The sequence below is a fragment of the Cupriavidus sp. HY129 genome, from assembly GCF_059492215.1.
This window is the reverse complement of the sequence record NZ_CP083254.1, coordinates 742464-854768: the sequence shown is the minus strand read 5'-3', so window position 1 is coordinate 854768 and position 112305 is coordinate 742464. Positions and strand designations below refer to the sequence as shown.

The 112305-nt window shown below is 64.0% G+C and carries 111 protein-coding genes, 1 tRNA gene, 1 other RNA gene and 1 pseudogene (2 of these 114 running past the window's edge); 53 read left to right on the top strand and 61 right to left on the bottom strand.

The window, feature by feature from the left end; translation table 11 throughout:
• The 4 genes from K6G35_RS03940 to K6G35_RS03925 form a co-directional block, all read left to right on the top strand.
• Window positions 1-371: the end of an ABC transporter permease gene (locus K6G35_RS03940; protein WP_008645196.1), read on the top strand. 724 nt of this gene lie to the left of the window's left edge; the window shows 371 of its 1095 coding nt (coding positions 725-1095); its start codon lies beyond the left edge, outside the window; its stop codon occupies window positions 369-371.
• A gap of 18 nt (window positions 372-389) precedes the next feature.
• Entirely contained in the window at window positions 390-1310 is a 921-nt protein-coding gene (locus tag K6G35_RS03935) for an ABC transporter permease (RefSeq protein ID WP_035881575.1), read from the top strand.
• A gap of 80 nt (window positions 1311-1390) precedes the next feature.
• Window positions 1391-2533, top strand: a complete 1143-nt coding sequence (locus tag K6G35_RS03930) for a BMP family ABC transporter substrate-binding protein (RefSeq protein WP_017511216.1) — start codon at window positions 1391-1393, stop codon at window positions 2531-2533.
• A 132-nt stretch (window positions 2534-2665) separates the two neighbouring features.
• Window positions 2666-2959 carry a YkvA family protein gene (locus tag K6G35_RS03925; RefSeq protein ID WP_008645191.1) on the top strand — a complete coding sequence of 98 codons (294 nt, stop codon included), beginning with the start codon at window positions 2666-2668 and terminating at the stop codon, window positions 2957-2959.
• A gap of 24 nt (window positions 2960-2983) precedes the next feature.
• Here the strand turns inward: K6G35_RS03925 and K6G35_RS03920 are convergent, their stop codons facing one another.
• The 3 genes from K6G35_RS03920 to K6G35_RS03910 are packed head-to-tail and all read right to left on the bottom strand — an operon-like array spanning window position 2984 to window position 5128.
• On the bottom strand, window positions 2984-3406 hold the full coding sequence (locus tag K6G35_RS03920) for a methylglyoxal synthase (protein ID WP_008645189.1): 423 nt from the start codon (window positions 3404-3406) through the stop codon (window positions 2984-2986).
• Between the two features lies 1 nt (window position 3407).
• A complete protein-coding gene (locus K6G35_RS03915; RefSeq protein WP_495676116.1) occupies window positions 3408-4196 on the bottom strand; it encodes an SDR family oxidoreductase in 789 nt (262 codons plus the stop codon).
• 44 nt (window positions 4197-4240) lie between these two features.
• A complete protein-coding gene (locus tag K6G35_RS03910) occupies window positions 4241-5128 on the bottom strand; it encodes a DMT family transporter (RefSeq protein ID WP_008645186.1) in 888 nt (295 codons plus the stop codon).
• 243 nt (window positions 5129-5371) lie between these two features.
• Between K6G35_RS03910 and K6G35_RS03905 the strand changes: the two genes are divergently transcribed.
• The 4 genes from K6G35_RS03905 (at window position 5372) to K6G35_RS03890 (ending at window position 8877) form a co-directional block, all read left to right on the top strand.
• Window positions 5372-6361 carry a Bug family tripartite tricarboxylate transporter substrate binding protein gene (locus K6G35_RS03905; RefSeq protein ID WP_186426381.1) on the top strand — a complete coding sequence of 330 codons (990 nt, stop codon included), beginning with the start codon at window positions 5372-5374 and terminating at the stop codon, window positions 6359-6361.
• 91 nt (window positions 6362-6452) lie between these two features.
• A complete protein-coding gene (gene upp, locus K6G35_RS03900; protein WP_495676115.1) occupies window positions 6453-7103 on the top strand; it encodes a uracil phosphoribosyltransferase in 651 nt (216 codons plus the stop codon).
• A 147-nt stretch (window positions 7104-7250) separates the two neighbouring features.
• Window positions 7251-7403 (top strand): DUF3149 domain-containing protein, encoded by a 153-nt coding sequence (locus K6G35_RS03895; RefSeq protein WP_008645176.1) that lies wholly within the window; start codon window positions 7251-7253, stop codon window positions 7401-7403.
• A gap of 107 nt (window positions 7404-7510) precedes the next feature.
• Window positions 7511-8877, top strand: a protein-coding gene (locus K6G35_RS03890; protein ID WP_495676048.1) for an IS3 family transposase whose coding sequence is annotated in 2 segments (ribosomal slippage) — window positions 7511-7988 and window positions 7988-8877 — 1368 coding nt in all. Because the reading frame shifts where the segments join, the coding sequence is not laid out codon by codon here.
• An 86-nt stretch (window positions 8878-8963) separates the two neighbouring features.
• On the opposite strand, the gene K6G35_RS03885 is transcribed toward K6G35_RS03890, so the two are convergent.
• Entirely contained in the window at window positions 8964-10499 is a 1536-nt protein-coding gene (locus K6G35_RS03885; protein ID WP_186426380.1) for a helicase HerA-like C-terminal domain-containing protein, read from the bottom strand.
• Between the two features lie 255 nt (window positions 10500-10754).
• Between K6G35_RS03885 and K6G35_RS03880 the strand changes: the two genes are divergently transcribed.
• The 8 genes from K6G35_RS03880 to rng all read left to right on the top strand — a co-directional run bounded on the left by K6G35_RS03880 (window position 10755) and on the right by rng (window position 18229).
• Window positions 10755-11480 (top strand): YebC/PmpR family DNA-binding transcriptional regulator, encoded by a 726-nt coding sequence (locus tag K6G35_RS03880; RefSeq protein WP_008645174.1) that lies wholly within the window; start codon window positions 10755-10757, stop codon window positions 11478-11480.
• An 84-nt stretch (window positions 11481-11564) separates the two neighbouring features.
• Window positions 11565-12833 (top strand): phosphoribosylamine--glycine ligase, encoded by a 1269-nt coding sequence (purD, locus tag K6G35_RS03875; RefSeq protein ID WP_008645173.1) that lies wholly within the window; start codon window positions 11565-11567, stop codon window positions 12831-12833.
• A gap of 134 nt (window positions 12834-12967) precedes the next feature.
• Window positions 12968-13879, top strand: a complete 912-nt coding sequence (gene hemF / locus K6G35_RS03870) for an oxygen-dependent coproporphyrinogen oxidase (protein ID WP_008645172.1) — start codon at window positions 12968-12970, stop codon at window positions 13877-13879.
• Between the two features lie 4 nt (window positions 13880-13883).
• Complete coding sequence (locus K6G35_RS03865; RefSeq protein WP_008645171.1) at window positions 13884-14591, top strand: nicotinate-nucleotide adenylyltransferase; 708 nt, start codon at window positions 13884-13886, stop codon at window positions 14589-14591.
• A gap of 45 nt (window positions 14592-14636) precedes the next feature.
• Window positions 14637-15383, top strand: coding sequence for a ribosome silencing factor (gene rsfS / locus K6G35_RS03860; protein WP_029308308.1), 747 nt, complete (start codon window positions 14637-14639; stop codon window positions 15381-15383).
• A gap of 42 nt (window positions 15384-15425) precedes the next feature.
• Complete coding sequence (rlmH, locus tag K6G35_RS03855; RefSeq protein WP_495676114.1) at window positions 15426-15905, top strand: 23S rRNA (pseudouridine(1915)-N(3))-methyltransferase RlmH; 480 nt, start codon at window positions 15426-15428, stop codon at window positions 15903-15905.
• Window positions 15906-16035: 130 nt separating this feature from the next.
• Entirely contained in the window at window positions 16036-16638 is a 603-nt protein-coding gene (locus tag K6G35_RS03850; RefSeq protein ID WP_286879766.1) for a Maf family protein, read from the top strand.
• A 133-nt stretch (window positions 16639-16771) separates the two neighbouring features.
• Window positions 16772-18229, top strand: coding sequence for a ribonuclease G (gene rng / locus K6G35_RS03845; protein WP_008645167.1), 1458 nt, complete (start codon window positions 16772-16774; stop codon window positions 18227-18229).
• Here the strand turns inward: rng and K6G35_RS03840 are convergent.
• Window positions 18216-19472: a multidrug effflux MFS transporter gene (locus K6G35_RS03840; RefSeq protein WP_029700497.1), complete on the bottom strand. Its 1257-nt coding sequence runs from the start codon at window positions 19470-19472 to the stop codon at window positions 18216-18218. The two genes, rng and K6G35_RS03840, sit on opposite strands and share 14 nt — an antisense overlap.
• Window positions 19472-20815 (bottom strand): MFS transporter, encoded by a 1344-nt coding sequence (locus K6G35_RS03835; RefSeq protein ID WP_495676113.1) that lies wholly within the window; start codon window positions 20813-20815, stop codon window positions 19472-19474. Before K6G35_RS03835 ends, K6G35_RS03840 begins: the two co-directional genes overlap by 1 nt.
• Window positions 20816-21095: 280 nt before the next feature.
• Between K6G35_RS03835 and phnC the strand changes: the two genes are divergently transcribed.
• The 5 genes from phnC (at window position 21096) to K6G35_RS03810 (ending at window position 24951) form a co-directional block, all read left to right on the top strand.
• Window positions 21096-21950, top strand: coding sequence for a phosphonate ABC transporter ATP-binding protein (phnC, locus tag K6G35_RS03830; RefSeq protein ID WP_495676112.1), 855 nt, complete (start codon window positions 21096-21098; stop codon window positions 21948-21950).
• A 125-nt stretch (window positions 21951-22075) separates the two neighbouring features.
• Complete coding sequence (phnD, locus tag K6G35_RS03825; RefSeq protein ID WP_008645163.1) at window positions 22076-23056, top strand: phosphonate ABC transporter substrate-binding protein; 981 nt, start codon at window positions 22076-22078, stop codon at window positions 23054-23056.
• A gap of 82 nt (window positions 23057-23138) precedes the next feature.
• On the top strand, window positions 23139-23951 hold the full coding sequence (phnE, locus tag K6G35_RS03820) for a phosphonate ABC transporter, permease protein PhnE (RefSeq protein WP_035881553.1): 813 nt from the start codon (window positions 23139-23141) through the stop codon (window positions 23949-23951).
• Window positions 23948-24487: a phosphonate degradation HD-domain oxygenase gene (locus K6G35_RS03815; protein ID WP_008645157.1), complete on the top strand. Its 540-nt coding sequence runs from the start codon at window positions 23948-23950 to the stop codon at window positions 24485-24487. The genes phnE and K6G35_RS03815 overlap by 4 nt, the downstream gene beginning before the upstream one ends.
• Entirely contained in the window at window positions 24484-24951 is a 468-nt protein-coding gene (locus tag K6G35_RS03810; protein ID WP_495676111.1) for a GNAT family N-acetyltransferase, read from the top strand. The genes K6G35_RS03815 and K6G35_RS03810 overlap by 4 nt, the downstream gene beginning before the upstream one ends.
• A gap of 95 nt (window positions 24952-25046) precedes the next feature.
• Here the strand turns inward: K6G35_RS03810 and phnN are convergent, their stop codons facing one another.
• The 4 genes from phnN to phnF all read right to left on the bottom strand — a co-directional run bounded on the left by phnN (window position 25047) and on the right by phnF (window position 28413).
• Window positions 25047-25634, bottom strand: a complete 588-nt coding sequence (phnN, locus tag K6G35_RS03805) for a phosphonate metabolism protein/1,5-bisphosphokinase (PRPP-forming) PhnN (protein WP_495676110.1) — start codon at window positions 25632-25634, stop codon at window positions 25047-25049.
• Window positions 25631-26365: a DUF1045 domain-containing protein gene (locus K6G35_RS03800; RefSeq protein ID WP_495676109.1), complete on the bottom strand. Its 735-nt coding sequence runs from the start codon at window positions 26363-26365 to the stop codon at window positions 25631-25633. Before K6G35_RS03800 ends, phnN begins: the two co-directional genes overlap by 4 nt.
• The gene (locus tag K6G35_RS03795) at window positions 26362-27585 is read right to left on the bottom strand and encodes an alpha-D-ribose 1-methylphosphonate 5-triphosphate diphosphatase (protein WP_035881548.1); all 1224 of its coding nucleotides are present in this window, start codon (window positions 27583-27585) and stop codon (window positions 26362-26364) included. The genes K6G35_RS03800 and K6G35_RS03795 overlap by 4 nt, the downstream gene beginning before the upstream one ends.
• 93 nt (window positions 27586-27678) lie before the next feature.
• Window positions 27679-28413 carry a phosphonate metabolism transcriptional regulator PhnF gene (gene phnF / locus K6G35_RS03790; protein WP_186426423.1) on the bottom strand — a complete coding sequence of 245 codons (735 nt, stop codon included), beginning with the start codon at window positions 28411-28413 and terminating at the stop codon, window positions 27679-27681.
• A gap of 183 nt (window positions 28414-28596) precedes the next feature.
• Between phnF and phnG the strand changes: the two genes are divergently transcribed.
• The 8 genes from phnG (at window position 28597) to K6G35_RS03750 (ending at window position 35175) form a co-directional block, all read left to right on the top strand.
• Window positions 28597-29085 (top strand): phosphonate C-P lyase system protein PhnG, encoded by a 489-nt coding sequence (gene phnG / locus K6G35_RS03785; RefSeq protein WP_080709667.1) that lies wholly within the window; start codon window positions 28597-28599, stop codon window positions 29083-29085.
• A gap of 1 nt (window position 29086) precedes the next feature.
• Window positions 29087-29704: a phosphonate C-P lyase system protein PhnH gene (phnH, locus tag K6G35_RS03780; RefSeq protein WP_495676108.1), complete on the top strand. Its 618-nt coding sequence runs from the start codon at window positions 29087-29089 to the stop codon at window positions 29702-29704.
• Between the two features lies 1 nt (window position 29705).
• Window positions 29706-30827 (top strand): carbon-phosphorus lyase complex subunit, encoded by a 1122-nt coding sequence (locus K6G35_RS03775; protein WP_008643730.1) that lies wholly within the window; start codon window positions 29706-29708, stop codon window positions 30825-30827.
• Window positions 30824-31711, top strand: a complete 888-nt coding sequence (locus K6G35_RS03770; RefSeq protein ID WP_008643729.1) for an alpha-D-ribose 1-methylphosphonate 5-phosphate C-P-lyase PhnJ — start codon at window positions 30824-30826, stop codon at window positions 31709-31711. The genes K6G35_RS03775 and K6G35_RS03770 overlap by 4 nt, the downstream gene beginning before the upstream one ends.
• A complete protein-coding gene (gene phnK, locus K6G35_RS03765) occupies window positions 31708-32484 on the top strand; it encodes a phosphonate C-P lyase system protein PhnK (protein ID WP_008643728.1) in 777 nt (258 codons plus the stop codon). The genes K6G35_RS03770 and phnK overlap by 4 nt, the downstream gene beginning before the upstream one ends.
• Window positions 32485-32486: 2 nt before the next feature.
• Window positions 32487-33212, top strand: coding sequence for a phosphonate C-P lyase system protein PhnL (gene phnL / locus K6G35_RS03760; protein ID WP_040010934.1), 726 nt, complete (start codon window positions 32487-32489; stop codon window positions 33210-33212).
• A gap of 19 nt (window positions 33213-33231) precedes the next feature.
• On the top strand, window positions 33232-34431 hold the full coding sequence (locus K6G35_RS03755; RefSeq protein ID WP_035881543.1) for an alpha-D-ribose 1-methylphosphonate 5-triphosphate diphosphatase: 1200 nt from the start codon (window positions 33232-33234) through the stop codon (window positions 34429-34431).
• A gap of 225 nt (window positions 34432-34656) precedes the next feature.
• The gene (locus K6G35_RS03750; protein WP_035881542.1) at window positions 34657-35175 is read left to right on the top strand and encodes a hypothetical protein; all 519 of its coding nucleotides are present in this window, start codon (window positions 34657-34659) and stop codon (window positions 35173-35175) included.
• Window positions 35176-35213: 38 nt separating this feature from the next.
• Here the strand turns inward: K6G35_RS03750 and K6G35_RS03745 are convergent, their stop codons facing one another.
• Together K6G35_RS03745 and msbA are read right to left on the bottom strand one after the other, a co-directional pair.
• The gene (locus K6G35_RS03745; protein WP_011515599.1) at window positions 35214-35798 is read right to left on the bottom strand and encodes a peroxidase-related enzyme; all 585 of its coding nucleotides are present in this window, start codon (window positions 35796-35798) and stop codon (window positions 35214-35216) included.
• Between the two features lie 84 nt (window positions 35799-35882).
• On the bottom strand, window positions 35883-37649 hold the full coding sequence (gene msbA, locus K6G35_RS03740; protein ID WP_035820263.1) for a lipid A export permease/ATP-binding protein MsbA: 1767 nt from the start codon (window positions 37647-37649) through the stop codon (window positions 35883-35885).
• 96 nt (window positions 37650-37745) lie between these two features.
• Between msbA and K6G35_RS03735 the strand changes: the two genes are divergently transcribed.
• Entirely contained in the window at window positions 37746-38528 is a 783-nt protein-coding gene (locus K6G35_RS03735) for a glycosyltransferase family 2 protein (RefSeq protein ID WP_060784708.1), read from the top strand.
• On the opposite strand, the gene K6G35_RS03730 is transcribed toward K6G35_RS03735, so the two are convergent.
• Together K6G35_RS03730 and dnaE are read right to left on the bottom strand one after the other, a co-directional pair.
• Window positions 38461-39723, bottom strand: a complete 1263-nt coding sequence (locus K6G35_RS03730; protein WP_495676107.1) for a glycosyltransferase — start codon at window positions 39721-39723, stop codon at window positions 38461-38463. The two genes, K6G35_RS03735 and K6G35_RS03730, sit on opposite strands and share 68 nt — an antisense overlap.
• Complete coding sequence (dnaE, locus tag K6G35_RS03725) at window positions 39716-43219, bottom strand: DNA polymerase III subunit alpha (protein WP_008643711.1); 3504 nt, start codon at window positions 43217-43219, stop codon at window positions 39716-39718. Before dnaE ends, K6G35_RS03730 begins: the two co-directional genes overlap by 8 nt.
• A 177-nt stretch (window positions 43220-43396) precedes the next feature.
• Between dnaE and K6G35_RS03720 the strand changes: the two genes are divergently transcribed.
• Window positions 43397-44245, top strand: coding sequence for a sulfurtransferase (locus K6G35_RS03720; protein WP_008643709.1), 849 nt, complete (start codon window positions 43397-43399; stop codon window positions 44243-44245).
• Window positions 44246-44276: 31 nt separating this feature from the next.
• Here K6G35_RS03720 and K6G35_RS03715 read toward each other — a convergent pair whose 3' ends face one another.
• The 5 genes from K6G35_RS03715 to rpsP form a co-directional block, all read right to left on the bottom strand.
• Window positions 44277-44957, bottom strand: coding sequence for a CoA pyrophosphatase (locus K6G35_RS03715; protein WP_008643707.1), 681 nt, complete (start codon window positions 44955-44957; stop codon window positions 44277-44279).
• Between the two features lie 146 nt (window positions 44958-45103).
• Window positions 45104-45496: a 50S ribosomal protein L19 gene (rplS, locus tag K6G35_RS03710; protein ID WP_008643705.1), complete on the bottom strand. Its 393-nt coding sequence runs from the start codon at window positions 45494-45496 to the stop codon at window positions 45104-45106.
• A 74-nt stretch (window positions 45497-45570) separates the two neighbouring features.
• Window positions 45571-46353, bottom strand: coding sequence for a tRNA (guanosine(37)-N1)-methyltransferase TrmD (gene trmD / locus K6G35_RS03705; RefSeq protein WP_008643703.1), 783 nt, complete (start codon window positions 46351-46353; stop codon window positions 45571-45573).
• A gap of 19 nt (window positions 46354-46372) precedes the next feature.
• Window positions 46373-47035, bottom strand: a complete 663-nt coding sequence (gene rimM / locus K6G35_RS03700; RefSeq protein WP_035881535.1) for a ribosome maturation factor RimM — start codon at window positions 47033-47035, stop codon at window positions 46373-46375.
• A gap of 58 nt (window positions 47036-47093) precedes the next feature.
• Window positions 47094-47345, bottom strand: coding sequence for a 30S ribosomal protein S16 (gene rpsP / locus K6G35_RS03695; protein ID WP_008643697.1), 252 nt, complete (start codon window positions 47343-47345; stop codon window positions 47094-47096).
• 175 nt (window positions 47346-47520) lie between these two features.
• Here rpsP and K6G35_RS03690 point away from each other — a divergent pair, with 175 nt between their 5' ends.
• From K6G35_RS03690 to K6G35_RS03665, 6 genes are all read left to right on the top strand, one after another.
• Complete coding sequence (locus tag K6G35_RS03690) at window positions 47521-48654, top strand: PQQ-dependent sugar dehydrogenase (protein WP_495676106.1); 1134 nt, start codon at window positions 47521-47523, stop codon at window positions 48652-48654.
• 184 nt (window positions 48655-48838) lie between these two features.
• Window positions 48839-49252, top strand: coding sequence for a hypothetical protein (locus tag K6G35_RS03685; protein WP_008643693.1), 414 nt, complete (start codon window positions 48839-48841; stop codon window positions 49250-49252).
• Between the two features lie 230 nt (window positions 49253-49482).
• On the top strand, window positions 49483-49632 hold the full coding sequence (locus K6G35_RS03680; protein ID WP_008643691.1) for a hypothetical protein: 150 nt from the start codon (window positions 49483-49485) through the stop codon (window positions 49630-49632).
• Window positions 49633-49716: 84 nt separating this feature from the next.
• Complete coding sequence (locus K6G35_RS03675; RefSeq protein ID WP_008643690.1) at window positions 49717-50208, top strand: NINE protein; 492 nt, start codon at window positions 49717-49719, stop codon at window positions 50206-50208.
• A 32-nt stretch (window positions 50209-50240) separates the two neighbouring features.
• Window positions 50241-51173 (top strand): LysR family transcriptional regulator, encoded by a 933-nt coding sequence (locus tag K6G35_RS03670; RefSeq protein WP_008643689.1) that lies wholly within the window; start codon window positions 50241-50243, stop codon window positions 51171-51173.
• A gap of 134 nt (window positions 51174-51307) precedes the next feature.
• A complete protein-coding gene (locus K6G35_RS03665; RefSeq protein WP_035881529.1) occupies window positions 51308-52393 on the top strand; it encodes a PA0069 family radical SAM protein in 1086 nt (361 codons plus the stop codon).
• Window positions 52394-52414: 21 nt separating this feature from the next.
• Here the strand turns inward: K6G35_RS03665 and K6G35_RS03660 are convergent, their stop codons facing one another.
• On the bottom strand, window positions 52415-52924 hold the full coding sequence (locus K6G35_RS03660) for an Lrp/AsnC ligand binding domain-containing protein (RefSeq protein ID WP_495676105.1): 510 nt from the start codon (window positions 52922-52924) through the stop codon (window positions 52415-52417).
• A 108-nt stretch (window positions 52925-53032) separates the two neighbouring features.
• Between K6G35_RS03660 and K6G35_RS03655 the strand changes: the two genes are divergently transcribed.
• The gene (locus tag K6G35_RS03655) at window positions 53033-54337 is read left to right on the top strand and encodes a D-amino acid dehydrogenase (RefSeq protein ID WP_008643686.1); all 1305 of its coding nucleotides are present in this window, start codon (window positions 53033-53035) and stop codon (window positions 54335-54337) included.
• Window positions 54338-54415: 78 nt separating this feature from the next.
• Here K6G35_RS03655 and K6G35_RS03650 read toward each other — a convergent pair whose 3' ends face one another.
• From K6G35_RS03650 to K6G35_RS03620, 7 genes are all read right to left on the bottom strand, one after another.
• Window positions 54416-56200, bottom strand: coding sequence for an acyl-CoA dehydrogenase (locus tag K6G35_RS03650; protein ID WP_008643685.1), 1785 nt, complete (start codon window positions 56198-56200; stop codon window positions 54416-54418).
• 120 nt (window positions 56201-56320) lie between these two features.
• Window positions 56321-57256, bottom strand: coding sequence for an electron transfer flavoprotein subunit alpha/FixB family protein (locus tag K6G35_RS03645; protein WP_008643684.1), 936 nt, complete (start codon window positions 57254-57256; stop codon window positions 56321-56323).
• Window positions 57257-57274: 18 nt separating this feature from the next.
• Window positions 57275-58024, bottom strand: a complete 750-nt coding sequence (locus K6G35_RS03640) for an electron transfer flavoprotein subunit beta/FixA family protein (RefSeq protein ID WP_008643682.1) — start codon at window positions 58022-58024, stop codon at window positions 57275-57277.
• Window positions 58025-58235: 211 nt separating this feature from the next.
• A complete protein-coding gene (locus K6G35_RS03635; RefSeq protein WP_495676104.1) occupies window positions 58236-59030 on the bottom strand; it encodes a MetQ/NlpA family ABC transporter substrate-binding protein in 795 nt (264 codons plus the stop codon).
• Between the two features lie 66 nt (window positions 59031-59096).
• Window positions 59097-59750 (bottom strand): methionine ABC transporter permease, encoded by a 654-nt coding sequence (locus K6G35_RS03630; protein WP_008643675.1) that lies wholly within the window; start codon window positions 59748-59750, stop codon window positions 59097-59099.
• Complete coding sequence (locus tag K6G35_RS03625; protein WP_495676103.1) at window positions 59740-60774, bottom strand: methionine ABC transporter ATP-binding protein; 1035 nt, start codon at window positions 60772-60774, stop codon at window positions 59740-59742. The genes K6G35_RS03630 and K6G35_RS03625 overlap by 11 nt, the downstream gene beginning before the upstream one ends.
• 173 nt (window positions 60775-60947) lie before the next feature.
• Window positions 60948-61871, bottom strand: a complete 924-nt coding sequence (locus tag K6G35_RS03620) for a histone deacetylase family protein (RefSeq protein ID WP_495676102.1) — start codon at window positions 61869-61871, stop codon at window positions 60948-60950.
• Window positions 61872-62035: 164 nt separating this feature from the next.
• Between K6G35_RS03620 and mltB the strand changes: the two genes are divergently transcribed.
• On the top strand, window positions 62036-63142 hold the full coding sequence (mltB, locus tag K6G35_RS03615) for a lytic murein transglycosylase B (RefSeq protein WP_035881564.1): 1107 nt from the start codon (window positions 62036-62038) through the stop codon (window positions 63140-63142).
• 79 nt (window positions 63143-63221) lie between these two features.
• Here the strand turns inward: mltB and cysM are convergent, their stop codons facing one another.
• The 11 genes from cysM to cmk all read right to left on the bottom strand — a co-directional run bounded on the left by cysM (window position 63222) and on the right by cmk (window position 74562).
• Window positions 63222-64124, bottom strand: coding sequence for a cysteine synthase CysM (cysM, locus tag K6G35_RS03610; RefSeq protein WP_029309853.1), 903 nt, complete (start codon window positions 64122-64124; stop codon window positions 63222-63224).
• Between the two features lie 110 nt (window positions 64125-64234).
• Window positions 64235-65560: a solute carrier family 23 protein gene (locus tag K6G35_RS03605; RefSeq protein ID WP_200876273.1), complete on the bottom strand. Its 1326-nt coding sequence runs from the start codon at window positions 65558-65560 to the stop codon at window positions 64235-64237.
• Window positions 65561-65780: 220 nt separating this feature from the next.
• Window positions 65781-66161 carry a ComEA family DNA-binding protein gene (locus K6G35_RS03600; protein ID WP_008643665.1) on the bottom strand — a complete coding sequence of 127 codons (381 nt, stop codon included), beginning with the start codon at window positions 66159-66161 and terminating at the stop codon, window positions 65781-65783.
• 209 nt (window positions 66162-66370) lie between these two features.
• Window positions 66371-67366, bottom strand: coding sequence for an ADP-glyceromanno-heptose 6-epimerase (rfaD, locus tag K6G35_RS03595; protein ID WP_008643664.1), 996 nt, complete (start codon window positions 67364-67366; stop codon window positions 66371-66373).
• A 26-nt stretch (window positions 67367-67392) separates the two neighbouring features.
• A complete protein-coding gene (gene rfaE1 / locus K6G35_RS03590; protein WP_008643663.1) occupies window positions 67393-68337 on the bottom strand; it encodes a D-glycero-beta-D-manno-heptose-7-phosphate kinase in 945 nt (314 codons plus the stop codon).
• Window positions 68338-68416: 79 nt separating this feature from the next.
• Complete coding sequence (locus K6G35_RS03585; RefSeq protein WP_008643662.1) at window positions 68417-69790, bottom strand: UDP-glucose dehydrogenase family protein; 1374 nt, start codon at window positions 69788-69790, stop codon at window positions 68417-68419.
• A gap of 57 nt (window positions 69791-69847) precedes the next feature.
• A complete protein-coding gene (gene lapB, locus K6G35_RS03580) occupies window positions 69848-71068 on the bottom strand; it encodes a lipopolysaccharide assembly protein LapB (RefSeq protein WP_495676101.1) in 1221 nt (406 codons plus the stop codon).
• A gap of 3 nt (window positions 71069-71071) precedes the next feature.
• Window positions 71072-71395: a LapA family protein gene (locus tag K6G35_RS03575; protein ID WP_008643660.1), complete on the bottom strand. Its 324-nt coding sequence runs from the start codon at window positions 71393-71395 to the stop codon at window positions 71072-71074.
• A 228-nt stretch (window positions 71396-71623) separates the two neighbouring features.
• Window positions 71624-72031, bottom strand: a complete 408-nt coding sequence (locus K6G35_RS03570) for an integration host factor subunit beta (protein WP_008643659.1) — start codon at window positions 72029-72031, stop codon at window positions 71624-71626.
• A 33-nt stretch (window positions 72032-72064) separates the two neighbouring features.
• Window positions 72065-73759: a 30S ribosomal protein S1 gene (gene rpsA / locus K6G35_RS03565; protein ID WP_008643658.1), complete on the bottom strand. Its 1695-nt coding sequence runs from the start codon at window positions 73757-73759 to the stop codon at window positions 72065-72067.
• A 143-nt stretch (window positions 73760-73902) separates the two neighbouring features.
• The gene (cmk, locus tag K6G35_RS03560) at window positions 73903-74562 is read right to left on the bottom strand and encodes a (d)CMP kinase (RefSeq protein ID WP_008643657.1); all 660 of its coding nucleotides are present in this window, start codon (window positions 74560-74562) and stop codon (window positions 73903-73905) included.
• Window positions 74563-74720: 158 nt separating this feature from the next.
• On the opposite strand from cmk, the gene K6G35_RS03555 reads away from it, so the two are divergent.
• A complete protein-coding gene (locus K6G35_RS03555; RefSeq protein ID WP_008643656.1) occupies window positions 74721-74951 on the top strand; it encodes a DUF2061 domain-containing protein in 231 nt (76 codons plus the stop codon).
• Between the two features lie 27 nt (window positions 74952-74978).
• Here K6G35_RS03555 and aroA read toward each other — a convergent pair whose 3' ends face one another.
• From aroA to gyrA, 7 genes are all read right to left on the bottom strand, one after another.
• Window positions 74979-76292, bottom strand: a complete 1314-nt coding sequence (gene aroA, locus K6G35_RS03550) for a 3-phosphoshikimate 1-carboxyvinyltransferase (protein ID WP_008643655.1) — start codon at window positions 76290-76292, stop codon at window positions 74979-74981.
• 44 nt (window positions 76293-76336) lie between these two features.
• On the bottom strand, window positions 76337-77245 hold the full coding sequence (locus K6G35_RS03545; protein WP_008643654.1) for a prephenate dehydrogenase: 909 nt from the start codon (window positions 77243-77245) through the stop codon (window positions 76337-76339).
• Window positions 77246-77254: 9 nt separating this feature from the next.
• Complete coding sequence (gene hisC, locus K6G35_RS03540; protein WP_008643653.1) at window positions 77255-78379, bottom strand: histidinol-phosphate transaminase; 1125 nt, start codon at window positions 78377-78379, stop codon at window positions 77255-77257.
• A 19-nt stretch (window positions 78380-78398) separates the two neighbouring features.
• A complete protein-coding gene (gene pheA / locus K6G35_RS03535) occupies window positions 78399-79562 on the bottom strand; it encodes a prephenate dehydratase (RefSeq protein WP_040010928.1) in 1164 nt (387 codons plus the stop codon).
• Window positions 79563-79662: 100 nt separating this feature from the next.
• Window positions 79663-80826: a 3-phosphoserine/phosphohydroxythreonine transaminase gene (serC, locus tag K6G35_RS03530; protein WP_008643651.1), complete on the bottom strand. Its 1164-nt coding sequence runs from the start codon at window positions 80824-80826 to the stop codon at window positions 79663-79665.
• Between the two features lie 168 nt (window positions 80827-80994).
• Entirely contained in the window at window positions 80995-81564 is a 570-nt protein-coding gene (locus tag K6G35_RS03525; protein WP_008643650.1) for a DUF2059 domain-containing protein, read from the bottom strand.
• An 82-nt stretch (window positions 81565-81646) separates the two neighbouring features.
• Window positions 81647-84340, bottom strand: coding sequence for a DNA gyrase subunit A (gyrA, locus tag K6G35_RS03520; protein ID WP_495676100.1), 2694 nt, complete (start codon window positions 84338-84340; stop codon window positions 81647-81649).
• Window positions 84341-84786: 446 nt separating this feature from the next.
• On the opposite strand from gyrA, the gene ompA reads away from it, so the two are divergent.
• From ompA to ssrA, 4 genes are all read left to right on the top strand, one after another.
• Complete coding sequence (ompA, locus tag K6G35_RS03515; RefSeq protein WP_008643648.1) at window positions 84787-85440, top strand: outer membrane protein OmpA; 654 nt, start codon at window positions 84787-84789, stop codon at window positions 85438-85440.
• A gap of 100 nt (window positions 85441-85540) precedes the next feature.
• Window positions 85541-86284 (top strand): bifunctional 2-polyprenyl-6-hydroxyphenol methylase/3-demethylubiquinol 3-O-methyltransferase UbiG, encoded by a 744-nt coding sequence (ubiG, locus tag K6G35_RS03510; protein ID WP_017515205.1) that lies wholly within the window; start codon window positions 85541-85543, stop codon window positions 86282-86284.
• Window positions 86285-86287: 3 nt separating this feature from the next.
• The gene (gene gph, locus K6G35_RS03505; RefSeq protein WP_024570694.1) at window positions 86288-86944 is read left to right on the top strand and encodes a phosphoglycolate phosphatase; all 657 of its coding nucleotides are present in this window, start codon (window positions 86288-86290) and stop codon (window positions 86942-86944) included.
• 73 nt (window positions 86945-87017) lie between these two features.
• Window positions 87018-87377: a transfer-messenger RNA gene (gene ssrA, locus K6G35_RS03500) on the top strand.
• Window positions 87378-87456: 79 nt separating this feature from the next.
• Here ssrA and K6G35_RS03495 read toward each other — a convergent pair.
• Both K6G35_RS03495 and K6G35_RS03490 read right to left on the bottom strand, forming a co-directional pair.
• Entirely contained in the window at window positions 87457-87828 is a 372-nt protein-coding gene (locus K6G35_RS03495; protein WP_008643645.1) for a hypothetical protein, read from the bottom strand.
• Window positions 87829-87929: 101 nt separating this feature from the next.
• Entirely contained in the window at window positions 87930-88049 is a 120-nt protein-coding gene (locus K6G35_RS03490; protein ID WP_375199157.1) for a hypothetical protein, read from the bottom strand.
• A 287-nt stretch (window positions 88050-88336) separates the two neighbouring features.
• Between K6G35_RS03490 and K6G35_RS03485 the strand changes: the two genes are divergently transcribed.
• Window positions 88337-88738 carry a hypothetical protein gene (locus K6G35_RS03485; RefSeq protein ID WP_008643644.1) on the top strand — a complete coding sequence of 134 codons (402 nt, stop codon included), beginning with the start codon at window positions 88337-88339 and terminating at the stop codon, window positions 88736-88738.
• 98 nt (window positions 88739-88836) lie between these two features.
• Here the strand turns inward: K6G35_RS03485 and K6G35_RS03480 are convergent, their stop codons facing one another.
• On the bottom strand, window positions 88837-89307 hold the full coding sequence (locus tag K6G35_RS03480; RefSeq protein WP_008643642.1) for a cyanophycin metabolism-associated DUF1854 family protein: 471 nt from the start codon (window positions 89305-89307) through the stop codon (window positions 88837-88839).
• Between the two features lie 34 nt (window positions 89308-89341).
• Window positions 89342-91645 (bottom strand): cyanophycin metabolism-associated ABC transporter, encoded by a 2304-nt coding sequence (locus K6G35_RS03475; RefSeq protein ID WP_495676099.1) that lies wholly within the window; start codon window positions 91643-91645, stop codon window positions 89342-89344.
• A 294-nt stretch (window positions 91646-91939) separates the two neighbouring features.
• Here K6G35_RS03475 and cphA (K6G35_RS03470) point away from each other — a divergent pair, with 294 nt between their 5' ends.
• The 3 genes from cphA (K6G35_RS03470) (at window position 91940) to K6G35_RS03460 (ending at window position 97914) form a co-directional block, all read left to right on the top strand.
• A complete protein-coding gene (cphA, locus tag K6G35_RS03470) occupies window positions 91940-94591 on the top strand; it encodes a cyanophycin synthetase (protein ID WP_008643637.1) in 2652 nt (883 codons plus the stop codon).
• Between the two features lie 36 nt (window positions 94592-94627).
• Window positions 94628-97198 carry a cyanophycin synthetase gene (gene cphA, locus K6G35_RS03465; protein ID WP_495676098.1) on the top strand — a complete coding sequence of 857 codons (2571 nt, stop codon included), beginning with the start codon at window positions 94628-94630 and terminating at the stop codon, window positions 97196-97198.
• Between the two features lie 236 nt (window positions 97199-97434).
• On the top strand, window positions 97435-97914 hold the full coding sequence (locus tag K6G35_RS03460; protein WP_495676097.1) for an SRPBCC family protein: 480 nt from the start codon (window positions 97435-97437) through the stop codon (window positions 97912-97914).
• Window positions 97915-98092: 178 nt separating this feature from the next.
• On the opposite strand, the gene K6G35_RS03455 is transcribed toward K6G35_RS03460, so the two are convergent.
• Both K6G35_RS03455 and K6G35_RS03450 read right to left on the bottom strand, forming a co-directional pair.
• Entirely contained in the window at window positions 98093-99001 is a 909-nt protein-coding gene (locus tag K6G35_RS03455) for a glutamate/aspartate ABC transporter substrate-binding protein (RefSeq protein WP_060784395.1), read from the bottom strand.
• A gap of 88 nt (window positions 99002-99089) precedes the next feature.
• Window positions 99090-100367: a D-amino acid dehydrogenase gene (locus K6G35_RS03450; protein WP_495676096.1), complete on the bottom strand. Its 1278-nt coding sequence runs from the start codon at window positions 100365-100367 to the stop codon at window positions 99090-99092.
• Window positions 100368-100571: 204 nt separating this feature from the next.
• Here K6G35_RS03450 and K6G35_RS03445 point away from each other — a divergent pair, with 204 nt between their 5' ends.
• The 3 genes from K6G35_RS03445 (at window position 100572) to K6G35_RS03435 (ending at window position 103655) form a co-directional block, all read left to right on the top strand.
• Complete coding sequence (locus K6G35_RS03445; protein ID WP_008643631.1) at window positions 100572-101525, top strand: LysR family transcriptional regulator; 954 nt, start codon at window positions 100572-100574, stop codon at window positions 101523-101525.
• An 82-nt stretch (window positions 101526-101607) separates the two neighbouring features.
• Window positions 101608-102924, top strand: a complete 1317-nt coding sequence (gene paeA, locus K6G35_RS03440; RefSeq protein ID WP_035881487.1) for a polyamine export protein PaeA — start codon at window positions 101608-101610, stop codon at window positions 102922-102924.
• A gap of 248 nt (window positions 102925-103172) precedes the next feature.
• Window positions 103173-103655, top strand: coding sequence for a pilin (locus tag K6G35_RS03435; protein ID WP_035881486.1), 483 nt, complete (start codon window positions 103173-103175; stop codon window positions 103653-103655).
• On the opposite strand, the pseudogene K6G35_RS03430 reads toward K6G35_RS03435, so the two are convergent.
• From K6G35_RS03430 to K6G35_RS03395, 8 genes and pseudogenes are all read right to left on the bottom strand, one after another.
• Window positions 103603-104031, bottom strand: a pseudogene (locus K6G35_RS03430) (recombinase family protein); the annotation flags it as partial. The gene K6G35_RS03435 and the pseudogene K6G35_RS03430 sit on opposite strands and share 53 nt — an antisense overlap.
• A 331-nt stretch (window positions 104032-104362) precedes the next feature.
• Window positions 104363-104452: transfer RNA gene (locus K6G35_RS03425), tRNA-Ser, on the bottom strand.
• An 87-nt stretch (window positions 104453-104539) separates the two neighbouring features.
• The gene (serS, locus tag K6G35_RS03420; protein ID WP_495676095.1) at window positions 104540-105847 is read right to left on the bottom strand and encodes a serine--tRNA ligase; all 1308 of its coding nucleotides are present in this window, start codon (window positions 105845-105847) and stop codon (window positions 104540-104542) included.
• Window positions 105848-106012: 165 nt separating this feature from the next.
• Window positions 106013-107308 (bottom strand): replication-associated recombination protein A, encoded by a 1296-nt coding sequence (locus tag K6G35_RS03415; RefSeq protein ID WP_495676331.1) that lies wholly within the window; start codon window positions 107306-107308, stop codon window positions 106013-106015.
• A gap of 156 nt (window positions 107309-107464) precedes the next feature.
• Complete coding sequence (locus K6G35_RS03410; RefSeq protein WP_495676094.1) at window positions 107465-108214, bottom strand: amino acid ABC transporter ATP-binding protein; 750 nt, start codon at window positions 108212-108214, stop codon at window positions 107465-107467.
• 2 nt (window positions 108215-108216) lie between these two features.
• Window positions 108217-108909 (bottom strand): amino acid ABC transporter permease, encoded by a 693-nt coding sequence (locus tag K6G35_RS03405; protein WP_008643607.1) that lies wholly within the window; start codon window positions 108907-108909, stop codon window positions 108217-108219.
• A gap of 2 nt (window positions 108910-108911) precedes the next feature.
• A complete protein-coding gene (locus K6G35_RS03400) occupies window positions 108912-109607 on the bottom strand; it encodes an amino acid ABC transporter permease (protein WP_011515543.1) in 696 nt (231 codons plus the stop codon).
• A gap of 103 nt (window positions 109608-109710) precedes the next feature.
• Entirely contained in the window at window positions 109711-110559 is an 849-nt protein-coding gene (locus K6G35_RS03395; RefSeq protein WP_495676093.1) for an ABC transporter substrate-binding protein, read from the bottom strand.
• A 287-nt stretch (window positions 110560-110846) separates the two neighbouring features.
• Between K6G35_RS03395 and K6G35_RS03390 the strand changes: the two genes are divergently transcribed.
• Entirely contained in the window at window positions 110847-111509 is a 663-nt protein-coding gene (locus K6G35_RS03390; protein WP_227874064.1) for a hypothetical protein, read from the top strand.
• A 162-nt stretch (window positions 111510-111671) separates the two neighbouring features.
• Window positions 111672-111839, top strand: a complete 168-nt coding sequence (locus K6G35_RS03385; RefSeq protein WP_008643601.1) for a hypothetical protein — start codon at window positions 111672-111674, stop codon at window positions 111837-111839.
• A 28-nt stretch (window positions 111840-111867) separates the two neighbouring features.
• Here the strand turns inward: K6G35_RS03385 and K6G35_RS03380 are convergent, their stop codons facing one another.
• Window positions 111868-112284 (bottom strand): hypothetical protein, encoded by a 417-nt coding sequence (locus K6G35_RS03380; protein WP_035881484.1) that lies wholly within the window; start codon window positions 112282-112284, stop codon window positions 111868-111870.
• Window positions 112285-112292: 8 nt separating this feature from the next.
• Window positions 112293-112305, bottom strand: the 3' end of a protein-coding gene (lolA, locus tag K6G35_RS03375) for an outer membrane lipoprotein chaperone LolA (protein ID WP_008643599.1). It continues 632 nt past the right edge of the window; the window shows 13 of its 645 coding nt (coding positions 633-645); the start codon falls outside the window, past its right edge; its stop codon occupies window positions 112293-112295.

Sequence of the window (112305 nt, the reverse complement as noted above, 5' to 3'; positions counted from 1 at the left end):
TGGCCGCGCGCTACGCGGGGTTCTCGTCGCGCAATGCGCTGTGGAGCGCGCTGATGGTCTCAGGCGGCACCGCCGGGCTCGCCGGCGCATTCGAGGTCACCGGCCCGATCGGTCAGTTGCTGCCGTCGATCTCGCCGGGTTACGGCTTTACCGCGATCATCGTCGCGTTCGTGGGTCGGCTGCATCCGGTGGGCGCCGTGTTTGGCGGCATCGTGATGTCGCTGTTCTATATCGGCGGTGAGATGGCGCAGTCCCGACTGGGCTTGCCGTCGGCAATCGGCTGGGTGTTCCAGGGCATGTTGCTGTTTTTCCTGCTGGCCTGCGACACGCTGATCGACAACCGTCTGCGCTGGCGCGCCCGCGCCGCCTGATCCGGAGCCCACAAGAACATGGAACAACTCGCTCCCCTGATCGCCACCGCGATCAACGCCGGCACGCCGCTGCTGCTGGCCGCGCTCGGCCTGCTCATCAACGAACGCGCTGGCGTGCTCAACCTTGGTGCCGAAGGCATGATGCTGGTGGCCGCCGCATTCGGCTTCATGGTCGGCTACCAGACCCAGTCGCCGATGCTCGGCTTTATCGCGGGCGCCGTGGCCGGCATGCTGATGGCCACGCTGTTCTCGTGGCTGGCGCTGGTGCTGGCCACCAACCAGGTGGCCACCGGCCTGGCGTTGTCGATCTTCGGCACGGGCCTGTCGGCCTTCATCGCCCAGCGCTTCGTCGGTTACGCGATGCCCGCGCAGGCCAAGTCGGTCCCGTATCTGGCCGATCTGCCATTCGTCGGCCCGGCGCTCTTCCAGCACCACTGGATGGTCTATTTCAGCCTGGCCCTGTGTTTCGCCATCATGTGGTTCCTGTTCCGCACGCGCGCCGGCCTGACACTGCGCGCGATCGGCGAATCGCCCGAATCGGCGCACGCACTAGGCTATCCGGTGCGCTGGATCCGCTTCTGCGCGCTGCTGTTCGGCGGTGCGTGCTGCGGCCTTGCCGGCGCGTACCTGTCGCTGGTCTACACGCCGATGTGGGTGGAAAACCTCGTGGCCGGCCGTGGCTGGATCGCACTGGCACTGACCACGTTCGCAACGTGGCGTCCTGGCCGCGTGCTGATCGGCGCCTGGCTGTTTGGCGGCGTGACGATCCTGCAGTTCTACCTGCAGGGTATCGGCGTATCGGTGCCGTCGCAGTTCCTGTCGATGCTGCCGTACGCGGCGACGATCGTCGTGCTGGCACTGATTTCGCGTAACCCGGCCTGGATCCGCCTGAACATGCCGGCCTCGCTCGGCAAGCCGTTCCGCCCCGGCAACGCGTGACCCGTTTTCAGCAGTCAAACGAAGTCAAGCCACAACTCGAATCACAAACGCATCACAAGACGTTCTACTAGGAGAGATCGATGATTGTCACACGCAGGACCACCCTCGCGGCCCTGGCCGCCACCGCAGTACTGGCGCTGGCCGGCTGCGGCAAGAAGGAAGCCGAGAAGCCGGCCGAAACCGCCGCCCCGGCATCTGCGCCGGCCGCTGCGGCTGCCGAGCCGCTGAAGGTGGCGTTCGTCTACATCGGACCGGTCGGCGACGCCGGCTGGACCTATGCCCACGACGCGGGCCGCAAGGCCGTCGAAGCCAAGTTCGGCGACAAGGTGAAGACCACCTTCGTCGAGAACGTGCCCGAGTCCGCCGCCGACGCCGAGCGCGTGTTCCGCGACCTGGCCAGCCAGGGCAACAAGCTGATCTTCGGCACCACGTTCGGCTACATGGAATCCATGTTGAAGGTGGCCAAGGAGTTCCCGGACGTCAAGTTCGAGCACGCCACCGGCTTCAAGACCGCCGAGAACCTGGCGCAGTACGACGTGCGCACCTATGAGGGCGCGTACCTGGCTGGCGTGGTGGCCGGCAAGATGAGCAAGACCGGCAAGATGGGCGTGGTGGCGTCGGTGCCGATCCCTGAAGTGATCCGCAACATCGACTCGTTCACGCTGGGCGCGCGCAGCGTGAACCCGAAGGCCACGGTCAAGGTGGTCTGGGTCAACAAGTGGTTCGATCCGGGCAAGGAACGTGAAGCCGCCACGACGCTGATCGGCCAGGGCGTGGACATGCTGATGCAGAACACCGACTCGGCCGCCGTGGTACAGACCGCACAGGAAAAGGGTGTGTACGCATTCGGCTGGGACAGCGACATGAGCAAGTTCGGCGAGAAGGCTCACCTGGCCGCGTCCGTGATCTCGTGGGGCGTCTACTACAACAAGGTGGTCGAGGACGTGCTCAACAACCAGTGGAAGCCCAACACCACGTGGTGGGGCCTGAAGGAAGGCATGATCGACCTGAAGGGCTTCAACACCGTGGTGCCGGATGACGTCAAGGCACTGGTGGAAGAGCGCAAGAAGGGTGTGATCGACGGCACCGCGCCGATCTGGAAGGGTCCGCTCAAGGACAACGCCGGCAAGGAACAACTGACCAAGGATCAGGTGGCCGACGACAACTTCCTCCACAACATCAAGTTCTACGTGGAAGGTGTGGAAGGGAACGTTCCGGGCTGATTGATCCAGTGACTGGCTCCCCACTCCCGCCATGCGGGAGTGGGGAAAAAATCAAAGGAACTTGAATCGGCTCCGGGCAGCCCAAACTAGCTGTTCACGCGCATGCGTGACATGTGATCAAGGAGGCCCGCCATGTGGAAACGATTCTCAGCCCTGTGGACGCTGGTACGGCGTGACGGCCGGCTATTCTGGTTTGCCTTGCGCCACCCGGACTCGCCGCCGTGGCTGAAACCCGCCGCAGCCGGGCTGCTGCTCTACGCGATCTCGCCGATCGACCTGATTCCCGACTTCATCGCCGGACTCGGCATCGTGGACGACGTCGTGCTGATTCCACTCGCCATCCATCTGATTCTGAAGCGCCTGCCGCCGCATATCCTGCGCCAGGCTGAAATGCGCGCCAGCGCGACCACCGTGCGGTCGCGCTGACTGCCGTACTACTACCGTACTTCCTCAGGGTGCCGCGTCGTCGGCGGCTGCCTGATCTTCCTCAAAGCAGATCCGCGCTAGTTCCACGACCACCAGTTCCGCCGTGGCAAGGTTCGTCGCGCATGGCACGTTGTGCACGTCACACGCGCGCACCAGCGCGTTGATATCCGGTTCGTGCGGCTGCGGCGTCATCGGATCGCGCAGGAAGACCACCGCGGTGACGCGGCCTTCCGCGAGCTGCGCGCCGATCTGCAGGTCACCGCCCCACGGGCCGGACAGCATCCGCGCGACAGGCAGCCCCGTTTCGGCGGCGATCCGGCCGCCGGTGGTGCCGGTGGCCAGCAGGTCGCATTGGGCCAGGAAGTCCCGATGGCGACCCGCGAACGCGACGATGTCATCCTTCTTGTGATCGTGCGCGATCAGCGCGATGCGTGGCTTGCTGCGCATGTCAGAACGTCCCCGGATACGCGCCGCCGTCGAGCAGCACATTCTGGCCGGTCATGAATGCGGCCTGGCGGCTGCACAGGAACGCGCAGGTAGCGCCGAACTCGGCCGGGTCGCCGAAGCGGCGCGTCGGGTTGGACGCCGCGCGGCGCTGCGCCATTTCATCGACGCTGATGCCGGCCTTCTGCGCGCCGCCTTCCATCGTCTTGTAGAGACGATCGGTGTTGAACGGTCCGGGCAGCAGGTTGTTGACGGTCACGCCGTGCTGCGCCACTTCGCGCGCCAGGCCGGCGACGAAGCCGGTCAGCCCCGAGCGGGCGCCGTTGGACAGGCCCAGTACGTCGATCGGTGCCTTTACCGCGCCACTCGTGATGTTGATGATGCGGCCCCAGCGGCGCGTGATCATCCCATCGACCGTGGCCTTGATCAGTTCGATCGGGGTCAACATGTTGGCGTCGAGCGCCTTGAGCCATTCATCGCGGCCCCAGTCGCGGAAGTTGCCCGGGGGCGGGCCGCCGGCGTTGTTGACCAGGATGTCGAGATCGCCCAGCTTCGTGGCTGCGTCGAGGGCAAGCCTGCGGCCTTCCGCCGTGGTGATGTCGGTAGCTACCGCCAGCACGCGGCGGCCGTGACGGGCGCGCAGATCGGCTGCGGCCTTCTCCAGCGCCTCGGCGCCACGCGCCACGATCACCACATCCACGCCTTCCGCCGCGAGCGCATCGGCACACGCAAACCCGAGCCCCTTGCTGGCGCCACACACCAGCGCATGCTTACCGCGCAGTCCGAGATCCATTTCTTGCTCTCCTTCCTTGGTTGATTCTTCTCGAATTTTCGAATTCAGGCTTTCTTCGTCGAAAGCAGATACATGCCGCCGAGCACCAGGGCACTACCGATCATCTGCACGCCGCTGATGGGCTCGCCAAGCAGCCAGAACGCCAGCAGCAACGTCGAGACCGGGCCGACCATGCCAGCCTGCGACGCCATCGGCGCACCGATCCGCGCCACCGCGATCATCGTCAGCGACACCGGCAACACGGTGCAGAACACCGCGTTCACCACCGACAGCCACATTACGGGCGCCGGCTGGGCGAGCTCTGCGATCGGCCGGCCCAACGCCAGATATTGCACCACGCAGCAGAACGTGGACACGCACATCGCATAGGCCACGAGCCGCAGCGATCCCACCCGCTGCACCAGTTCACCGCTCAGGATCAGATACACACCATACGACATGGCGCTGCCAAGCACCAGCGCGCCACCCAGCCAGACCTGCGCGCCGCTCACGTCGAGGTCGTGCGCGAACACCAGCACGATGCCCGCATAGGCCAGCAGCAGCGATATCCACTGGCGGCCCGCGATAGGCCGGCGGAAGACCAGCGCGGTCGTCAGCAGCACGAAGGAAGGGGTCAGGAACAGGATCAGCCGCTCGAGGCTCGCGGTGATGTATTGCAGCCCGATGAAGTCGAGGAAGCTCGACAGGTAGTAGCCGATGAAGCCCAGGAACACCACGCGGCCACGATCGGCCCAGGACAACGCGGGAAGCTTGCGCGCCTGCCACCAGCCGATCGCCATGAACAGCGGCACCGCGAACAGCATGCGCAGCGTGATCACCATCACGGCGTCGACGTTATAGCGGTACATCAGCTTGGCGACGATGGCCTTGGCCGAGAAAAGCACGGCGCCGATGGCCGCGACGGCAAGCCCGACGCGCTGTGCGGCAGGCACTTCGACGGGCGGAGACAAAGACTTCTGGGAGGCTGGCACGGGGGACGCAGTTCGGGCATACGCCGGGCCGGCACGTTGGATTCGTGCGGCGCGCGGCGGGAACCCGGCGATTGTATGCCAAAAGACGCAATGCTCGCCGGGGCCGCGCTAATGCCTGCTTTCCCATACAATGGCCGGCGCCTGTCCGGCACGCCAGAGCGGCGAACCGGACAGGAACAACAAGAAACTGGAGATACCCGAGTCATGCCGTCCTACCGCTTCACGGCGCGCCGCCGTGCCATCCTTTCCGCCACCCTGCTCGCGATCGCCGCGCCGTCAGCCGCCTTTGCCGCCGACAGCTTCCCGAGCAAGCCGATCCGCTTCATCGTGCCCTATGCCGCAGGCGGCACCACCGACCTCGTGGCCCGCACCGTGGGCCAGCGCGTGGCCGAAAAGCTCGGCCAGCCGGTCGTCATCGAGAACCGGCCGGGCGCCGGTGGCAACATCGGCATGGATGCCGTGGCCAAGGCACCGGCCGACGGCTACACGATCGGCTTCGGCGCGATCTCGACCAACGCCCTCAACCCGCATATCTACAAGCACGTGCCGTTCGATCCGCGGCGCGACTTCACGGCGGTCAGCCTGCTCGGCACCTCGACCATCGTGCTGGAGGTGAGCGAGAACCTGCCGGTGAAAACCGTCCCGGAACTGATTGCCTATGCGAAGGCCCATCCGGGGCTGACCTATGCCACGGCTGGCACGGGTACCTCGATGCACCTGGCCGGCGCGATGTTCTCGCAGGTGACGCAGACGAATCTGACTCATGTGCCGTACAAGGGAAGCAGCCCGGCCATCAACGACATGCTCGGCGGCCACATCCAGGTGATGTTCGACAACCTGCCGGCCTCGTTGCCGCACATCCAGGCTGGCAAGCTGCGCGCGCTGGCGGTGGCTGGCAAGACACGCTCGCCGTCGCTGCCGAATGTGCCGACGCTGGCCGAAGCCGGACTGCCGGGCTACGCGGTAGAACCATGGTTCGGCGTCTACGGCCCGGCCAACCTGCCAGCGCCGGTGGTGCAGGCGCTCAATACGGCGTTCGTCGAGGCGCTGGCGCGTCCGGACGTGCGCGACAAGCTGGCCCAGGCCGGCTTCAATCCGAAGGGTTCGAGTGCTGCCGAATTGCAGACACTGACTCAGACTGAATACGAACGTTTCGGAAAGGTCGCAAAGTCGGCCGGGATCACGGTGGACTGACCACCGGGCAGGCCCGCGCATCCATTACAATCGCGCTGCACAGGGCCCTCCCGCTCCAGGGAGGGCCTTCCCGATTTCCGAGCCTGCCGCCATGAAACAAGATCCGCGCTTTCCCAATCTCTTCATCCTCGATCACCCGCTGATCCAGCACAAGCTCTCGCACATGCGCGACAAGGAAACGTCGACGCGCACGTTCCGCGAGTTGCTGCGCGAGATTACGCTGCTGATGGGCTACGAGATCACGCGCAACCTGCCGCTGACCACGCGCCGCATCGACACGCCGCTGGTACCGCTGGACGCCCCGGTCATCGCCGGCAAGAAGCTGACGATCGTGCCCGTGCTGCGCGCCGGCGTCGGCATGAGCGACGGCCTGGTGGAACTGATTCCGTCGGCGCGTATCGGCCATATCGGCGTATATCGCGACGATCAGCACCGCCCGGTGGAGTATCTGGTACGCCTGCCGGACGTGGAAGATCGCTCGTTCATCCTGTGTGACCCGATGGTCGCCACCGGCTATTCGGCCGCCCATGCGGTGGATGTGCTCAAGCGCCGTGGCGTCAAGGACGAATCCATCACCTTTGTGGCGCTGGTGGCTGCGCCCGAGGGCGTCGAGGTATTTCAGAAGGCCCACCCCGGCGTGAAGCTCTACGTCGCCTCGCTGGACATCCATCTCGACGACCATGCCTATATCGTGCCGGGCCTCGGCGACGCTGGCGACCGTCTCTTCGGCACCAAGAACTAACCTCGAACTGAACTGCGTTCGTCCGAATGAAATTGAGGCGCTTGATGCGCCTCAAGGTTTTTGTGGGATGACCTTTCCCTGTGCCTTGTACTGACTACACTGTCCGCCATACACGGTGAATCAATATAAAAGCGAAGGGAGTCCCACATGGAAGCCATCAAGATCCTGTTCACAACGCCCACCGGGCTCGGCAGTCTGGCCGTCATTGCCTTCATCATCGGGATGGGCGCGTTCTTTGCGCGGATGTTCGCGCGCAAGATGCGCGAGGACGCAGAGGCGGCGCGGCGCGGCGGCAACTGAGCCCCTGCGGCGCTGACCCCGGCCCCTGACCATCCCCATGAAAAACGCCCGCATCGTGAACTGCACCCCAAGAGTTGGACACCGATCCAACCCTTGGGGTGTTTTTCATGGTGAGACACGACGAGCAACTGAAGCTCAAGGTAGTGAAGCGATATTTAGCCGGAGGTATCGGTTATAGGGCGCTGGCGCAGGAGTATGGAGTGGCGCGTACGCTAGCCCGGCAGTGGGTTGCTCAGTATGAACTCCACGGTCAACGCGGCTTACGGCGCAAGGGGCACAGTAAGTACAGCGCAGAATTCAAGCTCGCGGCGCTTGAGCGCATGCGGCGAGACAACCTGTCGCAATCTCAGGTGGGAGCGATATTGGGGATTCGTGATCCGGGGGCCATCGGCCGCTGGGAACGCCAGTATCATGAGGGTGGTCTGTCTGCACTATTGCCCCGTCCCAAGGGACGCCCCCGGAAGATGCCGAAAACTCTGCCACCCGAACCCCTCCCACCGGAATCCGAGCCGGATCAGCGCACCCGTGAGCAGTTGCTCAAGGAGAACGAATACCTGCGCGCGGAGGTGGCGTACCTAAAAAAACTCGATGCCTTGATTCGAGTGGAGCAGCGTCAGGCACCGCGCGCAAAGCGCAAGTAGTACTCGAATTGAGGCAGCATCATCCATTGGCCATCCTGCTTAATGTGGCAGGACTGGCGCGCAGCACCTTTTACTACCAGCAGAAAGTCCTGCTGGCCGGGGATCGTTACGCTGAACTCAAGCAGCGCATCCGCTCGATCTACGAGCACCACCGGGGCCGATATGGCTATCGGCGCATTACCGCGGTGATCCGGCAGGCTGGCGAGATAGTCAATCACAAGTTGATCCGGCGCCTGATGCTGCAGTTGGGCTTGAAGTCGCTGGTACGACCGAAGAAATACCGCTCTTACCGGGGAATGCTGGGACGGGTGGCGCCGAACTTGCTCAACCGGCAGTTCGCTGCGCAACGGCCCAACGAGAAATGGGTGACGGACGTGACCGAGTTCAACGTGAAGGGGCAGAAGCTGTACCTATCGCCGGTCATGGATCTGTACAACGGCGAGATCATCGCCTGGCAAAGCTCCACACTGCCCACCTTCGATCTGGTCAGCGGCATGCTGAAGAAAGCGATCTCACACCTTAAACGTAGTGAGCGGCCCTTGCTGCATTCGGATCAGGGCTGGCAGTATCAGATGCCAGCCTATCGACGCCTGCTGGGCAAGAAGGTCCGACAGAGCATGTCACGCAAGGGCAATTGCCTTGATAATGCCGCGATGGAAAGCTTCTTTGGAACGCTCAAGTCGGAGTTTTTCTACCTGAACGAATTCGACAGCGTGCAGCAGTTGCAGGCTGGCATCCGGCAATACATCCACTACTACAACCACGAGCGTATCCGACTGAAACTAAAGGGGCTGAGTCCCGTGCAATACAGGACTCAGCCCTTGCAAGCCTAGTCTTCTTGAACCGTCCAACTTATGGGGTTCAGTTCATCGCGCGGGCGTTTTGTGTTGATGCATCGGCGTTAGTCCAGCTTCGCAGGCTACTTGCGCTTGCCGCCGCCGAGCAGACTGCCCAGCACGCCGCGGATCAGTTCCCGTCCCACCTGGGAACCCACCGTCCGCGCCGCCGACTTGGCCATCGACTCAAGGATCGAATCGCCGCGCCCGGTCTTGCCGGTGCCTTTCGTCAGCGTGCCGAAGATCTCGCCAGCCTGATCGAGCCAGCCGCCCTGCTCCGCGCTACCACTTGTCCCGCCTGCCGCGCCGCTACTGGCCGGCCCCGGCGTTCCCGTGCCCGACGCCGCCGCGTTGCCGCGCAACTTCTCGTACGCCGATTCCCTGTCAATCGCTTTCTCATAGGTACCCGCCACCAGCGACCCCGCGATCAGCGCCCGACGCTCGTCGTCCGTAATCGGGCCGATACGGCTGCCGGGCGCAAGCACCCAGGCACGCTCGGTGACGCAGGGCGTGCCCTTGGCGTCGAGGCACGACACCAGCGCCTCGCCAACGCCGAGTTCGCCGATGATTTGCTCCAGATTGAGCTTCGGGTTCGCGCGCATCGTCGTGGCCGCCACCTTGACCGCCTTCTGGTCACGCGGCGTGAATGCGCGCAGCGCGTGCTGCACGCGGTTGCCAAGCTGACCGAGCACAGTGTCCGGGATATCGACCGGATTCTGCGTCACGAAATACACACCCACGCCCTTCGAGCGCACCAGCCGCACGACCTGCTCGATCTTGTCGAGCAGCGCCTTGGGCGCATCGTTGAACAGCAGATGCGCCTCGTCGAAGAAGAACACCAGCTTGGGCTTTTCCAGATCGCCGGCCTCGGGCAGCTTCTCGAACAGTTCGGACAGCATCCACAGCAGGAAGGTCGCGTAGAGCCGTGGCGCGTTCATCAGCTTGTCGGCGGCCAGGATGTTGACCACGCCCTGCCCCTTCTCGGTCTGGATGAAGTCCTCGAGATTGAGCATTGGCTCGCCGAAAAACTTGTCCGCCCCTTGCGATTCGAGCGCCATCAGACCTCGCTGGATCGCGCCGATCGACGCCGCCGAGATATTGCCGTACTCGGTCGTGAACTGGCCTGCATTGTCGCCCACGTACTGGAGCATCGCCCGCAGATCCTTGGAATCGAGCAGCAGCAGGCCGTTGGCGTCGGCGATGCGGAATACCAGGTTCAGCACGCCTTCCTGGGTATCGTTGAGTTCGAGCATCCGCGACAGCAGCAGCGGCCCCATATGCGAAACCGTCGCGCGTACCGGGTGGCCTTTTTCGCCGAATACGTCCCAGAGCGTGGTCGGGCACGCGCCCCAGACCGGCTCGGGCAGGCCATGCTCGGCCAGGCGGGCCTTGAGCTTGTCCGTGGGCTGGCCGGCCTGGGAAATGCCGGTCAAGTCACCTTTTACGTCAGCCATGAACACCGGCACGCCCAGCCGCGAGAAGCCCTGGGCCAGCGTCTGCAGCGTGACGGTCTTGCCCGTGCCGGTCGCGCCGGTGATCAGGCCGTGGCGGTTGCCCATTTCGGGCAACAGCACGAGTTCTTGGTCGGCATTCTTGGCGATGAGGATGGGATCGGCCATGTGATCTCGGGAAGCGGGAATGAACGGGGTGGAAATGCGCCCGCAGCCATCGGCGGAAGCGCGATGCGTGGCGCTTCGGAGCGGCGGGGGCGCGTGATAAAATCCTGCGCTGATTATAGCCAGCAGATTGGCACATCAATCACATGGCGCGGCCGCCGGATTGTCAGCAACTGTCAAGGAAGCCTGATCCACGCCCGCGCCGCGCCAACAGCGGCCGCACGCCGCACGATTCGTTTTTGCGCCACGGAGAGAAACATGGCCGGTCATTCCAAATGGGCCAACATCAAACACAAGAAAGCCGCCGCTGACGCCAAGCGCGGCAAGGTCTGGACGCGCCTGATCAAGGAAATCACTGTTGCCGCCAAGCTCGGCGGCGGCGAAGTCGACTCCAACCCGCGTCTGCGCCTGGCCATGGAAAAGGCCATGGACGCGAACATGCCCAAGGACAACATCCAGCGCGCGATCCAGCGCGGCGTGGGTGGCCTGGAAGGCGCAAACTACGAAGAAATCCGTTACGAAGGCTACGGCCTGGCCGGCGCCGCCATCATCGTCGACTGCCTGACCGATAACCGCACCCGTACCGTGGCCGAAGTCCGCCACGCGTTCTCGAAGCACGGCGGCAACATGGGCACCGAAGGTTCGGTGGCCTTCATGTTCACGCACTGCGGCCAGTTCCTGTTTGCCCCGGGCACCCCGGAAGACAAGCTGATGGACGCCGCGCTGGAAGCCGGCGCGGACGATGTGGTCACCAACGACGACGAATCGATCGAAGTGACTTGCCCGCCCAATGACTTCGGCGCGGTCAAGGCCGCGCTGGAAGCCGCCGGCTTCAAGGCCGAAGTGGCCGACGTGGTGATGAAGCCGCAGAACGAAGTGAGCTTCGTCGGCGACGACGCCATCAAGATGCAGAAGCTGCTGGACGCGCTGGAAAACCTGGACGACGTACAGGAAGTCTTCACCAACGCGGTGATCGAGGAATAAGCCTCTCGCGCCGCGCCCCATGGCGGCAGCCCGGCACCAGCCAGCTGCCGCTTTTCGCATGCGTTTCTTTTCTGGCAGTGGATCATGAAAGTTTTGGTTGTCGGCTCGGGTGGACGTGAACACGCGCTGGCGTGGAAGTTGGCCCAGTCCCCCAAGGTGCAAGTCGTATACGTAGCACCGGGCAACGGCGGGACGGCGCTGGACAAGCGTCTGCAGAACGTGCCGCTGACCGACCCGGAGGTGCTGGCCGCCTTCGTCGAGCGCGAAGGTGTGGCGTTCACCGTGGTTGGCCCCGAGGCGCCGCTGGCAGGCGGGATCGTCGACGTGTTCCGCGCCCGCGGCCTGCGTATCTTCGGCCCGACCAAGGCCGCCGCCCAGCTGGAATCCTCCAAGGACTTCGCCAAGGCCTTCATGCATCGCCATGGCATTCCCACGGCCTATTACCAGACGTTCTCCGACGCCGCCGGCGCCCACGCCTATATCGACGCCCAAGGCGCGCCAATCGTGATCAAGGCCGACGGCCTGGCCGCGGGCAAGGGCGTGGTGGTGGCGATGACGCTGGAAGAAGCGCACGCTGCGGTCGACATGATGCTGGCCGACAACAAGCTCGGCGATGCCGGCGCCCGGGTCGTGATCGAGGAATTCCTTGAAGGCGAGGAAGCCAGCTTCATCGTGATGGTCGACGGCAAGAACGTGCTGGCACTAGCCACCAGCCAGGACCACAAGCGCCTGCTGGATGCCGACGCGGGCCCCAACACCGGCGGCATGGGCGCGTACTCGCCTGCCCCCGTGGTCACGCCCGCGCTCCATGCGCGCGCGCTGCGCGAAATTATCCTGCCGACCGTGCGTGGCATGGAAAAGGACGGCATCCCGTTCACGGGCTTCCTGTACGCCGGCCTGATGATCGACGCCAACGGCAACCCGAAGACGCTGGAATTCAACTGCCGCATGGGAGATCCGGAAACGCAGCCGATCATGGCGCGTCTGAAGACCGACCTGGTGGACGTGATGGAAGCGGCTGTGGACGGCAAGCTGGATCAGATCGAGCTGGACTGGGACCGCCGCACTGCGCTGGGCGTGGTCATGGCCGCCTACGACTATCCGGAAAACCCGCGCAAGGGCGATGCGATCACCGGCATCCCCGCGGAAACCGCTGACGCCGTGACGTTCCACGCCGGCACCACGCTCAAGGATGGCACGCTGCTGACCTCCGGCGGCCGCGTGCTCTGCGTGGTGGGCCTGGCCGATACGGTCAAGGCAGCACAGAAGAACGCCTACGCTGCAGTGGAACAGATCCGCTTCGACGGGATGCAATTCCGCACCGACATCGGATACCGCGCCATCAAGCGTTGATGACCCCAGGTATCCGACCATTCGCCCCACGACACGTGGGGCGAAGCCAGCCGGTACAATCATGACACCGCAATGACAGCCGGAGCGCCCGCCGCCCGGCTGTCCTGCTACCGGCCTATTCAGACCCACCCATCATGATCGATTCCCAGGCAGTCCGTGACTATCTGCTCGGCCTGCAAGACCGCATCACCGACGCCATCGCCGCTGTCGACGGCCAGGCGTTCCTGACCGATAACTGGGAGAAGCCCCCCACCGAGCGCCTGCGCGGCAGTGGCCGCACGCGCATCCTGGAGGGCGGCGCCGTAATGGAGCGGGCCGGCGTGGGGTTCTCGCACGTGCGCGGTGACACGCTGCCGCCGTCGGCCAGCGCCAACCGGCCTGAACTGGCCGGCCGCAGCTTCGAGGCGATGGGCGTCTCGCTGGTATTCCATCCGCGCAACCCGTACGTGCCAACCGTGCACATGAACGTGCGCTGCTTCATTGCCGTGAAGCCCGACGCGGAACCGGTCTGGTGGTTCGGGGGTGGCATGGATCTGACGCCGTACTACGGCGACGCCGACGACTGCGCGCACTTCCACCGCACCTGCAAGGATTCGCTGGCCCCGTTCGGCGACGACCTGTATCCGCGTTTCAAGCAGTGGTGCGATGAGTATTTCTTCCTGCGCCATCGTGGCGAGGCACGCGGCATCGGCGGCATCTTCTTCGATGATTTCTCGGCGCTCGGCTTCGACCGCAGCTTCGAGATGCTGCGCTCGGTCGGCGATGCGTTCCTCGCCGCCTACCTGCCCATCCTCACCGCACGCAAGGACGCCCCCTATGGCGAGCGCGAGCGCGATTTCCAGGCCTATCGCCGCGGCCGCTACGTCGAATTCAATCTCGTGTTCGACCGTGGCACGCTGTTCGGCCTGCAGTCTGGCGGTCGCACGGAGTCGATCCTGATGTCGATGCCACCGCAGGTATCGTGGCGCTATGACTGGCAGCCCGAGCCGGGCACTCCGGAAGCCGCGTTGTATGCCGATTTCCTGCCGGCGCGGGACTGGGCCTGAGTCGATGATCGATAAGAAGCCGGCCACCGCCAACGGACAGCAACGTCCCTACCGCCTGGGTATCCTCGGCGGCACCTTCGACCCCCCGCATCGCGGCCATGTTGCGCTGGCCCAGTTGTGCATCGATCACCTGGATCTGGACGAACTGGTCTGGATTCCCACCGGCCACTCGTGGCAGAAGGGCGACCACGTCACGCCCGCCGCCGACCGTCTGGCCATGACAGAGCTGGCTGCCGGGACACTGGATCCGGGCCGCGCCAAGGTCCGCGTGAGCCGCATGGAGGTCGAGCGCGAGGGCCCAAGCTACACGATCGACACGGTGCGGCAGTTGCGTGCCGAATACGGCGCCGACACGTCGATGTCCTGGCTGATGGGCGCCGACCAATTGCTGCGCCTGCACACCTGGCACGGCTGGGAGGCCCTGTTCGAGCAGGTGCACCTGTGCATCGCCACCCGCCCGGGTTTCGACCTCGCGGCGCTGGACGGCCCAGTGCTCGACGCGATGCAGCAACGGCTGGCGGACACGCACCTGATACAATGCACGCCCTCCGGCCATATGTGGATCGACCAGACGCTTGCCGTCGACCTGTCCTCCACCGGCCTGCGCCAGCGCCTGGCCGATGGCCCGATCGCGAATGATCCGGCGGATGACCAGTTGCCCGCCGGCGTGGCACACTACATCGCGCGTCACGGCCTGTACCAGCAGGCCTGAGCCGACGCGCCCCCCTACCGAATGAAGCTGAACAAGAAAGACACCATGGATATTCGTAAACTGCAGCGCGCGATCGTCGACGGGCTCGAGGATGTGAAGGCGCAGGACATCAAGGTGTTTGACACCACTCACCTGACCGAACTGTTCGACCGGGTGGTGATCGCCAGCGGTAATTCGAACCGTCAGACCAAGGCGCTGGCGGCGTCGGTACGGGATACGGTCAAGGATGCCGGCGGCCACATCGTGGCGGTCGAGGGCCTGGAGACCGGCGAGTGGGTACTGGTGGACTGCGGCGACGCCGTGGTGCACATCCTGCAGCCGCAACTGCGCCTGTACTACAACCTGGAAGAGATCTGGGGCGACAAGCCGGTGCGCGTGAAGCTGGCTGCTGGCAAGGGCCTGGCCAAGGCCAGCGAGCCGATGGACGACGAGGATGCCGAGCCGGCCCCGCGCGTGCGTCGCGCATCGAACCTGCGCCCGGCGCTGGCCCGTTTGCCGGAAGGCATGAAGGAGCCGTCGCCGCCGATGGGTCACGAGGACACCGATCCGGACGCGATCGCCACGATCCGCAAGCCGGCGCGCAAGACCAGCAGCACGGGCACCGCAGCCAAGGCACCGGCACGCAAGACCACAACGGCTCGCAAGACGACGACCGGCACGGCCGCCAAGACGCCGGCCCGCAAGTCGGCAACCGGCACCGCCACGAAGACGACGGCTCGCAAGACCACCGCGACCAAGACTGCTGCTGCCAAGACCGCCGCACCGCGCAAGCGCGCAACGCGTTCGGCCTGACCCTTCCTGACTTCCTGACGTACCGACCACCGGGCATCTCTCATGCAACTTGCTATCGTGGCTGTCGGCCACAAGATGCCCGCGTGGATCGAAACCGGTTTCAACGAGTACACCAAGCGGATGCCGCCCGAGTTGCGCATCGAGCTTCGCGAGGTCAAGCCGGAAGCCCGTTCATCGAGCAATAACGCCGCCACGGTGATGCAACGCGAAGCCGCGCGCATCGAGGCCTTGCTCGGCTCGCTGTCAAAGCAATGCCGGATCGTGGCGCTCGACGAACGCGGCAAGGACTGGACCACCGTGCAACTGGCCGAGCAACTGACCGGCTGGCAGCGCGAAGGCGGCGACGTCGCCTTCCTGATCGGTGGTGCGGACGGCCTCGATCCGGCACTCAAGGCACGCGCGCACACACTGTTGCGCATATCGAGCCTGACGCTGCCACACGGCATGGTGCGCGTGCTGCTGGCCGAGCAGCTTTATCGTGCCTGGTCGGTCACGCAGAATCATCCATATCATCGCGCCTGAGTCATTGGGCCCGAGTCATTGGGCCTGGATCATCGGGCCTGAACACCGGCTGCGGTTGGCCCTCTCTCCGAGATTGCGGAAGGGCAAGCCAGTACAATCGGGGCAACCGTTTCTCTCGCCTCGATTTCCCATGACCTCCATCCTCTATCTGGCTTCCCAGAGCCCGCGCCGCCGCGAGTTGCTGACGCAGCTCGGCGTGACCTATGAACTGCTGCTGGCGGATGCCGGCGAGGATGCCGAAGCGCTCGAGGCCGTCCGGCCCGGCGAGTCCCCCGATGACTACGTCCAGCGCGTCTGCGCGCTGAAGGCCGACGCGGCACTTGAACGCCGCGCGCGTCGCGGACTGCCCGATGCACCGATCCTGACATCCGACACCACGGTCTGCCGTGGCGGCGACATTCTCGGCAAGCCCGCCGACGCGCGCGACGCCGCTGCCATGCTGGCGTCGCTTTCCGGCACCACTCATCGCGTATTGACCGCCGTGACTGTCGCAACGTCCGCCGGCCAGCGCCATGCGCTGTCGATCTCCCACGTCACTTTCCGGCCGATGCTCGCCCCCGAGATCGAGCGCTACGTGGCCAGCGGCGAGCCGCTCGGCAAGGCAGGCGCATACGGCATCCAGGGCCGCGCGGCGGAGTTTGTCGAGCGGATCGACGGTAGCTATTCGGGTATCATGGGCCTGCCCTTGTTCGAGACGGCGGCACTGCTGCGCGAGGCCGGTTTGCACTTCTGACCGGCGCTTCCAACCCGGCCTTCCGACCCAACCTCTCCGACAAGACCACTGGGGTCAAATGCCCGGCCACGAGCCGGGCCACAACAACAAGCGCCAACGGATCGGCGACGCGAGATAAAGCGTATCCATCGCTATGACCGAAGACATCCTCGTCAACATCACGCCGCAGGAAACACGCGTCGCCATCGTGCAGCAGGCGGCCGTTCAGGAACTCCATGTCGAACGCACGCTGACGCGCGGGCTGGTCGGCAACATCTATCTGGGCAAGGTCGTGCGGGTGCTGCCGGGCATGCAATCGGCGTTCATCGACATCGGTCTGGAGCGCGCTGCGTTCCTGCACGTGGCCGACATCTGGCATCCGCGTGACGGCGACAAGAACGGCCACCTCGCCATCGAGAAAACGCTGTTCGAGGGCCAGGCGCTGATGGTTCAGGTCATCAAGGACCCGATCGGCACCAAGGGCGCGCGGCTGTCCACACAGGTCAGCATCGCGGGCCGCACGCTCGTCTATCTGCCGCAGGATCCGCATATCGGCATCTCGCAGCGTATCGAGGGTGAAATCGACCGAGAAGCGCTCCGTGCCCGCGTGCAGGGCCTGGTGCCCACCGACGAGCGCGGCGGCTTCATCGTGCGCACGATCGCCGAGGAAGCCAGCGACGAGGAACTTGGCAACGACATCGCCTACCTGCGCAAGATCTGGGCGACGATCCGCTCCAACGCCACCACCCTGCCCGCGCCGAGCCTGCTCTATCAGGACCTGAACCTGGCCCAGCGCGTGCTGCGCGACTTCATCAATGACGCCACTGGCGTAATCCAGATCGATTCGCGCGAGAACTACCAGAAGCTGGTGGAGTTCGCGCAGGAATACACGCCCGCCGTGCTGCCGCGCCTGTCGCACTACACCGGCGAGCGCCCGATCTTCGACCTGTTCAACATCGACGCGGAAATCGAAAAGGCGCTGTCGCGCCGGGTAGACCTGAAGTCCGGCGGCTACCTGATGATCGACCAGACCGAGGCGATGACGACGATCGACGTCAATACGGGCGGCTATGTCGGCGCGCGCAACTTCGACGATACGATCTTCAAGACGAATCTCGAAGCCGCGCACACCATCGCGCGGCAGCTCCGGCTGCGCAACCTGGGCGGCATCATCATCATCGACTTCATCGACATGGAGAACGTGGAGCATCGCGACGCGGTGCTCTCCGAACTGAAGCGCGCGCTGTCACGCGACCGCACGCGCATCACGGTCAACGGCTTCTCGCAACTCGGTCTGGTGGAGATGACACGCAAGCGCACGCGCGAATCGCTCGCGCATGTGCTGTGCGAGCAGTGCCCGGTCTGCACTGGCAAGGGCCAGGTCAAGACGCCGCGAACGGTCTGCTACGACATCTTCCGCGAAATCATGCGCGAGTCGCGCCAGTTCAATCCGCGCGAGTTCCGCATCCTGGCCTCGCAGGAAGTCATCGACTTGTTCCTCGAGGAAGAAAGCCAGCATCTTGCGATGCTCGGGGACTTCATCGGCAAGCCGATCTCTCTCCAGGTGGAATCGACGTTCCACCAGGAGCAGTACGACATCATTCTGATGTAACCCCCACCCGCCGGCCGCGCAGGGCCACGTGGAACGCCACGAGCCCTGCGATCTGCAAACCGGCCATGCCGAGCGCCATCTTCATCGTGGAGTCCAGCAACAGCGGCACCAGCAACGCGGAAGACAGCAAGTTGCCGATCTGCTGCGTCGTGACGTAGCCGCTGGAGGCCAGACCCCGCCGCTCCGGAAAGCAGTCCAGCGCCAGCAGTTGCAGGCTGGGCTGCGTCATCATCATTCCCGCCGCGAAGACCGGCAACGCGACAAGCGCCCAGGGCATCGGCGGCAGGTGCAGCGCGGCCACCGCGAGATTGAAGACACCGGCCGCCATCATCACGAGATGGCCCCGATTCACGCTGGACTCCGGACTCGTGCGGCCGGCAATGCGATGTGCCACCAGCGCACCCGCGATGATGCCCGCCACGATCGGAATGAACAGCCAGCCGAACGACTGCGCGCCGAGCCCCAGATGCTGATAGACGAAGCGCGGCGCCGCGAAGACGTAGATGTAGATCGCCAGGTTCACCCCGGCATTGGCCAGCGCCAGCGACATGAATCTCCGGCTCGACAACATGGCGAAGTAGCCCCGCGCGAGCAGCTTTGGGTGCATCGGATGCCGACATGCTGGCGGCAAAGTCTCCGGCACCCAGATCCAGCAGGAAACCAGCAGACTCCCGGAGATCAGCGCAAGGAACACGAAGATGCTGCGCCAGCCCATCCAGACCAGCAGCCAGCCGCCGCAGATCGGCGCCAGGGCCGGTGCCAGCGCGAAGATCATCGCGATCAGGGCCATGACTTTCTGGGCCTGCATGCCGTCGAACGTATCGCGCACCATCGCGCGCCCGACGATGACGCCGATCCCGGCCCCCACGCCTTGCAGTGCCCGCCCGGCGTAGAACATGTCGATACCGGTCGCTCCGGCGCAGACCAGCGATCCGGCCACAAAGAACACGCAGCCCGCAAGAATCATGCGGCGGCGGCCTATCGCGTCAGAGATCGCACCGTGCCAGGGCAGCAGCAATGCAAACGGCAACAGGTAGGCCGTCAGCGATTGCTGGACCTCGGCAGTGCTCGCATGAAGCGCGTTCGCGATTGCCGCGAACGCTGGCAGGTACGTCGCAATGGCAAACTGCCCCAGCATCGACAAGCCAGCGGTCAGTGCCGCCATGCTGCCGACGCTGGGGCGCCTGGGGCCCGCTTCCGCGCCCACTGCTACGACTGCCCCAGGCACATCCACTTCACTCATCACGCTGTCATCGAAGCCGCGGCCCCGGCGGGTTGTTCGGCGATGGCGGACTGGATCTGCGCCACCTCCTGCAGATCGCGCTCATAGGTGCGCGATGCACGCAACAGGCACAGCGCCGCGAGCAGGCCAAAGACCGGCATTGCCGTCAATGCTGCCTGCAGCCCAAACGCGTCGGAAAGCGCACCGCCTACGAACGGGCCGATGGCGAGTCCAAACAGGTTCTGGAACAGCGACAGCAGCGCCGCGCCGGTGGAACGCAGCCCCGGATGCACCACGTCGAGCACCACGCTCGAAGCCGGCCCAACCGTGCAGGTCATCAGGAAGCCGCCCAGCGCGATCAGCAGGAACTGCTGGTTCATGGACTCCGCCGCGCCGAACGCAATCACCAGGATCGGCGCGGTCACCATGCACAGGAACGACACCGCCTTGAGCTTGTTGCGCGGCTGCTTGGTGCCGGCGATATCCGCGACAACGCCCCAGATGAAGCAACCCACCGCGCCGCACAGCACGATCAACGCCGACTGCATGGCGGCCTGATCCACCGGCATGCCGTGGAGGCGATTGAAGTAGCTCGGCAGCCAGGCCCAGATCGTCGATACCACGACAAGCTGCAGCGCCGCGCCCAGGCAGGTCCACCACAGCGTTCGCGAGCTGGTCAGCGCCGACACCATATGCGCGAACAGGCTCTTCGCTTGCCGTTGCTCATGGGCAGGACGCGTGTCCAGCGCCGCGGTCTTGTAGTCCGGCACGAACATGTACAGCAGCGCCAGCAACAGGCCGGGCACACCCACCACGCCGAACGCGGCCTGCCAGCCCCAGCGCGCAGTGATCACACCACCCAGCACCACGCCGAGCACCGCGCCAATCGATCCGGCTGCGAAAAACGCGCCAAGCAGCATCGAACGCAGCCTTGCCGGGAACAGGCTGGCGATCAGCGCCGCGCCGACGGAGCCGTAACCGGACTCGCCCACACCCACCATCGCGCGCGCCATGAACAACTGCGAGTAGTTGCGGGTGAACATGCAGGAAATCGTCGCCAGGCTCCAGACCACGCCCATCACCACCACGCTCTTGACGCGGCTGACGCGGTCCGCCAGCAGCGCAACGGGCATGCCACCCAGCGCGACCACCACCGAGATGATCGACACCAGCCCGCCCAGTTGCTTGTCGGAAAGATTCCATGCGGCCTTCAGGTGCGGAAACAAGGACACGATCACCTGACGATCGATGTAGTCGAACAGCATCAGCGCGAAGGTCATGGCAAACGCAAACCATGCGCGTGATTTGCTGACCAGATAGTCGTTGTTGTTAGCCTGCTGCGTGTCGGCTGAAAGGTGGTGCATGAGCGGTGTCTCCTGTGCAGGCCGGCTGTCGGGCCCTGTCACAACTGCCTGGTTTTCTATCGGAAGCCCGCCGTTTTTCCCTCCAGAATCCGGCGGTGCGTCAAGCAGTATGGGGGCTCACCGAATGTCGATTTGACTGCGCGGGACATCAATTTGACATACCGGGACACTAAGGGAATGTTCTATCCGTGACCGGCCATTGGGAATGACGCCGGTCGGCGTCATCGTTCTGTCACTGTCGGCCGCCAGAATGCGCCTGTCATTCAAGGAAGGAGTCGACATGACGCATGCAATTGAAGTCCGCGGACTGAGCAAGTCGTTCCGCGCGGACCGCAAGGCGCTTGACGATGTCACGCTGCAAATCGCCCCGGGTGAAATGGTTGCGCTGCTGGGCGCATCGGGCTCGGGCAAATCGACGCTGCTGCGCCATGTGGCCGGTTTCGTCACGGGCGATGCCGGTTCGGGAGAGATCCTCGTCAACGGCCGCACGGTGCAGCGCAACGGACGTCTGGCCCGCGATGTGCGCCGTGTACGTGCGGACATCGGATTCGTGTTCCAGCAGTTCAACCTGGTGGGCCGCCTGCCGGTGATCACCAATGTGCTCGTGGGAATGCTGACGCGTGTGCCGAAATGGCGCAGCCTGCTCCGCATCTTCAGGGCCAGCGAAGTGCAAGCCGGGCTCGACGCACTTGCCCAGGTTGGTATAGACGACTATGCGTTTCAGCGTGCCTCGACCCTGTCGGGCGGGCAGCAGCAACGCGCCGCGATCGCTCGCACGCTGGTACAGAACGCGCAGGTGATCCTGGCCGACGAGCCGATCGCCTCGCTCGATCCGGAATCGTCGCGTCGCGTGATGTCGCAACTGGCGCAGATTAACCGCACGCGCAAGGTCGCCGTGGTGGTATCGCTGCATCAGGTGGACGTGGCGATGCGCTATTGCCCGCGCGTGGTGGCACTGCGTCACGGCAAGGTGGTCTATGACGGCCCCTCCGCCGCGCTGACGCAGCAGATGCTGCGCGACCTGTACGGCAGCGAGGCCGACGAGCTACTGCACGACAGCGTGCCCGAGGCCCCCTCTTGCGCCGAAGGCGTGCCCGCGCCGGTGATGGTCAGGATGGATCTGGCCGCGGCCTGAGGCTTGCCTCGCACCCCTCGCCACGCCACGCCAGCTCATCGCATCGCCGGCCTCGCACTGTCAGCCCCGAATACCCGATTCACCCAACCCGTATTTCCCTTCAGCCTTTCCAAACGGAGTCATCGATGCTTCGCAGAACTTTCCTCGCCGTGGTCGCTTCGGGTGTCGTCGCGCTGCCCGCCTTCGCCCAGGACGTCAAGACCCTGAACATGGGCATCATCTCGACGGAAACGTCGTCGAACCTGAAGTCCGCCTGGCAACCCGTGATCGACGACCTGAGCCGCGCACTCGGCGTGCAGGTCAAGCCGTTCTTCGCCTCGGACTACGCCGGCATTATCGAAGGGATGCGTTTCAACAAGGTGCAGATCGCCTGGTACGGCAACAAGTCGGCCATGGAAGCCGTGGACCGCGCCAACGGCGAAGTGTTCGCATCGGTGATCGACAAGGACGGCAACCCGGGCTACTGGTCGCTGCTGATCGCGCGCAAGGATAGCGACCTGAAGTCGGTCGAAGACGTCATCAAGCGCGGCAAGGACCTGACCTACGGCGCCGGCGATCCGAACTCCACGTCGGGCACGGCCGTGCCGGGCTACTACCTGTGGGCCGCCAACAAGGTCGATCCGAAGACGCTGTTCAAGGCCGTGCGCATCAGCAATCACGAAACCAACCTGCTGTCGGTGCTGAACAAGCAGGTGGACGTGGCCGTGAACAACACCGAGAACTTCGAGCGCTATCGCATCAACACGGGCAAGAACGCCTATGACGACGTGCGCGTGCTGTGGAAGTCGCCGCTGATCCCGGCCGATCCGCTGGTCTACCGCAAGGACCTGCCGCCCGAGCTGAAAAAGAAGATCCAGGACTTCTTCGTCAACTACGGCAAGGGCGCCGACGCCGCGCGCGAAAAGCAGGCGCTGGCCACGCTGACCTACCAGGGCTTCCGCGTCTCGACCGATGCCCAACTCGTGCCGATCCGTCAGATCGAACTGGCCAAGGAAAAGGCCAAGATCGAATCCGACAGCACGCTGGCCGCTGCCGACAAGGAAAAGAAGCTGGCCGACGTCTCGCGCCGCCTGGCCGAACTCGACCGCGCCAGCAGCACGCAGTAAGCCTCGCCTGAAGCCGATGGCGCCACTCGGGTCGCCATCGGCTTTGCATTTTCCGCTTCAGCTTTACCTCTTCCGACTGCCCATGACCGCCACCGCCAAGCCCGGCCTGCCGCCCACACCCCAGAGTACCGTCCGGCCGCCGCGCAATTCCCTTTCCGTGATGCTGATCTGGGCAATCGTACTGGCCACGCTCGCCATGTCCTGGCAAGGCGCGGACATGCGTCCGATGGACCTGTTGCGCGACTCCGGCAACATGGCCAAGTTCGCCGCCGATTTCTTCCCGCCCGATTTCCGCGATTGGCACACCTATCTCGACGAGATGCTCGTCACCGTGCAGATCGCGCTCTGGGGCACCGCGCTGGCCGTCGTCATGGCCGTGCCGTTTGGCCTGCTGTGCTCGGCCAACATCGTGCCGCCCTGGGTCTATCAACCTGCCCGCCGTCTGATGGATGCCTGCCGCGCGATCAATGAAATGGTCTTCGCGATGCTGTTCATCGTCGCCGTGGGTCTGGGACCGTTCGCCGGCGTGCTGGCGCTCTGGATCCACACCATGGGCGTGCTGGCCAAGCTGTTCGCCGAAGCCGTGGAAGCGATCGACCCGCGCCCCGTTGAAGGCGTGCGCGCCACGGGTGCCGGCCCGATCGAAGAAATCGTCTACGGTGTGATTCCGCAGGTGTTGCCGCTGTGGCTGTCGTTCGCGCTCTATCGCTTCGAGTCGAACGTGCGCTCCGCTTCGGTGGTCGGCATCGTCGGCGCCGGCGGCATCGGCACCGTGCTGTGGGAGATCATCCGCAGCTTCCAGTATGCGCAAACCTGTGCCGTGATGATCATCATCATCGTGTTCGTGACCGGCCTCGACATCGTCTCCGCCCAGATCCGCAAGGTGCTTGTATGACCACGCTGACCCTGTCCAGCATCGCAGCGCTGTTCGAGAACCACGGCACCGCGTATTACGGCGGCGAGGCTATCAGCCAGACCGCTCACGCGCTTCAGTGCGCGCAGCTTGCCGAGCAGGCCGGCGATCCGGAACCGCTGATCGTCGCGGCACTACTGCACGATATCGGCCACCTGATGCTGGCCGAAAGCCTGACCACCGACATGCGCCACCAGGAAACCGGTGCCGACGCGCTGGCCAGCCTGTTCGGCGAAGACGTCACCGAGCCGGTGCGAATGCACGTGGCGGCCAAGCGCTATCTGTGTGCAGTCGATCCCGCGTACTTCGACACGCTCTCGCCGGTATCCGTGCACAGCCTCTCGCTGCAGGGCGGCCCATACGACAGCGAACAGGCCAGTGCGTTCGCCGCGCAGGTGCACGCCGACGCCGCTGTGCGCCTGCGCCGCTACGACGACCTGGCCAAGGTGGTAGATCTGCAGACCCCTACCCTGTCCCACTATCTCGACATGGCCGCACGCTGTGTCCGCGTCGCATGAGCGAAGCCGATTTCTCCACAGCGCTGATGCTCCGCGAAGTCCAAGGCACCGACGCAGAGCTGCTGCACCTGTCCGCCCTGCTGGCGACGATGGATAACGAGACGCCGCTGCCGCTGGAGACCATGCGCGAGCGCTTTGCCGCGATGCGTCGCTACCCGGACTACCGCGTCTATCTGATGTTCGATGCGGACGGGGTGCCGCTCGGCACGTTCAGCCTGCTGGTGTTTCCGGTGATGGTGCACGACGGACGGCCCGAGGCGATACTCGAAGCCGTGGTCGTCGCGCCGGCCGCGCGAGGCCGTGGAATCGGCAAGCAGATGATGCAGGAAGCCATGCGACTGGCGCGTGAGGCCGGCGCGGCCAAACTCATGCTGTCATCGAACGCGCGGCGCCTGCAGGCGCATCAGTTCTATCGGCAGCTCGGGTTTACCGAGCACGGGATCAGCTTCAGTACAGCGCTTTGAGCCGTACTCGGGGGCATTGTCGTTCAGACGCTTGCCCTCTCCCCCCGGCCCCTCGCCCGCGTAGTGGCGAGAAACCGCGAGACACGGACTGCGCCTCAATCCCCCGCAGCGCCAACCAATCGCGCGAATGCATCGGCCGAATCGGCCAGGTCGCCACTATTGTCGATCTCGACCACCCGGCAGCCAGGCGGCACATCGAACGGCTGCGTCGCGCGTGCGAGCCTCCGGGCAATTCCCTCTTCCGACTCACGCCCGCGCTGGCGCAGACGCGCGGCCAGTACCTCGGGTTTCACGCGCACATGCACTGCGCATAGATGCGGATAGCGTGCCACCGCCTGCGGCAGGTACTCTCGGGAGCCATTGACGACAACCTTGATGCCCTGCGTCAGCCACTGCTCGATCTCCACGCCAATGCCATAGTGCAAGCCGTGGCTATTCCAGTGCAGCGCCAGGCAGCCAAGATCCACGCGGCGGTGAAACTCGTCCGCCGACAGTGCGACCGATGCCTCGTTTTCGTCGGCAGCACGCGTGATATAGCGATGAGCCACCACGATACGATCATCGCGCTGCAGCCGTTCGCGCAAGGCCCGCAGCAGCGAGTCCTTGCCGCTGCCGGACGGGCCCATCACATAGAACAGCCCGCTGCCATCAGGCGCGGAGCCGGAGTGGAATCGTGTGGTCATGCCGAAAGATAGCCGACACCCGCGCCGTCGACGGTGGTGCCATCGAAGCCGTAGTGACGTGCGACGATAAAATCCGCCCCGGGCTCGGGTTGAACGAAGAGACTGATGGCATCGACATGCAGCGGGCTCTCGAGCAACCTGCCGCCGCTGGCCGATAACTGCGCGAACGCAGCGGCCTCGTTGTCGGCATCAAGCATGCCACTCAGCGTGATATGAAACGTGAACGTATCGAACGCGTACGGATAGCCCCAGGCTTCGAGCATCTCGCGCTGCGCTGCCGTCAGCTGGTCGGGCCGACGCCGGCTCACTTCCTCCGGCGTGGCCGGTGCGCGGAAATGGTCGAAGGCACGCATGCAGTCGTCGGCAAGCTCATGCATCCGCTTGCCGCCCTGCGCCCGCGCATCGTCAAGGCACCAGGCCAGGAACCCACGCAAGGCACGCAGCGTCAGCGGCGCGTCAAACGCGGCGCGCTCCCGTGCGAACGCGCGGACGGCGGCGTCGAGCATGGACGCATCGGTGCCATCGGCCAGACGGAACGGCGGCTTCAGCGTGGCGTGCAGCGCATAGTGCGCCGGGGCCTTGACCCATTCGGCGGGACGCGATGCGATGCCCGGCGGCAACGGCATTGGATTTCCGGTGTCGGCATCGCGGCCAAGCCATTGCGCGCCGAACGTGCGGAATGGCTCGGCGGGCGCGAGATAGATCGCGTAGCGGTGCGCCTGCATCGTCATGCCGCCAGGCTGCCGCGAGCGTTAGCCACATCGGCGAGATCGGCCAGGTCAGTCATCGACAGCGCGCCGGACGCATGACGCACCTCACCATTGACGATGGTGGCGCAGACACGCGGCAGTCCCGGCTGGCTGTCGTCAACGAGAATCGCATCGGCGCGCATTCCCGGCGCGAGCACGCCACGGTCGCGCAGCCCCGTCGCACGGGCCGGATTACGCGACACCAGGTGCCACGCCTCGGGCAGCGAGCACACGCCAAGCTGCGCGAGCTTGAATGCGGCCTGCAGCAGCGCGGGATAGTAGTAATCGGAAGCCAGAACCGAACACAGGCCGGCGGCCACCATTTCCGTCGCGTTGGGCGCGCCGGTATGGCTCTTGCCGCGCAGCACGTTGGGCGCGCCGAAGACGGTTTCGTCGCCGATCTGGCGTGCCAGCGTCGCGGCCTCCACCGTCAGCGGGAACTCCGCGATCCGGCAGCCCTGGGCGTGATAGTGCTGGCGCGTCGCCACGTCGGGATCGTCATGCGATGCAATCGGCAGGTTCGCGGCCAGCGCCGCGGCGATCAGGCACGACATCGCGGCAGGCACTTCCTGCGCATTGCGGCTGGCTGCGCGCAGACGGTTGCGGAATGTCTCGGTATCGCACTCGGCGCGTTCCGCGTACTGCACGAGCTTGCGTTCGTCACTCATGCGTCGCGCCATGGTCGGCAGGTGATCGTTGATCGCCAGCAGGGCCACGCGGCCATCCGCCATCCACGACAAGGCCGTCTCCACGCCAGCGAGGTGATAGGCCTCGAAGCGCAGATGCACCTTGTGCTCCGCGCCCAGCACGGGCTGCAACTGGGCCAGCGCATCGAACATGCGCAGCGCGTAGGCCTCGCCACGCAAACCACCCTCCCACGACAGGGTCACGCCATGAAACTCGGTCGTGATGCCGTGCGCGAGCAACTGGCGGTCGACGTCGAGCAGCGCGGCCCCGTACGGGAAGCTCACGCCGGGACGCGGCATCACGGAACGCTCGAACGCATCACCGTGAATGTCGACAATGCCCGGCAGCACCAGCAGGTCGCCCGCGTCGATGCAGGGGCCACTTGCCGGTGGCTGCGCCATCACGCTGCCGTTGTGAATGCCCAGCGTTGCCAGGCCGATGCCGTCGGCGCCCATCACGCGGCGTCCGGTGATCCCCGCGAGCGGGGTCGATGAAGTTTGAGAGATCGTATGCATGGGCAATACGTTAGCTTTGGTAGATGACAGACGGATGTCTAGACCAATACGCGGGCATCACCCCGTGTGGAACAGCGGGACGATGCCGTCATTTCAATCCTGATCGGAGACCGTGAGTTGCACCCAGTCGCCGGCAAAGCGCGTCATGCTGTATTGGACGGGGGCGCCGTCGATATCGACGTTCAGTGCCTCCACTTGCAGGATAGGGCGCGTCTTCGGCTGATTCAGCAATCGCGCCACCGGGGCGCTCGGCATGGCCGCCGTGATGCGCGACCACTTGCGGGTGTAATCGGCAATGCCGTACTGCGCCAACGCGCGCGAGATCGATTGCGTCTCGCTCACCTTGTCTTCGAAACCGGGAAAACGCTTCGGATCGAAGTAATGCTCGGCCACGTCGATCGTACGCCCTTCGGCCTTGCCGATCATCTGCACATGCAGAATCTCCGCCGTGCGGGACAGGCCGAGATGTTTGGCGATTTCCGGCGCGCGCAGGATCTGGCTATCGACGAGTTCCGTGTGGCCGCGCATCCCCTGCGCGGCCAGGTTCTGAGAGAAGCGCGTGCGACGCCCGATGGCATAGTCAATGGCATGCTCCTGCACGAACGTGCCTCGGCCCTGCTCGATCCGCACCAGGCCGCTCAGTTCGAGTTCACCCATCGCGCGCCGGATCGTATGCCGGTTCACGGCGAAGCGCGAGGCCAGCTCCGGTTCCGGCGGCAACTGCTCACCCGGTCCATAGAGTTTGTTGCGGATGTCCTCCGCAAGCGCCTCGCCAATCTGCCGCCATACGGCGACGCCGGAACCCCGTTCGACTTCCCGATCAGACATCTTGCCTTGCCCTGTTGTCATCAAGCATTCACCAATAGCGTGCGATTGTGCCTCATGCCTTGGCGCCGATGTTGCGTGTCCGAGGAAAGGTCCGACCCGTCACGAAACGTTCATGTGCCTGTGTTCTAGTATCGCCGTGTTGTGTTAGTGTACATCTAAACGTATAGACGTATAGGGGTGATCATGCAAAGCGAAACCGCCAACCAGGCCAACGCGGCACGGGCCGCGTGGCTGAGGATTCTGGCGCTGGCCCAATCGGATGCGCTCGATGCGGCCTACTCGCAGCTCGGCGACGTGGCGGCACTGCCCGGCTACCGGCTGCTGCGCAAGCCCGAATCGGGCATGGCGATGGTCCGGGCCCGCGCGGGTGGCACCGGTGCCCAGTTCAATCTGGGTGAGATGTCCGTCACGCGCTGCGCCGTGGTGCTCGACGAGACCGAAGGCCAGGCCGCCACGGCTGGCGTGGCCTACATACAGGGACGCGGCACGCGCCACGCCGAACAGGCCGCCGTGCTCGACGCGCTGCTGCAGCGCCCGGCCTGGCACCAGCGCGTGCATGACGTGGTCATCGCGCCGCTTGCACAGGCCCTGACCGAGCGCGCGGCCCACCAGGCCGCCACCGCCGCGCAAACGCGCGTCGAATTCTTCACGATGGCCCGCGGAGAGGATTGAGATGCCATCCACCCAGTCAATGACCACCGCCCCCGCCACCTCGCTGCTGCCGGGTTTCGATAACCCCGTGGACGACGCGCAACAGGTGTTCCGAGCGGCGCTCGAAGCATTCGCCCATCCGGGCCGCCTGGAAACGCTGCCCGTGACGAGCGGCCAGCCCGAGGGGCTGTCCCCGGCGCTGACCGCCCTCCTGCTGACGCTGGCGGACCCCGACACCCCGGTCTGGCTGCCCGCCGATGTGCCCGCTGCCGCGCGCGCGTTCCTGCGCTTCCATTGCGGCTGCCCGCTCGTGGACAACCTGGGCGAAGCCACCTTCGTCTGCATCCCCGCCGGCCATGCGATGCCCGCGCTCGCCGAATGCGCGCAGGGCTTGCCCGCCTACCCGGACCGCTCGGCCACGCTGCTCGTGGAAGTCGCCTCGCTGCACGCTGGCGACACGCTCACGCTGCGCGGCCCCGGCATCGAAACCACGCAATCGCTGTGCGTGACCGGCCTGCCTGCGGACTTCCGCGCAAGCTGGCGCGCCAACAACGCGGGCTTCCCGCTCGGCGTGGACCTGCTGCTGGCCAGCGGCGACGAATTCTGCGCGATGACGCGCACCACGCTCGTGGAGGACTGAGATGTACGTAGCCGTCAAAGGAGGCGAACGCGCCATCCTGAACTCCTACCAGATGCTCGACGCCTATCGTCGGGGGGACACGTCGGTACCGGAAATCACACTCGAGCAGATCCGCGAACAGATGCCGCTGGCGGTATCGCGCGTGATGGCCGAGGGTTCGCTTTATGACCCGCGCCTGGCCGCGCTCGCGCTCAAGCAGGCTGCGGGCGATCAGATCGAAGCGATCTTCCTGCTGCGGGCCTATCGCACCACGCTCGCACGCTTCGGTTATACCCAGGCGCTGGATACCGGCAAGATGCGCCTGCAGCGCCGGATCTCGTCGACGTTCAAGGACGTGCCCGGCGGGCAAGTCCTCGGGCCGACCTACGACTACACGCAGCGTCTGCTCGACTTCACGCTCGAAGCGGGCCGCGACCCCGCGCCGCTAGCGCCCTCGCCGGAACCGCTGGCCCCGAACATGCCGCGCGTCACCAGCTTGCTGGAAGCCGAATCGCTGGTGGAAGCCGACGCGATTCCTCCGGGCGACCCCGCCCCGCCGGACCTGACGCGCGAACCGTTGACGTTCCCCGCCGAGCGGCCCGCACGCCTGCAGAACCTAGCGCGCGCCGATGAAGGCTTTCTGCTGTCGATGGGCTACTCCACGCAGCGCGGCTATGGCAATTCGCACCCGTTCGCCGGCGAGATTCGCTATGGCAGCACCGAAGTCGAGATGTTCATCGAGGAACTCGGCTTCACCATCACCATCGGTGAAGTGGAAGTGACCGAATGCCAGATGGTGAGCCAGTTCGCCGGCAACGCCGACGAAGCGCCGCGACTCACGCGTGGCTACGGGCTCGTGTTCGGCTACAACGAGCGCAAGGCGATGTCGATGGCGCTGGCCGATCGCGCGATGCGCGCGGAAGAGCTCGGCGAGGCAGGTGACGCACCGGCCAACGATATCGAATTCATGCTGTATCACAGCGACAACGTCGAAGCGTCCGGCTTCGTGCAACACCTGAAGCTGCCGCACTACGTGGACTTCCAGGCCAACCTCGAACTGCTGCGGCGGCTGCGCGCCGAGCAACAGGGCGCGGCCACCGATGCGCCGGCCGAAGACCAACCCCAGGAGGAGTCGCTGGCATGAACGCCACCGCTACCGTCGCGCGCGACGAACACTACAACTTCGCCTATCTGGACGAATCGACCAAGCGAATGCTGCGCCGGGCGCTGCTCAAGGCCGTTGCGATCCCCGGCTACCAGGTGCCGTTCGGCAGCCGAGAAATGCCACTGCCGTATGGCTGGGGCACGGGCGGCATCCAGGTGACCGCCGCGATCATCGGCCGCCAGGACGTGCTCAAGGTCATCGACCAGGGATCGGACGACACCACGAACGCGATCAACATCCGCCGCTTCTTTGGCCGCGTGACCGGCGTGCAGACGACCGAACGCACCACCGACGCCACCATCATCCAGACCCGTCACCGCATTCCTGAAACGAAGCTGAGCGCAGGCCAGACGATGGTCTACCAGGTACCCATTCCCGAGCCGCTGCGCTGGCTGGAGCCGAGCGAAACCGAAACGCGCACGATGCACGCGCTGGCCGAATATGGCTCGATGCACGTGAAGCTCTACGAAGACATCGCCCATCACGGCCATATCGCCACCACTTACGACTACCCCGTGATCGTCAACCAGCGGTACATGATGCGGCCTTCGCCGATCCCCAAGTTCGACAACCCGAAGCTCGACCGTAGCCCCGCGTTGATGCTGTTTGGCGCCGGGCGCGAGAAGCGCGTCTATGCCGTGCCGCCGTACACCACGGTCAAGAGCCTCGACTTCGTCGATCATCCGTTCACCGTGGAAAAGTGGTCGAGCTGCTGCGCGCAATGCGGCGCCACCGACAGCTATCTCGACGAGATCATCACCGACGATGCCGGCACGCGCATGTTCGTGTGCTCGGACACCGAGTACTGCGCCGACCGCCAGGCCGCGCAGGCTGTGAAGCAGGCCGCAGGAGGTGCCCAATGAACGCAACGCCTCTGCTCTCCGTACGCGACCTGACGCACACCTGGGACGGCGTGCATGGCTGCCACGATGTCAACTTCGATCTCTATCCGGGCGAAGTGCTCTGCGTGGTCGGTGAATCGGGCTCGGGAAAGAGCACGCTGCTGCAAGCCCTGTCGATGCAGGTCAAGGCGCAGCGCGGCAGCGTCAGTTACGACATGCGCGAATCGGGGCTGACCGATCTGGCCGGACTGTCGAGCGCGCGGATGCGTCTGCTGGCCCGCACGGACTGGGGCTTCGTGCGGCAGCACGCCCGCGATGGCCTGCGGATGCAGGTGAGCGCCGGCGCCAATATCGCCGAGCGCCTGATGGCCGTCGGCAATCGCCACTACGGTGACCTGCGCGAGATCGCGGGCGCCTGGCTCGAGAAAATGGAAATCGACCTTGCCCGACTGGACGATGTGCCGACCACGTTCTCGGGCGGGATGCAGCAGCGTCTGCAGATCGCGCGCAACCTGGTCACACATCCACGCCTGGTGTTCATGGACGAGCCGACCGCATCGCTCGACGTCTCCGTGCAGGCCCGGCTGCTCGACCTGATGCGCCGCCTGGTCACCGACCTGGGCCTGGCCGCGATCCTCGTCACGCACGACCTGGCCGTGGCGCGCCTGCTCGCGCACCGCACGCTGGTCATGCAGGGCGGCCGCGTGGTCGAACAGGGCCTGACCGATCAGATCCTCGATGACCCGCAGCATCCGTACACGCAGTTGCTGGTCTCCTCCATCCTGCAGGGATGATCATGATGCAATCCAACAACCAGAAACTGATCGAGGTCCGCGGCCTCGGCAAGATGTTCACGTTGCACAACCAGGGTGGCATTCGCCTGCCCGTGCTGCGCGCCATCGACTTTGACGCCTCGCGTGGCGAATGCCTCGTGCTGTCCGGCCGTTCCGGCACCGGCAAGAGCACGCTGCTGCGCTGCCTCTACGGCAACTACCTCGCGACCGAAGGCACGATCCGCCTGCGCGACACGAGCGAGGCCAGCGAGCCATGGGTGGAACTGACCAACGCCCCGGAGCAGCGCGTGCTCAAACTGCGCCGCGATGTGATCGGCTATGTCTCGCAGTTCCTGCGTGCGATCCCACGCGTCTCCGCGCTCGACGTGGTAGCCGATCCACTGCAGCAACGCGGCGCCAGCCACGAGGAAGCCCGCGCCCGCGCCGCGACGCTGCTTGAACGGCTGAACCTGCCACGCCGCCTTTGGGATCTGCCACCCGCCACGTTCTCCGGCGGCGAGCAACAACGCGTGAATATCGCGCGCGGCCTGATCGGGGGCCATCCGATCCTGTTGCTCGATGAGCCCACTGCATCGCTCGACGCCGACAACCGGGCGGTGGTGATCGAACTGATCCGCGAAGCGCTGGCCGAGGGCCGCTCGCTAATCGGCATCTTCCACGACGAGGCCGTGCGCGATGCGGTGGCCACGCGGATGCTGCCGCTGCAGCCGGCTACGGCGCTTGCCTGAACCTGAACTGGAACCGGACATGCCTACCACTTACCTCACGCACGCGACGCTGGTACTACCGGATCGCGTCCTGCACGACAGCGCAATGCTGATCGCCGATGGCCAGATCGCCGCCATCGAGCCAGCTTCCGCCCCGGCCGACGCCGAGGTCATCGACCTGCGCGGCCACACCGTGATGCCCGGACTGATCGACGTCCACTGCGATGCCATCGAAAAGGAAGCCGAGCCACGCGCCAATGTGCTGTTCCCGCTCGACTTCGCAGTGGCGCAGGTCGACCGCCGCAATGCCGCAGCCGGCATCACCACGCCGTACCACGCGTTGTCGTTCGCCAGCAACCAGTTCGGCGTGCGCAACAACGAGACCGCCGCGACGCTGGTGCGCACCGTGGCCGCGTATCGCGCGCACAGCCTCGTCGACAATCGCATCCACTGCCGCTATGAAGTCACCGATAACGCCGCCGTGCCGGTGCTCGAGATGCTGATGGCCGAAGGCGTGGTCGACCTGCTGTCGGTCATGGACCACTCGCCGGGCCAGGGCCAGTTCAAGACGCTCGATGCTTACCTGTCGTACATGATGGGCAATCACGGCATGAGCCGCGAGGAAGCCGCCGACGCGGCTGCGAAGAAGTCGGCCGAGTTGGCCGGCGCGACCGAGCGCGTCAACCGTCTGGTCTCGAAGGCGCACGAACTCGGCATCCCCACCGCCAGCCACGACGACGACTCTCCGCAACGCATCGCCGCGATGCACGCGCTGGGGGTTCGCATGAGCGAGTTTCCGATCAACGTGGAGACGGCGCAGGCCGCCTCGGCCCACGCGCTCCCGACGATCCTCGGCGCGCCGAACGTGCTGCGCGGCAAAAGCCAGAGCGGTTCGATGCGTGCGATCGATGCGATTCACGCCGGCGTCGGCCACATCCTCTGCTCGGACTACCAGCCGTCCACACTGATCGCGGCGGCATTCGCCGCATCGCGCCTCGCCGATCTTCCGCTCGACCGGGCGCTGGCGCTGGTCACGTCCAATCCGGCAGATGCCTGCCTGCTGGACGATCGCGGCCGGCTGGCGCCGGGCAAGCGCGCCGACGTCATCGCCGTGGGCAGCGTTGCCGGGCAGCCGATGGTCACGCATACATGGTCGGCCGGACGCCTGGTGTTCGCGGCGGGATATCCGATGGTGCAGCCTGCTGCACCACGCGCCGCCGAGATGCGAGCGGTGGCCTGAAATGTGATCGGCCAATGAGAGGCCTCGCCCTCTCCCCCAGCCTCTCGCCCGCAGGCGGGAGAGTTGCGGGGCAAGAGGGCGGGTGCCCCCCCGACGCGGACACATCCGTTGAGTATAGGTTCCGCTCCACCACCCATACGCTAGGACTTCCACGGAACATATCCTGCTGGCCTTTGCAGCGGCATCCCCTACAGTAGATGAGCGGGTCGCGTGAAGGGGGCCAATATGACGTTAAGAAATGCAATGCCAGCCATGCTGGCTGTTTTTTTGTGCGCCGCCTGCGTCGAAGCGTTCGCTCCGAAAGGGCCGCCCACCTACACCGGCCAGCTTCCCGCTCCCTACGCCTCGAAGACCCCCGAAATCGCCGTGCGCGCCACACCGATCGCGGCGCACGAGATCGACATCTCCGGCATCTGCCGACGCACCGAGGAAGATGGTTTCCGCGAGGACGCGACGGTGCGTGTCTCGCACAATGCCGTGGAATCGCTGACCTGGAAGCTGTGGGTATCGCGCCGTGGCTGGTGCCACTTCGACCTGTCGGAATTCAAGCAGGTACAGCAGACGCCACACATCGAACTGCATGCGATAGATGGCAGCGGCTGCACGCTGATGGTGTGGCAGGACCCGCGCCGTATCACGCTGGCTCATGCCCGATGCGAGAAGCACTGCACGCCGGGCATCTACGACCAGGCGTGGCCCGTGCTGTTCGACCCGAAGAACGGCGGCTGCGCGCAGATCCGCTGAGCCCCCGAGCCCCTGAACCGCTGAGCCGCCGAATCGCCCTACTTGGCCTTCGGCACGCGCCCCATCAGGAAGAACTGCTCGTTCGGACGCATGCCGATGGTGTTGGCCATGCGGTTGGAGAGCCCGAAGAACGCCGTGATGCCGGCGATGTCCCACGCGTCCTCGTCGTCAAACCCATGGGCGCGCAGTGCCTCGAAATCCGCTTCGCCGATCGTATGCGAGTCCGTGCAGACCTTCATCGCGAAGTCGAGCATGGCGCGCTGGCGCGGCGTGATATCTGCCTTGAGGTAGTTCACCGCGACCTGATCGGCCACAAGCGGCTTCTTCTCGTAGATGCGCAGGATGGCACCGTGGGCCACCACGCAGTAGAGACACTGGTTCACGCCCGACGTGGCCACCACGATCATCTCGCGGTCGCCCTTGGTCAGGCTGCCGGTCTCCTTGAGCATCAGCGCGTCGTGATAGGCGAAGAACGCGCGGCACTCGTCGGGACGATGGGCCAGGGCCAGAAAGACGTTGGGAACGAAGCCGGCCTTCTCCTGGACTTCGAGCACGCGCTGGCGGATGTCGTCCGGCAGGTTCTCGATGGCGGGAACCGGATAACGGCTGATGGGTTGGGTCATGTCTGTCTCCTCAGCGGGGTATGTTCCCCTGTTGGTACATGCCCGGCCGTGACCCCTCGTCACGGCCGTCGAATCACGAACAGCTTATGCCTGTGACGCGAACTGGATGCGATGCAGGCCCGCGTACAGGCCGTTCTTGCCGATCAGCTCGGCGTGGCTGCCCTGCTCGGCTACGCGGCCCTGCTCCAGCACCACGATCCGGTCGGCGTTCTCGATCGTCGACAGGCGGTGCGCGATCACCAGCGTGGTGCGACCGACCATCAGCGATTCCAGCGCGGCCTGCACCTGACGCTCGGACTCTGAGTCGAGCGCCGAAGTCGCCTCATCGAGGATCAGGATCGGCGCATCCTTGTAGATCGCTCGCGCGATGGCCAGACGCTGGCGCTGACCGCCAGACAGCTTCATGCCGTTGTCGCCGATGTTCGTTTCGAGCCCTTCCGGCAGGCCCTTGACCACGTCGGTCAGGTAGGCAGCCGCCAGCGCGCGTTCCACGCGGGCCATGTCGATTTTCTCGCGCGGATGCACACCATAGGCCACATTGGCGGCCACGGTGTCGTTGAACAACACCACATCCTGGCTGACGAAGGCGATCTGGCGACGCAGGTCGGCCAGCGCGAAACGGTCGATCGGCTGACCGTCGAGCAAGATGTGACCCTCGGTCGGATCGAAGAAGCGCGGCACCAGGTTCACGAGCGTGGTCTTGCCGCTACCCGACGGCCCCACCAGCGCCACGACCTCGCCCGGCGCGGCACGCAGGCTGACATGGTTCAGCGCGGCGCGCGCGGCATCGCCATAGCGGAAGCCGACGTTGTCGAACACCAGATCGCCGCGGGCCCGCTCCAGCGGCAGGCCACCGTTCTGCGGCTCGATCGGCTCGTCGATCAGGCCGAAGATCATCTCGGCCGCGGTCAGGCCGCGTTGCAGCGGCTGGTTCAGGTCGGCCAGATGCTTGAGCGGCGAGATCAGCAGCAGCATCGCCATCACGAAGCCGGTGAAGCCACCGATCGTGGTCTGGTTGCCCTGCGCCTGGATCATCGCGATCGTCAGGATCACGGACAGCGCCAGCGATGCCAGGAACGCCGTCACGGGCTGATTCAGGCCACCAGCCACAGCCATGCGCATCGAGTAGCCGCGCAGCCGCTCGGCCATCGCCTCGAAACGCGACATTTCGTACGCTTCGCCACCGTGCAGCTTGACCACCTTGAACCCGCCCACGGATTCCTCCACCACATAGGCGGCGGTATTGGTCAGCGCCTGATGCTCACGGTTCAGGCGACGCAGGCGGCGGTTGACCTTCGACATCACGAAGCCGATCGCCGGCAGCAGCACTGCCACCACCAGGGTCAGCTTCCAGTTCGTGTAGAACAGGTAGATCAGCAGCGCCACCACGGTCAGCGAGTCACGCACCAAGGTGATCAGCACGCCGGTGAGGATCTGCATCACCTGGTTCACCTCGAAGATCACGGCATTGATCAGCGAGGCAGCGGTATTGCGGTGGAAGAACAGCGCCGGAGCGTGCAGCATCCGGTCGAACATCTGCATCCGCATCTTCAGCAACACGCCGTTCGAGATCTGCGAAAGCAGGTAGCCCGAGGCGAACTGCGCCAGGCCGCGCACCAGCGCCACGCCCACCAGCAGCGCGGGCACATGCCAGAGCTTGCCGGCGTAGCTGCCGCCGAAGCCCTTGTCGAGCAGGTCGTTGACGACCTTCGGAATAATCCCTTCGCTGGCCGCCACCAGGCCCATGGCGATGATGGCCAGCACGAAGTTGCGCTTCTCGGGCTTCAGATAGGCCCAGACGCGCTTGAGGGTATCGGATTCCTGGGGCGTTTGTTGTTTGTTGTCGGTCACGTTCGCTCCACTTGCCAACGGGAAAGGGACGCCGGGGCGACTGCCGCTAGAATGGCGGGCAGCGTCGGCGTGCGGAATCCCATTGCAAGCATCTCTATGAAAATCTCTGTCGTACTGATCACTAAAAACGAGGCACACAATATCCGGGAGTGCCTCGAGAGCGTCTCCTGGTGCGACCGCGCGATTATAGTGGACTCCGGCAGCACGGACGGCACGGTGGAAACAGCCCGCGCCATGGGCGCGGAGGTCCACCAGACCGCGACGTGGCCCGGCTTCGGTCCACAGAAAAACCTCGCCCTGTCCAAGGCACAAAGCGAGTGGGTACTCTCCATCGACGCCGACGAGCGCGTCACGCCGGAACTGCGCGATGAGATCCTGGCAGCCATCGCATCGGGTCAGGCCGACGCCTACGACATGCCCCGCCTGTCACGTTTCTGCGGCCGCTTCATCCGGCACAGCGGCTGGTACCCCGACCGCCTGACCCGCTTGTTCCGCGTGGGAAAGGCCAGGTTCACCGACGACCTCGTGCACGAAAACGTCGTCACCGACGGCCCGATCGCGCACCTCCGGAATCCGCTGCTGCACTACACCTACGACGACTTCTCGCAGGTGCTGCGCAAGGTCGATCAGTATTCGACGCTGGGCGCCACGCAGGCATTCCAGCGTGGCAAGACCGCCACGCCGGCCAGCGCGTGGCTGCATGGCAGCTGGGCATTCCTGCGCACCTACCTGCTGCGCCGCGGATTTCTGGACGGCCCGCAGGGCTTGGCCATCGCGCTGATGAACGGTCAGGCCAGCTACTACAAGTACATCAAGCTGTGGCTGCTGCAACAGCCGGCACGCCAGCCCGCCGCATCAGGCGATCCGCAAGCGCACTGAACGCCTGGGCCGTCGGCCTGAAGCCCATCTGCTCGATATGGGTCGCTGCGTGGGCCAGCAGTGACTCGCGCAGCGCAGCGTCCTGCAGGCCACGCCTGATCGCCGCCGCAAGCTGCGCGGCATCGCCCACCGGCACCAGCAACCCGGCGCGGCCATCGTCGAGGATCTCGCGCGGCCCCGTCGGACAATCGGTGCTGACCACCACCTGCCCGACTGCCAACCCTTCAAGCAGCACATTGGGCAAACCCTCCATCTTCGAACTGAACGCCAGGAGCCGCGACTTGCGAATCCAGGCATGGGGGTTCGACTGGAAGCCAGCAAAGGTCACGCGATCGGCGATACCGAGTGAACGAGCCAGCGCCTCGAGTTGCGGCCGCGATGCGCCATCGCCGACCAGCACCAGATTCTCGTCGATACCTTCCTTCGCAAGCTGCGCATAAGCGTGCAGCAGCGTCGTGAAATCCTTTTGACTTTCCTCGAGCCGACCGACGGACACGATGTACGGTCCCGCCGGCTGCGCAGAAGCATCGAGCGGCGCGTTCGCCCTTGCACGGATGCTGTCGAGGTCAATGGTGTTGTAGAGCCGCACGAGCTTGTCCGCCACATCGGGAATCAGCGCCCGCGCATCGTTCAACATGCTGTCGGTCAGCATCACCACGGCCGCGTAGTCGGTGCGGCACTGGTGCCGAAGCTTGCGCAGCTTGCGCCGATGACCCCGCTCGAGGTGCGCCACGCTGAAGTGCTGGTATCCCATCATCGGGACCGGCAGCGGACCGGTGATGCGCGACAGCGACATGTCGTAGTCGACCACCACGTCGTAGCCCTGCGCCAGCACCTGCCGGAAGCGGCGATTCATCAGCGGCTTGCGCACGGGCGGCAGCAGCACTTCCTCGTAGATCTTGCCAAGCGGCCCGAGCTTGCGCGCCTTCTTGAGCTGGCGGCAATGCGAGAGCCAGCGCTCGGGCGCCAGCACCTGAAGCTTCACGCCGGCCGGCAGCCGCGCGCGGAAATGGGTCTCGAGCGCCTCGGACGGATACGTCACCGTCAGGCCGATCTCGAACCCTTCCCGATCCAGCGCGTTGATCAGCGACACCAGCGACGTTTCGATCCCGCCGTGCAGGAAGTGCGTGACGTGAAACAGGACGCGCGGCTTGCGCTCGCCCTGTACGACCGGCGCCTTCGTCGGGTCAGCCATACAACACGCGCACGGTATCGCCCAAGGCGGTACGCAGGCTCGTCAACGCTTCCTCCGAAGGCGTGATCTGCCATTGGTCGCCCAGCATCGCCTCGCACTGCGCGGTCTTGTTGACATAGCTGATGCGAACCGGCACGCCGGGGGTCTGCGACACGTGGGCCAGGTACGGCGTCAGCAGCTCGCGCAGGCGCTCCGTCGAGGCATTGCCGTTGAAGCCGAGGCACACGGCATCGGCGTAGCGGGCGCGCGCGGCAACCAGGTCCTGCACCGAATCCGCCGTAAAGCGCACGCCGCCTGTGAAGGTGTCGTGGCGCGCATTGCCCTGCGCGATCAGCAGTTCGTCCTCGCGGAACATGTGACGGTTGGCGTCGTACAGCTCGTTGAACACCGTCATTTCGATCTGCGCGGTGCCATCGTCAAGCAGCACGATGATCAGCTTGCCGCGCTGGGTCATCTGGGTACGGATGCCGGTGATCACGCCGGCAATCACCTTGCCGCGCACGTCGCGGCCGTAGCCACCGCCATTGCCCTGCACTTCCTTTTCGAGCGCGGCAAGCGTGCCCTTGACGAACCGGCGCACCTCGTCGCGCGACGCATCGAACAGGTGACCGGAGAAGTAGTAGCCGAGCGCCTGCTTCTCTTCCTGCAGCGTGCGCTTGGGCGTCCAGCGCGGCTCATCCACCAGTTCGGGGCGATGCGACGCGCCGGCGTCATCCATCAGGTCGAACAGCGACACCTGGTTGGCCGACTCGGCCTTCTGGTCGGCCGCCTCCATCGCGATCGATACCGAGGCCAGCAACTGGGCGCGATTGTCGTTGAGACTGTCGAACGCGCCGGCGCGAATCAGCGCCTCGATCGTGCGGCGATTGACCTGGCGGCGGTCCACGCGCTCGCAGAAATCAAACAGGTCGTCGAATGGCCGCTCTTCCCGCGCGCGCAGGATGTCCTCGATCGCCCCCTGGCCCGAACCCTTGATGCCACCCAGGCCGTAGCGGATGGTCTTCGCATCGGTCGGCGCGAAACGGTACTCGCTGGCGTTGACGTCCGGCGGCAGCACTTCGATCTTGTTCAGGCGGCAGTCCTCATAGAGGATCTTGACCTTGTCGGTGTCGTCCATGGCCAGCGACATGTTGGCTGCCATGAATTCGGCCGGATGATGCGCCTTGAGCCAGGCCGTGTAGTAAGCCAGCAGCGCGTAAGCGGCCGCGTGCGACTTGTTGAAGCCGTAGCCCGCGAACTTCTCCATCAGGTCGAAGATGTCGTCGGCCTGCTGGGCGGTCAGCCCGTTCTTGTCGGCGCCCTCGCGGAACATGTCGCGGTGCTTGGCCATTTCCTCGGGCTTCTTCTTGCCCATGGCACGGCGCAGCAAGTCGGCGCCACCCAGCGAGTAGCCGCCGATGATCTGCGCCATCTGCATCACCTGCTCCTGGTAGACCATGATGCCGTAGGTCTCCTTGAGCACGGGTTCGACGCGCGGATCGGGATATTCGACCTTCTCGCGGCCGTGCTTGCGGGCACAGAAACTCGGAATGAGGTCCATCGGGCCCGGACGATACAGCGCCACGAGCGCGATGATGTCCTCGAAGCGGTCAGGCTTCGCGTCCTTGAGCATCCCCTGCATGCCGCGGCTTTCCAACTGGAACACCGCCACCGTGTTGGCGCTCTTGAGGATGTCGAATGCGGGGCTGTCGTCGAGCGGAATCTGGCTGCAGTTCCAGTCGGCCTTGCTCGGGTCGAGCCGGCGGATGTACCGCTCGGCCCAGTCGAGGATCGTCAGCGTGGTCAGGCCCAAGAAGTCGAACTTGACCAGGCCGGCCGCTTCCACGTCGTCCTTGTCGTACTGGCTGACCACGCCGCTCATGCCGTCCGTGCCCTGCGTGTAGAGCGGGCAGAAATCGGTCAGGCGGCCGGGGGCGATCAACACGCCACCAGCGTGCATGCCGACGTTACGCGTCATGCCTTCCACACGCTGCGCCAGTTCCAGCAACTGGCGCACTTCCTCTTCCGTGCGCTCGCGTTCGGCCAGCGCCGGTTCTTCCTTCTTCGCTTCCTCCAGCGTGACCAGCTTGCCGGGCTTGAACGGAATCAGCTTGGCCACGCCATCGACAAACCCGTAACCGAGATCCAGCACCCGGCCCACATCGCGCACGGCCGCCTTGGCGGCCATGGTGCCGAACGTGGCGATCTGCGACACGGCGTCCTTGCCGTATTTCTCCTTCACGTACGTGATCACGCGATCGCGGCCGTGCTGGCAGAAGTCGATGTCGAAGTCGGGCATCGAGACCCGCTCCGGATTCAGGAATCGCTCGAACAGCAGCGCGTACTTGAGCGGATCGAGATCGGTAATGCCAAGTGCGTAGGCCACCAGCGAACCCGCGCCGGAACCCCGGCCCGGCCCCACCGGCACGCCATTGTTCTTGGCCCAGTTGATAAAGTCCGCCACGATCAGGAAGTAGCCCGGGAAACCCATCTTGATGATGGTGCCGGTCTCAAACTCCAGACGCGCGTAGTACTCGGCACGCTTGCTCTCGCGCTCGGCTTCGTCCGGGAACAACACCAGCATCCGCTTTTCGAGACCCTCCTTGGCCATGAACACAAGGTAGTCGTCGAGCGACATGCCATCAGGCGTCGGGAACAGTGGCAGGCGTGGCTTGCCCAGCTCCAGCGTCAGATTGCAGCGCTTGGCGATCTCGACGGAGTTCTGCAGCGCCGACGGGATATCCGCGAACAGCGCGGTCATCTCGTCCTGGGTCTTGAAGTACTGGTCGGTGGTGAACTTGCGCGTGCGGCGCGGATTGGCGAGCAGTTCGCCCTCCGCGATACAGACGCGCGCCTCGTGCGCCGTGAAGTCGTCCGGCGTCATGAATTGCACCGGATGCGTGGCGACAACCGGAAGCTGCATTGACGCGGCCAGTTGCACGGCCTGCGGCACGTAGGCGTCGGTGCCAGGCTGGCCGGCACGTTGCAGTTCGATGTAATAGCGTTGCGGGAACACCCGGGCCCAATGCTCGGCGGCACGGCGCGCCGCCTCGACATTCCCATTGGCCAACGCCTGGCCGACATCGCCACCCATCGCGCCTGAGAGCGCGATCAGGCCGGTGGCCAGCGGCAGGCCTTCCTCGCCCGGCTCCTCGAGCCAGCCGGGCTCGAACTCGGCGCGGCCACGATGCTGGTTGCCAAGCCATGCGCGCGACAGCAGCGTGCACAGGTTCAGATAGCCGATGCGGTCCTGCACGAGCAGCAACATGCGCGCGGGCTTGTCGCGATCTTCGGCATTGGTCAGCCAGACGTCAGCGCCCACTACCGGCTTGACGCCCCCACCACGGGCCTCCTTGTAGAAGCGGATCAGGCCGAAGGCGTTGGCGAGGTCGGTCAGTGCGAGCGCGCCCATCCCATCGCGGGCGGCGGCCTTGACGGCATCGTCGAGGCGGACGATGCCGTCCACGATCGAATACTCGGAGTGCAGGCGGAGGTGTACAAAGCGGGGTGCGGACATAGGGCGCCATTGTACCGGCTCCCCCATCGCCGCACTTGGGGGTTTTTGCGCAGGCGCAATGCGAAGCGCCCCCGAAGAGGTGTCGGGATGCGGCCTGAGGGGCTATAATTTCGCCTTTCCAATCAGGCAGTTATCGAGCACCCTCGTTTCGGGTGCCCGGCCCTGGCAGCGTCACCCATGCAGATCGTCAATATTTCCGCTTACAAGTTCGTCACGCTCGAAGACATCGAGACCCTGCGCCCCGTCATGCGCGAGCGCTGCGACGCGGCCGGCCTGAAGGGCACGATCCTGCTCGCGCCGGAAGGCATCAACATGTTCCTGGCCGGCACGCGTGAGCAGATCGACGAATTCATGGCATGGCTCCACGCCGATGCCCGGTTCGCGGACATCGCGCCGAAGGAAAGCCTGTCGGAAAATCAGCCCTTCAAGCGCATGCTGGTGCGCGCCAAGAAGGAAATCATCACGATGAAGATGCCGCTGATCCGCCCCGAGGCTGGACGCGCGCCTTCGGTGCGCCCCGTGGATCTGAAGCGCTGGCTCGACCAGGGACATGACGACGAGGGACGCCCGGTAGTGATGCTCGATACGCGTAACGCATTCGAGGTGGCGGTTGGCACCTTCGACAAGGCGGTGGAGTACGGTATCGACAAGTTCAGCGAATTCCCGCCAGCCGTGGCGGAGAACATGGCCGAGTTCGAAGGCAAGACCATCGTGTCGTTCTGCACCGGCGGCATCCGCTGCGAGAAGGCCGCCATCCACATGCAGGAAGTGGGAATCGACCACGTCTACCAGCTCGAGGGCGGCATTCTGAAGTACTTCGAGGAAGTCGGTGGAAGCCACTACAACGGCGACTGCTTCGTGTTCGACTACCGGACCGCCCTGAATCCGAACCTGGAACCCGCGGGGCCGGTTCAGTGCTTCGCGTGCCGCGCAGTGGTCACGCCCGAGGAGCAGCAGCACCCGAAGTACGTGGTGGGCAAGAGCTGCCCCCACTGCACCGACACCGCAACTCAGGCCGCGGCCTGACGAAGACCAATGGAGCGGGCGGCGGCGCGGCTCAGGCCGCGAGCAGGTGGTAGAGATTGCGCAGCATGCCCGCCGTCGCGCCCCAGATAAAGCGCTGACCGCCGCCTTCGCGCGGGTAAGGCATGGCGTAGAACATGCGCTCGCCGCCTTCCCAGCGGAACAACCGGCGCTCATGCCGGGCAGGGTCCATCAGGAATGCCAGCGGCACTTCGAAAATATCGGCCACCTCGCGCTCATCGGCACGGAGCGTGAACCCTGAATGCACCAGTCCGACAACAGGGCTGACGTGATAGCCGGTACCGGTGATGTAGTCCGGTAGCGATCCCAGCACTTCGACGTAGTTGCGGGTCAGCCCGATCTCTTCCTCGGTTTCGCGCAACGCCGTGGCGATGCGATTGGCATCGTAGGTTTCCTGCCCGCCTCCCGGAAAACTGATCTGCCCGGCATGGGCATTCAGATTCGCATTGCGCTGGGTAAGCAGCACCGTCAGACCATCCGAACGCTCAACCAAGGGCACCAGTACCGCCGCTTCACGCAAGCCGCGGGTCCGGTCGTACACACGGGATTCATCGGTCAGTTCGGGTTCCCACGCCGGTGGCGCAAGCAGACGATGCCGGATGAAATCCGGTCTCATGCGCGGCGTGGAGAGGGGGGCGTGGCGGCTATCGGTCTCGATGATCGGTAGCGTTTCAGGATCGAATGTTGGACGCATAGCGCTTTCAAGTATGACAGAAGCGCGTAATGTTGCACGGCAGCAAGAACGCTTGGCGTTGCGCCGCCGCCAAACAAAAAGGACACCCGAGGGTGTCCTTCGCAATCCGGCACGGCGCCAGTTACCCGGCGCCTGACAGGGAAAGCTTATTCCGCGGCAACGGCGGCCGGCTTGGCCTTCATCACCAGCTTTTCCTTGATACGTGCCGACTTGCCCGAGCGCTCGCGCAGGTAGTACAGCTTCGCGCGACGTACGTCACCGCGACGCTTCACTTCGATGCCGGCGATCAGCGGCGAGTACAGCTGGAACGTACGTTCCACGCCTTCACCCGACGAGATCTTGCGCACGATGAAGGACGAGTTCAGACCACGGTTACGCTTGGCGATCACCACGCCTTCGTAAGCCTGCACGCGCTTGCGATTACCTTCAACCACGTTCACGTTGACGATAACGGTATCGCCAGGCGCGAATGCGGGGATGGTCTTGTTCGCGGTCAGACGCGCGATCTCTTCCTTCTCGATTTGCTCGATGATGTTCATCGTTTTCTCCATAACCATCGTGCCAGCGTTGGATGCCCCAGACACTTGCTGGGCCCCGGCAGAGGATGGGGTTTTCACTTGGCGGGAGCGAACTCCTGCCCTGCTTTCGCCGCCAGTTCCGACAAGAATTTCTCGTCAGCCTTGGACAACAATCCTTGCTCGCGCGCGGCCACGATCAGGTCGGGACGCTTGCGCGCGGTATTGGCCAGCGCCTGCCGGCGCCGCCACTTCTCGATCTCGGCATGATGGCCCCCGAGCAATACATCGGGCACCCGCACACCTTCATATTCTTCCGGCCGCGTGTAATGCGGACAATCGAGCAGGCCATTGACGAAACTGTCCTGGACCGCCGACTGCGCATCGCCCAGCACGCCGGGCAAATGCCGCACCACCGCGTCGATCAGCGCCATCGCCGGCAATTCGCCACCCGACAGCACAAAATCGCCGAGGCTGATTTCCTCGTCCACGCGACGATCGATCAGACGCTGGTCGATCGCTTCATACCGGCCGCATAACAGCACCAGGCCGGGCCGTTGCGACAACGCCATGACCTTCTCGTGCGTCAGCGTCGCGCCTTGCGGCGACATCAGCACCACGTGCGGCCTGCCAACACCTGCATCCGACTGCGCCGCTGTGGCGGCGTCGATCGCGTCCTCGAGCGGCTTGGCCAGCATCACCATGCCGGGTCCGCCACCATAGGGCCGATCGTCAATCGTCCGGTAGTTGTCCACGGTGAAATCCCGCGGATTCCAGGTACGCAACGCGTAGCGCTGCTGCTTGGCTGCCCGGCTGGTGATGCCCCAATCGGTCAGCGCGCGAAACATCTCGGGAAACAGCGTGATTACATCGAACTGCATCCGCGCCTCCCCTGACACTTCAGTAATCGAGCCCCCAGTCCACCACGATCCGCCTGGCCGGTGTATCCACCGTCCGCAGGAACGCGTCGACAAACGGGATCAGCCGCTCAGCGGCCTTACCGTCCGGTAGCTCGTAGGCCACCTGAAGGATCTGATGGGCGCCATTGTCGATCAGGCCGGTCACCTCGCCGAGCGATTCGCCCTGCTCGTTGACTACGGCACAACCAATAAGGTCGACCCAGTAAAACTCACCCTCTTCCGCCGCGGGAAAATCCGCGCGCCGGACCCAGACACGACGCCCCTTGAGCATTTCGGCCACACCGCGGTCCGAAACGCCGGCCGGCTGCGCAACCACGGTACCGCTGTGTTCACGCGACTGGGAGATCTTGATGCTGACAGCCTCGGCCGACTGCGCCGGCGCCGACACCACGCCGGCCGGCGGCGCGCGAAGCAGCCACCAACGGCGGGCGTGGAGCAATGCGGAGGCGTCGTCCGCATGTGGCTGGACCTTGATCCAGCCTCGGATACCATAAGCCGCGCCCACATAGCCAACCTCGACCAGATCGTCGGGCAGGCTGTCCGTGAACAACAGCGCGGCGGGCAGTTTTTCCTGCCGGCCGGAGGCACCGCCTTGCGTGGCGGCCAGATTCAACGGCTTGCGGCCAGGGGCATTGCCAGTCACTTTAGCGGTGCGTCAGTTCTGCATCGGCGCGCCATACGGGCACGCCGCGCAAGACCTATCAGGCTGCAGCCTTGCCGGCTTGCTTGACCAGGCGGGCAACGGTCGGCGACAGTTGAGCGCCAACGCCTTGCCAGTAGGCCAGACGGTCCTGCACAACGCGCAGGCCCTCTTCCTTGTCGGAAGCCAGCGGGTTGTAGAAGCCAATACGTTCGATGAAACGGCCATCGCGACGGTTGCGCGAATCGGTAGCAACGATATTGAAGAACGGGCGCTTCTTGCTGCCGCCGCGAGCCAGACGGATTACGACCATGTTAATTCCTCGAAAAAACGGGAGCGTGCGAACACGAAACGCAAGAGTATAGCCCACTTCCCGAGCCCAAACAAACACTTAGGACTTTCCCGCCCTGTTCGGCTCCATCGGTGCGCTTTTGACGCAACATGCGGCCAGCCAGACCGTGGCGAAAACCGTGAACCGGAGGCATGACATGCGGCCAAATCGACACATTGCGAATTACCTCGCGAAATTCCTCTGCAGGCTGGCGCTACTGGGTGCCGTCTGGTCTGCGGCGACGGCGCAGGCCGCCCTGCCGATCGACGAGATCCGGCTGCCGCCGGGCTTCAAGATCGAAGTGCTCAGCGACGACGTGCCCGGCGCGCGAGCCATGACGCTGTCGCCGAAGGGCACGTTGTTCGTGGGCAGCCGCGCGGAGGGCAAGGTATATGCGTTGGAGTCGCCGCTCGGCCCACATCCGAAGACGCGCGTCATCGCGTCCGGACTCACGATGCCCGTGGGCGTCGCCTTTCGCGATGGCGCATTGTATGCCTCATCGACGTCGCGCATCGTACGGCTCGACAACATCGAGGGCCGTCTTGACGACCCGCCGCGCCCGGTCACTATCAGCGACAAATTTCCGACCGAAACCCATCACGGCTGGAAGTTCATTGCATTTGGACCTGACGGGTATCTCTACGTGCCCGTCGGCGCGCCATGCAATATCTGCGCGCCGGATGAGAACCGCTACGCGAACATCATGAAAATGAAGCCCGACGGTTCCGACCTGCGCGTGGTGGCCCGGGGCGTGCGCAACACGGTTGGCTTCGACTGGCACCCCGTCACGCACGAACTGTGGTTCACGGACAATGGGCGCGACTGGCTCGGCGACGACCAGCCCGACGACGAACTGAATCGATTGACGCGTGAAGGCGAGCACTTCGGCTTTCCGTATTGCCACGCCGGCACAATTGCCGACCCGGAGTTCGGAAAACAGCGCCCGTGTTCGGCGTTCACTCCGCCAGTCGCCAAGCTGGGGCCACATGTGGCCGCGCTCGGGATGCGCTTCTACACCGGCACGCAGTTTCCGCCGGAATACCGCAAGAACAACATCTTCATCGCCGAGCACGGTAGCTGGAACCGATCCACTGCCATCGGCTACCGGATTGCGCGGATCGTGCTCGATGATGATGGGCGCGTCATTCGCCAGGAGATTTTTGCCGAAGGATGGCTGCGCGACGGCAAGGCGTGGGGTCGCCCGGTCGACGTGCAGGTGGCAAGCGACGGTTCGCTGTTGGTTAGCGACGACAAAGCCAATGCGATTTATCGCATCCGCTACGCGCCCTGAAACCGCTTCGATACCGCGCCAATGCTGGCCTGGCGCGGCATCGAAGTAGACGCGCCAAAGCTGACAAATTTGACGAAACAATCCGTTACACCGGTAACGGGATTGGCATTGGCGGTCACACGGCCCCTGCGTACCATGAACCCAACTCCTGACTTCTCTCAGCAACAGGACCTTGGGATTCCGCATGTTTACCCGCCCCCTCCTGCGCCTTATGGTGGCTGGTACCGTGGCTGTTGCCAGCCTTGGCGGCAGCATTGCAGTCAGCCACGCGCAAGTCGCCTTCTGGCATCACAACCGCACCGATCGCACGGTGCAGGCGGTGCGTTCTGCCAACGGATGGGAGATCGCCAGCGTGCGGGCGGAAAATCGCGATCATGTGCAGGCACAGATTGATCGCATGGAAGCAAGGGCCCGTAACGACGACCGTCTGAGCGGGCGCCCCGCCAGCCCCGGCGGGCGCGACGACGAGCAACGCGCACGCCAGCCCGGTGGCGGCGATCGCAACAGCCCCGGCGAAGCCACGCTCCGAAATGCCGAAGCACACCCCGGCAATGTTGGCCCGGGATGGCAGGCGCGCGGACGGGACGGCGGACGCTAGCCGCGACGATGGCTTGTCACGTAACCGGAACTTCCACGCGCTCCCCTTTGTCTCTACATTTGTGCGTGCTGATTGACGCCGCACAGGCTGCCGCCCGGCGCTGTCCGGAGTCGCACAGCGTGCCGTCGTTGCGCAGACGGCAACCGACCTGACCTGCCTCTGCCCGGTACCCACTGATCGACACCAAGGTCGGGCGCAGCCTCCACAAGACATCCCTGTCGAGGTTCATCATGTCCCCGCTTTTTTCGGACCTGGCCCGGCACGCGGGCCATTTGTCATTGTCAGTGCTGTTCATGCTGCTGCTGACGCTCGTGCTGTACAGCGAAACGCATATCTCCGTGCTGGTATCCGGCGTTCTGGCCTCCGTCTGGCCGTTCTGACCACTGGGGTATCGGTCCGGGCCCGGCGTACAATGTGCGACCACTGCCCGCCATGGCGGCCATACCGTCTCCGTCCCCATACCGATGCCTGCAGCCAGCCAAGCCCCCGCCATCGCCACTGAAGCCCGCAACACACGCGGCAAATCGAAACTGGCCACCGTTGCGCTGGCCTTCCTGCTCGGCAGCCTTGGAGCGCATCGCTTCTATCTGAAAGGGCTGGGCGACAAGTTCGGCTGGGTCCACCTGCTTTGCACCGTAGCAGGCGTGCTCGGTATCGCCTCGCTGATCCTCGGCACGGGCAATACCGCACTGAACTGGGTCTTCGCAGTGGCCGGCGGCGCGTCCCTTATCAGCGCCTTCCTGACGGCCATCGTGTTCGGGCTGCGCCCCGACGACAAGTGGGATGCGCAATACAACCCTCATGGCACGCCCACGCGCTCGGGCTGGCCCGTGGTCATCCTGATCATCTTCTCGCTGATGATCGGCACCGGCCTGCTGATGGCAGGGCTTGCCATCAGCTTCCAGACGTTCTTCGAATCGCAAGTCGAAGCAGCCAAGGCGCTCTCGCAGGAATAGCCGACGGCCTGGCCCCACTTCGCGCGCCAACGATGCCGTTCGACCTGACCGATATCGCGGTCTTCGTGCGCGCGGCGGCGCTCGGCAACCTGTCGGCGGCCGCACGCGATCTGGGACTGTCGACATCGACTGCCAGCGCCCGGCTCCAGCGCTTGGAGGATCGGCTAGGCACCCGCCTGCTACATCGCACAACGCGCCGCCTTTCGCTCACCGGTGATGGCGAGCAGTTCCTGACTCATGCCGAGCCATTGCTGGCCGCATCGGAGGTGGCCGCGCAATCCGTGGGCCGAGGCGCGGAGGTTCCACACGGCCCGTTGCGTGTCACGGCGCCTGCCTCGTTTGGACGCCAGCATGTCTCGCCGGCGATCCCCGCCTTCCTGTCCACCTACCCGGGCATCACACTGGATCTGCGCCTGAGCGACCAGATCGTCGGTCTCGTCGATAGTGGGATCGACGTCGCGCTCCGCATGGGCGCGCTCCCCGATTCCTCGCTGGTCGCCAGGCCGCTCGCACCCAGTCATCGCGTGATCTGCGCATCGCCGGAATACCTCGCGCGGCACGGCACCCCTCGGCACCCGGAAGACCTGCGCAATCACAACTGTCTGATCCTTGGCGATCAATCGACCTGGCGCTTCGATACCCCAGTCGGCGAAAGCGCGGTGAGCGTGCGGGGCACGCTACGCGCCGATAACGGCGAGGTGATTCGCGACGCGATCATCGCGGGCATGGGCATCGCGCTGAAGTCGACCTGGGATGTGGCGCCATACCTGCGCCGCGGCGAGTTGGTCACCGTGCTGGATGAGTACCCGATATTGCCGGTCGTCTCGATCTGGGCGGTCTATCCGAGCCGGCATCTGGTTCCCGCCAAGACACACGCCTTCGTCGACTTCTTTGCCAACTGGTTCGGCTCCCCGCCCTACTGGGATCGCGACGACGCACCTCCCTTGGCCACACCTACCGTCTGACCGGATCTGAAGCCCGTCGGAGGTTCAATCCCCAGGGCGCACATTCCATCAGGGCGCTGAGCAGGGCACTGGTATCTCGCCGGCAATACTGTATATTTATACAGTATTGGAGATTGTACGAGTCAAGAGCCCCCATGACGTCACTACCCGATGGTTTCCGCAAGGGAAGAGGCGCGCTGTCCAACACGGAATCGCGTTTCGACAGCCTGTCCCGAGAGGCGGATGCGGCCATGCTTGCCGATCTGGAAGCCTTGCACGGCGAGTCTCCCGCGCCACGGACAACGATCGCGATCGAGCCAGCCAGGACGATCATCTCGCGCAACCAGTCGCCCGATGTTCCGTTCGACCAGTCGATCAACATGTACCGGGGTTGCGAGCACGGATGCTCGTACTGTTTTGCGCGACCGAATCATGCCTACCTGGGCCTGTCGCCCGGTCTCGACTTCGAGACGAAACTGTTCGCCAAGCCAAATGCCGCTACGCTGCTCGAGCAGGAACTCCGCAAGAAACACTACAAGCCGAGCGTCATCGCGCTCGGCACCAACACCGATCCGTACCAGCCGATCGAGCGGAAATTCGAGCTCACGCGCGGCATTCTGGAGGTGCTGGAACGCTTCCAGCACCCGGTGGCCATCACGACCAAGTCGTTCCTGGTGACGCGAGATATCGACATCCTTGCCCGCATGGCCCGCAACGGGCTGGCGCGCGTGTTCATATCCGTCACGACGCTTGATGCCGATATCGCCAGAAAGATGGAGCCTCGCGCCAGCACACCAGCCAAACGGATCGAAGGCATCCGGTTGCTGGCCGAGGCCGGCGTGCCGGCCGGGGTGCTCTTCGCCCCGGTGATACCGGCGCTCACCGATTACGATCTGGAAAACGTGCTGAAGGCCTGCAGCGAAGTCGGGGCAACGTCGGCTGGATTCGTCATGCTGCGCCTGCCGCTAGAGGTTCACGACATCTTCATCGAATGGCTCGAGCAGCATTTCCCCGGCCGCAAGCAGCATGTGCTGAGCATCATCGAGAACATGCGTAACGGTAAGCACAACGACGCGACATTCACGAGCCGGATGCGCGGGACTGGCATCTTTGCCGAGCTGGTCCGCAAGCGTTTCGAACTCGCGTGCCGGAGGTTTGGGCTCAATCAGGAACGCCATCCGCTGCGCACCGATCTGTTCCGCGTGCCGCCCGAGGATTCGCCGCAGGGTAGCCTTTTCTGAGCCGGCAGGCCTGGAGCCGCGTCAGCCCGGCTGACTGCGCTCCTTCTCGTCCACGGCGATCGCCAGCGTCTCCTTGATCTCTTCCATCACCACGTAGCTTTTCGACTGCGCCGCGCCCGGCAGTTGCAGCAGGATGTCGCCGAGTAGCCGGCGATATTCGCCGATCTCGCGGATGCGTGCCTTGATCAGGTAGTCGAAATCGCCCGATACCAGGTGACACTCGAGCACCTCGGGGATCCGCAGCACCTCGCGCCGGAACTGCTCGAACATGTTGCCCGACTTGTTCCCAAGAGAGATCTCGACGAAGACCAGCAGCGCGCTGCCGAGCAGCGCCGGGTTCAGCCGCGCGTAGTAGCCCATGATGACCCCGTCGCGTTCGAGCCGCTTCACCCGCTCGATGCACGGCGTAATGGTCAGCCCGACGGCCTCCGCCAGCTCCTTCATCGAAATCCGGCCATCGGCCTGCAGGACCCCCAGAATCCTCCGATCCAGCCGATCCAGCGCGCGTACCGGCTGACGACTCGTTCTCATGATTTTTTCCTGTTTTACAGAGAAATTCGGTAACTATGACTGCCTTGAAGTCAATAGTATAGAAGCGAATTCTCCCACACATCCATTCCGCAGTAGAGAGCCCCCGACATGCGCGTTCTAATTCTTGGCAGTGGCGTTATCGGCGTCACCAGTGCGTGGTATCTGGCCCGCGCCGGTCACGAAGTGATCGTGGTTGACCGCGAAGGCGGCCCCGCCCTTGGCACCAGCTTTGCCAACGCCGGCCAGATCTCTCCGGGCTATGCGTCGCCGTGGGCAGCACCCGGCGTTCCGCTCAAGGCGATCAAGTGGATGTTCCAGGAGCACGCACCGCTCACGATCAAACCCGACGGCACGCTGTTCCAGCTTCAGTGGATGTGGCAGATGCTGCAGAACTGCACTGCCGACCGCTATGCGGTGAACAAGGAGCGCATGGTGCGTCTGGCCGAGTACAGCCGGGATTGCATCCGCGCGCTGCGCGCGGATACCGGCATCAGCTATGAAGGCCGCCAGCAGGGCACGCTCCAGGTGTTCCGCACCGACGCGCAATTGGAAGCCGCGTCGCGCGACATCGCCGTGCTCGAGGAAGCCGGCGTGCCATACGAATTGCTTTCGCGCGAAGAACTCGCCGCGAGCGAACCGGCGCTCGCCGCCGTCGGCCACAAGCTGGCCGGTGGCTTGCGCCTGCCGAACGACGAAACCGGGGATTGCCAGCTGTTTACGGAACGGCTGGCAGCCATGGCTGAATCGATCGGCGTGCAGTTCATCTACAACCGCTCGATCGACGGCCTGCTGACGCAAGGCGATGCGGTGACCGGCGCGATCGTCGAAGGGCAACCGATGATGGCCGATGCCGTGGTGGTGGCGCTGGGCAGCTGGTCCACGCCGTTCGTGAAGCACGTGCTGCCGGGCCTGTCCAACCTGCCCGTCTATCCGCTCAAGGGCTTCTCGATCACGGTGCCGCTCACCGATGCATCGAAGAGCCCGGTGTCGACGGTGCTCGACGAGACGTACAAGGTGGCGATCACGCGCTTCGACGACCGCATCCGCGTGGGCGGCATGGCGCAGATCGTCGGCTATGACCGCTCGCTCGATCCGAACAAGCGCCGCACGCTGGAACACGTGGTGAACGACCTGTTCCCGGGCGCGGGCGATGTGAGCCGTGCCACGTTCTGGACCGGCCTGCGCCCGATGACACCCGATAGCACTCCGGTGGTTGGCCCCGCTGGCATCCGCGGCCTCTGGCTCAACACGGGTCACGGCACGCTTGGATGGACGATGGCCTGCGGCTCGGGCCAGTTGCTGTCCGATTTGGTCTCGGGCACGCGCCCGGCAATCCGTGCCGACGACCTCTCGGTGGATCGCTACCGCAAGCAGCCGCGCACACACCACTTGCCACGGCCGCTACCGGCCTGATCCTTCGGCACGGTGACGAAAAAAAGGGCGACCCCGAGGGGTCGCCCTTTTCATTGCCTTGATACCCGGTGCGCCGGATCAGAACTGATCCGCCGTCAGCGCGTTGGCCGGAGCGCCACCGTCCACAATCGCGGCGCGCAATGCCGATGCCTGGGACAGGATGTGCTGGCCGAAGAAATGCGCCGTCGCGATCTTTGCGTCGTAGAAGGCTGGATCTTCCGCGCGCTTCGCATCGGCAACCAGCATGGCACGGCCGAACTGCCAGCCCGAGAACACGATGCCGCACAGCTTCAGGTACGGCACGCTACCGGCGAACACGGCATTCGGGTCCGCCTTCGCGCTGCCGATGACGAACGCCACCACGGCCTCCAGCGCTTCACGCCCCTGCTTCAGTTGCGCCTGCACCGCCGTGAACGCGTCACCGCCGTGCTTGCCCAGCGCCGCTTCGGTCTCGGCGATCTGCGCGCAGATCGCGCGTGCCATGGCACCGCCATCGCGCACGGTCTTACGGCCAATCAGATCGTTCGCCTGGATCGCGGTCGTGCCTTCATAGATCGGCAGGATGCGCGCGTCGCGATAGTGTTGTGCCGCGCCGGTTTCCTCGATGAATCCCATGCCGCCGTGAACTTGCACGCCCAGGCTGGTCACGTCGATCGACAGCTCCGTGCTCCACCCCTTCACCACCGGCACCAGGAACTCGTACAGCGCCATGTTCTGACGACGCACGCCCTCATCCGGATGCTGGTGCGCGACGTCGCTCGCGGCGGCGGCCACGTAGGCCACCGAGCGAGCGCCTTCGATCAGCGCGCGCATCGTCATCAGCATCCGCTTGACGTCCGGATGATGGATGATCGTCACGGCCTCGCGGGCCGAGCCATCGACCGGACGGCTTTGCACGCGCTCCTTCGCGAACGCCACGGCCTGCTGGTAAGCACGCTCGGACACGGCGATGCCTTGCATGCCCACCGAGAAGCGTGCCGAGTTCATCATGATGAACATGTACTCAAGCCCGCGGTTCTCCTCGCCAACCAGCGTGCCAATGGCGCCACCGTGATCGCCGAACTGCAGCACGGCTGTGGGGCTGGCCTTGATACCGAGCTTGTGTTCGATCGACACGCAATGCACATCGTTGCGCTCGCCCAGCGAGCCGTCCGCATTGAGCAGGAACTTCGGCACGATGAACAGCGAAATGCCCTTCACGCCTTCGGGCGCGTTCGGGGTGCGTGCCAGCACGAGATGGACGATGTTCTCCGCCATGTCGTGCTCGCCATACGTGATGAAGATCTTGGTGCCGAAGACCTTGAACGTGCCATCGCCCTGCGGCTCCGCGCGGGTCCGCACGGCGGCCAGATCCGAACCGGCTTGCGGCTCGGTCAGGTTCATCGTGCCGGTCCACTCGCCCGAGATCAGCTTCGGCAGGAAGGTTTCCTTCTGGGCATCCGATCCGGCAGTCAGCAGCGCCTCGATCGCGCCGTCAGTCAGCAACGGGCAGAGCGCGAACGACAGGTTCGCGGCATTCAGCATCTCGTTGCACGGCGTGGCCACCAGCTTCGGCAGACCCTGGCCGCCGAAATCGACCGGATGCAGCACGCCCTGCCAGCCGCCTTCGCCAAACTGGCGGAACGCGTCGCTGAAACCCGGCGTCGTGGTCACCACGCCATCCTTCCAGCTGCTCGGGTTCAGATCGCCCGCGCGGTTCAGCGGCGCCACGACCTGTTCGTTGAACTTCGCGGCCTCTTCCAGCACGGCCTGTGCCGTATCGGGCGTAGCGTCTTCATAGCCGGGCAACTGGCTGATGCTTTCCAGGCCCGCCAGCTCGTTCATGACGAACTGCATGTCCTTGAGCGGTGCACGATAGGTCATTAATGTCTCCAGCGTTTGCAAAAAAGCCGCTCGCGGGCGATACCCGGAACGGCTTCATTCTTCTTGTTCGATCGACCGGCTTTCCGCCGGCCGATCAGGCCATAAGCCCGGTGTTACCTATCAGCCCAGTGCGGCCACCAGCTCCGGCACCACGGTGTTCAGGTCGCCCACCAGACCGTAGTCGGCCACCGAGAAGATCGGGGCTTCGGCATCCTTGTTGATCGCGACGATCACCTTGGAGTCCTTCATGCCGGCCAGATGCTGGATCGCGCCGGAGATACCGACGGCGATGTACAGCTGCGGGGCAACGATCTTGCCGGTCTGACCAACCTGGTAGTCGTTCGGCACGAAGCCGGCATCGACTGCCGCGCGCGATGCGCCCAGCGCAGCGCCCAGCTTGTCGGCCAGCGGCGTCAGCACCTTGGTGTAGTTCTCGCCCGAACCCACGCCACGGCCACCCGAGACGATGATCTTGGCGGCGGTCAGTTCCGGACGATCGCTCTTGGTCACTTCACGCGACACGAATTGCGAGATGCCAGCGTCAGCCACGACCGGAATCGTGTCCACGGAAGCCGAGCCACCCTCGGCAGCGGCGGCGTCAAAGCCGGTACCGCGCACGGTGATGACCTTGATCTTGTCCGACGACTTCACGATGGCGATGGCGTTGCCAGCGTAGATCGGGCGCTCGAACGTGTCGGGCGAGTCGACCTTGGTGATGTCCGACAGTTGTGCCACGTCCAGCTTGGCGGCCACGCGCGGCAGGACGTTCTTGCCCGAGGCGGTAGCCGGAGCCAGGATGTGCGAGTAGTCGCTGGCCACGGCCAGGATCTGCTCGGCGAGGTTCTCGGCCAGGCCGTCACCGAAGTACGGTGCGTCGGCCAGCAGGACCTTCGACACGCCGGCGATCTTCGCGGCGGCATCGGCGGCAGCCTTGGCGTTCGAGCCGGCCACCAGCACGTGGACATCGCCGCCGCATTGGGCAGCTGCCGTCACGGTGTTCAGCGTGGCGGCCTTGATCGATTGATTGTCGTGTTCAGCAATGACGAGTGCAGTCATGTTCTATCTCCCCCGCGCTCAGATAACCTTGGCTTCCGTCTTCAGCTTCTGCACCAGCGTGGCCACATCCGGGACCATCACGCCAGCACTGCGCTTCGCGGGCTCTACGACCTTCACGGTCGACAGACGCGGCTTCACGTCGACGCCGAGATCTTCCGGCTTGACGGTTTCCAGCGGCTTCTTCTTGGCCTTCATGATGTTCGGCAGCGTGACATAGCGCGGCTCGTTCAGGCGCAGGTCGGTGGTCACCACGGCCGGCAGCTTGATCGACACGGTCTCCAGACCGCCGTCCACTTCACGGGTCACCGATGCCTTGCCGTCAGCCAGCACGACCTTCGAGGCGAAGGTGGCTTGCGGCATGCCGGCCAGCGCGGCCACCATCTGGCCGGTCTGGTTCGAGTCATCGTCGATGGCCTGCTTGCCCAGGATCACCAGTTGCGGCTGCTCCTTGTCGATCAGGGCCTTGAGCAGCTTGGCCACGGCCAGCGGCTGCAGGTCTTCGTTCGACTCGACCAGGATGCCACGGTCGGCGCCGATGGCCATCGCGGTACGCAGGGTCTCCTGGCATTGCGCCACGCCGCACGACACGGCAATCACCTCGGTGACGACGCCGGCTTCCTTCAGGCGCACGGCCTCTTCCACGGCGATTTCGTCGAACGGGTTCATGCTCATCTTCACGTTGGCCAGGTCGACGCCCGTGCCATCCGACTTCACGCGGACCTTGACGTTGTAGTCCACCACCCGCTTGACTGCGACGAGTACTTTCATGCGCTCACTCCACTGATAGCTGATAGTCCAAAATTTTTTGAATCGCTCGCCATTATAACCACCGGGGTGGCGGCGCTTTTGATTTTCGAACGATCGTACTATTTTATAGGCAAAGAATTGCCGGGCATAGCCGGCAACTCAGAAAATTTTCACGCCATTGTGCCGCAGGATGCCCTGCGCGCACAGGGTTTGGATGAAAACCTCGAAAAGATCACCACGCAGTGATCACAGAATCCTTGAACGTAGCCTGGATGTACTGCTTGATTTCCGGCGAGTGGTACGCCTTCACGAGCTTGGCCACCCACGGCTTGTTCTTGTCGGCCTCGCGGATCGCGATCAGGTTGGCGTACGGGCCCTTCGGACCTTCCATCGCAATCGCGTCGCGGGTGGGCGACAGGCCAGCCGATTCCGCGTAGTTGCCATTGATCGCGGCAGCATCAAGGTCGTCGAGCGAGCGCGGCAGCTGGGCGGCGTCGAGCTCCACGAGCTTGATCTTCTTCGGATTCTCGACCACGTCGAGCGGCGTCGCCTTCAGGCCGGCGTCGGGGCGCAGCTTGATCAGGCCCTTGCTTTGCAGCAGCAGCAAGCCGCGACCACCATTCGTCGGATCGTTCGGCACGCCGACGCGGGCCCCCTGCTTGATCTGGTCAAGCGACTTGATCTTCTTCGAGTAGACCCCCATCGGGAACGTCACCGTGAAGGCCACGTTCGTGAACTTGTAGCCACGGTCCTTGATCTGTGCCTCGAGGTACGGCAGGTGCTGGTAGCTGTTGGCATCCAGATCGCCGGCAGCCAGCGCGGCGTTCGGCTGGATGTAGTCACTGAACTCCACCACCTGGATGGTCAGACCATCCTTGGCTGCCACCTTCTTCACCTGCTCCATGATCTGGGCGTGCGGGCCACCCGTCACGCCGACCTTGATCGGCTTTTCCTGCGCGAATGCGCCAGCCGACACCACCACACCCAGCGCGACGATGGCGCCCTTCAGCACGTTACGACGTTGCATGTTTTACCCCAAGGTTTCCCTGTGAATTGCTTTGCGTTGCTTTGATTGATTTGAGCGGCCGTTGTATCAGCGATGGCTGATGCGGCGGACCAGCCAGTCGCCGAAACTCTGCACGGCTTGCACGAACACGATCAGGATCACCACCACGGCAACCATGACTTCCGTGATGTAGCGCTGGTAGCCGTAGCGGATGCCGAGGTCACCCAGCCCGCCGCCGCCGATCGCGCCGGCCATGGCCGAATAGCCAACCAGGCTGACGAACGTGATGGTCAGACCGGCCACGATACCGGGCATGGCCTCTGGCAGCAGCACCTTCCAGACGATCTGGCCCGTGGTGGCGCCCATCGACTGCGCGGCCTCCACCAGCCCCTTGTCGACCTCGCGCAACGAGGCCTCCACCAGACGGGCGATGAACGGGATCGCCGCGATCGTCAGCGGCACGACCGCAGCCGTGGTGCCGATCGAGGAACCGACGATGAAACGCGTGAACGGGATCACCACCACGAGCAGGATGATGAACGGGATCGAACGCACGGCGTTGACGACCACGCCGATCGTGCGGTTGAACAGCGGGTGCGACAGCACACCACCACGATTCGTCAGATGCAGCAGCACGCCCAGCGGCACGCCCAGCAGCGAGCCAACCACGCCAGAAATCGCCACCATCAGCAGGGTCTCGCCGAACGACGACAGGAACAGGTCAAACATCTCAGACCACATGTTCGAACTCCTCCACCACTACGCCTTGCGACTGCAGATAGTCCATGGCCGCGCGTACATCGGCCAGTTCGCCCGTGGCCATGATTGCCAGCGAGCCAAATGCCTGGCCCTGGATCTCATCGATATGGCCATGCAGGATGTTGAAATCGAGCCCGTGCTGGCGGATTGCCTGTGCCAGTACCGGCTGATCGACGTTTTCGCCCGTAAAAGCAAGGCGATAGACGTGATCGCGCCCATTGCCAAGACGGCTTTCCACGCGCTTGAGCACGCTCACCGGCAGTTCCTGGGCAATGACGTCGCCGATCATCGCGCGCGTGACTTCGTGCTGCGGACGCAGGAACACGTCGATCACGCGACCCGATTCCACCACCTGGCCGGCCTCGAGCACGGCCACGCGGTCGCAAACCTGTTTGATCACTTCCATCTGGTGCGTGATCATCACGATGGTCAGGCCAAGCTCGCGATTGATCTGCTTGAGCAGGTCGAGAATCGCGCGCGTCGTTTCAGGATCCAGCGCCGAGGTTGCCTCGTCCGACAGCAGCACCTTCGGCTTGCTGGCCAGGGCCCGCGCAATGCCGACGCGCTGCTTCTGCCCGCCACTGATCTGGGCGGGATAGCGGTCACGCAGCTTCGACAGCCCGACCAGTTCGAGCAGCGGTTCCACCGTCGACGCGATCTCCTGCTTCGACTTGCCGGCCAGCTCGAGCGGCAGCGCCACGTTGTCATAGACCGTGCGCGACGACAGCAGGTTGAAGTGCTGGAAGATCATGCCGATCTCGCGGCGGGCCTCGCGCAGCGCGCCCTTGTCGAGCGCGGTCAGATCCTGGCCGGCGACGATCACGCGGCCGCTGGTGGGCCGGTTCAGCAGGTTGATGGCGCGCACCAGCGTGCTCTTGCCGGCGCCGCTTCGGCCGATGATGCCGAAGATCTCACCGGAGGCGATGGAGAGGCTGACGTCCCTCAGCGCATGAACTTCCCCCGATCCGCCGGGGAACCGCTGCGAGAGTCCTTGCAGTTCAATCATGGAAAGTAAAAAGAAAACGGCAACATCGCGGGGTCCCCTGCGTTGTTGCCGCACTTTATTTTTGTGAAGCGAACATTTTATGCGATCCGCTTCATACCTCAAACGAGATTTTTTCGATGGCTTTATGCGCTAGCGTCATATAGACGCCCGAATAAGAGGTGCTTTTGTCACTTTCAGGTCTCGACCAGCACCTTCAGGTGGGCGAATACGCTTCGCGCCAGGGCGCTAAGGTTGTACCCCCCCTCCAGGCAACTCACGATGCGGCCCTTCGCATGAGCGCGCGCCACGTCAACGAGCTGCTGCGTGATCCACGCATAGTCCTGCTCGACCAGCCCCATCTGTCCGAGGTCATCCTCGCGGTGCGCATCAAAGCCGGCGGAGATAAACAGCATCTCGGGCTTGAATTCATTGAGCCGCGGCAGCCAGATCGTTTCCACGACCTCGCGCACGGCCAGGCCGTTGGAGTACGCGGGCAGCGGGATGTTCGACATGTTCGGCGCGAAGTGCTCCGTGCCGCTGTACGGGTAGAACGGGTGCTGGAAAAAGCTGCACATCAGCACCTGCGGGTCGTCGCGGAAGGCGGCCTCGGTGCCGTTTCCGTGGTGCACATCGAAATCGACGATCGCCACGCGCGACAGGCCGTGCGCCGTCAGCGCATGTCGTGCCGCGATCGCCACGTTATCGAAGAAACAGAATCCCATCGCGCGATCGGGCTCGGCATGATGGCCCGGCGGACGCGCACAGCAGAACGCGTTCTCCAGTTCGCCGGCAATGACGGCATCCGTGGCAGCCACCGCCGCACCAGCCGCATGTCTGGCAGCGGTGAGCGTGTGCGGGTTCATCAGGGTATCGGGATCGATCGGGTGGTAGCCGGTGGCGGGACTCATCGCGGCAAGGCTGGCCACATATTCGGGTCGATGCACGCGCTCGATTTGCGCGTCGGTGGCAGCCGGCGCCTCCCGCCGGTCCAGCAGGCCATCCATCCCATGCGAAATCAGATGGTCCTCGATAGCCTGCAGGCGTTCCGGGCATTCAGGATGGAAATGCCCCATCTCATGCATCAGGAACGACGGATGCGTGTAGTAGCCCGTTGACATTATTCGTTTTGGGTCAAGTTCGTCTCCAGACGCTACGTTAGCACATGACGTGCCCCGCGCTTCTACGCCTGTTGGCTGTCGTGTACGGCACGCCGGAATACGCCCTCGACGAGGCGTCGCGTACATCGCATCCGCTATACTCGGTGCGACTTGCAAAGGACAACATGACCGACCACCAGCGCACCCTGCGCCGCCCGCTGCTGGGCGCCGCACTCACCGCTGCCGCATTGGGCCTGTGCGGCATTTCTCCTCGGCTTCTCGCCGCCGGCAAGCGCCGCGTGAGCGTCCGGGAAGAGGAGATCGAACCGGGCCGCTATCAGAATCATCCGCAAACCCGCGCATTCATCGACGAGATGGTGGCCAGCAACGGCTTCCAGCGGGCCGAACTCGAGGGCTGGTTCAGCCAGGCGGTCTATTCCACGACGGTCGCACGGCTGATCATGCCGCCGACCACCCCGGGCAAGAAAAGCTGGCGGGCGTACCGGTCACGCTTTATCGAACCGATCCGCATCAACGCCGGCGTGCGCTTCTGGCAGCAGAACCGCGAGACGCTGCGTCGCGCCGAGGCCGAGTTCGGCGTGCCGGCATCGGTCATCGTCGGCATCATCGGGGTGGAGACGATCTACGGGCGCGATATGGGCAACTTCCGCGTCCTGGACTCGCTCTCGACGCTGGCGTTCGACTACCCCGACACCCCGAACCGTGAGGCGCGCACCAAGCTCTTCCGGAATCAGCTCGCCGACTACCTGCTCTGGTGCCGCGACACCAAGACCGACGTATTTTCGGTGCTGGGCTCCTATGCCGGCGCAATCGGCATCCCGCAGTTCATGCCCACGAGTCTGCGCGAGTACGCGGTCGACTATGACGGCGACGGGCATATCGACCTGCGCAATAGCCCGACCGATGCCATTGGCAGCGTCGGCCGATTCCTGCAACTGCATGGCTGGGAACAGGGACGTCCGGTGGTCTGGCAGATCGCCAACGACGATGGCAGCCGAGGCGTTGCCGCGGCCGCGGCCGACGGCGAACCGTGGCCGACACGCACGCTCAACCAGCTCACGCGCGCCGGACTGCGCGTGGACGAACCCATCGACGTCGCCCGCGAAGGCGAAACAGGCGTGTTGATCGCCGATCTCCCAACGCCTGACCAGCCGACCGAATATGTGATCGGCCTGCGCAACTTCTACGTGCTGACGCGGTACAACCGGAGCTTCTTCTACGCGCTGACGGTGTATCAGCTTGGTGAGGCCGTGAAGGCCGCCATGGCCTGAACGCCCAGCGGCAACAGCAAAGAAAAAGGCCCCGCGGCGCAAGCCTGCGGGGCCTTTCTTTCAGGGCAGGTCCGGGCGATCAGGCCGGGAACACGCCCGTCGACAGATAGCGGTCGCCGCGATCGCACACGACGAACACGATCGTCGCATTCTCGACCTCTTCGGCAATCCTCAGCGCCACGCACAGGGCGCCTGCGGCAGAGATACCTGCAAAGATGCCTTCCTCACGCGCCATGCGGCGAGCCATATGCTCCGCATCGGCCTGCGTCACGGGCTCCTGGCGATCAATGAACTTCGGATCGTAGATCTTCGGCAGATACGCTTCCGGCCATTTGCGGATACCCGGGATACGCGAGCCTTCAGCCGGCTGCGCGCCAATGATCTGGATCAGCGGGTTCTTTTCCTTCAGATAGCGTGACACGCCGGTGATCGTGCCCGTGGTGCCCATCGCCGAAACGAAGTGGGTCACGCGACCGTCAGTGTCTTTCCAGATCTCCGGGCCAGTCGTCTCGTAGTGCGCCAGCGGATTGTCCGGATTGGCGAACTGGTCGAGGATCACGCCCTTGCCGTCACGCTCCATGGCATCGGCCAGATCGCGGGCATATTCCATGCCACCCTTGACCGGCGTCAGGATGATTTCAGCGCCATACGCCGCCATGCTCTGGCGACGCTCGAGACTCAGGTCCTCGGGCATGATCAGGACCATGCGATAGCCGCGGATAGCCGCGGCCATGGCCAGCGCGATGCCGGTATTGCCGGAAGTTGCTTCGATCAGCGTATCGCCGGGCTTGATGCGGCCACGGGCCTCGGCATGGCGGATCATCGACACCGCCGGACGGTCCTTGACCGAACCTGCCGGGTTGTTGCCTTCAAGCTTGCCGAGAATCACATTGCCGCGTGCCTCGATCGCGGTGCCGGGAATGCGTTGGAGTCGGACCAACGGCGTGTTGCCAATGGTGTCTTCAATCGTTTTATAAGCCATGGGTGCGGTGTCGGTCGGTTTTTCGCAGGCCATTGTAATGCACCCAACTTATCCGCACCGGCGGCCGGGCCATTTCCAGGCGCCCAGCCGGCGGGATTCCCTGTGGCAGATCAATGCGTCAGGCCCTGCTCCTGTGTCCGGCCCTTGCCGAGCAGGTGGTACAGCAGGATGGCGCCAAACGTCGCGGTACCGATGCCGCCAAGCGTCAGGCCGCCAAGCTTCAGGGTCAAATCGCCGGCAGCCACCGTCAGAGTGGCGCCCACGGTAATCAGATTGCGCGAGCTTGAGAAATCGACGTGGTTCTGCACCCAGATGCGGCCGGCCGTCGCCGAAATCAGGCCGAACACGACGATGGTCAGGCCCCCGATCACCGGCCCCGGGATCGTCAGGATCAGCGCACCGAACTTCGGCGAGAAGCCGAGCAGGATAGCCACGGCGGCCGCCACCACGAAGATCAGCGTCGAATAGATCTTGGTCACCGCCATCACGCCCATGTTCTCAGCGTAGGTGGTCACGCCAGTGCCGCCACCGGCCGCCGACAACATCGTCGCTACACCGTCACCGATGAAGGCGCGGCCGATGTACGGATCGAGGTTGCGGCCAGTCATGACGCCGATCGCCTTGATATGCCCGAGATTCTCCGCCACGAGCACGATGGCCACCGGCGCGATCAGCAGCATGGCATTGGCCTGGAATACCGGCGCCGTGAACTCCGGCATGCCGAACCAGCTCGCCGCCACCACACCCGAAAAGTCGATGGCCTTGCCCAGCCCCATCAGGTTGGTGGCAACGTAGTAGGCGAGATAGCCGGCCAGTCCGCCCAGCAGCACCGGCAGGCGGCCAAGCATACCTGGCGCGCGCACGGCGATCAGGCCGACAGCCAGCACGGTCAGCAAGCCCACCCAGGTATCGAGCGGCGCGGCGCTGACCGCCTTGACCGCCACCGGCGCAAGGTTCAGGCCGATTGCCGCGACGATCGCGCCAGTCACGACCGGCGGCATCAGCTTTTCCACCCAACCGTAGCCAACTGCCTGCACGACGAGGCCGATGATCGTATATAACGCGCCCGCCGCGATGATGCCGCCCAGCGCCAGGGGAATATTGGGATTCGGACCACTACCCGCATAGCCAGTGGCCGCGATAACAACGGCGATGAACGCAAAGCTCGAGCCGAGATAGCTAGGCACGCGACCGCGAACAAAAAGGAAGAACAGCAGGGTGCCGATGCCCGAGAACAGGATGGCGATATTGGGATGGAAACCCATCAGGATCGGCGCGATCGCGGTCGACCCGAACATCGCCACCACGTGCTGGATACCCGCCAGCAGCGTCTGTCCGGCGGGCAGGCGCTCGTCGGGGCCGATCACGCCCTCGGTCTTGAGCCGCCACTTCGGAAAAAAACCTTCCCCCCCAGCATTGTCCTGGCCATTCGCCATGTTGTTCTCTCCCTTTTCAGCGGCGGCCCGGCTCACATCAGGCACGCCAGTTGGTTGGTCTTGTTCGATGGTTTTGTCGGATTGCACGGCCCGGCGACCACTGTCGGCAGTGGCGTTGCGCATGATACTCCGCACCCCGGGCCGTGCAAACGGCACCTCGTACCGCAAGCACAACGCATACCAGCCTGCGATTGTTGACCCGGGTGCGGATCCGCTGGCGTCAGCGGGCGGCAGCCTTGGGCGCTGGCCGGGCATCCTTGCGCGCGACGTCCGGCGCCTTGCCGAAGCTCAACCCCGCTGCCTGCAAGTTGGCCACCGATTTCGGCCCGATGCCAGGGACCCGATCTACCAGGTCGTTGGCATCCTTGAATGCACCGTTCTTGCCGCGCTCATCGGCGATACGCTTGGCGGTGGCCGGCCCAATGCCCCTGACCGTGGCAAGCGCCACTTCGTCGGCACTGTTGACATCGACATCAGCATAGGCCGGGCTCATGGCCAGGATCGACATCGAAAGCCCGATTGCGGCGCCCACGCGGCGCGCGGTACGCATACAGCGATGCAGCGAGATTTCAGGGAGGGAAAGATCGAACGTCCTGCGCATCAGAAAGACTCCTGTTCATTGGTCTGGTTGATGCCCGGCCGCCGGGTGGCGACGGGCAAACGCAGGATAGGAGTCCGAGCAGGTGTCGGAAGGGTCTGGACACGAAGGTTCACAACCTTCGCGCCATTGTGTGTCGAATCAAAATAACCGCGTTGCAGTCCGCGGCTTCCACGCAACAGGGGACGACGAACGCACCCTGCAAACGAACCTTAGGCGCTTCGCTCCAGCAGCCACTTGCAGTACCGGCTGACGCCTTCCTGCACGGTCAGGAACTGGTCGCTGTAGCCCGCCCCACGCAGGCGCGATACATCCGACTGCGTGAAGCATTGATACTTGCCGCGCAGGGCATCAGGGAACTTGACGTACTCGACCAGCCCTTCCTGCACCATTTCGTCGAGCGAGAGCGCCGGCTTGCCTTCCGACTCGCGCAGCGCATTGACCACCGAGACGGCGATGTCGTTGAACGGCTGCGACCGGCCTGTACCGAGGTTGAAGATGCCGGACTTCTCGGGATGGTCCAGGAAGTACAGATTGACCTTAACCACGTCCTCCACGGACACGAAGTCCCGGCTCTGCGTACCCGGCGCGTAGCCGTTGTACTCGCCAAACAGCTTGACCGTGCCTTCGGCGCGGAACTGATTGAAGTGATGGAACGCCACCGACGCCATACGGCCCTTGTGGAATTCGCGCGGCCCGTAGACGTTGAAGTAGCGGAAGCCCACGATCTGCGAATGGGCGGAAGACAGGCGACGGCGCACCACCTGGTCGAACAGGAACTTGGAGTAGCCGTAGACGTTCAGCGGCTTTTCGTAGTCACGGTCCTCGCGAAACATCGTCGAAGCGCCATAAGTGGCCGCCGACGACGCGTACAGGAACTGGGCGCCCTGCTCCAGGCACGCCTCCAGCAAGGCGAGCGTGTAGCGGTAGTTGTTCTCCATCATGTAGCGACCGTCGGTCTCCATCGTGTCGGAGCAGGCGCCTTCATGGAATACCGCGCGAACATTGCCGAAATCGCCGCGCGCGAAGCGGGCGACGAAGTCGGTCTTGTCCAGGTAGTCGGCAATCTCGCAGTCGACGAGATTGTTGAACTTCTCGGCACGGGTCAGGTTGTCCACGGCGATGATGTTCGTCTCGCCGCGCTCGTTCAGGCCCTTGACGATGTTGCTGCCGATAAAGCCGGCAGCGCCGGTCACGATGATGGTCATGGCGGATTCAGGCTCGGTGGCGCCGCTCAGGCAGCGCCGAACAATTCGGAATAAGTAACAACGGCGGTACCCAGCTTGCCGACAACGATGGCGCCGGCACGATTGGCGTGCTGAACCGCTTCCTTGAGCGGCACGCCCGCGCCGAGCATGGTGGCCAGCGTGGCGATGACAGTGTCACCGGCCCCCGATACATCATAGACCTCGCGCGCCTGCGCCGAGACATGCAGGACTTCGGCCTCGGTGTAGAGCGTCATGCCCTCTTCCGAGCGTGTCAGTAGCAGCGCCTCGAGTTGCAGCTCGCGCCGCAGGTTCTGGGCGCGGATCGTCAGGTCCGCCTCGGTCTTCCAGGCACCCACCACGGCACGCATTTCCGCGCGGTTCGGCGTGATCAGCGTGGCGCCGCGATAGCGCGAGTAGTCATCCCCCTTGGGATCGACAAGCACGGCCCGCCCGGCGGCGCGGCCTGCCTCGACCATGCGGCCGACATGCGTCAACCCGCCCTTGCCGTAGTCGGACAGCACCAGCACCTTGTAGTCGCTGATCAGCGTGCCGAAGCGTTCCTGCACCGACGCCAGCACTTCGCTGGCCGGCGCATTTTCGAAATCGACACGCAGCAGTTGCTGCTGGTGGGCCACCACTCGCAGCTTGATCGTCGTGTTCAGGCTGGCATCGCGATGCAGGTACGGCTGCACGTGACTGGCATTGAGCAGCGCCTCAAGCGTGCGGCCGGGTTCGTCGTCACCGACCACCCCCAACATGCCAACCTTCGCGCCCAGCGCGGCGGCGTTGCGCGCCACGTTGGCGGCGCCGCCCAGGCGCTCGTCGCTGCGCTTGATCTGCACCACCGGCACGGGGGCTTCGGGAGAAATGCGTTCGACATCGCCGAACCAGTAGCGGTCCAACATCATGTCGCCCACTACCAGCACTTGCGCTTGTCGGATCTGATCCAGCGAAATCGGGTTCTTGCTCATGAACTTCCCTTTGCGCCCTGGCCGCGCCCAACTGGGACGCGGCTCGATCGGGCTCTCACGGATACGCGGATTGAACGGGTCAGCGCGCCGAGCTCGAGCGCCCGATCGCGTGGTACTCGATGCCGGCCTCGGCCATGGCATCGGGTTCGTAGAGATTACGACCATCAATAATGACAGGCGTTTTGAGCATGTTACGAATTTGCGAGAAATCCGGGCTGCGGAACACCTTCCATTCGGTCACGATCACGAGTGCGTCGGCATCCTTGAGCACGTCCATCTGGGCATTGCAGAACTGGATGCGCGCCATGGCGTCCGGAATATCGGCCAGATCGAGCTCGATCACGCGACGCGCCTCTTCCATCGCCACCGGATCATGCACGCGCAACGACGCGCCGCGCGAAATCAGCTCGCGCGCCAGCACGCGGGACGGCGCCTCGCGCATATCGTCGGTATTTGGCTTGAATGCCAGACCCCAGACACCAAACGTCTTGCCTGTCAGATCCTCGCCAAAACGCTTGATGATCTTGTCGCCAAGCACCTGCTTCTGGGAATCGTTGACGGCCTCCACGGCCTCCAGCACGCGCATCGGCTTGCCGTGGGCGCTAGCCGTGCGCATCAGCGCCTGCACGTCCTTCGGGAAGCACGAACCGCCATAGCCTGCGCCGGCGTACAGGAAGCTATAGCCAATACGCGGATCCGAACCGATGCCGAGGCGCACGAGTTCAATGTCCGCACCGACCTCGTCGGCCAGATTGGCCAGCTCGTTCATAAAGGAGATACGCGTGGCCAGCATCGAGTTCGCGGCGTACTTGGTGAACTCGGCCGAACGGACATCCATATAGAACGTGCGCTCGTGGTTACGATTGAACGGCGAGTAGAGCTGACGCATGATCGCCTGCGCATGGCGGCCCGCAACGTCGGGCGCGCAGCCCAGCACGATACGGTCCGGACGCATGAAGTCTTCCACGGCCGCGCCTTCCTTCAGGAACTCGGGGTTCGACACCACCGAGAACTGCAGGTCTTCCAGACCGCGCGCGGCCAGTTCCTCGCGAATCACGGCGCTGACGCGATCGCCTGTGCCAACCGGCACGGTCGACTTGTCCACCACCACCTTGAAGCCGGTCATATGCCGGCCGATATTGCGGGCCGCTGCCAGCACGTACTTCAGATCCGCCGAGCCGTCTTCGTCCGGCGGGGTACCCACGGCGATGAACTGTACGTCGGCATGTTCGACGCTGGCGGCAACATCGGTCGAGAACGTCAGGCGGCCGGCCGCACGGTTGCGGTCAATCAGCTCTTTCAGGCCTGGTTCGTAGATCGGCACGCCGCCGGCATTCAGCAGCGCGATCTTCTTTTCGTCGACATCGAGGCAGAACACGGAGTTGCCGAGTTCGGCCAGACAGGCGCCGGTCACCAGACCGACATAGCCGCTACCGATAATCGTGACTTTCATTGCGGAAGCTCCAGAATAGTAATGATCTTGATCGCCCGGGGCATTGCGTGTAGCGGCTTAGCCCAGCGCTTCGGAGCGGCGTGGCGCATACGTTTCCCAGCGGTTGCAGCCAGGGCATTGCCAGTAGAAAAGGCGGGCACGGAAGCCACATTCACGGCAGGTATAACGCGCCAGATTGCGAGTGCGCAGTTGCAGCAGATCGCGGATGGCGGCCGTTTCCTGCGCCTGCGGGGCGACCACGGCATCCCCACCACCTTCGGCGGATTCGGCTGACTGCTCCTGCGCCGCCTGGTTCTCGGCGGCCTGTGCCTCGAAATACTTGGTCAAGGCGAGCAGCGTCGGCTGGCGACGCAGTTGCTCGCGCATCAAAGCAGCCGCGGCCACGGGGCCGTTCACTTCAAGTTCGGTGCGATACGCCGTATCGAGCAGTTCGGGGGCCAGGTTGCCCTTCAGTAGGCCGTGCAACCACTCCAGTACCTTGCCCTGTTCGCCGAGCGTCGCATACGCCTTCACGACCTTGTCGGCGACGAGCGGCACATAGGCGGCATCCTGCGCTTCGATCGCTAGCCATTGCTTGAGCGCGCCTTCAGTGTCACCGCCTGCGGCGGAGACGTCGCCAAGCAGGATCGGCGCACGCACATTGGCGGGATTCTCCTGCATGGCACGGCGCAGCCATTCCACCGCATCCTCGGGACGCTTCTTCAGCAGCGCATCTTGGGCCAGCTCGCAGCAGAACTGGGCGATCTGTACGCGATAGTCCTGCTGGTCGAGTGCTTGCAGTTCGCGTGCCGCTTCGATGGCTTTCTGCCACTCCTTCTCGACTTCATACAGTTCGAGCAGCACACGCTTGGCCGAGGCCGCGTAGGGACCGGACATCAGCCGGCGCAGCGACTCTTCCGCACGGTCTAGCAGGCCGGCGCGCAGGAAGTCCTGCCCCAACTCATATAGCGCGTGTTCGCGTTCGGGCTCCGGCAGATCGGGACGCGTGGCAAGGTTCTGGTGCACGCGAATCGCGCGTTCGGTTTCGCCACGGCGGCGAAACAGCGCGCCGAGCGCGAAGTGAAGCTCGGTGGTTTCCGGATCGAGGCGCGCCACTTCGACAAAGGCGTCGATGGCCTGATCCGGTTGTTCGTTCAGCAGGAAATTGAGGCCCTTGAAGTACGAGCGCGGCAAGGCACCCTGCTCGCTGATGAGCTGGCGCAGATCAAAGCGTGCCGCCATCCAGCCTAGGCCAAAGACAAGTGGCAACGCCAGCAGCCACCAGGTTTCAAACATCATGGGTCAGACTTTCGGACCGACTACGTTATAAGGAACGCCGGGCTTGGCCTCGGGCGGCACTGCCTCGGCGGGCGACGTTGCCCGCGCTTCGCCAAGCGCCCGTCGCAAGCGCCCTGCCTCCATGCGCTGTCGCATCAGTCCTGGCGCCACGGCAGCCAATGCCGCGACGATGCCCAGGGCAAATGCTGCCAGCAGGATCAGGATCAGCGGCGCATGCCAGACCGCACCGAAGAACAGTTGCAGGGATGCATCGCCAGTGTTTCGCAGGGCCAGCACGAACAACAGGACGAACAGGACAATGCGGAAAATCCAGGCGACGAGTTTCATGCGGTCAGAGCCATCGAAATTGGATCGGAATCGTCAGGATATGCAGGAAACGCATCCGGACATCTCCGGCGACGGATTCCCGGCATTGTAACGGAATCACTTATGACAAACGGTAACCATTGGTCGCATCGCGACTAGGTCGGCTCAACAGTTGCGCAACAAAAAAGCGCCCCCGAGGGAGCGCTTTCCAACAGACTTCCAGTCAGGCCAGCAAGCCTTCCAGTCCGATCAGGACCGTACCAGATTGAGCTGACCATCATCGTGCAACGACGCCGGCGATTGCGAGCCAAGCTGCGATTGCCCGGATTTGCCGTGCGGGGCATGACCGTTGCCGTTCATGCCGCCGCCCTGCGCCACCGTACGATCGACGCGTTCGCGCAACTCCTTGCCAGCCTTGAAGTGCGGCACCCGTTTCTCGGGCACCAGCACTCGTTCGCCGGACTTGGGGTTGCGGCCCACGCGGGGCGGCCGCTTGTTCAAACCAAAACTGCCGAAACCTCGGATTTCGATGCGATGGCCATCGGCCAGCGCCTCGGACATCGCGTCGAGAATCGTTTTCACCGAGATGTCCGCATCCCGCAGCAGCAACTGCGGAAAGCGGGCAGCCAGTTTTTCGACGAGCTCTGACTTGGTCATGGGCGGTCTCGCTGCGCGCGGCGCGGCTCGATATTACTGGTTGTCCTGGCCGAGCTTGGCCTTCAGCAGTGCGCCGAGGTTGGTCGTGCCAGCCGTGCCGGTGTCAGCCTGGAACTTCTGCATCGCTTCTTGCTGCTCTGCGGAATCCTTGGCCTTGATCGACAGGTTGATGTTGCGCGACTTGCGGTCGACGTTCACCACCAGGGCGGTGATCTGCTCGCCTTCCTTCAGCACGTTGCGGGCGTCTTCCACGCGATCGGCGGAGATTTCCGAAGCGCGCAGGTAGCCTTCCACGTCGTCAGCCAGCTGCACCACGGCGCCCTTCGCGTCAACGGCCTTGATCGTGCCATTCACGAGCGAGCCCTTGTCGTTGGCCGAGATGAAGTTGTTGAACGGATCGCCCGACAGTTGCTTGATGCCCAGCGAGATGCGTTCCTTGTCGACGTCGATGCCCAGAACGACAGCTTCCACTTCGTCGCCCTTCTTGTACTTGCGCACGGCTTCTTCGCCCGACTCTTGCCACGACAGGTCGGACAGGTGCACCAGGCCGTCGATGCCGCCAGGCAGACCGATGAACACGCCGAAGTCGGTGATCGACTTGATCTGGCCGGTCAGCTTGTCGCCCTTCTTGTGGTTGCGGCTGAAATCGTCCCACGGATTGGCCTTGCACTGCTTCATGCCCAGGCTGATACGACGCTTGTCTTCGTCGATATCCAGAACCATGACTTCCACTTCGTCGCCCAGCTGGACAACCTTCGACGGAGCCACGTTCTTGTTGGTCCAGTCCATTTCGGACACGTGCACCAGACCTTCGATACCGGCTTCGATCTCGACGAACGCGCCGTAGTCGGTCAGGTTGGTCACCTTGCCGAACAGGCGGGTGCCTTGCGGGTAGCGGCGCGAGATGCCCACCCACGGATCTTCGCCCAGTTGCTTCACGCCCAGCGAGACGCGGTTCTTTTCCTGGTCGAACTTGAGGATCTTGGCGGTGATTTCCTGGCCAACCGACAGCACTTCGCTCGGGTGACGCACACGACGCCATGCCAGGTCGGTGATGTGCAACAGGCCGTCGATACCGCCGAGGTCCACGAACGCGCCGTAGTCGGTGATGTTCTTGACGATACCGTTGACGATCGCGCCTTCCTTCAGCGTTTCCATCAGCTTCTGACGCTCTTCGCCCAGCGTGGCTTCCACCACGGCGCGGCGCGACAGCACGACGTTGTTACGCTTGCGGTCGAGCTTGATGACCTTGAATTCCAGGGTCTTGCCTTCGTACGGCGTGGTGTCCTTGATCGGACGCACGTCGACGAGCGAACCCGGCAGGAAAGCACGGATGCCGTTGACCATGACGGTCAGGCCGCCCTTGACCTTGCCGGTCACGGTACCCGAGATGATCTCGCCGTCTTCCAGCGCCTTCTCGAGGTTCAGCCACGATGCCAGGCGCTTGGCCTTGTCGCGGGAAAGGATGGTGTCGCCATAGCCGTTCTCGAGCGCGTCGATGGCCACGGACACGTAGTCGCCGGCCTGCACTTCGAGTTCGCCCTGGTCGTTCAGGAACTCCTCCACCGGCACAAATGCCTCGGACTTGAGGCCGGCGTTGACGACCACGAAGTTGTGGTCGATGCGCACGACTTCAGCGGAAATCACTTCGCCAGCCTTCATATTGGAGCGGGCGATCGATTCCTCGAACAGTGCGGCAAAGGATTCGTTAGTTTGCAGGTCGGACATAAACGTAATTTAGCAATCCGCAGTACGCGGGCCGGCGCGACTATCGCGCTCAGTCTGCCTTGCGCAGCGGGGTCAAGTTGAACAACCGGTACCGGACGGGTTGGGTTCCGATACAGGTCCAGGTTGGCGCCTAGTGGTTTTAATCACCGCACTGCGGCGAACCACTCCAGCACCTGCGCCACCGCCTCTTCCACCGTCATTTCTGACGTATCGAGGCGATAAGCGCCTTCAGCGGGACGCAGCGGCGCGGCGGCACGGGTGCGATCCCGCGCGTCGCGTTCCTCAAGGTCACGCAAAAGGTCTTCGATATTAGCAGAAATTCCCTTATCAATCAATTGTTTATAGCGCCTACGAGCGCGGGCCTCCACGCTTGCGGTCAGGAACACCTTGAGCGGGGCATCCGGGAAGATCACCGTGCCCATGTCGCGGCCGTCGGCCACCAGGCCCGGGAGCTTGCGGAAGCCGCGCTGGAGTGCAGTCAACGCATCACGCACGGGCTGGTGCACGGCGATCGCGGACGCGCGGTTACCGATGGCTTCGAGGCGAATCGTCTGACTGACTTCCTCGCCGGACAGCCATACCCGGTCCGGGCCGAACTTGACATCGAGACGCGCGGCCATTTTTGCAAGGGTGTCGACGTCCTGCACGCCAACGTCTGCACGGTCGCTCGCCAGCGCCACGAGACGGTACAGCGCGCCGCTGTCGAGTAGATGAAAGCCGAGAGCATCCGCCACTTTGTGCGCCACGGTACCCTTACCGGATGCCGTCGGGCCATCAATGGTGATGACATCAACGATAGTCATTGATTATTACCAACGTAAAAACTATTAATTTCTAGAATCAATTGATACTCATTATCATTTGACTCATGGTTGCGCGGCTACCGGCCTTCCCTCTCCCGGCTCCCCCACAAAAGCGGTCGCGCAACCGCCCTGAATTCCCAAACGCGAGGCAATCTACCATGGCCAAGACCCTGACCTTCGGCATCATGCATCTGGGCATCGCTTTCAGCGTGACCTACGCCCTGACGGGCAGCCTGGCCATCAGCGGCGCGATTACATTCATCGAGCCCGCCGTGAACACGGTGGCTCACTACTTCTTCGACAAATTCTGGGAGCGCCGCGAACGCCAGGCCAAAACCCATGCAGCAACCCCCGAAGCAAAGACGGCGGCCCGTTACGCCGCCGCCTGATCATGGCCTCCCGGGCTGAGTGACCGCTTACCGCGCCACTCCGGCAAATACCTCGAAGTACTCGGGGAACGTCTTTGCCACACAGCCGGGGTCGTTGATCTTCACGGGCAACGGGCCGAATGCGGCCAACGAGAAACACATGGCCATCCGATGGTCATCATAGGTGCCAATTCCAGCAGCCGGGGTCTGCCACGTCGTCGGTGAGGCCGGCGGCGTCACTTTCAGGTAGTCAGCCCCCTCCTCCACCTCGGCGCCAAGCTTGCGCAGCTCCGTCGCCATCGCCGAGATGCGGTCCGTTTCCTTGACCCGCCAGCTGGCGATGTTGGTCAGCGTGGTGGTGCCCTCCGCGAACAGCGCGGCCACGGCCAGCGTCATCGCTGCATCAGGAATGTGATTGCAGTCGAGCTCGATGCCGTTGAGTCGGCCGTCGTCACGCTCGGTGCCGCGCACCTCAATCCAGTTGTCACCGGCCATCACGTTGGCGCCCATCCGGTTCAGCGCATCGGCAAACCGAACATCGCCCTGGATACTCGCCATGCCCACACCTTCCACGCGTACCGGGCCACCGCCGATGGCGCCCGCCGCCAGGAAGTACGATGCCGTGGACGCATCGCCCTCAACGTAAATCTCGCCCGGCGAACGGTACCGCGCGCCGGCCGGCAGGATAAAGCGCTCCCAGCCCTGTCTCTCAACGGCAATACCAAAGCGTGCCAGCAAGTTCAACGTGATCTCGATATACGGCTTCGAAATCAATTCGCCGACCACTTCTATCTCGATGCGACCCGATTGCGCCTGGGCCATTGGCAACGTCATCAACAGCGCGGTCAGGAACTGGCTCGATACATCGCCGCGCACACGGATCGGTGCATCAATGCGAATCTGCGCCGGGTTGATCTGCAAAGGCGGGTAGCCGGGCGTGCCCAGGTAATCCACCGATGCGCCGACCTGCCGCAGGCCATCGACCAGATCGCCGATCGGCCGCTCATGCATCCGCTGCACGCCGCTCAACTTGTACGTACCGCCTTGCAGCGCCAGTGCGGCGGTCAACGGCCGGATCGCGGTGCCGGCATTACCCATGAACAGTTCTGCCGCCTTGTTCGGGAAATTTCCGCCCACGCCGGACACGATGCAGTCGTTGCCCTCGCGCCGCCATGCCACGCCGAGTACCTTGAGCGCTTCGAGCATGACGCGCGTGTCGTCGGAATCGAGCAGGTCGCGGACGCGCGTCTCGCCGGTGGCGAGCGCCGACAGCAGCAGCACGCGATTGGAGATGCTCTTGGAGCCGGGCAGGCGCACCGTGCCGGAAGCACGGGTCAGGGGGCCGAGGGTCAGTTGTTCCATGTTTTCTGCAGCATGGCCGTTGCGCGCCGCGCGCGCTGGCGGCATCAGGGTTCGACGTTGTTGGCAGCCGTCCGTGCGGCGCCCCATTTCAGGCGTGTGTCGCTGGCACGCGCGAACAGCCGTTCGAGCGCCGCGCCATCGCCTTCCTTGATCTTGGTCTTCAGATGCGCCAGCACGGACTCGTAGATACTGATCTCGCGCAGCAACGCATCCTTGTTGGCGATGCAGATATCGCGCCACATCTCTGGCGACGACGCCGCGATGCGCGTGAAGTCGCGGAAGCCACCGCCCGCAAAGTCCAGCTTCAGTGCCGCGTCCTCCGCGTTGGCCACCTGGGCCACGAGCGCGTACGACAGCAGATGCGGCAGGTGGCTGACCGACGCAAACACGGCATCGTGTTGCACGGCCGACATCACGTGGCAATCAGCACCCGTGGCTTCCCACATGGCGCGCACAGCGGCCACGTCCGCCCGCGAGTTTTCCTGCAACGGGCAAAGCACCACCTTCTTGCCTGCGTAGAGGTCGTCGAGCGCAGCCTCCACGCCGTTCAGCTCACGACCCGCGATCGGATGGGCGGGCACGAACTGGGCAACCTTGTCGCCGAGCGCGGTCTTGGCCGCCATGATGACGTCGGACTTGGTGCTGCCTGCGTCGGTCACGATCGTGCCCGGCTGCAGATGTGGTTCCAGCGCGTGGAGCAGTGCGAAATTCTGCGCCACGGGCGCGCACAGCACCACCAGACTTGCGCCTCGCATCGCGTCCTCAAGCGATGCGGCCTCGTCGATGACGCCGAGCGCCTTGGCCTTGTCCAGCGACGCCGCAGAACGGCCTACACCCACGACCGTCCCCACCACGCCCGCGCGCTTGAGCGACAGCGCCAGCGATCCGCCAATCAGGCCGACGCCGACAATCACGACTTTCGAAAAATGCAATGCGCTCACGGTTTCAGACATGCTTGAGTTTCACTTCAGGGCCTGTTCCAGCGCCGCGATAAACGCGTCGTTCTCTTCCGGCAGACCGATCGTCACGCGCAGCCACTGCGGCAGGCCATAGTTGGCCACGGGGCGCACGATCACACCTTGCTTCAGCAGCGCCAGATTGACCCGCGCGCCAGCGCCATCGTCGCCACCCACGCGAACCATGACAAAGTTGCCGGACGATTTCACGTACTCGAGCCCACTCCGCTCGAACGCTTCCACCAGCCGCGCCTTGCCCTGACGATTCAATTCGGCGCTGCGTTGCAGAAACGCCGTATCGTCGAGCGCTGCCACAGCAGCAGCCTGTGCGAGGCTGTTGACGTTGAACGGCTGTCGCACACGGTTCAGCAGATCGGTAAGCTGGGGCTGTGCCACGCCATAGCCGACCCGCAGCCCCGCCAGCCCATAGGCCTTCGAGAACGTCCGCGACACCATCAGGTTCGGATACTTGCGCACCCAGGCAACCGATTCGTACTGCTGGCCCGCATCGAGATACTCGTTGTAGGCCTCATCCAGCACAACCACCACATGCGGCGGCACCTTGGCCAGAAAAGCCTCGATCTCGGCGGCGGACACGAATGTGCCTGTCGGGTTATTCGGATTGGCGATGAAGACGAGCTTGGTGTCGGGCGCAATCGCCGCAGCCATCGCATCGAGATCGTGCCCATAGTCGCGCGACTTGACCTCGATGGCGCGCGCGCCAACTTCCTGCGTAGCCAGTGCGTAGACCGCAAACGAGTACTCGGCGTAGACGATCGACTCGCCATTGCGCACCAATGCGTGCGCGGCCAGTTCCAGAATGTCGTTGCTACCGTTGCCGAGCGTCAGCCACTCGGCCGGCACATCGTATTTCTCCGACAGCTTCGCCTTCAGCTCGAAGCCGTTGCTGTCCGGATAGCGGCCCAGATCCTCCGTCGCGGCGGCGATAGCCGCCTTTGCCGAGGCCGGCATGCCAAGCGGGTTCTCGTTCGACGCCAGCTTGACGATGCGCGCCTCGTCGAGTCCGAATTCGCGAGCCACTTCCGAGATCGGCTTGCCCGCGATATACGGCGAGATCTTGCGCACATAGGACGGACCAAAGTAGTCAGCCGCGTTCTCCTGCACTGCCATATCTGTCTCCTCGCTGCCGTTATTTGCTGGATGGGTACGAGCCCAGCACCTTCAGGTACGCGGCATTGCGACGCAGCGTCTCGATCGCCCGCGTCACGGCCGGTTCGTGCTGATGGCCTTCCACATCCACGTAGAAGTAGTACTCCCACGCGCCGCTGCGCGCCGGGCGCGACTCAAACCGGCACATCGACACGCCATTCTCGGCCAGTGGCGCCAGCAGTTGATACACGGCGCCCGCCTTGTTCGGCACCGACAGGATCAACGAGGTCTGATCGCTGCCAGAAGGCTCGGTCTCATAGCGGCCGATCACTGCGAAACGGGTGCGATTGTGCGGATCGTCCTGGATGTGCGAACGGATAATGTGCAGGTGATAGCGATTGGCCGCCGATTCACCGGCAATCGCCGCAACGGTAGGGTCCTCACTGGCCATGCGCGCGGCCTCGGCATTGCTGGACACAGCCTGGCGCTCCAGATGCGGATAGTTCGCGGACAGCCAGTTCTGGCACTGCGCGAGCGCCTGCGCATGGGCACGCACGACGGTCACACCCTTCATGTCCGGCGTGGATGCCATAAGGTTGTGGTGGACCTTCAGCGCGATCTCGCCACTGATCTTGAGCGACGTCTGCAGGAACAGATCGAGCGTGCGCGACACCGCGCCCTCGGTCGAGTTCTCTACCGGCACCACGCCGTACTCGACGGTACCGGCCTCCACGGCGCGGAACACTTCGTCAATGCTGGGGCACGGCACGCCCGTCACCTCGTGGCCGAAGTGCGCGTAGAGCGCCTGCTCGGAAAACGTTCCGGCCGGGCCCAGGAAGGCGATCTCAAGCGGCTTTTCCAGGCCGCGGCACGCGGACATCACCTCGCGCCAGATCGATGCCACGCTTTCGTCGAGCAGCGGTCCGGGGTTGGCGCCCTGCACCTTGCGGATCACCTGCAACTCGCGTTCGGGACGGAATACCGGGGCGCCGTACTTCTTCTTGACCTCGCCCACGTCGAGGGCGAGCTGGGCGCGACGATTGAGCAGCGCCAGCAGTTCACGGTCGACGGTGTCGATCTGGGTGCGCAGTGGCGCCAGATCGGCCGACAACGCCTGCTCCTGCGCGCTGGGTCCAGGAGCGTCCTGGCGCCCGGCTTCCTGTGCGGGGGCATCGGCGGCGGGGGACTTGTCTTGCTCTGTCATATCAAGGCCTGGCGGGCCGCGCGAAAAGGCGGCCTCGGAAAGTCTGGGGCGAAGCCACGCCGCGCGCATGGCTGTGCGCGGCGCGACGCTTTGACCGCCGTCAGGCGGCGGTACGCTCGAATTCGCGCATGAACTCGATCAGCGCGGTAACACCCTCGAGCGGCATCGCGTTGTAGATGCTTGCACGCATTCCGCCCACGGACTTGTGGCCCTTGAGCTGTACCAGGCCGTTCGCGCGCGCCTGGGTCAGGAACGCTTCGTTGCGCGATTCGTCGCGCAGGAAGAACGGTACGTTCATGCGCGAGCGGCAGCTGGGGTCGATTTCGTTGCGGTAGAAGTCGCTCTGGTCCAGGAAGTCGTAAAGCGCGCGCGCCTTGGCGATATTGCGCTGCTCGATCGCGGGCACACCTCCCTGAGCCTTGAGCCACTTGAACACGAGCCCGGCGATGTAGATCGCATAGGTGGGCGGCGTGTTGTACATCGAATCATATTCGGCCACGAGGCGCCAGTTGAACGCCGACGGGCACAGCGGATGCGCGAAACCGATCAGGTCTTCGCGCACGATGACGATCGTCACACCGGCCGGGCCGATGTTCTTCTGGGCGCCGCCATAGACCACCTGCACGCGCGACCAGTCGATCGGGCGCGAAAGGATGTGGCTCGACGCATCGGCCACGACGATGCGGCCCTTGTCGTGCGTGCCGGTCTGGCCAATGTCGGGGATCTCCTGGAACTCCGTGCCAACGATCGTCTCATTGGTGCACAGGTGCACGTACGCGGCGTCGTCCGACAGCTTCCACGATGCCACATCCGGGATCTTGTGCCACTTCTGGTCCTGGCTCGAAGCCACGATGTTGACTTCGCTGTAGCGACGCGCTTCCTGCTCGGTCTTGACGGACCACGTGCCGGTCACGACGAAATCGGTCTTCGGCTTTGCTGCGTTGATGCGACTGGCAAGATTCAGCGGCACGATACCGTTCTCGCCGATCGCACCGCCTTGCAGGAACAGGATGCGGAAATTCTTGGGCACCTGCAGCAGTTCGCGCAGGTCAGCCAGCGCCTCGTTGTGAATTCCTTCGAACTCACGGCTGCGGTGGCTCATCTCCATCACAGATACACCCGTGCCGCGCCACGACAGCATTTCCTCGGCGGCCTGATGCAGGACTTCAGTCGGCAGGGCGGCCGGACCAGGCGAGAAATTGAACACGCGCTCGGCCAGGGAACGTTGCAGGCCGACGAGGGCGGGATTCTGGGGATCGTTCATGGAGGGAAGATGGAAAAATGGCTGCCGGTTTGAACCAAGCAGCCATTATCCCTCAAACCCACGCCCCTTGGACACCATGGGTGCCGGCCAGGGGCGGCGTGAGCGGCAGACCAGCCCGGGAGAATGCCCCACAGGCCAGCCACCGATCACCTGCGGATCACTTGCCGATCACTTCGCAGCGGCGGCGATTTCCTTCTCGGCGGCGTCACGCATCGACTTGCCAACCTGCGGGCCGTACTTCTGCATCATCGAACCCCAGATTTCCTGAGTGGCCTTGCCCTGGTTGGCCATGAACTTCTGGCCGGTCGGCGACTTCAGGAACGTGGTCAGGTCCTTGATTTCCTGCGTGGAGTAGTACTTGCCGAAGGCGTCGTAGTGAGCCTTGAGGGCGTCCTGCTTGAACGCATCGGTCGAGAAGGCCGTGCCGGCGCCATCGACCATGCGCTGTACAGCGCCGTTCTTCTTGAGCTTCTCGACAGCAGCTTGCTTCTGTTTGTCGTTCAGCGTCTTGTTCTCAACCAGCACCTGCTCCAGCACCAGCGGCGCTTCCTGCTTCGCGCCCTGCTGCCAGTTGTCGGCCTGACCCTTGACAGCCTGATCGGCCTGCATGACGGTCAGCAGTTCCTTGATGGCCGCGGTCTTATCCTTGTCGTCCGCCTGTGCATGCGCGGCTTGCGCCAGCATCATCATCGGAGCAACTGCAGCCAGAATAGCGATACGTCGATAGGTTTTGAGCATTATGACTCCCTGGAAAATAAGTCCGGATTAGTCCGCACGGCCGTCTGGCGAGTTCCGACCGTGGTTCCAATGTTGCAACAAATTACGAATTCGCATCCGCGTCAGTGGCTCCGGCATCGGTGGCGCCCGCGGCATCATCAGCCGCTTCGCCCTCCTCTGCCCCCGAGCCGTTGTCCGCGTCGCTTTCCACGATGCGCTGCAGACCCGACAGCTTGGTGCCCTCGTCGACGTTGATCAACGTCACACCCTGCGTAGCACGACCCATCTCGCGGATTTCGGCCACGCGGGTGCGAATCAGCACGCCGCCGGTCGTGATCAGCATGATTTCATCTTCGGGCGAAACCAGCGCCGCAGCCACCACGCGGCCATTGCGCTCGCTCGTCTGGATCGCAATCATGCCCTTGGTGCCACGTCCGTGTCGAGTGTATTCGGAGATCGGAGTGCGCTTGCCGTAACCATTCTCGGTTGCAGTCAGAACGCTGCCCACCGGAGACACATCTCCCTCCACAACCGACGATTCCGTTTCCGCGGATTCGGCCGGCGCAACCAGCATGGCGATCACGGCCTGACCTTCATCGAGGTTCATGCCGCGGACACCGCGTGCCTGCCGGCCCATCGGACGCACGTCGTTCTCATCGAATCGCACGGCCTTGCCGGCGTCGGAGAACAGCATCACGTCGTGCTGGCCGTCGGTCACGGCAGCACCGATCAGGAAGTCGCCCTCGTCGAGATCCACGGCGATGATGCCCGCCTTGCGCGGATTCGAGAAATCGGTGAGCACGGTCTTCTTCACCGTGCCACGCGCCGTGGCCATGAAGATGAAGTGCTCGGCATCGAACTGGCGCACCGGCAGGATGACGTTGATCTTCTCGCCGTCGGCCAGCGGGAACATGTTCACGATCGGCCGTCCACGCGAATTGCGCGAGCCCTGCGGCACCTCATAGACCTTCAGCCAGTACAGCCGGCCCCGGTTCGAGAAGCACAGGATGTAGTCGTGCGTGTTTGCGACGAACAGCGTGTCGATCCAGTCGTCTTCCTTCGTCGCCGTCGCCAGCTTGCCGCGCCCACCACGCTTCTGCGCGCGGTACTCGGAAATCGGCTGGCTCTTCATATAGCCGGAATGCGACAGCGTCACGACCATGTCCTGCGGCGTGATCAGGTCCTCGGTATCGAGTTCAGTCGCGTTCAGCTCGATCTGCGAACGGCGCTCGTCACCGAATTCCGCCCGAATCGCTCCAAGCTCGTCGGTGATGATCGTCGCGATGCGCTCCGGGCGGGCCAGGATGTCGAGCAGATCGGCGATCAGGCCCATGACCTCGCGGTACTCCTGGACAATCTTGTCCTGCTCGAGCCCCGTGAGGCGTTGCAGGCGCATTTGCAGGATTTCCTGAGCCTGACCGTCGGACAGGCGATACAGGCCATCCGGCTGCATGCCGAACACCGCCGGCAGACCGTCCGGGCGGTACGATGCACGGCCGCCCGCAGTGTCGCTTTCGGCACGTGCCAGCATTTCGCGCACCAGACCCGAATCCCAGGGCTTCGACATCAGCTCCTGCTTCGCGATCGGCGGCGTCGGCGCAGCCTTGATGATCGCGATGAACTCGTCGATGTTGGCCAGCGCCACGGCCAGGCCTTCCAGCACGTGACCGCGCTCGCGCGCCTTGCGCAGCTCGAACACGGTACGGCGGGTAACCACCTCGCGCCGGTGCGACAGGAACGCATCCAGCATCTGGCGCAGGTTCAGCAGGCGCGGCTGGCCATCGACCAGGGCCACCATGTTCATGCCGAAGGTGTCCTGGAGCTGGGTGTTCTTATATAGGTTGTTCAGAACGACCTCAGGCACCTCATTGCGCTTGAGTTCGATCACCACGCGCATACCTGACTTGTCAGATTCGTCGCGGATGTCCGAAATACCTTCGACCTTCTTCTCGGTCACCAGCTCGGCAATGCGCTCGAGCAGTGTCCGCTTGTTCACCTGGTACGGCAGCTCGTCGACGATGATCGCCTGGCGCTGGCCCCGGTCAATGTCTTCGAAGTGCGTGCGGGCACGCATGACCACACGGCCACGGCCAGTGCGGTAGCCTTCGCGCACGCCCTGGATGCCGTAGATAATGCCGGCGGTCGGAAAATCGGGCGCCGGCACCAATTCGATCAGTTCATCGACGGTGGCATCGGGATTACGCAGCAGATGCAGACAGGCATCGACAACCTCATTGAGGTTATGCGGCGGAATATTGGTGGCCATGCCGACCGCAATACCCGACGAACCATTGATCAGAAGATTCGGAATACGTGCCGGCAAAATGCCAGGCTCTTTCTCCGAACCGTCATAGTTCGGTTCGAAATCGACAGTTTCCTTGTCAATATCCTGAAGCATTTCATGGGCAATCTTCGACAGGCGGATTTCGGTATAACGCATTGCCGCCGCGTTATCTCCATCCACCGAACCGAAGTTGCCCTGACCGTCGACCAGCATGTAGCGCAGGGAGAAATTCTGCGCCATACGCACGATCGTGTCGTACACCGCGGTATCGCCGTGCGGGTGATATTTACCAATCACATCGCCGACGATACGGGCCGACTTCTTGTACGGCCGGTTCCAGTCGTTGTTGAGCTCATGCATCGCAAACAGCACGCGCCGGTGTACCGGTTTCAGGCCGTCCCGAACGTCGGGAAGCGCGCGCCCCACGATTACGCTCATTGCGTAATCCAGGTATGAGCGGCGCATTTCCTCTTCCAGTGAGACCGGAAGGGTTTCTTTGGCGAATTGATCCATTGCGACGTGGTTTATGCGGCGGGTTTAGGCAAATGGGACTCCGATTCCCGCATGACGGAGACCGGCATACGGCATCGGGCGAACATGGCATTCTATCATGCACGCACCCCCCTTCCCGACCCTGCGGGAACCCCTCGCTCCCGCCCCTCGACGGCGCTTTCAGCGACCACCCCCTCACCCGGCAACCCCATATGGGACAAGGCTTTGCGGGCGCCGCAAGGCGGATGTTGCACAAACACCACAGGCCCAAAACCGCTTGGTTGAATCGAATATATTTACTTCTTAGGAAACGAGCCTTGTGGCACAATTCCCCAGCGAAGAGCCAGACGTTGTTCGAAGTGGATCATGCTCCACGTCGAGAATGTTATACTCCGAAGAATGTATGACTTGTTTTCGTCCATTTGCTCGCAGTAACCCTGCGGTGATCTCATCCTGAGAGGAGAAATATGAAAAAATTTGCCAAGCTCGCGCTCGTTGCAGCTACCGCAGTAATGGCTGCATCCGCTCAAGCCCAGTCCGTCCCCTATGAAAAGAAGGCAGTGAACGACAACTGGGGCAACGGTACGAGCGAGTACGTGTGGAAGAATGGCACGAACGAGCTCTGCTGGCGCGACAGCTCCTGGACCCCGGCAACGGCCAATGCACAGTGCGATGGCGCGCTGGCTCCGGCTGCTGCGGCTCCGGCCCCGACCCCGGTGGCACCGCCGGTTGTGTCGAGCGAGAAGGTCACTTTCGCTGCTGACACCCTGTTCGACTTCGACAAGGCTGTTCTGAAGCCCGAAGGCAAGGCCAAGCTGGACGACCTGGTTTCGAAGCTGCAAGGCATCACCCTGGAAGTGATCATCGCTGTTGGTCACACCGATTCGTTCGGTTCGGACAAGTACAACGATCGCCTGTCGATCCGTCGTGCTGAGTCGGTCAAGGCCTACCTGGTGAGCAAGGGCGTTGAAGCCAACCGCGTGTACACCGAAGGCAAGGGCAAGCGTCAGCTGAAGGTTGATCCGAAGTCGTGCAAGGGCAACCGCACTGCTCAGATCGCCTGCCAGCAGCCGAACCGTCGCGTGGAAGTCGAAGTGGTCGGCACCCGCAGCGCACGTTAATCGGATCCTCTCCGATGAAGAAAAGCCCAGCGCAAGCTGGGCTTTTTTTTTGGTAAAGTTGCCGCAGACTTCTCACCTGATTTGCCGCTCGCCGGCACCCATGATGTCGCAATCGACCACCCTGCACTCCACTCCCGATACGCCAAGCAGCCGCAACGCCGATCCGAAGGAGATCGACAAGTTCAGCGAGCTGGCCCACCGCTGGTGGGACCCCAACAGCGAGTTCAAGCCGCTGCATGACCTCAACCCGCTGCGCCTGGGCTGGATCGACGACATTGCCCACCTGTCGGGCAAGCAGGTCATCGACGTCGGCTGCGGAGGCGGCATCCTTTCCGAAAGCATGGCCCGCGCGGGCGCTACCGTGCGTGGCATCGACCTGTCTACGAAGGCGCTCAAGGTCGCCGACCTGCACAGCCTGGAATCGGGCGTGGCGGTGACCTACGAGGAGATCGCCGTCGAGGACCTGGCGGCCCGCGCGCCGGCCAGCGTCGACGTGGTGACGTGCATGGAAATGCTGGAGCATGTGCCCGACCCCCAGTCGATCGTGCGCGCGTGCATGACGCTCGCAAAGCCGGGCGGCTACGTCTTCTTCTCGACCATCAACCGCAACCTCAAGGCGTACCTGCTTGCCGTCGTCGGCGCCGAGTACGTATTGAACATGCTGCCGCGCGGCACGCACGACTACGAGAAATTCATCACGCCATCCGAACTCGCCCGCTTCGCGCGAAATGCCGGACTGGACATGATCGAGATGCGCGGCATGACCTACAACCCGTTGACGCAGATCTACTCGCTTGGCCGCGACACCGACGTCAATTACATGATGGCTTTCCGCAAGCCTTGAACCATGATGACGTTCGACGCAGTTTTCTTCGATCTTGACGGCACACTTGCCGATACCGCTCCTGACCTCGCCGCTGCCGCGAACCGGCTGGTCATCGAACATGGCATGTTGCCAGTCGCGTACGAACGGCTCCGTCCGGTAGCTTCGCACGGCGCGCGTGGCCTGCTCGGTGTGGCGTTCGGCAAGCGCCCGGAGGATCCCGAGTTCCCGGCCTTGCGCGACGCGTTCCTTGACTACTACGAGGCCGATATCGCCGTCCATACGCGCCTGTTCGAGGGGATGGACCAGGTGCTGGCGCAACTGGAGTCCACGGGCATTCGCTGGGGCATCGTGACCAACAAGATTGCCCGCTTCACCGTGCCGCTGGTCAATGCGATCGGCCTGACGCCACGCGCCTCGGCCGTGGTCAGTGGTGACACCACCCCTTACGCCAAGCCCCACCCCGCACCGCTGCTGCGAGCTGCGGAATTGAGCGGCGTGGCGCCCGGCCGGTGCATATACGTCGGCGACGATCTGCGCGACATTCAGGCTGGCCAGGCCGCCGGCATGACCACGGTCGCAGCGGCATACGGCTACTGCGGCGAAGCTGAACCTCCGGAAACCTGGGGCGCCGACTACCTGATCCGCCATCCAGCGGAACTGCTACCGCTATTCTCCTGACCAAGGAACAGAACCACGCGGAGTGCGTCGAAAGCAGGTACAATCCATGTTCTTTCGCGTTTTGACGCACATAGGGGCCGACCTGGTTTCGACGTGGGTTACAAAGCAGTGGAGGGCATACCGAGGACCCGTCACCTCGTTAATCAATGGGAATGCAATAACTGCTAACGACGAACGTTACGCACTGGCAGCCTAAGGGCCGCCGTCCTCGCACTGGCTCGCTGACGGGCTAGGGTTCGCAAGAACCAGCGAGGTCATTTACGTCAGATAAGCTTTGGGAGTGTCACGGGCCCGAGGACGAAAACCTAGTGACTCGCCGTCGTAGAGCGTGTTCGTCCGCGATGCGCCGGTTAAATCAAATGACAGAACTAAGTATGTAGAACTCTCTGTGGAGGGCTTGCGGACGCGGGTTCGATTCCCGCCGGCTCCACCAAACATGAAACCCAACCGTCACCGGTTGGGTTTTTTGTTGCCTGCACGATTCATCGCGCGCCGATGTGGCGCGCCCGTCGTCAGTGCATCGACGCGCCATCCAGAGGCATGCCAGCCAGCCGCGCCGCATGAAACGGTTCGATGCCGACCGTCACGCCGAGGTGCGTATACAGCCGCTCCGCCTGATCAGGCGAGGTGAGCACACCAGGCATCCATAGCCGCTGCAGCCGCGCCAGGGGTTCGCCCGAGTGCGCGGCAAACGCCTCGGGGCCGAACTCCTGGATGGCTTTGAACAGCACGAGACCGACCAGGTACATGTCGCCAGTGTTCAGCGCGATCTCTGCCTGGGCAGTCCAACGCGCTGTGCGATCTTCAATTTTTTCCGCTTCGGCGAAACGCTCTGTCATGGTCGGCATGAAGGCGTCACCCGGCGGGAGAAAAGTAAAACTCATCAAACGACTCCAGTCCCCGTATCTGAACGATGACGGCATTCTTCGCAGAAAACTTAAAAAATCGGAACCGATTCACGCAAGATCCAGCGAAAAAACAACACTTAGCGAACCACACGCCACAAGGCCGGCGCTACCGCTGGGACCCATCCAGCACTGCACCACATCGTAAGGCTTTGGAGGCAGACGCAGCGCGTGCCCTGATAGGTGACGGCCTGACCAATTTCATACGTGGTTCATACGTGGGGCCATCGCGCCAGGTGTCATGGCTGCCGCCATCGGGCTGCCCTGTCGATCTACCACTGGAACTGTCGTTGCCACCAGAACGGCCGCTTGCGCTGGGTGCGTCCTTGTCGACTCCATAGCGATAGCCAGGATACGTCTTGCGTTGATCTGTCCGCCAACACCAAGGAAATCGTAATTTCCATAAATCATCGGGCACCCTGCCTGCCGTCAGGACGGGGGACGCTACAATAGGCCATCGCTGTTTTCCCTTCCCCGCATCGCCTCCATGTCCGACCACCCCCGCTTCACCGTCAACCGCTCCGTCTGCCTGCTTGTGCCGGAGCAGCCCTTCCTTGACTGGGTCAAGGCGGTGGATCCCGAACCTGTGCCCACGCTGACGCTCGAGGCCATCCGCGACGACGCCAGCGTGTTCCTGTTGCCCGAGGTGGCAGATACACCTGAGAACGCGCTGCGCTGGGTGGAGAAGCGCTGGCGTACGTTCTTCGAATTCATGCTCGGGGAATGGTTTGACGACTCGCTATGGCCCCAGCAGATCTCGCTGGAGATGTTCCGCCAGTGGTTCACCCCTCGTTTTCACTCGATGGTGTGGGACATGGCGCCGGACTCGCCGATCGAACTCGAAGACTGGGATGACGAGGACGACCAGGTATCGACGTTGCTGCACTGAGTCGCTTCGCGACTGCGCGACGGTCAGATGAGGAAACGAAAACGGCACGCCATTGCGTGCCGTTTTTCATGCTGTGCCGGGCGATGGCCTCGGCAGCGTCAGAGGAACCGATCCAGGATCTTGCGGCTGGGCTTGTCGAGCGCCATCAGGTCTCGAATCAGATAGTGGATGCCGTGGCTGTCCGAGATCAGCAGCGTATTGCCAACGAGCCGACGGATATCCTCCTCGCCACGCAGCACCAGATCAGTCTGACCACGATCGGTCTGCACGGTCCACACGCTCGGCGTGGCATACGTCGAGACGCCCACGATCTTCCGGATTTCTGGCATGAACTCGCGCCCGGCCAGTTCCGACTCGATCAGTTCGCGGGTCGGCGCCGGCAGGCCGTCGAGGCTCGGAATCCAGGCCAGTTCCCGGCCATCCGTGCTCATCATGCCCACGCCGCCGTCGGGCGCGGAGATCGGGAAGGCTCGCACCGGCACCACCCCTTCGTGCGACACGCCATCGGCCAGCGTCAGCACCAGCTTGCCGAAGCTGTTGCGGGTCAGATTGAAGTCAGGCGTCTGCATGGCCGCTTGTTCGTGAGTCTGTTCGGAAGTTTGATTACTGCGCACCGACGGCCTCCTTCGCTTCCGCGACTTCGCCGTCGCTGATCGCATCGGCGTCGGTATCCACGTTGCGCGCCTGTGCCTGGTACAGCTTGTAGTACGCGCCTTCACGCGCCATCAGTTCGTCGTGATTGCCCACTTCGACGATCTGGCCACGATCCATCACCACCAGACGGTCGGCCTTGCGCAGCGTGGAGAGGCGGTGCGCGATGGCGATCGTGGTACGGCCCTGCACGAGATTGTCCAGCGCCTTCTGGATTTCCTTCTCCGTCGTCGTATCCACCGACGAGGTGGCTTCGTCCAGGATCAGGATGCGTGGATTGATCAGCAGCGCGCGGGCGATCGAGATGCGCTGGCGCTCGCCGCCGGACAACGCCTGACCACGTTCGCCCACGAGCGAATCGTAGCCGTGCGGCAGCCGCAGAATGAACTCGTGCGCGTGGGCGGCACGGGCGGCCGCGATGATTTCCTCGCGGGTCGCGTCGGGCTTGCCGTAGGCGATATTGTCGGCGATCGTGCCGAAGAACAGGAATGGCTCCTGCAAAACCAGGCCGATATGGCGGCGGAACTCCGAAACCGGCAACGAGCGGATATCGACACCGTCCACGCGAATCGCACCTTCGGACACGTCATAGAAACGGCAGATCAGGTTGACCAGCGTGCTCTTGCCCGAGCCGCTATGCCCCACCAGGCCGATCATCTCACCCGGCTGGATCGACAGGTTCAGCCCACGGATCACGGCACGGTTCCCGTAGCGGAACCCGAGGTCGCGCAATTCGATGGCGCCCTGGACATTGTCGATGTGCACCGGCTTCTGCGGCTCCGGCACGCTCGACACGTGATCGAGAATATCGAAGATCCGCTTGGCGCCGGCGGCGGCCTTCTGCGTCACCGAGACGATGCGGCTCATCGAATCCAGGCGCGTGTAGAAGCGGCTGATGTAGGTCAGGAACGCCACCAGCACACCCACGGTGATCGCATCGTGGCTGACCTGCCAGATGCCGAAGATCCAGACCACCAGCAGGCCCACCTCGGTCAGGAACGTGACCGTCGGCGTGAACAGCGACCACACCGCGTTGACCCGATCATTGATGGCCAGGTTGTGCTTGTTCGCCTCGTGAAAGCGCGTCACTTCGCGCTTTTCCTGCGCGAAGGCCTTCACCACCCGGATACCGGGGATCGTATCGGCCAGCACGTTGGTGATCTCCGACCAGATCCGGTCGATCTTCTCGAAACCATGGCGCAGGCGGTCGCGCACCAGATGGATCATCCACGCGATGAACGGCAGCGGCACCAGCGTGACCAGCGCCAGCCACGGATTGATCGACACGAGGATGATCGACGTCATTGCGATCATCAGCACGTCGGTGGCGAAGTCCAACAGGTGCAAGGACAGGAACACGCTGATGCGGTCGCTCTCCGAGCCGATGCGCGCCATCAGGTCGCCAGTGCGCTTGCCGCCGAAATACTCGAGCGACAGCTTGAGCAGATGTTCGTAGGTGGTGGTGCGCAGGTCGGCGCTGATCCGCTCCGACACCCGGGCCAGCAGGTAGGTACGTGCCCAGCCCAGCACCCAGGCGACCAGGGCGGCGCCCAGCAGGCCGGCCAGGTAGAGTTTGACAAGGCCGATATCGATCGGCACACCGTTCTGGTAGGGAATCAGCACCTTGTCCATCAGCGGCATGGTCAGGTACGGCGGTACGAGCGTGGCGGCGGTGCCCAGCAGTAGCAGGACGAAGCCGCCCAGCAGTTCCCAGCGGTAGGGCCGCGCGAAGCGCCACAGGCGCAGGAGCGCCCATGTCGACGGGGGCGTCTCCAGTTCCCGGCTGCATTGCGGGCACTGTTCCTCGCCCGGTGGCAACGGCGCCTTGCAGGTGGGGCAGATCTCGGTATCGGCCGGCTCCGGGGCGCGGCCTGTTGCCAGGGCGTCGCGACGCGTATCGAACTGGTCGGCCAGTCTCAATGCGTCGGGATTGTAACCAAGCGTATAGCGCCAGCTTGCCAGGCGGCGCTGGCCATCCGACAGTTCCAGCATGCCCACCCCGGCGTGGTCCCCATGGGCCAGCGTCTGGCCGGCCGTGATTTCCCAGTCCTGGAGGGTTTTTTCACCGGGCGCGCGCGCAATCAGGCGACGGTCCGTCACAACCAGCCACCCTTGGGTAAAATGCAACCTTGCGTCCAGGTCCAGCGTCAGTCCGGCCAGGACGTTTTCCCCAGGCTGCAGGGTGGCGCCGATTTCGGCACCCCAGGGTCCTTGCAAACCGGGGCTGGGAGGGACGGACGGGGAAGACTGGGTCATTGTTGGCGCGTCAGACAAGAAGCGAAAAGCGAATGAAAAGCGCGTCCGCAATGGGTCCCGAAGGGATCAGCGACGGACATAACTTGAAACAATTTAAGCGGAGCGCCATGTGGCGGCCCGCAATTTTGCCCGCAAGTATACATAACGCAAACAAGCGGAGGAGCCTGGTGCACTGCACAACACGTTCCGGCCAGATCGGGGCAGCCAAGGGTCAACCCTGAAGGCGCCGTAACGTTAACGAAAGGTTAGGCTTCCATTTCTCGGGCATTCAGCCCACTGCCTCAAGCTAAGTCAATGAAAAAGAAGGACATTGAGATTTTCGATGTCATGTCGCTGCGCGGCCCGAATATGTGGACATATCGGCCGGTGCTGGAGGCATGGGTCGATATCGGCGAACTGGAGGATTTTCCCTCCAACACGATTCCGGGGTTCTATGAGCGCCTGTCGGCATGGCTGCCAACGCTGATCGAACACCGCTGCAGCCCGGGGGTGCGCGGCGGCTTCCTGATGCGCCTGAAGGAAGGCACCTGGCCGGGCCACATCCTGGAACACGTCACGCTTGAGCTGCAGAACCTGGCCGGGATGCCGGGCGGCTTCGGCAAGGCCCGCGAGACCCCGATCCGCGGCGTGTACAAGGTCATCGTCCGCGCCTGGCACGAGGAAGTGACGCGCGCAGCCCTGTTCACGGCCCGTGACCTGGTCATGGCCGCCATCGAGGACCGTCCTTTCGACGTGCCCGCCGCGGTGGACAACCTGCGCCGCCTGGTCGACGAACACTGCCTGGGCCCGAGCACGGCGTGCATCGTCGATGCCGCGGATGACCGAGACATTCCGTCGGTCCGCCTGTCGGACGGCAACCTCGTCCAGCTCGGCTATGGCGCCCGCCAGCGTCGCATCTGGACGGCCGAGACCGACCGGACCAGCGCCATCGGCGAGTCGATCTCGCGCGACAAGGACCTGACCAAGAGCCTGCTGGAATCCTGCGGTGTGCCGGTGCCGGAAGGCCGCATGGTCGAAAGTGCCGAAGACGCCTGGGATGCCGCCGAGGACATCGGCGTGCCCGTGGTGGTCAAGCCGTACGACGGCAACCACGGCCGTGGCGTGTTCACGAACCTGATGACCCGCGAGGAAGTGGAAACGGCCTATGCCGTGGCCATCGAGGAAGGCAGTGGCGTGATCGTCGAGCGTTTCGTGCCCGGCAACGAGCACCGCCTGCTGGTGGTGGGCGGCCGCGTGGTCGCCGTCGCGATGGGCGAAACCGCCTCGGTGGTCGGCGACGGCAAGTCGACGATCGACGAGCTGATCGAATTGCAGATCAACTCCGACCCACGTCGGGGCAGCACCGAAGACCATCCGCTGAACCGCGTGCGTCTGGATTCGGCCGCACGCCTGGAACTGAAGCGCCAGGGTTATGCCGACGGCAGCGCCGTGCCGCCGGAAGGCCGCACCGTGCTGATCCAGCGCAATGGCAATGTCGCGTTCGACGTGACCGACCGCGTGCATCCGAGCGTGGCCGCCCATGCCTCGCTGGCCGCTCGCGTGGTGGGTCTCGACATCGCCGGCGTGGACCTCGTCGCGCAAGACATCTCGCGCCCGCTGGCCGAACAACGTGGCGCCATCGTCGAAGTCAACGCCGGCCCGGGCCTGCTGATGCATATCAAGCCCGCTGAAGGCGAGCCGCGCCCGGTGGGCCGCGCCATCGTTGATCACCTGTTCCCGAGCCGGAACGGCGTGGAAGACGATGGCCGCATCCCCGTGGTGGGCATTACGGGCACCAACGGCAAGACTGTGGTGGCCAAGCTCGTGGCACGACTGCTGCAACTGTCGGGCAAGCACACGGGCCTGGCCTGCAGCGACGGCCTGTTCCTGGACCGCCGCCAGGTGGAGAAAGGCGGCCGGGGCGACCGCGCGAGCTGGGATGCCGGTCATCGCATCCTGATGAACCGCGCGGTGGAAGCCGCCGTATTCGAGAACGACAGCGGCATGATCCTGTCGCAGGGCCTGCCCTATGACCGCTGCCAGGTGGGCGTGGTCACGAACTTCGGCAAGCCCGACCACATCGGCGACTTCTACGTCGAAGATGAAGACCGCATGTACAACGTGCTGCGCACGCAGGTGGATGTGGTGCTCAAGACCGGCGTGGCCGTGCTCAACGCCGCTGACGCGCGTCTGGTCGAAATGGCCGAGCTGTGCGATGGCGACGTCATCTTCTTCGGCCTGTCCGCCGACCTGCCGGCCATCGCCATGCATCGCGCGGCAGGCAAGCGCGCGGTGTTCGTGCGCGACGGCAAGGTGGTGCTGGCCACCGGCAACAGCGAGACCGCGCTGACCGATGTGTCGGCGATTCCACTGACCTACGCCGGACGCGTGGCATTCCAGATCGAGAACGTGCTGGCCGCCGTGGCCACGGGTTGGGCGCTCGGCATTTCGAACGACCTGATCCGTGCCGGCATCGTCACGTTCGACGTCGGCCAGGTGGACGTTCCGGGCCGCTTCACGCTGTTCGAGCACCATGGCGCCACCGTGGTGGTGGACGACGCGCACAACGCTCCGGCGCTCGAGGCGCTGGCGGCCGCGCTCGACCGCTTTCCGTCCGAGCGCCGGATGCTCGTGTTCGGCGCGGGCGTGCAGCGTCGTGACGAGGACCTGATCGAACAGGGCAAGGTGATTGGCGCCACGTTCGACCGCGTGTTCCTGTGCGAGGACCAGAGCGTCAAGCGCGAACTCCCCGAGACCGAGGCGCGCGCGCTGCTCAAGAAGGGCCTGTACGAAGGCCGCCGCGTGACCAAGATCATCGACGAAGGCGCGCGCCGCGCGGCGGTGGAAGCCGCGCTGGCCCAACTCGTGGCGGGTGATCTGCTGGTACTGCAGTGCGACGAGGGCTCGACAGACAGCACGGTGGAACAGGTACACCAGTGGATGGGCCGCGCCGGACGCCGCGCGTGATGCGCGAGCCGGAAAGAAAAACGGAAAGCTGATTCTATGGAAGTTTCTCGCATCCGGGCCCTGCGTGGCCCGAACCTCTGGTGTCGTCACACAGCCATCGAAGCGATCGTGGCGTGCTCGGACAAGTCCCTTCGGCTGGCCGAGCTGCCCGGTTTCGAAGACCGCCTGCGCGGGCGCTTTCCGGGCATCGGCCCGCTGCGCCCGGACGATGAGGCCGGATCGCCCTCGATGGCCCATGTGCTCGAAGTGGCAGCCCTTGGCCTGCAGGCCGCGGCCGGCTGCCCGGTGACGTTCAGCCACACCGCACCGACGCTGGAACCCGGCACCTATCAGGTGGTGGTGCAGTACAGCGAAGAGGAAGTGGGCCGACTGGCATTCAATCTGGCCGAGCAGCTTTGCATCGCCGCGCGCGACGACCTGCCCTTCGACCTGGACGATGCCCTGCATCGTCTGCGTGAACTCGACGAGGATGTGCGCCTGGGTCCGAGCACGGGCTCGATCGTCTACGCCGCCGTGGCGCGTGGCATTCCGTATCGCCGCCTGACGCAGGGCTCGATGGTCCAGTTTGGCTGGGGCAGCAAGCAGCGCCGCATCCAGGCCGCCGAGACCGACATGACCAGCGCGGTGTCCGAATCCATCGCACAGGACAAGGAACTCACCAAGAGCCTGCTGCACGCGGCAGGTGTGCCGGTGCCGATGGGCCGCTCGGTCTCCAGCGCCGAAGAGGCATGGGCCGCCGCGCAGGAAATCAACGGTCCGGTGGTGGTCAAGCCGCGCGACGGCAACCAGGGCAAGGGCGTGGCCGTGCGCATCCGCACGCGCGAGGAAGTGATGACGGCTTATGAAGTGGCCGCCGATATTTCCTCGGACGTGCTCGTCGAGCGCTACATCCCCGGCCATGACTTCCGTCTGCTCGTGGTGGGCAAGCACCTGGTGGCCGCCGCCCGCCGCGATCCGCCGCAGGTGATTGGCGACGGCGCACACACCGTGCGCCAGCTTGTGGAAGAAGTGAACCGCGACCCGCGCCGTGGCGAGGGTCATGCCACGTCGCTGACGAAGATCCGCTTCGACGATATCGCGCTGGCCACGCTGGCCAAGCAGGGCCTGAGCGCCGACGCCGTGCCGGCCAAGGGCACCCGCGTGGTCCTGCGCAACAACGCGAACCTGTCGACCGGCGGCAGCGCCACCGACGTCACTGACGACGTGCATCCGGACATCGCGGCGCGCGCCGTGGCGGCCGCGCAAATGGTCGGTCTGGACATCTGCGGCGTCGACGCGGTCTGTGAAACGATGCTCAAGCCGTTCGAGGAGCAGGCCGGCGGCATCGTCGAAGTCAATGCCGCGCCGGGCCTGCGCATGCACCTGCAGCCGTCGTACGGCAAAGGACGCGCGGTCGGCGAAGCCATCATCTCGACCATGTTCGCCGATGGCGACGATGGCCGCATCCCGGTGGTTGCGGTCTCGGGTACCAACGGCAAGACCACCACGGTGCGCCTGATCACCCATATCATGGCCTCCAACGGCCTGCGCATGGGCATGACGGGTACCGACGGCGTGTACATCCAGGGCGAGCGCATCGATACCGGTGACTGCAGCGGCCCGCGCAGCGCGCGCAACGTGCTGTTGCACCCGGACGTGGACGCCGCCGTGTTCGAAACCGCGCGCGGTGGCCTGCTGCGCGAAGGCCTGGCATTCGACCGCTGCGACGTGGCCGTGGTGACCAACGTTGGCGAAGGGGATCACCTGGGCCTGTCGTACATCAGCACCGTCGAGGACCTGGCCGTGCTGAAGAGCGTGATCGTGCAGAACGTGGCACCGCACGGGATGGCCGTGCTCAACGCCGCGGACGAAATGGTGGTGCGCATGGCCGATGCCTGCCCGGGCACCGTGACGTTCTTCGCGCAGGATGCCGGTCTGCCGACGATGGCGCTGCATCGCGCGCAAGGCAGGCGCGTGGTGTTCGTCGAGGGCGGCCAGATCGTGGCAACCGAAGGCGACACCGAAGTGCGCATCCCGTTGGCGGACATCCCGCTCACGCGCAACGGCTCGATCGGCTTCCAGGTGGAAAACGCGATGTCGTCGATCGCCGCCGCCTGGGCGCTTGGCATCGACTGGGCGGTAATCCGCCGCGCGCTGGCCACCTTTGTCAACGACGCCGCGACGGCCCCGGGCCGCTTCAACGTGTTCGACTACAAGGGCGCCACGCTGATCGCCGACTACGGCCATAACCCCGACGCCATCCAGGCGCTGTGCAATGCCGTGGCGACGATGCCGTCGAAGCGACGCGTGGTGGTGATCAGCGGCGCGGGCGACCGACGCGACGAGGACATCCGCAAGCAGACGCAGATCCTCGGTGGCGTGTTCGACGAGGTGGTGCTGTATCAGGACCAGTGCCAGCGCGGCCGCGAGGATGGCGAGGTACTGGCGCTGCTGCGCGAGGGCCTGCAAGGCGCCCAGCGCACGAGCCATGTCGAGGAGATCCGCGGCGAGTTCGTCGCCATCGACACGGCACTGAGCCATCTGCAGCCCGGCGATCTGTGCCTGATCCTGATCGACCAGGTGGAAGAAGCGCTCGACCACATCGCAAAGCGCGTCGCGGGCAACTGATTCCGCCGATTCGGCCGAATCAGCCGCTACGTGGCTTGCACCCCTCTTCCGCCACGCGGGAGAGGGGCCGGGGAAGCGGGCTTTCCGGCTCAACAACGACGTAACGTTGCCGGAACCACAAGCCCTCCCCCGACTCTCACCTGCTTGCCGTCCACCATCATTCGGTGCGACAGTATCCCTTCTCCCCATCATTACCCTGACGGCCCCTGCTCCGCCCGTCATCGAGGAGATTCCACATGGCTATCCCGCAGACCATCGTCGTCACCTACATCGCCGCCACGCCGGAGCAAGTCTGGGGTGCGCTGACCGACCCCACGCAAAGCACGCAGTACTTCTTCGGCCGACGCGTCGAATCCGACTGGAAGGTCGACAGCCCGTTCGTGCTACGCATGGAAGATGGTCAGGTCGATTCGCAGGGCGTGGTGCTGACCGCCGACGCGCCTTACCGGTTGTCCGTCACATGGCGCGTGGAATGGCTCGAGGCATTTCGGCAACTACCGGAAGTGATTGTCACCTGGCAAATCGACGCGCTCGGTGACGAGGCTGTACGCCTGACCGTCAGCGAGACCCATCGTGAGCCGGTTGACGAACAGATCCTGCAGGGCGGCCGCAACGGCTGGCCGATGATCGTGGCGGGCCTGAAGACATGGCTTGAAACGGGACGCCGGCTCAAGCTCGAGACGCCACAGCCACCGCCCGCGCCGCCGGATCAGTGACGTGTCATCGGCGTGCGGGAAAAAAATGAGAAGAGGACGCGATGCTGATGTGCCGGTGTACGGCACGCTGTTGTTCTGGATGCATCGGCCCTCTCCTCCCCTTCCACGTCAACATGTCAACATTGACCAGACGGAAGGAACACCCCGCGCAAATCGCGATACAAGCTGCTGATCGGTCTTACTGGAATGCCTTGTCGTTCGGCTCGGCAAACAGTTGCTTCATGTCCGGCGACAGCGGGTAATTCATATTGATGTTGCGCGGCGGGATCGGCGACTGGAACCACTTCGCGTAGAGCTTCTCGCCGCGGCCACTGGTCATGATGTCCGCCACCACGCCATCCACCAGTTTCTTGAACGACGGATCGTCCTTGCGGAACATGCAGGCGTAGTTCTCGGTCTGCAGCGGCTTGCCAGCGACCACCCACTCAGCGGCATTCTTGGCCTTGGTGCGCTCGCCGTACAGCAGCGGCTCGTCCATCACGAATGCAGCAGCGCGACCGGACTCGAGGATCAGGAACGCCTGGCCGTGATCCTTGGCGCTGGTCAGGTTCATGTTCATGCCTTCGCCGTTCATCTTGACCAGCAGGCGCTCGCCGGTGGTGCCAGCCGTGGTCACCACGTTCTTGTCCTTGAGCTGCGGGAAGTCCGTAACGCCCGAATCCTTCTTCGTCAGCATCCGGATGCCGTAGATAAACAGGCTGTTCGAGAACGCCACCTGCTTCTGGCGCTCGAGGTTATTCGTGGTGCTGCCGCACTCGATGTCGATGGTGCCGTTCTGCATCAGCGGGATGCGGTTCTGCGACGTGATCGGCGTCAGCTTGACCTGCAGGTTCGGCATGTTCAGTGTCGCCTTCACCTTGTCGACGATCGCCAGCAGGTAGTCATGGGAGTAACCCATCACCTCCTTGCCGTCCGAGTACGAGAACGGAATCGACGACTCGCGGTAACCGAGCGAGATCACACCGCTGTCCTTGATCTTCTTGAGCGTATCGCCATCGGCGGCATGTGCGCCGGCAGCGGCGCAGAGCAGCGCGGCGGCAGCCAGCAGGCGGGTGACGGGGGTCGGACGGACGGACAGTGACTTCATGGTGCGGCTCCTTGGTTGGGGCTTGATTTAATGGCACGACTCTCTAACTGCGACTTCCAGCACAACCCGTGTGCGCCCGCGAGAATGACTATGCGAGCGCTGCACTGAAATCTTCGGCATCCACCACCGGCTTGCGGCCAGCCATCCGATCGGCCAGCACACCCGCGCTGCCCATGGCCAGCGTGAAACCCAGCGCGCCGTGGCCAAGGTTCAGCCACAGACCGCGGATGCGTGATTCGCCGATCATCGGCAAACCCGTGGGCGTGGCCGGACGCAGGCCGGCCCACGGCTGCAATGCATCAAGGTCCGCGCCATGGCTCACGTCGCCAAACACCGCACGCGTCTGCGTGACCAGCGTCTGCGCGCGCTCGCGGTCGATCACCGCGCCGCCGCGCACGATATCCGCCATCCCCGCCACACGCAGCGTATCGCCGATGCGCGCATAGACGATCTTGTTGGCGAAGTCAGTCACGCTGATACGCGGCGCCAGCACGCCCTGCCTGATCGGCACCGTGATGCTGTACCCCTTCAGCGGCCACAGCATCGGCCGCACACCGAGCGGCTTGAGCAACGGCACGCTGCCGATGCCGCCCGACACAATCACCGCATCGGCGCGGATATCACCCGCATCGGTGCGCAGGCCCGTCACGCGGTCCCCCGCACGCACCAGTTCGTTCACACGCGTGCCAAAGCGCAGCGTGACACCCGGCCTGCCTTGCAACAGATGGGCCAGCGACACGCAGAAGCGATGGCAATCGCCCACTTCCTCGCTCGGCGTGTGGATCGCACCGACGATGTCCTGCCGAATGCCGGCCAACGCCGGCTCCAGCGCAACCGTGGCATCGCGATCCAATGCCTGCTGTTCACAACCAAGGCTGGCCTGATAATCGAGCAGGCGACAGGCCGATTCGTAGGTTGCCGCATCACGGTGCACGATCAGCTTGCCGCTACGCGCGAAATCGAAACCACCGCCCTCCTGCCGCGCGTCCGGACGATCGACGAAAGCCTGCATCAGATCGCGCGAGTAGAACGACAGGCGCAGTAGCTTGCGCGTGGCGGCCTCGCTAGCCGATGCATTGCACGCGCGGGCGAATTCCAGCAGCCAGCGCCATTGCGACGGGTCCATGGATGGCCGGAAGCGCATCGGTGAATCGCGATCCAGCAGCCAGCCCGGCACCTTCGACAACACGCCTGGTCCGGCCAGCGGCGCCACATAGCTGTAGCTGAGCTGGCCACCATTAGCGAAGCTGGTCTCCTCGCCCGGACCATCATGGCGCTCGACCACGGTGACTTCGTGACCATCGTTGGCCAACCGCCACGCGGAGGTCATGCCGACCACACCGGCACCCACGATCGCTATGCGCATCCGCTTGCCTTGCGTCCTGTTCAAACGATGGGCCAGAGCGTAGAGCACCCGGCGCGGCTTGCCCAATGCCAATACGTGCCAGAATATGTCCTCAAGCTATAGGGGCCCGCCACCCGGGTCTACCCGTAGTGCGGAGCACCATTTCCCGCACCAACACGAACACCAGCGCAAGCACCAGCGCGACCATTCCCCCGCACCAGAACCATGCGCCTGCGCCAGATTGAAGTGTTCCGCGCCGTGATGCTAACCGGTACCGTCAGCGAGGCGGCGCGCCTGCTCCATGTGTCTCAGCCCGTGGTCAGCCGGGTACTGCAGCATGCGGAATCGTCGCTGGGCTTCCGCCTGTTCGATCGCCAGCGCGGCAGGCTGCAACCGACGCCGGAAGCGCTTGCGCTCTATGGCGATGTCGAAAGGCTATATGGTGAGATCGAGCGTGTGCGGCGCGTATCGGAAAGCCTGCGCCACAAGGGCACGGGACGCCTGCGCGTGGCCGCCACGCCGAGCCTGGCCAACCCGCTGCTGGTGCCGGCGGTGCGCCGCTTCTGCGCGCGGCACCCGGAAACGCAGGTTCAGGTGCTGACGCACCATACGAGCGAGATCGTCGAGGCGCTGCTGGCCAACCAGATCGACGTGGGCTTTGCCTTTTCGCCGCCCCGGCATGAAGCGATCACCAGCGAGCCCGTGGCCGCCGGCCGAATGCTGCTGGCCGTGCCGCGTCCGCAGGCACTGCCCTCGGGCGGCCGGCGCGGCATCGTGTCGATCCGCAAGCTGATGGAGCGGCCGTTCATCGGCTATGACGACGACAGCTCGCTGGGGCTGCTGGTCCGGCAAACGCTGGCCCGTCACGCGCTGGAACCACATTCGACGCTCGAGGTCCAAACCTATTCCCTCGCGCTGGCCCTGGTGGATGCGGGCCTGGGCGTCACGCTGCTCGACCAGTACACCGCGTTGAGCGCCAATCCGGCCAATGTCGCGCTGCACGACGTGCAACCCGAATTGCCGTTCGAAATCCAGATGCTGCGCGCCACCCATCGTGGCAAATCGAGCCTGGTCGATGATATGCGGACACAGTTCGCAGCCGCCGCCTCGGCGCTGGCCGCCACGCTCGACGATCGCCTGGATTCGCCCGTCGTCCAGTTTGATCCTGCCCCGCGCTGACTGGCAGACATTTACCAGACAATTGACAGGCCCCCGCCTGTGCACCAATATCAACACGCCCAGATCGGCGCGTGAATAACTTATGTTCGTACTGATCCTGACCCTTCTCGTGGTGGTAAGCGCGTTCTTTTCGATCTCCGAGATCGCCTTGACCGCCGCCCGCCGCACCAAGCTCCAAGTCCTGTCTGAACGCGGCGACCACCGCGCGACCAAGGTATTGCTGCTCAAAGAGGAGCCCGGCAACTTCTTCACCGTGGTACAGATCGGCGTCAACAGCGTGGCGATCCTGGCCGGTATCCTCGGTGAGAAGCATGTCTCGGATCTCGTCTACGGATTCCTGAGTGCGTACCTCGATGCCGGCATGGCACAGCGCATCGCCAACATCAGTTCGTTCCTGATCGTCACGCTGCTGTTTATTCAGTTCGCGGACCTGATCCCCAAACGCATCGCCATGACCTTCCCCGAGGCTTGCGCGGTGCAGGTGATCGGCCCGATGCTGACACTGCTCAAGCTGTTCAAGCCCGTGGTCTGGGTGTTCAATGCAGCGGCCGATGCCACGCTCAAGCTGTTCGGCATTCCCACCAAGCCGGTCGACCAGATCACCACCGAGGACATCGCCGCCATGGTCGATGCCGGCGCCGAGGCCGGCGTACTGCACAAGCACGAACTGCATCTGATCGAAAACGTGTTCGAACTCGATTCGAAGCCGATCACGGCCATCATGACCCAGCGCGACGACGTGGTCTTCCTGACCCTCGACGACACCGCCGACGGCCTGCGCCGCAAGCTGGTCAAGCAACCGCACGCACAATACCCGGTGTGCGGCAAGAATATCGACGACGTGCTGGGCTATATGGAGTCGAAAGTCATCCTGCAACTGCTGCTGGCCGATGAAAGCGGCGCAGCATTGGACAGCATCGGCAAACACTACGACAAGAACGTGCTGGTGATCCCGGACACGCTGACACTCTCGGAGTCACTGACCCGCTTCCGCGAGATGCATGAGAATTTTGCGGTGGTGATGAACGAGTACGGGCTGGTGGTGGGCATCGTCACGCTGGACGACATCGTCGGCGCGCTGATGGGTGACATCCTCTACTCGAACGAAGACGAACAGATCGTGCGCCGCGACGAATCCTCGTGGCTGGTCGACGGCCTGACACCGCTGGTCGACCTGAAGAAGGCACTGGATATCGACGTGCTGCCTGGCGAAGACTATGTGGATACAGCAGCCGGCCTGGTGATCTACTCGCTGAAACGGATCCCGAAGAAGTCGGAAGCGATCACCGTGGCGGGCTTCCGGTTTGAGGTGGTCGACATCGACCATCACAAGATCGACCAGTTGCTGGTTTCAAGGCTGCCGCCGAGCGCTTCGCAACCTGTGGCATCTGGTGAGTGAGGCGGCCTGCAGTGGACAGGGTCTGTCACAAATTGTGACAAATTTTGTCACTCCAGGGCGGCTACTTGGACAAATTACGGCACCTGACACTGACAAATTCTGTCACCAGTACCTCAAATTGATTACCTTTGACTGACAAAATTTGTCAATTTCCGGGCTGCGAGGCTGTTTTTGACCCTGGCACGCGAGTTGCTTTTTGTTGACCCAGCAGCACTCTGGCTGCCTAACAATTCATACTGGGGTCACTCATGAAAAAAGCACGGATGGGAATCAAGCGGGTACAGAAGGGCTTTACGCTGATCGAACTGATGATCGTGGTCGCGATCATCGGTATCTTGGCTGCGATCGCAATTCCGCAGTATCAGGACTATGTGACGCGCAGCCGTTGGACGGACAATCTGGCCTCGATTACGCCGATGAAGCAGGCAATCGCGGAGTGTGCACAGCAAAACGCGCTGGCACCGGCCGCTGGCGCCGCCGCAATCAACGTTCCCGCTTTGTGCGCCGACTTGGCGGCTCTTGGCGCCGCGAACACTGGCGTTGGCTTCACTGCTAACCCGACGCCGGCCAATGGCCAGGTTGTTTACGCCGCCGGCGTCATCACGATCACCGGTATTAACCAGCTGGCAGCCAACGGCTGTACCGTAACGGTCACGCCGCAGCTCTCGGCCTCGTCGATCACGTGGAACCAAGCCACGACCGTTTGCGGCCGTGCGCAAACTGGCGTCTAAGCTTAGCTCGACTTAAAAAAGGGCGCCCCCGGGCGCCCTTTGTCTTTATGAGTGGCTCGTTGTCTCTGCACAATGTTTCTGAGCTTGCCGACTCCCTCAGAGACGAATTGATGGACTTGCTAAGCGAACGCCTGAAGCTTCGCTCCCTGATGAGTTCTCGCTCGAATCCTGCAAACGCTCCGACGATTTGGAAGATCATCCTGCCGGCTGGCGAGCGGGCATCAATGTGCTCGACCAAGCTGCGGAATTGTGTGCCTGCTACTTCGATGCGTTCGACGGTGATGAGTAGTACTTTGAGGGGGTGCGCGATGCGGTCAAATTTGCAGACGACAACGGAATCGCCTGGACCGATTTTTGTGAGCATCTCGTCAAGCGCAGGCCGCCTCGATGTGCCCCCCCCCGAACGCCTCTCGGAAAAAACCGACGCCCGCTTCTCGCAGTGCGTCGGTTTGTGCGTGTGTTTCCAGTTCCTGCGTGCTAACTCGCGCGTATCCGACTAGCATGAGGCCGCTTCATCTGTAGTTGTATGAAACGATCTTTATCGGGCGTCTGTGAGTAATTCCGGTGTCTGTGAGTCGTTCCCGTACCCCGCCGAGAATGTCAGTGCAGAAAAAACAAAACCGACGTTGCTTTCGCAAACGTCGGTTCTTAGTTTTACTACGCTGTTTTTGTCTGCTGGTGGTCGAATCCGTCAGCAGCTTTTTGTTTGGCGGAGAGGGTGGGATTCGAACCCACGGTACCGTCGCCGGTACGCCTGATTTCGAGTCAGGTACATTCGACCACTCTGCCACCTCTCCGGTAACTTGGCCGTCGCTGCGTTAGCGGCGAAACCAAGATTATAGGGATATCCATATCCGGAGCGCAAGCCCCTTCTGTAACTATTTTTACGCTTCCGGTTCCAGACGCGTGATGCCGCCCATGTACGGTTGCAGCGCCTTCGGCACCATCACCGAACCGTCTGCGTTCTGGTAGTTCTCCAGGATCGCCACCAGCGTGCGGCCCACGGCCAGGCCGGAGCCGTTCAGCGTGTGCACCAGTTCCGGCTTGCCCTGTCCGGCGCGCATACGTGCCTGCATGCGGCGCGCCTGGAAGTCGCCCATGCTCGAGCACGAGCTGATTTCGCGGTACGTGTTCTGCGCCGGAATCCACACTTCGATGTCGTAGGTCTTGGTGCTGCCGAAGCCCATGTCGCCCGTGCACAGCACGACGGTGCGGAACGGCAACTCGAGCTTCTTCAGGATCGTCTCGGCGTGGCCAGTCATCTGCTCGAGCGCGTCCATCGACTGCTCGGACGGCACCACCTGCACCATCTCGACCTTGTCGAACTGATGCTGGCGGATCATGCCGCGCGTGTCCTTGCCGTACGAGCCGGCTTCCGAACGGAAGCATGGCGTGTGGGCCACGAAGCGCAGCGGCAGTTTTTCCGCGGCAACGATCGCGTCGCGGACCATGTTGGTCAGCGGCACTTCGGCGGTCGGGATCAGGTAGAAGTTCTCGATAGCGTCCTGGCCATCCTCACCGCCGACCTTGCGCGGCACCTTGAACAGGTCGTCCTCGAACTTCGGCAGCTGGCCGGTACCGCGCATCGACGCGGCATTGACGATGTACGGCACGTACATCTCGGTGTAGCCATGTTCAAGCGTGTGCGTGTCCACCATGAGCTGGACCAGCGCGCGATGCATGCGTGCCACGCCACCCCGCAGGAAGGCGAAGCGCGAGCCAGTGACCTTCGTGGCCGTCTCGAAATCCAGGCCGAGACGGGCGCCGACATCCACGTGATCCTTGATCTCGAAATCGAACGTGCGCGGCGTGCCCACGCGGCGCACTTCGACGTTCTCGGTTTCGTCCTTGCCCGTCGGCACGCTTTCGTGCGGCAGGTTCGGGATCGAGAGCATCGCGTCGCTGATCTGGTCCTGGATCTCGGCCAGGCGCTGGGCGGACGCCTTCAGCGTGTCGCCGATACCGGCCACTTCGGCCATCGGGCCCGAGGCGTCTTCGCCCTTGCCCTTGAGCATCCCGATCTGCTTGGAGAGGCTGTTGCGGCGCGCCTGCAGATCCTCGGTCTGGGTCTGCAGTTGCTTGCGTTCGGCCTCAAGGGCCTGGAACAGGGCCACATCGAGTTGAAAACCGCGCGTGGCGAGGCGCTGGGCCACGGCGTCGATGTCTTTGCGGAGCAGCTGGATGTCGAGCATGTTGCTTGGTCATGTGCAGTGCCGGCAACATGCCGGCGAACGGAACATTTTACTGCACTGGCACGACCCGCCGGGAGCAAATCCGGCTGGATTTTGCCGTCTGCTCCACACTTTGGGAGTTATCCGGGTCCCTGCTCGCCGCCCCGCTCTCCCCTCGCCCCCTGCTCAGTCCTTGCCGGACTTGTCGCGCTGCTCGCGATGCCAGGCGTCGTCCAGATCACGCAGATGCCGCAGCTTGTCGCCGATCTTGCCTTCCAGCCCGCGCGGCGTGGGCTGGTACCAGTCCTGGCTGCGCAGATCGTCGGGCAGGTAGTGCTCGCCCGCCGCGTAGGCTTCCGGCTCGTCATGCGCATAGCGATACGCATGGCCGTAGCCAAGCTCCTTCATCAGTTTTGTCGGCGCGTTGCGCAGATGCACGGGCACGGCCCGCGACTTGTCCTTGGCGACAAAGGCACGCGCCGCGTTGTACGCGTTGTAGCCCGCGTTCGACTTTGGCGCCACGGCCAGGTACAGCAGCGCCTGCGCCAATGCCAGTTCGCCCTCCGGCGACCCCAGCCGCTCGTAGGTCTCCGCGGCATCGAGCGTGATCCGTGCCGCGCGCGGATCGGCCAGGCCGATGTCCTCCCACGCCATCCGCACGATCCGGCGCGCCAGGTAACGCGGGTCGGCGCCACCATCGAGCATTCGGCAGAACCAGTACAACGCGCCATCCGGGTCGGAACCGCGCACGGACTTGTGCAAGGCGCTGATCTGGTCGTAGAACGCGTCGCCACCCTTGTCGAAACGACGCAGGTTTTCCGATAGCGCGCTGCCCAACAGCGCCGTATCCACCGCATCCACACCGGCATTGCGAGCCGCGCGCGCCACGATCTCGATATTGTTGAGCAGCTTGCGGCCATCGCCGTCGGCCGAGGCGACGATCAGGCTCATCGCCTCGTCGTCCCAGCGAATGCCACCGAGTTCCTCGCTGGCACGCAGCACCAGCTGCTTGAGTTCGTCTTCGTTCAGGCTCTTGAGCACGTAGACGGCCGCCCGAGACAGCAACGCGCCATTGACCTCGAACGACGGGTTCTCAGTGGTGGCGCCGATAAACGTGAACAGCCCGCTTTCCACGTGCGGCAGGAACGCGTCCTGCTGGCTCTTGTTGAAGCGATGCACCTCGTCAACGAACACCAGCGTGCGCCGGCCATGCGCGCGGAACTGCTCGGCTCGTTCCACCGCCTCGCGAATATCCTTGACTCCCGACAGCACGGCCGACAGCGCAATGAACTCGGCATCGAACGCATTGGCCATCAGCCGGGCCAGCGTGGTCTTGCCCACGCCGGGCGGGCCCCAGAGGATCATCGAATGCGGCTCACCCGATTCGAACGCCACGCGCAGCGGCTTGCCCGGGCCGAGCAGGTGCTGCTGGCCGATGACTTCGTCAATATTGCGCGGGCGCAGGCGCTCGGCCAGCGGCATTCGGGAACGGTCGGGGGGGTCGGAGAACAGCGAATCCGCCACGGTACTTAGGCCTCTCAATCTGGTGCGGCCGCCGGAAGCGGCTTGCGAACGCCACAGTGTAGACCATCGGCGCCGCCTGCCGCGGCCCGCCCCACGCCATCCGGCCGGTCGGTATCAGGGCGCGATGACCGACTCCCAAGGCGACCGGATATCGGCCAGGAAGCGCTGCGCGCGCGGATGCTCGGGCTTCAGGAAGAAGCGCTCCGGCGTGGCGCGCTCGAGCACCTCTCCCTGGTCCATGAAGATCACGCGGTCCGCCACCTCGCGCGCGAAGCCCATTTCGTGGGTGACGCAGACCATCGTCATGCCGTCGCGCGCGAGCCCCTTCATCACCTGGAGCACCTCGTTGACCATTTCGGGGTCAAGTGCCGACGTCGGTTCGTCGAACAGCATGACGGGTGGCTTCATTGCCAGCGCGCGGGCAATCGCCACACGCTGCTGCTGGCCGCCAGACAACTGCCCCGGATAGGCCGACGCCTTGTGCGGCAGCCCCACCCGCTCCAGCAGGCTCATCGCGAAATCTTTCGCTTCCTGTGTCGACATCCGCTTGAGCCGCACTGGCGCCAGCGTGCAGTTCTCCAGCACCGTCAGGTGTGGAAACAGGTTGAACTGCTGGAAGACGAAGCCGATGCCGCTACGCAGTGCGTTGACGTCCACGTTGCGCGCGTGCACATCCTGCCCGTTCACGACGATCCGCCCCTTCTGGATGGCCTCGAGCCGGTTCAGCGTGCGGATCAGCGTCGACTTGCCCGAGCCCGACGGCCCGCACACGACGACCACCTCCGCCTTCGCCACCGATTCGTTGATATCGACCAGCGCCTGATAATCGCCGTACCACTTGCTGACATGTTCGATGCTGATCATGGTTACACCTTCACAGCGTTGCGTGCCGCGAGCCGGCGCTCGAGCAGATAGGCGCAACGGGTCAATCCGAAGCACATGACAAAATAGCTCAATGCCAGCAGCAGGTAGACCTGCGCGGCCTGGGTCAGCATCTGCGTGCTGATCTGCCCGGCGATGAACGAGACCTCCGGCAAGCTGATGATGTAGCCGAGCGATGTCTCCTTGATCGTCGACACAAGCTGGTTCACGAGCGACGGCAGCATGTTGCGCAGCGCCTGCGGCAGGATGACCAGCGCCATCGCCTGCGCATACGACAAGCCGAGCGAACGCGCGCTTTCCATCTGCCCGCGCGGCAGCCCCTGGATGCCGGCGCGCACGATCTCCGCCAGATAGGCCCCGTCGAAGACCACCAGCGCGACCAGCATCGTCGCGAACTGCGGCGTGCGATGCCCGGTCACCGAAGGCAGCAGGAAGTACGCCCAGAACACCACCATCAGCAGCGGCGTACCGCGCACGACGTAGATCAGGACGGTGGCGGGCCAGCGCAGCGTGCGGAACGGGCTCACGCGGCACAGCCCCAGCACGATGCCGACCGGCAACGCCAGCACCAGCCCGGACGCCGCCAGCAGCACGGTCAATGCCAGCCCGCCCAGCGGGCCATTCGGATACTGGCCGATCAGGAAGTAGAGTCCGTAGTTCTGCAGAACGTCGAGCATGGCTACATGCTCCGAACCGGAAACCGGTGTTGATACCAGAGCGAGAACAGCGTGATCGTCATCGATATGGTCAGGTACGCCAGCGTGGCGAACGCAAAGGACTCGAAGCCCCGGAAGGTGGCGCTCTCCACCTGCTGCGCCTGGTACATCAGTTCGGCCACGCCGATCACCATCGCGATGCTCGAGTTCTTCCAGAGATTCAGGATCTGATTCACCAGCGGCGGCACGGTGATGCGCAGCGATTGCGGCAACACCACCAGCCGCATCGACGCCAGAAAGCTGAAACCAAGCGCGCGGCTGGCTTCCAGTTGTTCCTTCGGGATGGAGCGAATGCCGCTGCGGATGTCCTCCGCCATATAGGCCGTGGTGTACAGGACCAGCGCGATCAGCGCGCTGACGGCCTCGTAGTTGTGCTCGTACAGCCAGCTCTTGATCGCGAACGGCAGCAGCTGCGGCGCGCCGAAATACCAGAACAGCATATGGGCCAGCAGCGGAACGTTGCGAATCGCCTCGACATAGGCCTGGCCCAATCCCCGCAGGGGCGCCAGCGGCGCAAGCCGCAGCAGGGCGATCACGATGGCCAGCGGCAACGATATGGCAAACGCGATGACCGACAGCTTGAGGGACATCACGAACCCGCTGACCAGCCATTCGTGATACTGCCCCGACAGCAACATCGACAGGTTGAAGGTGGGCATGGAATGTGGCTGTCCGGCGCGATGCCGGACAGCCGGGGGAGGTTTATCGGACCGGGTTGATCAAGCCGGACCTCTGGCCTGGCCCGGGCCTGGGGTTGGCGCCTCAGTCGATCTTGTCGGTCGAGATCTTGAACGCGCGCGGCGGGAACTTCATCTTGGTGTTGGGCCCGAACCACTTGTCGTAGAGCTTTTGCGCGTCGCCATCGGCTTCCATCTTGCTCAGCACCTGGTTGACCTGGTTGCGGAACCCGGTCTCGCCCTTCCTGATGCCCAGTGCGAGATGCTCGCTCGACAGGTACTGCGGCACCAGCGTGTAGTCCTTGGCCGCGGGGCCGAGCTTCACGAGGTTGCTCACCAGCGACGTCTCGTCATTCACATACGCCACGCCCTTGCCCTGCTCCAGCGCCAGCAGCGCCTGCGGGCTGTTGTCGAACGACACCACGGTGGCATTCTTGATCTTGGCGGCGATGTTGGATTCCATGGTGGAACCCTTGACGGTCATGATCTTCTTGCCATCGAGCTGGCCCAGCGTCGTGATGCCGCTCTCCTTGCGCACCATCGCCTTCTGTCCGGTGATGAAGGTCGACAGCGAGAAGTCGATCTGCGACTCGCGCTCCTTGTTATGCGTCAGCGACGCCGCCAGCAGATCCACGTGACCCTGCTGAAGCTCCGGCAGACGGGCCGCCACGGAGATCTGCTTGAGCACCGGCTTCACGCCCAGGCTCTTGGCCACCGCATTGCACATGTCAACGTCGTATCCCACGATCTCGCGGGTGGCCGGATCGACGAAGCTGAACGGCTCGTCCGTGCCAAGCACGCCGCACACCAGTTGGCCCTTGGCCTTGATATCCGCGATTTGGTCGGCACTGGCCGGTGCTGCGCTCAGTGCAAGCGCGGACAGCGTTGCCACGCCGGCGATCTGGCGGAGTTTCCGCCTGAAGTCTGCTTGCATATTCTCTCCTCGGTTGAAGAAGGTCTTGTGGGGTGCAGCAGAAACATAGTCTATTTGTGACGCTTCCGATTCGATGTCGGGGCGAACCCTATCTTCGCCGTGCGACAGCGGACACTGCGCCGCTTCCCTACAGCTCGCTCCGAATCTGCCGATATTTCCTAATGGCCTGCGTTTCGACGGATGCGGCCCGCATCGCGCCGATGCGGCCGCCGGCCAGGCGGATATCGGCCGACCCTTGGTCGGCCTAGCGAAAATCGGGGATTTGTATGTTGCGTTACCGAATGCTGATGTTCAAGTTGAATCGGCTGGTGGGCAAGAACAGGCTCACGGGCGCGGAAGAGATCTCACTGGCGGGCCAGTTCGCCGAGATGATCACGTCACAGGAGGAGGTGGACCGCATCATCGCGGATCTGGTCGATCACGAGAATCCGCAGGTACGCCGTATTGGCCTGGCCGCGATCCGTCGTTCGCACCGCTTTGGTGGCCAGACGCTGATGCAGGCACTCTTGCGCCGGCTGGCCGACGTGGAAGGCTGGCTACGCCACGATGCGGTCTGGATCGCGCAGGAAGGCCAGCTCGATAGCGCCGAACTGCGGGCCGCGCTGCGGCGGGTGGCTGGCAATGTCCGGCTGCCGCAGGATGCGGTGCGGGCGCGCGACAATCCTGCCGACGGCCTGCTCCATGCTGCCGTCCGTGCGCGGCATGTGCTTGACGCGCTGATCAAGAAGTCGGCTGCGGCGCACAATGCCGCGCTGGCGGCGGGTGGCGCGCTGGCAGGCGCCAACGATGGCAAGCCCTACGCGCAAGGCTCGATTGGCCAGATCCACTCCGCCCATCGGCAATTGCAGCGCAAGATGGCGGCGCGCAAGCTGCGCAGCAGCACGAAGCTGAAATTCCGCAAGGTAGAGCCGCGATACGCGGAAAACGACAACCGGCGCTTTCTGCTCTGAGCCTCGGCTGGTTCACGGCGGCGCGGCCGATGCTGCGTCGCCGCAATATGTGCGATGGCAATCCGATCTGAATTCTTTCGATAGACGGGATCGGGACGGCCAGTGCGGCCTACCATGACGGACACCCGGCGCTGGTGCCGGCCCCATGAGGAAACCGTAGCCATGGCCATCACGACCCGCATCCGCAAGAAGAAGCAGTACCGCAAAGCCGTGTTGAAGTTGCGCGCGGCGATCAAGCGCGGCGACGCGGAGGCGATCCGCATCCGCCGCGAACAACTGCAGGCCATGCCCAAGCCACGTCTGCGCTACGCGCGTGAGGCACAGGCCTAGCGTCAAAGGCTGGCGGGGCGTCGCCGGGTCAGCCCTTGGCGCGCTCGGTCAGCTTTTTCATGGCATCGGCAGGCAGCGGACCGTGGCAGCTACGCTCGCCGCCGGCCTCTCCCACCACGAGCCAGACCTTGTCCGGCGTATCGGCGGGATGCAGCAGCCATGCTGGACCCCGCGCCGTATTGCTGGCCGGCAGGTCTTCCAGGGTGCCGTTGTGAGGCGATTGCAGCATCGTCGCGCAATCGGTCTGCGGAATGCGCGTGGCCTTGAGGAAGTCCGGATTACCGAGCACTTCGGGCAGCGCCGTATCGGAGCCGCGCAGGAAGGCATCGACGTCGAAACGGCTTGCATGCGAGCTTGCGCAGGCGGACAGCACCAGCGCCGCGGCCAGCGTGGCGCCCGGCACGGCCAGGCGACGCAACGAAAGGAATGCTTGGGCGTGTGTCATGGCGCTCCTCACTGCTTCATC

Bases quoted from the DNA above. Each gene is read 5' to 3' on its own strand.
- K6G35_RS03445 (WP_008643631.1), top strand. From the start codon at position 100,572: ATGCGCCTGCGCCAGATTGAAGTGTTCCGCGCCGTGATGCTAACCGGT.
- K6G35_RS03630 (WP_008643675.1), bottom strand. From the start codon at position 59,750: ATGTGGTCTGAGATGTTTGACCTGTTCCTGTCGTCGTTCGGCGAGACC.
- K6G35_RS03585 (WP_008643662.1), bottom strand. From the start codon at position 69,790: ATGAAAGTCACGATTATCGGTAGCGGCTATGTCGGTCTGGTGACCGGC.
- K6G35_RS03640 (WP_008643682.1), bottom strand. From the start codon at position 58,024: ATGAAAGTACTCGTCGCAGTCAAGCGGGTGGTGGACTACAACGTCAAG.
- rfaE1 (WP_008643663.1), bottom strand. From the start codon at position 68,337: ATGAGCAAGAACCCGATTTCGCTGGATCAGATCCGACAAGCGCAAGTG.
- ompA (WP_008643648.1), top strand. From the start codon at position 84,787: ATGAAAAAATTTGCCAAGCTCGCGCTCGTTGCAGCTACCGCAGTAATG.
- upp (WP_495676115.1), top strand. From the start codon at position 6,453: ATGAAACAAGATCCGCGCTTTCCCAATCTCTTCATCCTCGATCACCCG.
- K6G35_RS03655 (WP_008643686.1), top strand. From the start codon at position 53,033: ATGCGCGTTCTAATTCTTGGCAGTGGCGTTATCGGCGTCACCAGTGCG.
- cysM (WP_029309853.1), bottom strand. From the start codon at position 64,124: ATGGCTTATAAAACGATTGAAGACACCATTGGCAACACGCCGTTGGTC.
- phnE (WP_035881553.1), top strand. From the start codon at position 23,139: ATGACCGCCACCGCCAAGCCCGGCCTGCCGCCCACACCCCAGAGTACC.
- K6G35_RS03650 (WP_008643685.1), bottom strand. From the start codon at position 56,200: ATGACCTATCGTGCACCGCTCAAGGACATGCAGTTCGTCATGAACGAG.
- rsfS (WP_029308308.1), top strand. From the start codon at position 14,637: ATGGATATTCGTAAACTGCAGCGCGCGATCGTCGACGGGCTCGAGGAT.
- K6G35_RS03835 (WP_495676113.1), bottom strand. From the start codon at position 20,815: ATGCACCACCTTTCAGCCGACACGCAGCAGGCTAACAACAACGACTAT.
- K6G35_RS03720 (WP_008643709.1), top strand. From the start codon at position 43,397: ATGCAGATCGTCAATATTTCCGCTTACAAGTTCGTCACGCTCGAAGAC.
- K6G35_RS03915 (WP_495676116.1), bottom strand. From the start codon at position 4,196: ATGGATCTCGGACTGCGCGGTAAGCATGCGCTGGTGTGTGGCGCCAGC.
- K6G35_RS03525 (WP_008643650.1), bottom strand. From the start codon at position 81,564: ATGCTCAAAACCTATCGACGTATCGCTATTCTGGCTGCAGTTGCTCCG.
- K6G35_RS03840 (WP_029700497.1), bottom strand. From the start codon at position 19,472: ATGAGTGAAGTGGATGTGCCTGGGGCAGTCGTAGCAGTGGGCGCGGAA.
- K6G35_RS03670 (WP_008643689.1), top strand. From the start codon at position 50,241: ATGCCGTTCGACCTGACCGATATCGCGGTCTTCGTGCGCGCGGCGGCG.
- K6G35_RS03690 (WP_495676106.1), top strand. From the start codon at position 47,521: ATGCGGCCAAATCGACACATTGCGAATTACCTCGCGAAATTCCTCTGC.
- K6G35_RS03800 (WP_495676109.1), bottom strand. From the start codon at position 26,365: ATGACGATGCAGGCGCACCGCTACGCGATCTATCTCGCGCCCGCCGAG.
- cphA (WP_008643637.1), top strand. From the start codon at position 91,940: ATGAAAAAGAAGGACATTGAGATTTTCGATGTCATGTCGCTGCGCGGC.
- serS (WP_495676095.1), bottom strand. From the start codon at position 105,847: ATGCTCGACATCCAGCTGCTCCGCAAAGACATCGACGCCGTGGCCCAG.
- paeA (WP_035881487.1), top strand. From the start codon at position 101,608: ATGTTCGTACTGATCCTGACCCTTCTCGTGGTGGTAAGCGCGTTCTTT.
- phnK (WP_008643728.1), top strand. From the start codon at position 31,708: ATGAACGCAACGCCTCTGCTCTCCGTACGCGACCTGACGCACACCTGG.
- rng (WP_008645167.1), top strand. From the start codon at position 16,772: ATGACCGAAGACATCCTCGTCAACATCACGCCGCAGGAAACACGCGTC.
- K6G35_RS03460 (WP_495676097.1), top strand. From the start codon at position 97,435: ATGGCTATCCCGCAGACCATCGTCGTCACCTACATCGCCGCCACGCCG.
- lapB (WP_495676101.1), bottom strand. From the start codon at position 71,068: ATGATGTTTGAAACCTGGTGGCTGCTGGCGTTGCCACTTGTCTTTGGC.
- K6G35_RS03485 (WP_008643644.1), top strand. From the start codon at position 88,337: ATGTCCGACCACCCCCGCTTCACCGTCAACCGCTCCGTCTGCCTGCTT.
- K6G35_RS03865 (WP_008645171.1), top strand. From the start codon at position 13,884: ATGATCGATAAGAAGCCGGCCACCGCCAACGGACAGCAACGTCCCTAC.
- phnL (WP_040010934.1), top strand. From the start codon at position 32,487: ATGATGCAATCCAACAACCAGAAACTGATCGAGGTCCGCGGCCTCGGC.
- cphA (WP_495676098.1), top strand. From the start codon at position 94,628: ATGGAAGTTTCTCGCATCCGGGCCCTGCGTGGCCCGAACCTCTGGTGT.
- trmD (WP_008643703.1), bottom strand. From the start codon at position 46,353: ATGCAGTTCGATGTAATCACGCTGTTTCCCGAGATGTTTCGCGCGCTG.
- K6G35_RS03400 (WP_011515543.1), bottom strand. From the start codon at position 109,607: ATGCCCACCTTCAACCTGTCGATGTTGCTGTCGGGGCAGTATCACGAA.
- ubiG (WP_017515205.1), top strand. From the start codon at position 85,541: ATGATGTCGCAATCGACCACCCTGCACTCCACTCCCGATACGCCAAGC.
- K6G35_RS03715 (WP_008643707.1), bottom strand. From the start codon at position 44,957: ATGCGTCCAACATTCGATCCTGAAACGCTACCGATCATCGAGACCGAT.
- phnN (WP_495676110.1), bottom strand. From the start codon at position 25,634: ATGACCACACGATTCCACTCCGGCTCCGCGCCTGATGGCAGCGGGCTG.
- cmk (WP_008643657.1), bottom strand. From the start codon at position 74,562: ATGACTATCGTTGATGTCATCACCATTGATGGCCCGACGGCATCCGGT.
- K6G35_RS03635 (WP_495676104.1), bottom strand. From the start codon at position 59,030: ATGCAACGTCGTAACGTGCTGAAGGGCGCCATCGTCGCGCTGGGTGTG.
- rlmH (WP_495676114.1), top strand. From the start codon at position 15,426: ATGCAACTTGCTATCGTGGCTGTCGGCCACAAGATGCCCGCGTGGATC.
- K6G35_RS03435 (WP_035881486.1), top strand. From the start codon at position 103,173: ATGAAAAAAGCACGGATGGGAATCAAGCGGGTACAGAAGGGCTTTACG.
- dnaE (WP_008643711.1), bottom strand. From the start codon at position 43,219: ATGTCCGCACCCCGCTTTGTACACCTCCGCCTGCACTCCGAGTATTCG.
- phnG (WP_080709667.1), top strand. From the start codon at position 28,597: ATGCAAAGCGAAACCGCCAACCAGGCCAACGCGGCACGGGCCGCGTGG.
- K6G35_RS03415 (WP_495676331.1), bottom strand. From the start codon at position 107,308: ATGCCGCTGGCCGAGCGCCTGCGCCCGCGCAATATTGACGAAGTCATC.
- serC (WP_008643651.1), bottom strand. From the start codon at position 80,826: ATGAACGATCCCCAGAATCCCGCCCTCGTCGGCCTGCAACGTTCCCTG.
- K6G35_RS03645 (WP_008643684.1), bottom strand. From the start codon at position 57,256: ATGACTGCACTCGTCATTGCTGAACACGACAATCAATCGATCAAGGCC.
- rpsP (WP_008643697.1), bottom strand. From the start codon at position 47,345: ATGGTCGTAATCCGTCTGGCTCGCGGCGGCAGCAAGAAGCGCCCGTTC.
- purD (WP_008645173.1), top strand. From the start codon at position 11,565: ATGAAAGTTTTGGTTGTCGGCTCGGGTGGACGTGAACACGCGCTGGCG.
- K6G35_RS03795 (WP_035881548.1), bottom strand. From the start codon at position 27,585: ATGCATACGATCTCTCAAACTTCATCGACCCCGCTCGCGGGGATCACC.
- K6G35_RS03880 (WP_008645174.1), top strand. From the start codon at position 10,755: ATGGCCGGTCATTCCAAATGGGCCAACATCAAACACAAGAAAGCCGCC.
- K6G35_RS03545 (WP_008643654.1), bottom strand. From the start codon at position 77,245: ATGTCTGAAACCGTGAGCGCATTGCATTTTTCGAAAGTCGTGATTGTC.
- K6G35_RS03935 (WP_035881575.1), top strand. From the start codon at position 390: ATGGAACAACTCGCTCCCCTGATCGCCACCGCGATCAACGCCGGCACG.
- K6G35_RS03745 (WP_011515599.1), bottom strand. From the start codon at position 35,798: ATGACCCAACCCATCAGCCGTTATCCGGTTCCCGCCATCGAGAACCTG.
- K6G35_RS03895 (WP_008645176.1), top strand. From the start codon at position 7,251: ATGGAAGCCATCAAGATCCTGTTCACAACGCCCACCGGGCTCGGCAGT.
- K6G35_RS03905 (WP_186426381.1), top strand. From the start codon at position 5,372: ATGCCGTCCTACCGCTTCACGGCGCGCCGCCGTGCCATCCTTTCCGCC.
- K6G35_RS03775 (WP_008643730.1), top strand. From the start codon at position 29,706: ATGTACGTAGCCGTCAAAGGAGGCGAACGCGCCATCCTGAACTCCTAC.
- K6G35_RS03390 (WP_227874064.1), top strand. From the start codon at position 110,847: ATGTTCAAGTTGAATCGGCTGGTGGGCAAGAACAGGCTCACGGGCGCG.
- K6G35_RS03455 (WP_060784395.1), bottom strand. From the start codon at position 99,001: ATGAAGTCACTGTCCGTCCGTCCGACCCCCGTCACCCGCCTGCTGGCT.
- K6G35_RS03735 (WP_060784708.1), top strand. From the start codon at position 37,746: ATGAAAATCTCTGTCGTACTGATCACTAAAAACGAGGCACACAATATC.
- K6G35_RS03620 (WP_495676102.1), bottom strand. From the start codon at position 61,871: ATGTCAACGGGCTACTACACGCATCCGTCGTTCCTGATGCATGAGATG.
- K6G35_RS03395 (WP_495676093.1), bottom strand. From the start codon at position 110,559: ATGCAAGCAGACTTCAGGCGGAAACTCCGCCAGATCGCCGGCGTGGCA.
- K6G35_RS03555 (WP_008643656.1), top strand. From the start codon at position 74,721: ATGGCCAAGACCCTGACCTTCGGCATCATGCATCTGGGCATCGCTTTC.
- K6G35_RS03380 (WP_035881484.1), bottom strand. From the start codon at position 112,284: ATGACACACGCCCAAGCATTCCTTTCGTTGCGTCGCCTGGCCGTGCCG.
- K6G35_RS03410 (WP_495676094.1), bottom strand. From the start codon at position 108,214: ATGATCAGCATCGAACATGTCAGCAAGTGGTACGGCGATTATCAGGCG.
- hisC (WP_008643653.1), bottom strand. From the start codon at position 78,379: ATGGCAGTGCAGGAGAACGCGGCTGACTACTTTGGTCCGTCCTATGTG.
- K6G35_RS03750 (WP_035881542.1), top strand. From the start codon at position 34,657: ATGACGTTAAGAAATGCAATGCCAGCCATGCTGGCTGTTTTTTTGTGC.
- K6G35_RS03730 (WP_495676107.1), bottom strand. From the start codon at position 39,723: ATGGCTGACCCGACGAAGGCGCCGGTCGTACAGGGCGAGCGCAAGCCG.
- K6G35_RS03815 (WP_008645157.1), top strand. From the start codon at position 23,948: ATGACCACGCTGACCCTGTCCAGCATCGCAGCGCTGTTCGAGAACCAC.
- K6G35_RS03450 (WP_495676096.1), bottom strand. From the start codon at position 100,367: ATGCGCATAGCGATCGTGGGTGCCGGTGTGGTCGGCATGACCTCCGCG.
- K6G35_RS03925 (WP_008645191.1), top strand. From the start codon at position 2,666: ATGTGGAAACGATTCTCAGCCCTGTGGACGCTGGTACGGCGTGACGGC.
- K6G35_RS03665 (WP_035881529.1), top strand. From the start codon at position 51,308: ATGACGTCACTACCCGATGGTTTCCGCAAGGGAAGAGGCGCGCTGTCC.
- K6G35_RS03385 (WP_008643601.1), top strand. From the start codon at position 111,672: ATGGCCATCACGACCCGCATCCGCAAGAAGAAGCAGTACCGCAAAGCC.
- K6G35_RS03660 (WP_495676105.1), bottom strand. From the start codon at position 52,924: ATGAGAACGAGTCGTCAGCCGGTACGCGCGCTGGATCGGCTGGATCGG.
- K6G35_RS03920 (WP_008645189.1), bottom strand. From the start codon at position 3,406: ATGCGCAGCAAGCCACGCATCGCGCTGATCGCGCACGATCACAAGAAG.
- rfaD (WP_008643664.1), bottom strand. From the start codon at position 67,366: ATGACCATCATCGTGACCGGCGCTGCCGGCTTTATCGGCAGCAACATC.
- K6G35_RS03850 (WP_286879766.1), top strand. From the start codon at position 16,036: ATGACCTCCATCCTCTATCTGGCTTCCCAGAGCCCGCGCCGCCGCGAG.
- gyrA (WP_495676100.1), bottom strand. From the start codon at position 84,340: ATGGATCAATTCGCCAAAGAAACCCTTCCGGTCTCACTGGAAGAGGAA.
- K6G35_RS03675 (WP_008643690.1), top strand. From the start codon at position 49,717: ATGCCTGCAGCCAGCCAAGCCCCCGCCATCGCCACTGAAGCCCGCAAC.
- K6G35_RS03685 (WP_008643693.1), top strand. From the start codon at position 48,839: ATGTTTACCCGCCCCCTCCTGCGCCTTATGGTGGCTGGTACCGTGGCT.
- pheA (WP_040010928.1), bottom strand. From the start codon at position 79,562: ATGACAGAGCAAGACAAGTCCCCCGCCGCCGATGCCCCCGCACAGGAA.
- gph (WP_024570694.1), top strand. From the start codon at position 86,288: ATGATGACGTTCGACGCAGTTTTCTTCGATCTTGACGGCACACTTGCC.
- K6G35_RS03495 (WP_008643645.1), bottom strand. From the start codon at position 87,828: ATGAGTTTTACTTTTCTCCCGCCGGGTGACGCCTTCATGCCGACCATG.
- mltB (WP_035881564.1), top strand. From the start codon at position 62,036: ATGACCGACCACCAGCGCACCCTGCGCCGCCCGCTGCTGGGCGCCGCA.
- K6G35_RS03755 (WP_035881543.1), top strand. From the start codon at position 33,232: ATGCCTACCACTTACCTCACGCACGCGACGCTGGTACTACCGGATCGC.
- phnD (WP_008645163.1), top strand. From the start codon at position 22,076: ATGCTTCGCAGAACTTTCCTCGCCGTGGTCGCTTCGGGTGTCGTCGCG.
- rpsA (WP_008643658.1), bottom strand. From the start codon at position 73,759: ATGTCCGACCTGCAAACTAACGAATCCTTTGCCGCACTGTTCGAGGAA.
- K6G35_RS03680 (WP_008643691.1), top strand. From the start codon at position 49,483: ATGTCCCCGCTTTTTTCGGACCTGGCCCGGCACGCGGGCCATTTGTCA.
- K6G35_RS03405 (WP_008643607.1), bottom strand. From the start codon at position 108,909: ATGCTCGACGTTCTGCAGAACTACGGACTCTACTTCCTGATCGGCCAG.
- K6G35_RS03930 (WP_017511216.1), top strand. From the start codon at position 1,391: ATGATTGTCACACGCAGGACCACCCTCGCGGCCCTGGCCGCCACCGCA.
- K6G35_RS03770 (WP_008643729.1), top strand. From the start codon at position 30,824: ATGAACGCCACCGCTACCGTCGCGCGCGACGAACACTACAACTTCGCC.
- K6G35_RS03600 (WP_008643665.1), bottom strand. From the start codon at position 66,161: ATGCGCAGGACGTTCGATCTTTCCCTCCCTGAAATCTCGCTGCATCGC.
- aroA (WP_008643655.1), bottom strand. From the start codon at position 76,292: ATGGAACAACTGACCCTCGGCCCCCTGACCCGTGCTTCCGGCACGGTG.
- phnH (WP_495676108.1), top strand. From the start codon at position 29,087: ATGCCATCCACCCAGTCAATGACCACCGCCCCCGCCACCTCGCTGCTG.
- phnC (WP_495676112.1), top strand. From the start codon at position 21,096: ATGACGCATGCAATTGAAGTCCGCGGACTGAGCAAGTCGTTCCGCGCG.
- K6G35_RS03575 (WP_008643660.1), bottom strand. From the start codon at position 71,395: ATGAAACTCGTCGCCTGGATTTTCCGCATTGTCCTGTTCGTCCTGTTG.
- rplS (WP_008643705.1), bottom strand. From the start codon at position 45,496: ATGAACATCATCGAGCAAATCGAGAAGGAAGAGATCGCGCGTCTGACC.
- K6G35_RS03475 (WP_495676099.1), bottom strand. From the start codon at position 91,645: ATGACCCAGTCTTCCCCGTCCGTCCCTCCCAGCCCCGGTTTGCAAGGA.
- K6G35_RS03625 (WP_495676103.1), bottom strand. From the start codon at position 60,774: ATGATTGAACTGCAAGGACTCTCGCAGCGGTTCCCCGGCGGATCGGGG.
- K6G35_RS03885 (WP_186426380.1), bottom strand. From the start codon at position 10,499: ATGGCCGATCCCATCCTCATCGCCAAGAATGCCGACCAAGAACTCGTG.
- K6G35_RS03810 (WP_495676111.1), top strand. From the start codon at position 24,484: ATGAGCGAAGCCGATTTCTCCACAGCGCTGATGCTCCGCGAAGTCCAA.
- hemF (WP_008645172.1), top strand. From the start codon at position 12,968: ATGATCGATTCCCAGGCAGTCCGTGACTATCTGCTCGGCCTGCAAGAC.
- K6G35_RS03480 (WP_008643642.1), bottom strand. From the start codon at position 89,307: ATGCAGACGCCTGACTTCAATCTGACCCGCAACAGCTTCGGCAAGCTG.
- phnF (WP_186426423.1), bottom strand. From the start codon at position 28,413: ATGTCTGATCGGGAAGTCGAACGGGGTTCCGGCGTCGCCGTATGGCGG.
- K6G35_RS03570 (WP_008643659.1), bottom strand. From the start codon at position 72,031: ATGACCAAGTCAGAGCTCGTCGAAAAACTGGCTGCCCGCTTTCCGCAG.
- K6G35_RS03605 (WP_200876273.1), bottom strand. From the start codon at position 65,560: ATGGCGAATGGCCAGGACAATGCTGGGGGGGAAGGTTTTTTTCCGAAG.